At 29.1% G+C, this 115,343-nt stretch carries 92 protein-coding genes, 2 pseudogenes and 3 riboswitches (2 of these 97 cut by a window edge); of the genes and pseudogenes, 15 read left to right on the top strand and 79 right to left on the bottom strand.

The features are described 5' to 3' along the window. The 15 genes and pseudogenes from KGF41_RS05580 to treB form a co-directional block, all read right to left on the bottom strand. On the bottom strand, positions 1-1,754 hold the 5' portion of the coding sequence (locus tag KGF41_RS05580) for a cell wall-binding protein Cwp2 (protein ID WP_227856442.1). The gene continues 118 nt to the left of window position 1, outside the view; 1,754 of the gene's 1,872 nt are visible here — the first part of the coding sequence; its start codon is at positions 1,752-1,754; its stop codon lies off the left edge, out of view. Between the two features lie 421 nt (positions 1,755-2,175). Next, positions 2,176-4,521 carry a preprotein translocase subunit SecA gene (secA, locus tag KGF41_RS05575; protein WP_227856441.1) on the bottom strand — a complete coding sequence of 782 codons (2,346 nt, stop codon included), beginning with the start codon at positions 4,519-4,521 and terminating at the stop codon, positions 2,176-2,178. A gap of 276 nt (positions 4,522-4,797) precedes the next feature. Beyond that, a complete protein-coding gene (gene slpA, locus KGF41_RS05570) occupies positions 4,798-6,951 on the bottom strand; it encodes an S-layer protein SlpA (protein ID WP_227856440.1) in 2,154 nt (717 codons plus the stop codon). 211 nt (positions 6,952-7,162) lie between these two features. Beyond that, the gene (locus KGF41_RS05565; RefSeq protein WP_227856439.1) at positions 7,163-8,752 is read right to left on the bottom strand and encodes a cell wall-binding repeat-containing protein; all 1,590 of its coding nucleotides are present in this window, start codon (positions 8,750-8,752) and stop codon (positions 7,163-7,165) included. 218 nt (positions 8,753-8,970) lie between these two features. Beyond that, on the bottom strand, positions 8,971-10,572 hold the full coding sequence (locus tag KGF41_RS05560; protein ID WP_227856438.1) for a cell wall-binding repeat-containing protein: 1,602 nt from the start codon (positions 10,570-10,572) through the stop codon (positions 8,971-8,973). A gap of 357 nt (positions 10,573-10,929) precedes the next feature. Further along, complete coding sequence (locus KGF41_RS05555; RefSeq protein ID WP_227827566.1) at positions 10,930-12,807, bottom strand: cell wall-binding repeat-containing protein; 1,878 nt, start codon at positions 12,805-12,807, stop codon at positions 10,930-10,932. Between the two features lie 223 nt (positions 12,808-13,030). Continuing rightward, entirely contained in the window at positions 13,031-18,985 is a 5,955-nt protein-coding gene (locus tag KGF41_RS05550) for a M60 family metallopeptidase (protein ID WP_227856437.1), read from the bottom strand. A 122-nt stretch (positions 18,986-19,107) separates the two neighbouring features. Beyond that, positions 19,108-19,193: riboswitch (cyclic di-GMP riboswitch) on the bottom strand. 174 nt (positions 19,194-19,367) lie between these two features. Beyond that, a complete protein-coding gene (locus KGF41_RS05545) occupies positions 19,368-20,771 on the bottom strand; it encodes a cell wall-binding protein Cwp9 (RefSeq protein WP_227856436.1) in 1,404 nt (467 codons plus the stop codon). Positions 20,772-21,282: 511 nt separating this feature from the next. Next, a pseudogene (locus KGF41_RS05540) lies at positions 21,283-21,489 on the bottom strand (cell wall-binding repeat-containing protein); the annotation flags it as partial. A gap of 272 nt (positions 21,490-21,761) precedes the next feature. Then, positions 21,762-22,244, bottom strand: a complete 483-nt coding sequence (locus KGF41_RS05535; RefSeq protein WP_227854637.1) for a PTS glucose transporter subunit IIA — start codon at positions 22,242-22,244, stop codon at positions 21,762-21,764. 28 nt (positions 22,245-22,272) lie between these two features. Further along, positions 22,273-23,925 carry an alpha,alpha-phosphotrehalase gene (gene treC, locus KGF41_RS05530; protein WP_227827570.1) on the bottom strand — a complete coding sequence of 551 codons (1,653 nt, stop codon included), beginning with the start codon at positions 23,923-23,925 and terminating at the stop codon, positions 22,273-22,275. Between the two features lie 32 nt (positions 23,926-23,957). Next, complete coding sequence (locus KGF41_RS05525) at positions 23,958-24,740, bottom strand: sulfite exporter TauE/SafE family protein (RefSeq protein ID WP_227827571.1); 783 nt, start codon at positions 24,738-24,740, stop codon at positions 23,958-23,960. Positions 24,741-24,763: 23 nt separating this feature from the next. Continuing rightward, positions 24,764-25,855, bottom strand: coding sequence for a radical SAM/SPASM domain-containing protein (locus KGF41_RS05520; protein ID WP_227827572.1), 1,092 nt, complete (start codon positions 25,853-25,855; stop codon positions 24,764-24,766). A gap of 137 nt (positions 25,856-25,992) precedes the next feature. Then, positions 25,993-27,456 (bottom strand): sulfatase, encoded by a 1,464-nt coding sequence (locus KGF41_RS05515; RefSeq protein WP_227827573.1) that lies wholly within the window; start codon positions 27,454-27,456, stop codon positions 25,993-25,995. Between the two features lie 21 nt (positions 27,457-27,477). Continuing rightward, positions 27,478-28,902 (bottom strand): PTS trehalose transporter subunit IIBC, encoded by a 1,425-nt coding sequence (gene treB / locus KGF41_RS05510; protein ID WP_227856435.1) that lies wholly within the window; start codon positions 28,900-28,902, stop codon positions 27,478-27,480. A gap of 176 nt (positions 28,903-29,078) precedes the next feature. On the opposite strand from treB, the gene treR reads away from it, so the two are divergent. Beyond that, on the top strand, positions 29,079-29,801 hold the full coding sequence (gene treR / locus KGF41_RS05505) for a trehalose operon repressor (protein ID WP_227827575.1): 723 nt from the start codon (positions 29,079-29,081) through the stop codon (positions 29,799-29,801). A 245-nt stretch (positions 29,802-30,046) separates the two neighbouring features. Here the strand turns inward: treR and scfA are convergent, their stop codons facing one another. The 11 genes from scfA to KGF41_RS05455 all read right to left on the bottom strand — a co-directional run bounded on the left by scfA (position 30,047) and on the right by KGF41_RS05455 (position 37,206). Next, positions 30,047-30,190: a six-cysteine ranthipeptide SCIFF gene (scfA, locus tag KGF41_RS05500; protein WP_009891067.1), complete on the bottom strand. Its 144-nt coding sequence runs from the start codon at positions 30,188-30,190 to the stop codon at positions 30,047-30,049. A 65-nt stretch (positions 30,191-30,255) separates the two neighbouring features. Next, positions 30,256-30,618, bottom strand: a complete 363-nt coding sequence (locus tag KGF41_RS05495; protein WP_227827576.1) for a TIGR04086 family membrane protein — start codon at positions 30,616-30,618, stop codon at positions 30,256-30,258. 57 nt (positions 30,619-30,675) lie between these two features. After that, on the bottom strand, positions 30,676-30,969 hold the full coding sequence (yajC, locus tag KGF41_RS05490) for a preprotein translocase subunit YajC (protein WP_227827577.1): 294 nt from the start codon (positions 30,967-30,969) through the stop codon (positions 30,676-30,678). Positions 30,970-31,102: 133 nt separating this feature from the next. Beyond that, positions 31,103-32,224: a tRNA guanosine(34) transglycosylase Tgt gene (tgt, locus tag KGF41_RS05485; RefSeq protein ID WP_227850215.1), complete on the bottom strand. Its 1,122-nt coding sequence runs from the start codon at positions 32,222-32,224 to the stop codon at positions 31,103-31,105. Between the two features lie 78 nt (positions 32,225-32,302). After that, positions 32,303-32,788: a phosphate-starvation-inducible PsiE family protein gene (locus tag KGF41_RS05480; protein WP_227482100.1), complete on the bottom strand. Its 486-nt coding sequence runs from the start codon at positions 32,786-32,788 to the stop codon at positions 32,303-32,305. Between the two features lie 11 nt (positions 32,789-32,799). Beyond that, the gene (gene queA / locus KGF41_RS05475; protein WP_227827579.1) at positions 32,800-33,825 is read right to left on the bottom strand and encodes a tRNA preQ1(34) S-adenosylmethionine ribosyltransferase-isomerase QueA; all 1,026 of its coding nucleotides are present in this window, start codon (positions 33,823-33,825) and stop codon (positions 32,800-32,802) included. A 100-nt stretch (positions 33,826-33,925) separates the two neighbouring features. Beyond that, positions 33,926-34,054, bottom strand: a complete 129-nt coding sequence (locus KGF41_RS20850; protein ID WP_255611334.1) for a hypothetical protein — start codon at positions 34,052-34,054, stop codon at positions 33,926-33,928. Between the two features lie 86 nt (positions 34,055-34,140). Next, complete coding sequence (gene ruvB / locus KGF41_RS05470) at positions 34,141-35,160, bottom strand: Holliday junction branch migration DNA helicase RuvB (RefSeq protein WP_227827580.1); 1,020 nt, start codon at positions 35,158-35,160, stop codon at positions 34,141-34,143. A 72-nt stretch (positions 35,161-35,232) separates the two neighbouring features. Continuing rightward, the gene (gene ruvA / locus KGF41_RS05465) at positions 35,233-35,835 is read right to left on the bottom strand and encodes a Holliday junction branch migration protein RuvA (RefSeq protein WP_227827581.1); all 603 of its coding nucleotides are present in this window, start codon (positions 35,833-35,835) and stop codon (positions 35,233-35,235) included. Then, positions 35,828-36,337, bottom strand: a complete 510-nt coding sequence (gene ruvC / locus KGF41_RS05460) for a crossover junction endodeoxyribonuclease RuvC (protein ID WP_227827582.1) — start codon at positions 36,335-36,337, stop codon at positions 35,828-35,830. Before ruvC ends, ruvA begins: the two co-directional genes overlap by 8 nt. Before the next feature lie 239 nt (positions 36,338-36,576). Next, positions 36,577-37,206, bottom strand: coding sequence for a hypothetical protein (locus KGF41_RS05455; protein WP_227827583.1), 630 nt, complete (start codon positions 37,204-37,206; stop codon positions 36,577-36,579). A gap of 202 nt (positions 37,207-37,408) precedes the next feature. Here KGF41_RS05455 and KGF41_RS05450 point away from each other — a divergent pair, with 202 nt between their 5' ends. Then, positions 37,409-37,732 (top strand): DUF1540 domain-containing protein, encoded by a 324-nt coding sequence (locus tag KGF41_RS05450; RefSeq protein WP_227827584.1) that lies wholly within the window; start codon positions 37,409-37,411, stop codon positions 37,730-37,732. A 285-nt stretch (positions 37,733-38,017) separates the two neighbouring features. Then, on the top strand, positions 38,018-38,869 hold the full coding sequence (locus tag KGF41_RS05445) for a putative ABC transporter permease (protein WP_227827585.1): 852 nt from the start codon (positions 38,018-38,020) through the stop codon (positions 38,867-38,869). A 120-nt stretch (positions 38,870-38,989) separates the two neighbouring features. Here the strand turns inward: KGF41_RS05445 and KGF41_RS05440 are convergent, their stop codons facing one another. From KGF41_RS05440 to garR, 3 genes are all read right to left on the bottom strand, one after another. Continuing rightward, on the bottom strand, positions 38,990-40,426 hold the full coding sequence (locus KGF41_RS05440) for a four-carbon acid sugar kinase family protein (protein ID WP_227850216.1): 1,437 nt from the start codon (positions 40,424-40,426) through the stop codon (positions 38,990-38,992). 58 nt (positions 40,427-40,484) lie between these two features. After that, complete coding sequence (locus tag KGF41_RS05435) at positions 40,485-41,867, bottom strand: GntP family permease (protein WP_227856434.1); 1,383 nt, start codon at positions 41,865-41,867, stop codon at positions 40,485-40,487. A gap of 147 nt (positions 41,868-42,014) precedes the next feature. Further along, entirely contained in the window at positions 42,015-42,905 is an 891-nt protein-coding gene (gene garR, locus KGF41_RS05430) for a 2-hydroxy-3-oxopropionate reductase (protein ID WP_227856433.1), read from the bottom strand. 409 nt (positions 42,906-43,314) lie between these two features. Here garR and KGF41_RS05425 point away from each other — a divergent pair, with 409 nt between their 5' ends. The 3 genes from KGF41_RS05425 (at position 43,315) to KGF41_RS05415 (ending at position 45,207) form a co-directional block, all read left to right on the top strand. Then, positions 43,315-43,986 (top strand): GntR family transcriptional regulator, encoded by a 672-nt coding sequence (locus KGF41_RS05425; protein WP_227827589.1) that lies wholly within the window; start codon positions 43,315-43,317, stop codon positions 43,984-43,986. A gap of 100 nt (positions 43,987-44,086) precedes the next feature. Further along, the gene (locus tag KGF41_RS05420; RefSeq protein WP_227827590.1) at positions 44,087-44,635 is read left to right on the top strand and encodes a hypothetical protein; all 549 of its coding nucleotides are present in this window, start codon (positions 44,087-44,089) and stop codon (positions 44,633-44,635) included. 263 nt (positions 44,636-44,898) lie between these two features. Further along, positions 44,899-45,207: a hypothetical protein gene (locus tag KGF41_RS05415; protein ID WP_227827591.1), complete on the top strand. Its 309-nt coding sequence runs from the start codon at positions 44,899-44,901 to the stop codon at positions 45,205-45,207. Positions 45,208-45,350: 143 nt separating this feature from the next. On the opposite strand, the gene KGF41_RS05410 is transcribed toward KGF41_RS05415, so the two are convergent. The 3 genes from KGF41_RS05410 to KGF41_RS05400 form a co-directional block, all read right to left on the bottom strand. Further along, positions 45,351-47,141, bottom strand: a complete 1,791-nt coding sequence (locus KGF41_RS05410; protein ID WP_227842567.1) for an ABC transporter ATP-binding protein — start codon at positions 47,139-47,141, stop codon at positions 45,351-45,353. Further along, on the bottom strand, positions 47,141-48,868 hold the full coding sequence (locus tag KGF41_RS05405) for an ABC transporter ATP-binding protein (protein WP_227856432.1): 1,728 nt from the start codon (positions 48,866-48,868) through the stop codon (positions 47,141-47,143). Before KGF41_RS05405 ends, KGF41_RS05410 begins: the two co-directional genes overlap by 1 nt. Before the next feature lie 247 nt (positions 48,869-49,115). Further along, a complete protein-coding gene (locus KGF41_RS05400) occupies positions 49,116-49,652 on the bottom strand; it encodes a dihydrofolate reductase family protein (RefSeq protein WP_227827594.1) in 537 nt (178 codons plus the stop codon). Positions 49,653-49,992: 340 nt separating this feature from the next. Between KGF41_RS05400 and KGF41_RS05395 the strand changes: the two genes are divergently transcribed. Next, positions 49,993-51,105 carry an alanine racemase gene (locus tag KGF41_RS05395; RefSeq protein WP_227827595.1) on the top strand — a complete coding sequence of 371 codons (1,113 nt, stop codon included), beginning with the start codon at positions 49,993-49,995 and terminating at the stop codon, positions 51,103-51,105. Between the two features lie 245 nt (positions 51,106-51,350). On the opposite strand, the gene KGF41_RS05390 is transcribed toward KGF41_RS05395, so the two are convergent. The 3 genes from KGF41_RS05390 to KGF41_RS05380 are packed head-to-tail and all read right to left on the bottom strand — an operon-like array spanning position 51,351 to position 53,690. Continuing rightward, complete coding sequence (locus tag KGF41_RS05390) at positions 51,351-51,860, bottom strand: nucleoside recognition domain-containing protein (protein ID WP_227827596.1); 510 nt, start codon at positions 51,858-51,860, stop codon at positions 51,351-51,353. 1 nt (position 51,861) lies between these two features. Continuing rightward, positions 51,862-52,503 carry a nucleoside recognition domain-containing protein gene (locus tag KGF41_RS05385; RefSeq protein ID WP_227827597.1) on the bottom strand — a complete coding sequence of 214 codons (642 nt, stop codon included), beginning with the start codon at positions 52,501-52,503 and terminating at the stop codon, positions 51,862-51,864. 14 nt (positions 52,504-52,517) lie between these two features. Next, the gene (locus KGF41_RS05380) at positions 52,518-53,690 is read right to left on the bottom strand and encodes a M20 family metallopeptidase (protein WP_227854639.1); all 1,173 of its coding nucleotides are present in this window, start codon (positions 53,688-53,690) and stop codon (positions 52,518-52,520) included. Positions 53,691-53,960: 270 nt separating this feature from the next. Between KGF41_RS05380 and KGF41_RS05375 the strand changes: the two genes are divergently transcribed. Continuing rightward, positions 53,961-55,322 carry a hypothetical protein gene (locus tag KGF41_RS05375; RefSeq protein ID WP_227827599.1) on the top strand — a complete coding sequence of 454 codons (1,362 nt, stop codon included), beginning with the start codon at positions 53,961-53,963 and terminating at the stop codon, positions 55,320-55,322. A gap of 268 nt (positions 55,323-55,590) precedes the next feature. On the opposite strand, the gene KGF41_RS05370 is transcribed toward KGF41_RS05375, so the two are convergent. The 7 genes from KGF41_RS05370 to bilQ form a co-directional block, all read right to left on the bottom strand. Further along, positions 55,591-56,055, bottom strand: coding sequence for a DUF1648 domain-containing protein (locus KGF41_RS05370; protein WP_227827600.1), 465 nt, complete (start codon positions 56,053-56,055; stop codon positions 55,591-55,593). Positions 56,056-56,147: 92 nt separating this feature from the next. Continuing rightward, positions 56,148-56,333, bottom strand: coding sequence for a hypothetical protein (locus KGF41_RS05365; RefSeq protein WP_227827601.1), 186 nt, complete (start codon positions 56,331-56,333; stop codon positions 56,148-56,150). Between the two features lie 109 nt (positions 56,334-56,442). Beyond that, positions 56,443-58,002 (bottom strand): ABC-F family ATP-binding cassette domain-containing protein, encoded by a 1,560-nt coding sequence (locus KGF41_RS05360; protein WP_227842565.1) that lies wholly within the window; start codon positions 58,000-58,002, stop codon positions 56,443-56,445. A 183-nt stretch (positions 58,003-58,185) separates the two neighbouring features. Next, positions 58,186-58,458, bottom strand: a complete 273-nt coding sequence (locus tag KGF41_RS05355; protein WP_227856431.1) for a CD3324 family protein — start codon at positions 58,456-58,458, stop codon at positions 58,186-58,188. A 209-nt stretch (positions 58,459-58,667) separates the two neighbouring features. Continuing rightward, positions 58,668-59,198, bottom strand: coding sequence for a flavodoxin family protein BilS (gene bilS / locus KGF41_RS05350; protein ID WP_227856430.1), 531 nt, complete (start codon positions 59,196-59,198; stop codon positions 58,668-58,670). A 77-nt stretch (positions 59,199-59,275) separates the two neighbouring features. Then, positions 59,276-60,370, bottom strand: coding sequence for a bilirubin reductase (gene bilR, locus KGF41_RS05345; RefSeq protein ID WP_227856429.1), 1,095 nt, complete (start codon positions 60,368-60,370; stop codon positions 59,276-59,278). A 1-nt stretch (position 60,371) separates the two neighbouring features. Continuing rightward, positions 60,372-60,818, bottom strand: coding sequence for a bilirubin utilization transcriptional regulator BilQ (gene bilQ, locus KGF41_RS05340; protein ID WP_227827606.1), 447 nt, complete (start codon positions 60,816-60,818; stop codon positions 60,372-60,374). A 310-nt stretch (positions 60,819-61,128) separates the two neighbouring features. Between bilQ and KGF41_RS05335 the strand changes: the two genes are divergently transcribed. Both KGF41_RS05335 and KGF41_RS05330 read left to right on the top strand, forming a co-directional pair. Next, positions 61,129-62,319 carry a pyridoxal phosphate-dependent aminotransferase gene (locus KGF41_RS05335; RefSeq protein ID WP_227827607.1) on the top strand — a complete coding sequence of 397 codons (1,191 nt, stop codon included), beginning with the start codon at positions 61,129-61,131 and terminating at the stop codon, positions 62,317-62,319. Positions 62,320-62,485: 166 nt separating this feature from the next. Then, complete coding sequence (locus KGF41_RS05330) at positions 62,486-63,454, top strand: DMT family transporter (RefSeq protein WP_227827608.1); 969 nt, start codon at positions 62,486-62,488, stop codon at positions 63,452-63,454. A 198-nt stretch (positions 63,455-63,652) separates the two neighbouring features. On the opposite strand, the gene KGF41_RS05325 is transcribed toward KGF41_RS05330, so the two are convergent. The 4 genes from KGF41_RS05325 to KGF41_RS05310 form a co-directional block, all read right to left on the bottom strand. Beyond that, complete coding sequence (locus KGF41_RS05325; RefSeq protein WP_227827609.1) at positions 63,653-64,315, bottom strand: anthrax toxin lethal factor-related metalloendopeptidase; 663 nt, start codon at positions 64,313-64,315, stop codon at positions 63,653-63,655. A 99-nt stretch (positions 64,316-64,414) separates the two neighbouring features. Further along, positions 64,415-64,501: riboswitch (cyclic di-GMP riboswitch) on the bottom strand. A gap of 184 nt (positions 64,502-64,685) precedes the next feature. After that, complete coding sequence (locus KGF41_RS05320; RefSeq protein ID WP_227856428.1) at positions 64,686-67,496, bottom strand: SrtB-anchored collagen-binding adhesin; 2,811 nt, start codon at positions 67,494-67,496, stop codon at positions 64,686-64,688. Between the two features lie 116 nt (positions 67,497-67,612). Beyond that, positions 67,613-67,698, bottom strand: a riboswitch (cyclic di-GMP riboswitch). 120 nt (positions 67,699-67,818) lie between these two features. Then, positions 67,819-68,997 carry a cation diffusion facilitator family transporter gene (locus KGF41_RS05315; RefSeq protein ID WP_227856427.1) on the bottom strand — a complete coding sequence of 393 codons (1,179 nt, stop codon included), beginning with the start codon at positions 68,995-68,997 and terminating at the stop codon, positions 67,819-67,821. Positions 68,998-69,129: 132 nt separating this feature from the next. Continuing rightward, a complete protein-coding gene (locus KGF41_RS05310) occupies positions 69,130-70,080 on the bottom strand; it encodes a DMT family transporter (RefSeq protein ID WP_227827612.1) in 951 nt (316 codons plus the stop codon). 336 nt (positions 70,081-70,416) lie between these two features. Here KGF41_RS05310 and KGF41_RS05305 point away from each other — a divergent pair, with 336 nt between their 5' ends. Then, a complete protein-coding gene (locus tag KGF41_RS05305) occupies positions 70,417-71,790 on the top strand; it encodes a sigma-54 interaction domain-containing protein (protein ID WP_227827613.1) in 1,374 nt (457 codons plus the stop codon). A gap of 231 nt (positions 71,791-72,021) precedes the next feature. Here the strand turns inward: KGF41_RS05305 and KGF41_RS05300 are convergent, their stop codons facing one another. The 8 genes from KGF41_RS05300 to serS all read right to left on the bottom strand — a co-directional run bounded on the left by KGF41_RS05300 (position 72,022) and on the right by serS (position 84,469). Then, a complete protein-coding gene (locus tag KGF41_RS05300; protein ID WP_227827614.1) occupies positions 72,022-74,790 on the bottom strand; it encodes a calcium-translocating P-type ATPase, PMCA-type in 2,769 nt (922 codons plus the stop codon). 171 nt (positions 74,791-74,961) lie between these two features. Continuing rightward, positions 74,962-76,218: a serine hydroxymethyltransferase gene (gene glyA, locus KGF41_RS05295; protein ID WP_227850222.1), complete on the bottom strand. Its 1,257-nt coding sequence runs from the start codon at positions 76,216-76,218 to the stop codon at positions 74,962-74,964. A gap of 70 nt (positions 76,219-76,288) precedes the next feature. Then, positions 76,289-77,791: an AbgT family transporter gene (locus tag KGF41_RS05290; protein WP_227827689.1), complete on the bottom strand. Its 1,503-nt coding sequence runs from the start codon at positions 77,789-77,791 to the stop codon at positions 76,289-76,291. Between the two features lie 97 nt (positions 77,792-77,888). Then, positions 77,889-79,073 carry a M20 family metallopeptidase gene (locus tag KGF41_RS05285; protein WP_227827616.1) on the bottom strand — a complete coding sequence of 395 codons (1,185 nt, stop codon included), beginning with the start codon at positions 79,071-79,073 and terminating at the stop codon, positions 77,889-77,891. A 238-nt stretch (positions 79,074-79,311) separates the two neighbouring features. Continuing rightward, the gene (locus KGF41_RS05280; protein WP_227827617.1) at positions 79,312-80,400 is read right to left on the bottom strand and encodes a hypothetical protein; all 1,089 of its coding nucleotides are present in this window, start codon (positions 80,398-80,400) and stop codon (positions 79,312-79,314) included. Between the two features lie 275 nt (positions 80,401-80,675). After that, positions 80,676-81,380 carry a response regulator transcription factor gene (locus tag KGF41_RS05275; RefSeq protein WP_227827618.1) on the bottom strand — a complete coding sequence of 235 codons (705 nt, stop codon included), beginning with the start codon at positions 81,378-81,380 and terminating at the stop codon, positions 80,676-80,678. Positions 81,381-81,493: 113 nt separating this feature from the next. Further along, positions 81,494-82,999, bottom strand: a complete 1,506-nt coding sequence (locus KGF41_RS05270) for a histidine kinase (protein WP_227842560.1) — start codon at positions 82,997-82,999, stop codon at positions 81,494-81,496. A 198-nt stretch (positions 83,000-83,197) separates the two neighbouring features. Then, entirely contained in the window at positions 83,198-84,469 is a 1,272-nt protein-coding gene (gene serS / locus KGF41_RS05265; RefSeq protein ID WP_227842559.1) for a serine--tRNA ligase, read from the bottom strand. A gap of 431 nt (positions 84,470-84,900) precedes the next feature. Here serS and KGF41_RS05260 point away from each other — a divergent pair. Then, positions 84,901-85,065 (top strand): annotated as a pseudogene (locus KGF41_RS05260) (cupin domain-containing protein); the annotation flags it as partial. A 185-nt stretch (positions 85,066-85,250) separates the two neighbouring features. Here KGF41_RS05260 and KGF41_RS05255 read toward each other — a convergent pair. Further along, positions 85,251-86,849, bottom strand: a complete 1,599-nt coding sequence (locus KGF41_RS05255) for an amidohydrolase (RefSeq protein ID WP_227842558.1) — start codon at positions 86,847-86,849, stop codon at positions 85,251-85,253. Between the two features lie 456 nt (positions 86,850-87,305). Between KGF41_RS05255 and KGF41_RS05250 the strand changes: the two genes are divergently transcribed. Continuing rightward, positions 87,306-88,232 carry a carbon-nitrogen hydrolase family protein gene (locus KGF41_RS05250; RefSeq protein WP_227827622.1) on the top strand — a complete coding sequence of 309 codons (927 nt, stop codon included), beginning with the start codon at positions 87,306-87,308 and terminating at the stop codon, positions 88,230-88,232. Positions 88,233-88,431: 199 nt separating this feature from the next. Here the strand turns inward: KGF41_RS05250 and KGF41_RS05245 are convergent, their stop codons facing one another. Next, positions 88,432-89,427 carry a YhdH/YhfP family quinone oxidoreductase gene (locus KGF41_RS05245; RefSeq protein WP_227856426.1) on the bottom strand — a complete coding sequence of 332 codons (996 nt, stop codon included), beginning with the start codon at positions 89,425-89,427 and terminating at the stop codon, positions 88,432-88,434. A gap of 120 nt (positions 89,428-89,547) precedes the next feature. On the opposite strand from KGF41_RS05245, the gene KGF41_RS05240 reads away from it, so the two are divergent. Both KGF41_RS05240 and rbr read left to right on the top strand, forming a co-directional pair. Next, the gene (locus KGF41_RS05240; RefSeq protein ID WP_227827624.1) at positions 89,548-89,985 is read left to right on the top strand and encodes a MarR family winged helix-turn-helix transcriptional regulator; all 438 of its coding nucleotides are present in this window, start codon (positions 89,548-89,550) and stop codon (positions 89,983-89,985) included. An 86-nt stretch (positions 89,986-90,071) separates the two neighbouring features. Further along, a complete protein-coding gene (rbr, locus tag KGF41_RS05235) occupies positions 90,072-90,659 on the top strand; it encodes a rubrerythrin (RefSeq protein ID WP_227434375.1) in 588 nt (195 codons plus the stop codon). Between the two features lie 214 nt (positions 90,660-90,873). Here rbr and KGF41_RS05230 read toward each other — a convergent pair whose 3' ends face one another. The 23 genes from KGF41_RS05230 to KGF41_RS05120 form a co-directional block, all read right to left on the bottom strand. Next, complete coding sequence (locus KGF41_RS05230; RefSeq protein WP_227842557.1) at positions 90,874-91,494, bottom strand: YhbD family protein; 621 nt, start codon at positions 91,492-91,494, stop codon at positions 90,874-90,876. Positions 91,495-91,501: 7 nt separating this feature from the next. Continuing rightward, complete coding sequence (locus tag KGF41_RS05225) at positions 91,502-92,272, bottom strand: polymer-forming cytoskeletal protein (protein WP_227827626.1); 771 nt, start codon at positions 92,270-92,272, stop codon at positions 91,502-91,504. A gap of 39 nt (positions 92,273-92,311) precedes the next feature. Then, positions 92,312-93,154 carry a hypothetical protein gene (locus tag KGF41_RS05220; protein WP_227827627.1) on the bottom strand — a complete coding sequence of 281 codons (843 nt, stop codon included), beginning with the start codon at positions 93,152-93,154 and terminating at the stop codon, positions 92,312-92,314. A gap of 273 nt (positions 93,155-93,427) precedes the next feature. Continuing rightward, positions 93,428-95,338, bottom strand: a complete 1,911-nt coding sequence (gene phnW / locus KGF41_RS21100; protein ID WP_227854644.1) for a 2-aminoethylphosphonate--pyruvate transaminase — start codon at positions 95,336-95,338, stop codon at positions 93,428-93,430. 267 nt (positions 95,339-95,605) lie between these two features. After that, positions 95,606-96,391, bottom strand: coding sequence for a DeoR/GlpR family DNA-binding transcription regulator (locus KGF41_RS05210; RefSeq protein ID WP_227839578.1), 786 nt, complete (start codon positions 96,389-96,391; stop codon positions 95,606-95,608). A gap of 311 nt (positions 96,392-96,702) precedes the next feature. Next, positions 96,703-96,933, bottom strand: a complete 231-nt coding sequence (dltC, locus tag KGF41_RS05205) for a D-alanine--poly(phosphoribitol) ligase subunit DltC (RefSeq protein ID WP_227434367.1) — start codon at positions 96,931-96,933, stop codon at positions 96,703-96,705. An 18-nt stretch (positions 96,934-96,951) separates the two neighbouring features. Beyond that, positions 96,952-98,100, bottom strand: coding sequence for a D-alanyl-lipoteichoic acid biosynthesis protein DltB (dltB, locus tag KGF41_RS05200; RefSeq protein WP_227827630.1), 1,149 nt, complete (start codon positions 98,098-98,100; stop codon positions 96,952-96,954). Next, a complete protein-coding gene (locus KGF41_RS05195) occupies positions 98,100-99,614 on the bottom strand; it encodes a D-alanine--poly(phosphoribitol) ligase (protein ID WP_227842555.1) in 1,515 nt (504 codons plus the stop codon). Before KGF41_RS05195 ends, dltB begins: the two co-directional genes overlap by 1 nt. Before the next feature lie 120 nt (positions 99,615-99,734). Continuing rightward, positions 99,735-100,925 carry a D-alanyl-lipoteichoic acid biosynthesis protein DltD gene (gene dltD, locus KGF41_RS05190; protein ID WP_227856425.1) on the bottom strand — a complete coding sequence of 397 codons (1,191 nt, stop codon included), beginning with the start codon at positions 100,923-100,925 and terminating at the stop codon, positions 99,735-99,737. Positions 100,926-101,167: 242 nt separating this feature from the next. Further along, positions 101,168-101,401 (bottom strand): hypothetical protein, encoded by a 234-nt coding sequence (locus KGF41_RS05185; RefSeq protein ID WP_227827633.1) that lies wholly within the window; start codon positions 101,399-101,401, stop codon positions 101,168-101,170. Positions 101,402-101,487: 86 nt separating this feature from the next. After that, a complete protein-coding gene (locus KGF41_RS05180; RefSeq protein WP_227827634.1) occupies positions 101,488-102,507 on the bottom strand; it encodes a Gfo/Idh/MocA family protein in 1,020 nt (339 codons plus the stop codon). A gap of 195 nt (positions 102,508-102,702) precedes the next feature. Then, the gene (locus tag KGF41_RS05175) at positions 102,703-103,236 is read right to left on the bottom strand and encodes a putative ABC transporter permease (RefSeq protein ID WP_227827635.1); all 534 of its coding nucleotides are present in this window, start codon (positions 103,234-103,236) and stop codon (positions 102,703-102,705) included. Between the two features lie 101 nt (positions 103,237-103,337). After that, positions 103,338-104,018 (bottom strand): HAD family hydrolase, encoded by a 681-nt coding sequence (locus KGF41_RS05170; protein WP_227827636.1) that lies wholly within the window; start codon positions 104,016-104,018, stop codon positions 103,338-103,340. A 28-nt stretch (positions 104,019-104,046) separates the two neighbouring features. Continuing rightward, a complete protein-coding gene (locus KGF41_RS05165; RefSeq protein ID WP_227827637.1) occupies positions 104,047-105,336 on the bottom strand; it encodes a hemolysin family protein in 1,290 nt (429 codons plus the stop codon). Between the two features lie 222 nt (positions 105,337-105,558). Then, a complete protein-coding gene (locus KGF41_RS05160; RefSeq protein WP_227827638.1) occupies positions 105,559-106,233 on the bottom strand; it encodes a flavodoxin family protein in 675 nt (224 codons plus the stop codon). A 27-nt stretch (positions 106,234-106,260) separates the two neighbouring features. After that, the gene (locus tag KGF41_RS05155; protein WP_227827639.1) at positions 106,261-107,604 is read right to left on the bottom strand and encodes a uracil-xanthine permease family protein; all 1,344 of its coding nucleotides are present in this window, start codon (positions 107,602-107,604) and stop codon (positions 106,261-106,263) included. 163 nt (positions 107,605-107,767) lie between these two features. Then, positions 107,768-108,115 (bottom strand): TIGR03792 family protein, encoded by a 348-nt coding sequence (locus KGF41_RS05150; protein WP_227827640.1) that lies wholly within the window; start codon positions 108,113-108,115, stop codon positions 107,768-107,770. A 116-nt stretch (positions 108,116-108,231) separates the two neighbouring features. Further along, a complete protein-coding gene (gene lpdA, locus KGF41_RS05145) occupies positions 108,232-109,632 on the bottom strand; it encodes a dihydrolipoyl dehydrogenase (protein WP_227856424.1) in 1,401 nt (466 codons plus the stop codon). A gap of 58 nt (positions 109,633-109,690) precedes the next feature. Beyond that, positions 109,691-110,737 carry a dihydrofolate reductase family protein gene (locus KGF41_RS05140; protein ID WP_227827642.1) on the bottom strand — a complete coding sequence of 349 codons (1,047 nt, stop codon included), beginning with the start codon at positions 110,735-110,737 and terminating at the stop codon, positions 109,691-109,693. After that, on the bottom strand, positions 110,727-112,124 hold the full coding sequence (locus KGF41_RS05135) for an amidohydrolase family protein (RefSeq protein ID WP_227827643.1): 1,398 nt from the start codon (positions 112,122-112,124) through the stop codon (positions 110,727-110,729). Before KGF41_RS05135 ends, KGF41_RS05140 begins: the two co-directional genes overlap by 11 nt. Before the next feature lie 138 nt (positions 112,125-112,262). Further along, a complete protein-coding gene (locus tag KGF41_RS05130) occupies positions 112,263-113,528 on the bottom strand; it encodes a dihydrolipoamide acetyltransferase family protein (protein ID WP_227856423.1) in 1,266 nt (421 codons plus the stop codon). A 17-nt stretch (positions 113,529-113,545) separates the two neighbouring features. Next, entirely contained in the window at positions 113,546-114,523 is a 978-nt protein-coding gene (locus tag KGF41_RS05125; RefSeq protein ID WP_227827645.1) for an alpha-ketoacid dehydrogenase subunit beta, read from the bottom strand. Continuing rightward, positions 114,523-115,343, bottom strand: partial view of a thiamine pyrophosphate-dependent dehydrogenase E1 component subunit alpha gene (locus tag KGF41_RS05120; protein ID WP_227827646.1) — the 3' portion only. Its footprint extends 160 nt past the window's final position; the window shows 821 of its 981 coding nt (coding positions 161-981); its start codon lies off the right edge, out of view — the gene reads right to left on this strand; the stop codon is at positions 114,523-114,525. The genes KGF41_RS05125 and KGF41_RS05120 overlap by 1 nt, the downstream gene beginning before the upstream one ends.

Genomic DNA, 115,343 nt, shown 5'->3' with positions numbered 1-115,343 from the left:
GTTATATCAGTTTTAGCTAGAAGTATTGGACCTTTACCTGCTGCTAGAGGTCCTGCTGCCAATGCATCTACTAGCATACCATTATTTCCATATCCATCTTTTGCTATATATAGTTTATCTAATTTATCATAATATGTTTCTATGACTTTAGCATTAGTATCATGTCTTGTTTCTCCTTCAACTCTTTGAACTTTTCTATCTTTATCAATATCAACAAGTTGATTTTCAATTTGGCTAGATACATTATTAGAACCACCAACTATGCCAATCTCTTTTCCATCCATCAACTTGATGGCTTCTGCTGAGAGATCATTCCAACCATTTACTATTATAGGAGCCTTAAGTTCAGCAGCTTTAGCAGCTATACTCATAGCATCAGCTTCCCCTTTTGCACCTACTACAAATGCATCTTTAAAAGAACCCATAGCTTTTGCTACTGCTACTGAAGTTGTATGTCTATCATCTCCAGCTAGTCTTTCAACATTCTTAGTTATTGATTCTAATTGTTTTTTAGCTGTGTTTGATACTGCTGACTCTCCGCCTACTATATATATTTTAGCAGATGGGCTTTTCTTAATTATATCTTTTATATAATCTAAAGTTACTTTTGGTATTTCATTATCAGATGCCAACAGTATAGGTGCTTTTTTAGATTGAGCTAGTGGTGTAGCTGCTAACCCATCAACTAATTTATTTGAATTAACTATAACTACATTATCAGTATATTTTGTTTGTTTTGCTATAGCTACTGCAGTTGCATATCTATCGTCTCCAGCTATTAATTTAACTTTTGAATTTCCTTCTAATGCTGATTTAGCATCTTTTAACTCTTTTTCATTAGTACTTTCTACAGTAAGTTCTATCGCATTTCCAGATGCATCAGTATATTTAACAGTAAATTTATACTTTCCTGTTTCTGAATCTTTTGATGAAATATCACTAACTGATTTTGATATACCATTTACTACCATATTACCTTGAACAGTTAATCTATATCCATCATATAAATCTTGTGGTGAAACTGTGTTTAAATCACTATTTTTTATAGTTATTTCAGCTAATTGAACATCATCAATATTTTTAGCTCCTGCTATACCTAATTTATTTATTTTATTTACTTTAAAACCTTCTGCAGAAGTGTCTAAGTTTGTTCCAGTTGAATCAACTGGATTTACTGTTAAATCAACCTTTTCATCACCAACACCTACTGTTATAGTTTTAGAAGTTACTGTTTCTGTTTTATCTCTTAGAGTTATAACTAACTTATCTTTAGCACTATCATATGAAGCTTTTACATCTGCAACTTTATAAATTCCATTAGTTTCAGTTTTAGCTTTTTCTGTTATTAAATTAGCTTCAGCTGAAAGGTCTGCTGAATTTTCATACTTTTCAATCGTTTCTGCAACTACTTCTTTTGCACTATTTGTTGTATGCCCTTTGTCTATTATAGTTACAAGAAGTTCTTTATTTTCTCCTAAAGCATTTACTAGTTTTTCTAACTCATCTATATTAGTTATTATTTTTAATTGTGATGAAGTTTCACCAACCTTTATTTCATATATTGGTTGTCCAACTTGAGAACCTCCAGTATATTTTTGAGACATTAGATCTCTAACTTTTGAAACTAATTCTGTAGCTTCTTTTTTAGTTATTGTTTGTTTTTTTACCTGTGTAGTTTCTGCAGCAAAAACTGGAGCTACTGATGTACTTATCATTGCAGCTGCCATAACTACTGAAATATTTTTTCTATTCATGATATTCTCCCCCTAAAAAATTCAGTTTTTTATCAATTTTTCCTTATTTACCAATTATAATATATATCTTACATTATTTCAATAAATAGGATGTATTGTAATAATTAACCATTTACTATAAAATTCATTTAAGTACTTTATTTTATAAATATTTATGTATACAAAAAAGTAACAAAATTGTAATTTTTTTTTATAATCCAGTTTATAACTGATAGACTTTTCATCTTCTTTATAGTATAATATTAAATGGAAGAAAGAAATTTCAAGCATCTCTTTTTTCCGTATTTCTCACACAGAAAAAGAAGCTGATTTTCAGCTTCTTTTTCATTTGTATATATTTAATTATTCAATTGTAATTGGAATATAAAAAGTCAAATACTTTATTAATATTTTCATTTAATAAAAATTACATTAATGTTTTTTAGTTAAATTTATATAAGTATTGTACTGTTGCTTCTCTTATATTTTTATTTAAGGCTTCAAACATATCATATCCTTCTAAAGCATATTCTTTAAATGGATCTTTTTGTGCATAAGATTTAAGACCTATATACTGTCTTAACTGTTCCATAGCATCTATATGGTCTATCCAGTATTGGTCAACCACTTTTAAAAGAACTGTTTTTTCCAATTCTGCAACTTTATCAATACCAATCATCATCTTCTTCAGGTCATACACTCTTTTTGAAATTTCATAAGTAGCATCAACTATATCTTGAACACTTTTTTTATCTATACCAGGTATTAGTAATGTATCCGCTGGCATAAATGTACTATATAAATGTTTAAAATATCCATAATAATCTCTTTTTCTTCCAACTAAATAAGTTTCTCCTGCTTCTTGTATGATATCCTTAACCATTTTCTGAATATCCTCTTGAATATCCTCATCATTTAGGACTTTATTTCTTTCATTGTATATAACTTTTCTTTGTTCATTAATAGTGTCATCATATTTAAGAACATTTTTTCTTATTTCAAAGTTTTTACCTTCTACACCTTTTTGTGCTCTTTCTATAGCTCTTGTAAGTGCTTTACTTTCAATAGCAGTATTTTCGTTTGGACTTGTTCTTTTCATAAGTTTCTCTATAGTTTTTCCACCATAAAGTTTTATTACATCATCTTCAAGACTTACAAAAAATCTTGAAGTTCCAGGGTCTCCTTGACGACCAGAACGACCTCTAAGCTGATTATCAATTCTTCTTGATTCATGTCTTTCTGTACCAATAACATAAAGACCACCTAAATTTTTAACTTCTTGTTCTTCTTCTTTATCTCCTGCACCTAGAGAAATATCTGTACCTCTACCTGCCATATTTGTAGCAATCGTTATAGCATCTAATTTCCCAGCTTTAGAAATTATTTCTGCTTCTTTATCATGTTGTTTTGCATTTAAGACTTGATGCTTGATACCTTGATTTTTAAGCATTTTAGATAACTTTTCAGACTTTTCGACAGAGACTGTTCCTACAAGTATTGGCTGTCTAGTCTTATGTATCTTTATTATTTCTTCTACAACAGCATTATACTTTTCTTCTTCAGTTTTAAACACCTTATCATGTAAATCTCCTCTAATAACTGGTTTATTAGTTGGTATTTGGACAACATTTAGCTTATAAATCGACTCAAATTCTCCTTCTTCTGTTTTTGCAGTACCAGTCATACCAGAAAGTTTTTCATATAGTCTAAAGAAGTTTTGATAAGTAACAGTGGCCATAGTCTTAGATTCATTTTTTATCTCAACACCTTCTTTAGCTTCTATAGCTTGGTGAAGTCCATCTGTATATCTTCTTCCATCCATTACTCTCCCTGTAAATTCGTCAACTATCATTACTTCTCCATTTGAGATAACATAGTCAACATCTTTTTCCATAAGCTTATGACCTCTTAAAGCTTGATTTATATGATGATATAATTCTATGTTCTTTATATCAGTGAGGTTTGTTATACCAAAAAATGACTCAGCTTTACTTATACCACTTGCTGTTAATGCTATAGTTTTATCTTTTCTATCCACCTCAAAGTCTTCTTCTTTAACAGTTTTTATAAAGCTATTTGCTAACTCATAAAGTTTTAAATCTTCATCTCCATCTCCTGCAATAATAAGTGGAGTTCTAGCTTCATCTATTAATATTGAGTCAACCTCATCCACTATAGCAAAATTTAGTTCCCTTTGTACTTTATGAGACAAATCTGGCACCATATTATCTCTTAAATAGTCAAATCCAAATTCACTATTTGTTCCATAAGTTATATCACATTTATATTGTTCTTTTCTTGTGCTTGGTTCTTGGTTAGCTATAATTACTCCCACTGTCATACCAAGAGATTCATAAACTGGCCTCATAAGTTCTTTATCACGCTCTGCCAAGTAATCATTTACTGTTATTACATGTACCCCCTTACCTGTAAGGGCATTTAGGTATACTGGTGCTACTTCAACTAGCGTTTTACCTTCACCAGTTTTCATCTCTGCTATTTTACCTTGATGTATTACTATCCCACCAATTAACTGTACCCTATATTGACGCATTCCTAGTTTTCTTTTTGATACTTCTCTTACCACAGCAAATACCTCTGGAAGTATATCATCTAAAGTTTCACTTTTTTCAAGCCTGTCTTTAAATATTGTTGTCATATTTTTTAATTCTTCATCTGATAGATTCTTCATACTATCTTCTAGTGCATCTATTTTATCTACTATAACATTTAATTTCTTTATTTCTTGTTCATCCGCTTTGTCAAGTATTGCATCTATAACTGACATATAAGTACCTCCTTTTCTATTGTCCAATTACTATTATACATTAAAAATCCATAATAGTAGACAATTATTTTAATTTATAGTATAATGATTTTACTTAAATAATCAAACATCTTTTTATTTAAGTATTTCTCACATATATAGTTACTTTAATTAGTACAAACAAAAAAACTCTTAACACTTATTAAAATAAGTGTTAAGAGTTTTTTTGTTTGATAAATATTACAACAATAAAAAAGACTCTTCAATGAAGAGTCTTTTTATTATATAAAATTTTGATTACATATTTAATAAGTCTTTAAGTTTAGTTACAACTGAAGTTGCTATACCTTTACCAACTTGAACTAAATTTTCACCATCATTATCACCAAGTGCTTTACTTATTGCTACACTTTGGTCAGAAGATAATGAATCTGTAGCTAATACTATTGGTGCTGGACTAGTTGCACTACCAGCAGAATCAAATTTAGTTCCAAAGTTTCCTGCTACAGCTGCAGCAGCTAAAGCATCAACTAATTGATCTTCTTTAGTAGAACCATCTTTAGCTAAGAAGAAATTCTTAACTCTACCTTTATCATAGTAATCAGAGTTCTTGATAACTTCAGCATTAGTAGCTTGTCTATCGTCACCACTTACTCTCTCAGGAGATTTTCCAGTAGCATCATCTATGTCTTTTTCAACATCTTTAGATACACTATTTTCTCCACCTATTATATCAACTTGAGCATTTCCTAAGAAATCTGAAGCGTCTGAACTTAAAGTTTTAGCTTTTCCATCAACAACTACTATAGGAGTAGCCTCGCCACCTTCTAATTTAGAAGCAACTGGTGCTATACTCATAGCATCTGCTAAACCTGTTCCACCAACAACAAAAGCTTTATCATTATCTAAACCTATTTCATCAGCAATTTCTAATGAAGTTGCATATCTATCATCACCAGATAATCTAGTAACTTTAAGACCCATATCTTTTAATTCATTTTCAACATCTTTAGATATAGAATTTACACCACCAGCTAAGTAAACCTTTTTACTAGAGTTTACACCAACTGTGTTTTTCAAATTCATAACTCTTTTTATTTCAGACTTAACATTACTATCTAATTTATCTTTTGATGCTAATAATAAAGGTGCTTTCTTTTCTGCTGCTAAAGGAGATGCTACAAGACCATCAACTATAGCATTTGAACCAACTAGAACTACACTATCTACTTCTTCTTTAAATAATGCATTATCATCATCTGAATTGTAGTATTTTTCACTTAGTGCTATTGCAGTTTCTATTCTATCATCACCTGAAACATTTGTAGAATTTGAATATCCATTATTATAAGTTTTTAAATCATCCATATAATCTTCTAAATCTTTTAACTTGTCAGCTTTAATTATTACTTTAGCTGTAGAATCTGGATTTGCTATTGTTGAATCTGTAGCTGATAAAGTATTTAATCTCTTTCCATCTGCAAATATTTCAACTTGATACTTACCATTAACTCTTTCTATATTTCCTGCCTCTACTTTAGTATGTATTGAAGTTAATATAGTTGGATTAAATACATATTTTTTAGCTAAAGATTCAGCAGAATCATATGAACTTGCGTCAAGATCTATTGTTATTTCTTTTGCATTTATAATTCTTACTTTTACGCTCTTAGGTTCAGGAGTAGCAGCATCAGTTTTAATACCAGCAACAGCACCTGTTGCTGGAGTAAGAGCAAATGAGTCAGTAACATCTAAAACTTTTCCTTTTGCTAATACTAACTCTTCTGGTGTAGTTGAACCTGTTATAGCTTTTCCATCTTCCCATCCAGTAGCACCAACAGTTCCATATTTAAAATCAGTTATTGTTTTTGCTGTTAGAGTAAGCTTATAACCATTATTAGCTGTATCTTGTACTACTTGAATATCATATAAATCTGATCCTTTAAGATCCTTACCTGCTGTTAAAGATATTTTATCAGTATTATCAGTAGTGTCTTTCTTTATTAAACCAGAACCAGAAGCTGCATCTTTTATTATTACTTTATTATCTAATAAATTTTTATAAGTAGTTAATTCAGTTTTTGAATAACTCTCAATACCTGAGTTATAACCTATTTCAAAATCAACATACTTTCCATCACCTAAACCATCTAATTTACCATCTACTGCATTATAAAAATCTGTAGCTTCTTTATCTCTAGCTTTTTGATTTTCTTCACTGTTTCCACCTGTAACAGTTAAAGTTTTAACTTCACTTCCATCAAAATATACTGTAACAGCTGTTATAACATTACTTTTTATTCCATCTTGTATTTGTTTTACTGCTTTCTTATAATCCTTTTGTGATACTGTGTACCCTGCATCATTTGTTTCTACAGCAGCAAATACAGGTGCTGCCGAAGCTAACACTGTTAATCCTGACATAGCTATTGCTATATTTTTCTTATTCATTTCTTAAATTCCTCCCAACATTATATTAAAATTACATCTCTTTATTATGTACATAGAATAATCATCCATATATTCCTAATATTTCTCACATCTCTATAATAATCCATTTTAATTCTTTTTGCAAGGCATTTTTTGAAATTATTATTTTTCCCAAGCATATGAGTTTTTATACCCTTAAGTTTCAATATTTAATAACTTAAAAAATTTAATTTTACTTATTTAAAAATTCTTGAGTAGCATACACTTCTCCATTAGACAATATATACAATCCAAACCCGGTATATACAAAATCACTATTTAGCATATTTTCATTATATTTATCCGACTTTTTCCAAACTGTAAATATTACATTTGCTACTTCTCTAGCATCCTTTGTTGTATAAGTACTTTTTGTAACAAGTGGTACAAAAGCTATATTTTCTTCACTTCTCAATCCATATCCAGAGAATGCTTCAACAGAATTTTTACCATCTATTACATGTGAAAACTGTCCTTTATCTGCCATATACTTAGACCATGAATTAGAAAGCCCTTCTAAATTCTTAGATACTTGTAATGGTTCTTTTCCCTTTTCTTCTCTATAAGAATTTACTAGACTATACATTTCACTAGAAACCATTCTTTTAAACTCAGTACTATTCATATCATTAGTCTTATATTCAAGTACATTTACTTCTACATTTATTGATGTAGTCTTTCCACCAATATCAGTTGCCTTTATAGTCACTTTGTATTTACCAACCTTATCAGTATTAATATTTCCTATAAGCTCTGGTGTTAAATCGTTACCATTGCTATCCTTTGCAACTATATTCAATTTGCTTATATCAAACTTATCTCCTTGATATACATTTAAATTACCAATAGTTATTGTTGGTGCATTTGCATCCAATGATGATGCACTTAAACATTGTTCTAGAGTCTTTTCATCTATTCCTCCTAGTGCTGTGATTTTATCAGCACTTCTAAGTACAGACTTATCACTACTTCCATCAACCAATACAATAGGTACATTCTTTGCTATAGAAGAACCAGCAACTGCGTCCACTAATTGGAATCCTTTAGAAAGATAAAACTCTTTTGCTGAACTATAAAAATGTTTTATAACTTTTTTATTGGTCTCAAATCTATCCTCTCCTGCTAATCTAACTGCATTAGTTTTTTTAACTAAATCATTACTTATTATTTCTTCTGATCCAAGAGCATAACATCTTATACCTTCTTTTTCATCAAATGGAACATCCTTTCCATTTGTCAAGATAATCGGAGCACCATCTCTTGATGCTACTGATGATGCACTCATAGCATCTGCCTCACCTGTATACCCATTAGTTATAAACACCTTATCTATAGGCTTTATTGAAGCTATTTCTTTTGCTATAAGATAACTTGTTTCTATTCTATCATTACCACCTATTCTTTTGACTTCTATTCCTTTTTGCTTTAATTTGTTTTCAACTGATTTTCCTATCGAATCTTCAGTCCCTATTATATAAGCTTTCTTTACATCTTTTAACATTTTTTCTGTATCTGATGGTATGTTATTTTTTTGTGATAATAATATAGATGCTTTAACTGCTCCTGCTAATCCACTTGCACTAAGCCCATCTGCTAAAGTATTGTCTGTATTTACTAATACTACATTTTCATAAGTTTGCTTCTGTGCAATTTTGGCAGCTGTCTCATATCTATCTTTCCCTTGTATCTTTTCTATACTTGAAAGTGCATTGATATTTATTGCCCCTGCCATTATTAATGATACTGTCAATCCTATTGATAATATTCTCTTATTTACCTTCATAAAACTCCTCCTACCAATCTTTTAATAATTCAACTCATTATAAATTACATCCTCAGTAGTTATTCCCTTAAAATTTATAAATTCTAAAATAAAAAACATCTAAAATACCATAACCTGTAAAGTAAATAACAAAACAGATTACAAAAAGTACTTTAGATGTGATTTTAAATTTTATGATATCAGTAAATTAATAAAAAAACAAGATTTATGGTAGTTTTTTACAAACTACCTTCATTACCATTTAAAAATTCTTGAGTAGCATGTACCTGACCATCAGATAATATATAAAGTCCAAATCCAGTACTAGAAAAATCATCACTAAGCATATTTGCATTGTATTCAGGAGACTTCTTCCACACTTCAAATACAGTCTTTGCCAAATCTTTTGCATCTTGAGTCGTTTGAACATTCTTAGAATTAATATAAATATATGCTATATTTTCCTCGCTTCTCATTCCAAATTCAGAAAATACTTGTGGAGCATTTTTACCATCTATATAATGTGCAAAAACTTTTTTATCCATCATATACTTAGACCATGCATTTGCCATTCCTTCTAGTCTACTAGATACTACTAAAGAACCTTTCCCTTTTTCTTTTCTATAAGAATTAATTAAGTTATACATTTCACTAGACACCATCTTTTTAAATTCTGGGCTATTATAATCATGAGTCTTATCATCTAGCACTTTTATTTCTACTCTTTTTTCTGTACTTTTTCCCCATTCATCTGTAGCCTTTAGTGTCAATATATATGTACCTACTCTATTTGTATCTATAAATCCATCAATTTCTATTGGTAGAACCTTCCCAGTGTTATCTTTAGCTACTATATTCAACTTACTACTATCAAACTTTTCACCTTTATATATCTCTGTAGCTCCTATTGTGATAGTTGGACGTTGTCCATTTGACTTTGATGCGCTTATACATTGTTCTATTACCTTGTCACTTAACTCACCTATAGAAGTTATGTGTTTAGCTCCTTCTAATACAAGCTTACTACTACCATTATTTACTAATACCATTGGAAACTCTTTAGTTAATGGTGCAGCTGCTATAGCATCTACTAATTGATAGCCATCTGATACATAGAATCCATCTGAATTTTTATAAAAATAGTCTATTACCTTCTCATTAGTTTCAAATCGGTCAGTTCCTTCTATTCTTACTGAGTTTGTATTCTTAACTATAGCATTACTCATTATTTCTTCTGAGCCTATACAATACGATTGTATACTTTTAACATCAAATGGCACACTCTTACCATCTGTAAGTATGATTGGAGCTCCATCTCTAGTAGCTACTGATGATACACTCATAGCATCTGCTTCTCCACTGTAGGCATTAGTTAATAGTACCTTATCCACTTTTTTTATAGTTGCTATCTCTTTAGCTATTAGATAACTTGTTTTTAGTCTATCTTCTCCACCAATTCTCTCAACTTCTATATTTTTAGAATTTAATTCTTTTTCTACTGATTTACTTATAGTATCTTCTGTACCTATTATGTACGCTTTTTTGATATTTTTTAAACATCTACTTGTATCTGCTGGTATCTTGTTTTTTTGTGTAAATAATATTGGTGCTTTTGTTGCACCTGACAATCCACTTGCACTTAATCCATCTGCAAGCGATTTTTCTGTATTCACTAAAATTACTGTTTCATAAGTTTGTCTATCAGCTATCTTTGCTGCTGTTTCATATCTATCTTTACCATATATTTTTTCTACTGTTGATGATGCATTTACATTTTTAAAGCTCACCAATATTAATGCTACTGCTAGACCTAATGATAATATTTTTTTGTTCATTTTCATATCCCCCTGATGATTTTTATATTTTATATTTATAAAAGAACTACTGTTTCTTTATCTTTCCTTTATTTTCTATACATTATAAAGTATATCTTATATAAATATCTTTCGTCTAGATATTAATGTCCTATTTCGTCAAAATTTAGATAAATTATTTTTAAGTATATTTTTAATATCCTAAGATACAATCTATATAAAAACTATTTTATATCATAGGTAGATATTAAGGTTCTACTATGCTTTAAACACATGCTTACTAAAACAACTTAAACAAAAAATAAGAATGTACTTTAGGCATATAAATTTATATGTCTAAATACATTCTTATTCTAGTTCTTATCAAACTTAATATGTTAATATTTATTTTTCAATTAAACTCTTAATTTTATCTACTACAGATGAAGCTATTCCTCCACCCACTTCAAACAACTTAGATGAATTTTTATTTTTCAATGAAACTTCTTGTGATTTATCTAACGTATTTGTAGCAAGTACAACTGGTGAATTATTCTTAGCTGCCAATGGACCAACTGCTAAAGCATCTATAAGCTTATCTTGATTAGCAACCACAACTCCATCTAATTTAGACTGAGAATAGAATTTATCTATTACTTTAGCATTTGTCTCTTGTCTATTTTGACCTGCTATTCTATTTTTTGATACATCTTTATTTGCTATTTTTCCAACCTGTTCAATAGCTTTGTTAGATATTTTTTCTACTCCACCAATAAAGTATACATTTGACACCTTGTTTGATTTAATAAATTGTTCTGCTTCACTATCTACACCATCTTTTTGCGTAAGTACTATTGGAGTTTTTTCCTTACTAGCTAGTGAGGCTATTGACAATGAATCTGCTTCTCCATTTCCTGCCCCTATATACAACTTGCTTACATTATTTGTCTTATCAATTTCTTTTGCTATATTAATAGAAGTTTGATACCTTGTATCTCCACCTATTCTCTGTACTGATATTTTTGAATTTACTCCTTTAATGTCTTCAACAACTGAATTTGGCATTGAGTTATTTCCACCTATTACAATTACTTTTGATGGATTTAATCTTTTTAGTTCCTCTACAGTTTTTTGAGGAAGTTTATCATTTGAAGATAAAAGAATTGGTGAATTTTTTACACTGGCAAGTGGTGTAGCTGTAAGCCCATCTACCATACTTTTATCTTCTCCATTTACTATTACAACTGTATCTGATTTTGTCCAACTATTTTGAGATATTTTAACAGCTGTCTCAAATCTATCAGCACCTTTTAATTTCTTTACTGTAACATTAGATGTAGAGTCACTTGAACTCCCACCTCCAGAGCCTCCTCCAGATGAGCCACCTGAATTACTTCCACCACCATTATTTTCACCACCAGAATTATCTGGTGGTAATTCATCTGGTTTAGCTAACTCATTTTCAACTACATACTCTAAACTTTTAGGAAGTGTAACTTCAACATACTTACTTATTGTAGCCTTTCTTCCTTTACTTGATTTTTGTGATAATCCAAGCTTCAATATTATATTTGAACCACTTTCTTCGGTTTCTTTACTAACAACAGAATAGTTTATTCTAATATTATTTAATAAATATTCAAGTGATTCACTTTTCTCAACCTTATATTTTTCAGGGTCGTTTTTACTAGAGCCAGTTCCTCCTATTGGTTTTATTTCATCCTCATTGATAAGAATGAAGTTTAAACTTTCACTAGAATCTACACTTTCATAATCAACTGTTTTATTGTTATAAGTTACAATTTTTAAAGCTGGCTTAGAACGTTCTCCATTACCCAATATTTTATACTTAGCACTTGAATTACTTCCAGATTTTTTTACAGATATTCTACCTATATTTAATGTATTTCCATCTAACAAATCTTCATTTGATGTAACATATATATCTAATGTTGTTGTATTACTTGCTTTATCATATGTTGAAACACAATTAGCATTTGCATTTCCACTTTTTATCTGAGCGTCTATATTATCAGCCCACTTAATCTTTTGTCCTTGCTCATTATCTGCTACTTCCACTTCACCTTGTACTTTTATACTTGCTTGAAATGAATATACTATATTTTCTACTGAATCCACAGATATATCTATAGTATTTACTTTTTCATATGTTTTTGCCCCTTGTAATACTGGAGCTGCATATGCACATGTAGCACTACCAGTTATAGCTACTGCCATAGTCGACACTGCCAAAGTTCTTATAAGAGATTTTCCTTTACTCATAACACCCTTCCTTATCTACCATTAGCTAGGTGCATACAATCAAATATCCACCCAGACTTATTTATTTGATTTATAGACTATCTTAATTTTATATCTACATCCATGTACTATATTTACTTCATATTTAATATTTAATTTTTTATTCTTTAGAATTTTTAATAGCTATTAACATTGACTATTAAATACCATAAGTATCATTTTATTATATTTAAATTTCTATTAACTATTTGTCTCTAACAATATTACCTTTTACTTTATTATTTATAGATATAATCTTCTTGTTACTTACATCAATAACATTTCTTGTAGCTTTTCTAGCTTTACTATTACTATCAGTAAGACTTATAGTCTTTAACTCATCATAATTTTTAGCTTCCACAGGTACATACATTGTATCACTTACAAATCTTTGACCTACTGGAGTATCTCCTTGAAGTTCATTATATCTATATAATTCAGCCTTGACCTTATCACTTAAAGAATCAAAGCTTTCTTTTGGCATATAGTAAACCCATGTACCTTTACTTATTTCACCTAATTCACCTTTTTCTGGTATCTCTGCAAATAAGAGTGCTTCTCCAGATATAGTTTTATTGTTTTTATCTATAAGTAATGGTAAATTAAATGCTGGATTTCCACTGTATTCTCCTGTAATTACTATTGAACCATCTGGAATCTTAGCTTCTTCATTTTCACTTGTATTAGGGTCATCACTTTGATATACATAATCTTCTACTAGTTTTCCAATTCCATTAGTACGAGTTTGGTCTACACTATTTACTGTTCCAATCTCTATATTGTCACCTGGAGGCCCAATTATATCCAACTCTGCAACTTCTATATTAGACTTATTGTTTGATATTAGTTTTACATATCTAGCTTGGTATGTCCAAAGTTTACCATCTTTATTAAATGTAACTCTAGCTTCATTATCTTGGTCTTTTCCTCCACCAACTAAGTCTTGTCCATATTCAAAAGTTCCTTGGCTAACATCTTCCCAATTCTTTTTATCATTACTTACTTGTATCTTGTAATTAGTTAAAGGGTTGTATGTTGTACTAGTATCTTTTCTAAGGTTGAATAATCCTTTTAATGAGAACTTTCTAGCTTCAGTTTTTGGCTTTGTATATTTTAACCCTACTATAGGCAATGTCTCTTTCATGTCTACTATTATATATGGATTTTCTTCTACATTTATATCTGGGTCTTTTTGTGGGTCTTTGTTCCACTCAGCTTTACTAATTCTCTTTCCTTTATATGTTGTACTTGCATCATTATCCTTTATATTATCAATTTCTGGATTTTGTAATGGTCCATGTGAGTCATTTTCAGTTCTAACATCACCATCAGAAACAGTGTTTGTTATAAATGACCATGCTGACTTGTTTATTTTTCCTTCATCTGATAATTTTACAGTACCAACTTCAAACTCATCTGTTGGATTTAGATGATAATCGTACGCAACTACTTTATATGTAAATGCTCTATTATTAAGAGGAGATATATTATCAGTAAATTTAGCTTGACTATTTCCTTTTGCATCCACAAATCCTACTGTTCTGTATTTTACTTGAGTTCCATTCTCACCATCTAAATAGTTTCCATCACTTCTTATTATCTCATATCCTAATATCTTATCTTTGTCTTTATCAACATCTAGGTCTATAGATATTTTATTAGATTTAACTAGAGAACCACTTTGTACTCCATCAGCAAAGCCAGCACTTACTTTAGTATCTTCTGCCATACTTACTATATTTTCATTTAAAATCTTTCTTCTAGCTTCATCATTTATATATTGTATCTTTCTAGTCTCTTTTTCGTACTTTTTACTATCCATTATACTGTTTAGCTCTGGTGTAATTTCTACTCCCCATGCCTTAAAGTAATCTCTTAAATCTTTTTCAACAACACTTGATGCCATTGCCACTAACATTTGGTCTTTTGGTAAGTTGTTTATTGGGTCACCACTTGAAAGTGCTCTGTATTTTCTTGAAATTTTAGCATAGAATGTGTCATTGCTTAAATCAGCATCTGAGTTATTCTTTAACATTGAACCAGTAAAGTCATTGTCATAAGCTAAATGTAATTGCCACAACATTCCAAGTCTCTCAAATACATTACTCGGTATACCTAAACTGTTTGAAGTTACATGTTCATATATCTTGTCCATTGTTGAACCTTCAAGTCTTGAATGTGTCTTATCATCAAATGTTTGAGCAAGTAAAGCAAGTACATTATTACTAGTTTCGCTATATGTCATCTTACCAATGTCTGTAACATGTCCTATCTCATGACCTATTCCCCATCCAAATAAACTTCCTCCTGTAGCTTTTCCACTAGCATCTATTTGGAAAGGTACTCCATTCATAAGCCCTGGAACTGAACCATACTCTACTCCTACATGTAAACCAGAAGCATACATAAATGCTCCAATAAACATTCTTTGATATTTTATGTTCATACGAGATTTAGGAGCCATATCATTTTTAGTTATGTCAAATTCATTGTCATCTACAGTTCCATTACCATCTAAGTCTTGTGTCTTAAATACTCCTCTTTCAGAATATATTAAATCCATCATCTGTTCCCATGCAAGCATACTATTGTATAATCTATCTACTTGTGTATTTAAATCAGAATTTCCTTTTGATATTCCTTGATATATAGCTGTTGCTGGAACATTTAGTGTAACTTTATCACTTTCAATATCTGTAGTGTTTAATACACCAGTTGTTTCTGAATATCCATATGAATTACCAATATTCGTTCCTGGATAATATGGTTCTCCCTTTATATCATTCTTATATTTAGTTAATTCTTCTATATAGGCTCTTATCTTTTTCTTAGATTCAGAAACTCCTTCAGGACTCTTATCATTTATCATTCCATTTAAGTTAAGATGTGGTATCTTAGTAGCCCCTGCTACACGTACCTTTATATCTCCACCACTTTGAGTATCATAAGGGTATCTTATGTACAAGCTTCCTCCACACTCTACATCTAAACTATGAAGCTTACTTAACTGAATTACATTTTTACCAGTGTTAAGATTTATTTCTCCACTCTTATATGCACCAGACTCTCCATAGTATTGTGTATATATTAGTTTAGGAGTTCTACCACTTTTACTTCCAACATATATCGTGATTTCATCTCCAGCTCTAGCAGCTACACCCAATGCCTGCCAGTCATTTCCCATACCTAGATTATTAGACTTAACAGTATAGTTTCCGCTCTTATCTTTGTATTTTCCTGAAACATTTATATCTTGATTTACAGTTGTTATATCAGTAAGTGTAGCTCTATCATTATATAAGTCTTGTGCTAGCTTTAATTCTCTATCAATAATTGTCTTATATGGATGATATTCTCCACTAGCTTTATCTGGAGTATTAAGTCTATCTTTTAATTCAGTTATTTTTTCTTGAGTTACATCTTCTTTTAATTCAACTTGTAGGTCATCCATAAATAGATTTCTTACATCATCTTCTATACTGTCATATTCATAGAACTTAAGCTCTGATATATTAGACTTATATGAATATGATGAACAAACACTAACTTGTATTTTAGTAGCATTTATTGGTTCCTTTAATCTTACCATTACATATCTATTATTATTTACAGGGTCTGTCTTTGTTTCAAAAGGTACATCTCCCAGGTTATGTAATTGACCATTTTCATCCCAGTATTGTATTTCAAAGTCATTAATTGTCTTATCAGAAACATCAAAACGAGGTGTAGCCATAAAAGTATCCATAGTATAAGCTTTATCGAAAGTTATGATTGGTCCTCTATTCGTTCCTTCAGCTGCATTATATCTTGGGAATGTCCAGTGTGTTGTAAAGTCTCCATCTACTATATTAAATTTATTAAATGGATTTTTATCACTATATTCACTTTTGTCATATCCAGCTGGATAAGTAACATCTACTATATGATTTGTTGGTATTCCAGAACCTGCATCTAACTTAGGAGTATTAATTAGTCTATAGTTAGGTGTTGTTGGAGCATCCACACTTTCAGTTGTTCCTATATATGTTTTAGACATTCCACTAGTGCCTAAATGATTAGTAGCTGTCATTCTAACTTCATATGTTGTATTATCCTTAAGCCCTTCTATTTTTAAACTTGTTCCACGAATAAGTTTGTCATTATATTTTGTCCAAGAACCATTAGAATTTTTTTCTCTATAATATAAATCAAAGTCTTTAGCTTGTTTATGATTTTTCCAACTTACATCAAGAGCCTTAAATCTACCTTTGACATTTATACCTTCTGGTGGTTCTGGCTTTGTATCTGGAACAACTTGAAATTCTATTATACTATCTGGACTAAATTGTATAGGCTTATAGTTTGAGTCTACATTTTCTGGAACTCCATCCAAGTTTTCTGCTGTTGCATCTTTGTATCCACTACTCCAATCTCCATTTAAAGACTGTATGCTAACTCTATATAATCCATATGCTTGTATATCTCTAACATCTATAGTATTTTTACTAGTTTGTAATTTTTTAGTCGATAATACTTTTCCTTTACTGTCAATCGTATCTAATGTAAGTTCGTATGCAGATACGTTTGCTTCGTTATTCCAATAAAAAGATACCTTTTCATTTCCAACAGCAGTACTAGTAGATATTTTATTGATTTTAGGTATATTCATATCTGGTTTTGGTATTTCTTTATATACATTATTTAAAAATTCAACTTTAGATATTTCTGCAAGATTTCTATCATTTGCTGTTGTAGCTGTTATTTTTATTGTTATCTTTTTTACTGCTACTTGTTTACCAAGATTTATTACTATATCGCTATCTTGAACTTCTGCATATGTTTCTACTGCTGACCTACCGTATGTAGATGTTGTAGAACTATCATCTTTGCTGATATTGTCTTCTTGTTTTGATGTATCTTTGTCTGAATCAGACTTATCTGTTGATGAATTTTCTTTATCATTATTTTCTTTATCGTTATTTTCTTTATCAGTTGTATTTGAAGTTGAATCTTCTTTATCATTTTTTTCTTCTTGATTACTGTCTAAGTTATTATTATCAGGCTGCTCTATATTTTCATCTTTATTACTTGTTTCTTCTTGTTCATTGTTTACTTCTTCTTGCTTCTGTTCCTCTTTCAAAGTTTCCACATATTCTTTATTTTCATAAGGAACCTGTTGAACATTACCATCTTTATCTGTAACTTCAACTATTCCTTTTGCTGGAGCATTCCCTTCAGGTGCTTTTATATTTATGACTTCCATATTAAGTGCTTCTGATAAAGCTATATCCATTACTGCTGGTTTTTCTTCTGATATCTTATCACCTGCATTTGCTGGAGATATTTTAACTCCACTATTCTCTCCACTGAATAAATCCTCTACAGTACCCTGAATATTTGTATCACTGTTTTTTTCTAATGTTACTTTACTTGTATCTACTATAGGATTGGTAGATACTATACTCTCTAGGCTTTTTGCATCTTCACTTTGCCCTAAATTTTTCTGAACATAATCTAGGTCAGCAATATCTACCTTTCCATCTCTATTTAAATCATATTCACTTTTATTTGAATTTATATTTTTCAATACATCCTCATAATCACTCTTATCCACTTTTCCATCATTATTTACATCGCCCATCAAGAATAGTTCATAGTTTAAAGGTTGATTTTTATCATCTACACTTGCTCTATTGCTTAATAAAACTCTTTGTGAATAACTTGATATATCAATGTCTTTAATTTCCTTACTATTAAAGCCTCCTCCAGATACTTCTACATTGTATTTTCCAACAGGTAAATTATTAAATACAATATTATAATATGATATATTCTCATCTTTATTTTTTATTTCACTTCTACTTGCAGATAATTTTTTTATAGTATATTCTATGTTATCTGCCCCAATATTTAATATTCCTGAATCTTTTTCTCCAAGCTTTATTATTCCACTATTATTACTATCATCTTTTAATTCCAATTGTATATTGGTTATACTTTCTGATTCATTATTTTTTATTGGAAGTGAAAAATTTAAATCTACTTCAAGATTCCCCTTTAACTTCTCTGTAACTGATTTTTCAACTGCCCTTAACTTCCCCTCTAATATAGGTTCTGCAAAAACGTTTAGTGGTGCACTACACATTGATACTGCTAGCACACAAGATATTGCTTTTTTCATGAAACAACAATCCTCCCTCAATAAATTTCTAATCTCTCATGAATTTAAATACTATAGTTTCAGACAATAAAAAAAGACACTCAAAGAGAATCTTAATTATAAAATAAAAAGACTTTACTCTTTTTAGCAACTGGCTGATATGGCTTTAAAAGCTTTAATCCCTATAGTTTTGCGTCATTAGATTTCCCTAATTTTGCCATTTAATTTTCACTACTTTCTTACCCATTTTATACCATATTTAAACTTTTTGATACAATTTTTTTCTACTAAATTATAAAAAAATAACATTTATATTATTATATTAATATAAATGTTATTTTCCATTATAATTTTATTATTTATATATTATTTTATCACAACTATCATTTTGTATATATTTTTATTATTCTTTATATCTTCCATAAAACTCATGTGTTGCGTATATATTCTTATCTCCTGTTATGGCTATTCCAAATCCCATTATTTCATATCCTTTATGTAGCATATTGGTACCTTCTTCAGGATTTGTCTTCCACTCATTAAAAATAAAATTTCCTATATCATCTGCATCTCTATTTGTGTAAACAGGTTTATCTGGAATTTTATATTTAATTATATTTTCACCCTGAACTGCAACATATCCAGGCTTAATCGCGCTCCAGTCTAAGTACTTTAAAAAAGTAGAATATGAATTTTTCCCATTTATTGTATGAGATAAAGTCTTCTTATTTGCCATTAAATTAGACCAATCATTTGCTAATCCCTCTAATCTACTTGCTACAACTAACTCTTTTACTCCATTTTCTTTTCTGTATTGTTTTGTAAGAGCATATACTTTTCCCTTTATTCTGTCCTTAAATGCTCTATCATTTGGATTATAGTATAATCCTTGTTGATTTGGAGAAGCTTGATTTATACACTGTTTGATTATATTCTGATTTATTCCTCCAAGTACTGTAAGTTTGTCTGCTCCACTTAAAATACTTTTATTGCTACCATTTTCCACTAAGACTACAGGAGCATTTTTTGCTATTGTAGAAGCGACTAATGCATCTGTCAATTGTAGACCCTTGCTTAAGTAAAACTCTTTACTGTTTTTATAAAACTCTTGTATAACTCTCTTATTGGTGTCAAACCTATCTGTTCCACCTAGCCTAACGGAATTTGTACTTTTGACCAATTCATCACTTATTATCTCACTAGAACCAAGTGCATAACTCTTTAATCCTGTTGTATCAAATCCTACACTATTTCCATCTGTAAGTATTATAGGTACTCCATCTCTTGCAGCTACTGGCGATGCACTTATCGCATCTGCTTCTCCTGTAACTCCATTAGCTATAATTACTTTATCAATACGCTTCATTTCTTTAATTTTCTCAGCTATTTTTACGCTCGTATCAAATCTATTCTCACCAAATATTCTTTGTACAGCCTTCTTTTTAGAAAGTAATTGATTTTCAATATTTTTACTTATTGTCGATTCTGAACCTATTATATATACAGTGTTTGCTTTGTTCAGTCTTTCCATAGTAGTACTTGGAATTTGATTTTGTTTTGTCATTAAAATAGGCGCATTTAAAGCTCCAGCTAAACCACTCGCACTAAGACCATCTGCCAAGCTATTATCTGAATTAATTAGTATTGCTGTACTATAGCTTTGTTTATCCGCTATTTTTGCCGCTGTTTCATACCTATCATTACCTTTTATTTGCTCAACTGATGTCAACGCATTTACTATAGGAGTATTTACCATTACTAAAGATAGTGTAAGTCCTATAGCTAATATCTTTCTACTATTCTTCATATTATTATTTACCCCCAATATATTTTTCATATTTTTTTATCAATATTTTTGTCTATTCTCAATAAAAAGTTACAGTTTTGTTACCATATTTTATATATAATACCATAGTTATCCATATAACTCAAACACTATAATTAAAGTTTTTATTCTCCATAAATTCAAAACATTATAACTTATTTTATTTAATTAAGTAATAAATTCAAAATAATATATGTTAATAAGGTGTTTAATCATTATAAACAATATCATTTATAATAATTTTTTTATAATATTAATTTTACAGTATTATAATCAAAAAATAAGAAAATAAGGTACCTCAAATCAATTCTAAATGAGATACCTTATTTTTATTATTTTTATTTCATTATTTGTATATATTTTATATTGTAGACATCATATCTTATCTAAGCATCTTGTATAATTTTATATTATAGACATTATATCTTATCTAAACACCTTGTATAATTTTATATTATCTAAACAAGCTTATAACATCAGATCTTATATATTATTAGTTCTTAGTAAATAAGTTTATTTTTTCTGCTATTTTTTCAATAGCATTTTTAGCTATTCCTTCACCTATTTGTACTAACTTAGTAGCATTTTTAAGTCTTAACTCAACTACTTCTTCTTGTGACTTAGAAAGTTCTTCTGTAGTTAATACTATTGGTGCTTTTGAACTAGCTGCAAGTGGTGCTGCTGTCAAGGCATCAATTAATGACATTTGCAGATGAAGATAGAAAAAAATATCTTTATCAGTAGATAATCCTAGAGAGGGTATAACTTAAGTAGAGATTAAAGATACTATGGATTTAGTCGTATCTAAAAATATAATAAGTATGAAATAGTAAACTAAACTGTATGTAAGTTTGTGTAAATAAAACTTACATACAACTTTAACTTATTATAAAAAATTAGGTACTGATTAATATAAATACCTAATCGTTAATTTAAGTATATGATATAATTTGCTAAAATCATACATTATATTTAAACCTCTACAATAATTGATTCATTTATAATTGCATCACAATTAGTGAAATACTTAATATTTTTATAGCTTTCATAATTAGTAATAGCCATGATAACAACATCTTGTAAACCACGTGATTTAATTAAATCTTTATCAAATGATATTAGCTTATCCCCTTTTTTTACTTTATCTCCTTTTTTAACAAAAAGGTCAAATCCTTCACCATTCAAAGAAACTGTCTCAATGCCAACATGAAGCAAAATATCCATACCGTTTGATAATTTCAATCCAACTGCATGCTTACTATCATCCATAGTCAAACTTATTTCACCATTACATGGTGAAACTATTAATCCATCATTAGGATATATAGCTAATCCATCCCCTAAAACTTTAGATGAGAAAACAGGATCATTTACCCCAACTATAGGTATTACTTTACCAGAAACAAATGCATGTATTGATGTCTTACTCCTATTTTTCTTGAAAATTGATAACATATTATTAAGCTCATCTCCCAACATAATATTAATCTTTTTTATATAGAACCATTGATTCATATGGCCTTAACTTCATAGAACTATTTAAAATACTATTACTATAGTTTGACAAAATATTTTTATATTTGTCTAAGTCTTTAACATCTAATACAACTTCGTTTTCTTCACCATAGAAATTATTTATAACAATCAGTGACTCATTTTCAAAAGTTCTTTCATATGCAAATATAGAATCGCTATCCTCTAACAATGGCTTGAAATCTCCATACGCTACTACATCTAGCTCTTTTCTTAAAGTAATCATTTTTTTATAATAATATAAAATCGAATCTTTATCTTTTAAATTTTTATCAACATTAATATCCCTATAATTATCAATTACTTGAATCCATGGAGTTCCACTACTAAATCCAGAATTAGTAGTATCATCCCACTGCACTGGAGTTCTAGAGTTATCCCTTGACCTTTCTTGTAAAATCTTATATATCTCTGCTTCATTAATATCTTTTGACCTTAATATTTCATAATAATTTAAACTTTCTACATCCACATATTGATTTATATCATTAAAATATGCGTTAGTCATACCTATTTCTTCACCCTGATAAACATATGGTGTTCCTCTTAAAAAGTGAATCATTGTTCCTAGCATCTTCGCTGACTCTTTATAATATTGTTTATCATCACCAAATCTGGATATAATACGTGGTTGATCATGGTTACTCCAGAAAACAGCTTGCCATCCATTATTATTTTGCATACCTAGTTGCCACTCATTTAAAAGATTTTTTAGCATCATAAAGTCACAATCTTGTAGATCCCATTTGTTTTGATTCTTATAATCTACTTTAAGATGATGGAAGTTAAAGCACATAGACAACTCTTTTTCATCTGGATTAGAATACTTGATACAGTTATCAATAGATGTAGATGACATCTCCCCTACAGTTAGCATATTTCTCTTTACCATTCCACTTTCTATACACATTTCTTTTAATAATTCATGTACCCTACGTCCATCAGTGTAGAAACGTCTTCCATCACCTTCATAATCATCCTCATATTTTTCAGGTTTAGATATTAGATTTACAACATCAAATCTAAATCCTTTAATTCCTTTATTCATCCAGAATTTTAATACATTAACCAATTCTTTTCTTACAGATGGGTTTTCCCAATTTAAATCTGCCTGTGTTTTGTCAAATAAGTGTAAATAATACTCATCGAATTTTTCAACATATTCCCATGCTGAACCACCAAACTTAGAAATCCAATTTGTAGGAGCCTTATGATCTACACCCTTTTTAAATATATAAAAATCCTTATAATATGGATCACCTTCAAGTGCTTTTTTAAACCATTGATGCTCTGTAGATGTATGGTTAAACACCATATCAAGCATTATTTTTATTTCTCTTTGGTCTGCTTCTTTTATTAAATTTTCTAGATCTTTCATAGTTCCATATGACGGATCTATATTATAATAATCAGCTACATCATATCCATTATCTTTTTGAGGTGATACAAAAAATGGTGTTATCCATACATAATCTACTCCTAAGTTTTTAAGATAATCCAATTTTTCTGTAATCCCATTTAAATCTCCAATACCATTACCATTAGTATCATTAAATGATTTTGGGTATATCTGATATACTGTACTTTTTTTAAAATCTAACATAACTCCCCCTTCTACTGTGCACATATTTATATTTAATAATTAATTTTTACTCCATTTAATACATTTAAAAATATTACAAAAACAACAATATATTGGTAAACTACCAATACTGTATCATCCTTTAAAGTTTTGCTCAGTTTTGCTCCTAGACTTCCACCTAGTATAGCCGCCGGAATTATAAATACTAACAAACTTAAATCATATCTTGCATATCCGACAGATAAACCTATTGAAGCTAACTTAGATAGTTGCGAAAATAATATTATAATTATAGAATATACTGTTGTTTCTTTTATAGGTATCCCAAAGAAAAGCATAATAATCGCAATATTAATTGGACCACCACCGATTCCAAGTAATGTAGATAATAAACCTAAAAACCCACCAACCAACACATACCATTTAATATCTTTAAGCTCTAAAGATTTCCACGATTTTTTAGTATACAAATATGCAAATCCTAGAGATATTATTGTTAATATTATTTGAATTCCCATAACTGTATTTTCTGAACTACATATCTTTAGCAAAGTTTGAAATAATGTATTTCCAATCCCCCCTCCAATTACTGATGCACTAGAAATCGCTATAGTTAACTTATAATTTATATTAATTCCGTTTTTTATTTGCTTAATTGTAGATACAATAGCCATTGTAAAGACAGCCACACTTGAATAAAATGATATTTCTGATAATGAGTGTACGCCAATAGCATCAAATAATGGTTTTATTATGACACCTCCTCCCATGCCAGATACAGCACCTACAGTATTAGCAAAAATAATAACAAAAAAATAAATTAATCCAATATGCAATATATTTCACTTCCTTCTTTGTATTAGATAATACGATTTAGTGAATTTAAGATATATGCTAAAACATCGTTATATCCACAGTATGTATTATCCTTATTTATGTACATAGATTTTTGCATTCTTTTACATCCTCCATTACATAATCTGACATATTCACAATTTTTACAGATTTGCGTGAGTTCTTCTTTATTATTAATAAATTGTTGTGCCTTTTTATTATTGAATATCTCTTTAAGAGAATCTTTAGTTATATCTCCTATCTTATATTCATCTAACACATAAAAATCACATGGATATACCCCACCATCAGCTTCTATAACATACTGTATTTGACACTGTCCCGACATGCCACATGTTCCTGTTCTACCTCTTGTTAATAAATTAGCTATATTATCAATTAGTCCAATACTAATATAATTTCCTTTTTTATATTCTTCTTCCCATAATGGGTATATTTGTTTGTAAAAACTTGAAAATCTTTCAGGTTTTAATGCATGTTTTGACTCATTTGAACAATCTAAATCATTTAGACATGGTATAAATTGAATATATTTAATATTATTATCAATAATAAACGAGAATACTTTTTTAGGATATCTCGCAATATTATTAGTCAAAACACATAATATATTGTAGTCAATAGAATTTTTATCAAACATCTCCTTTGTTTTAATAACTTGATTAAATGTTCCTTTTTGATTAGCATCAACCCTATTTTCATTATGATTATTTGACATGCAATCAATAGATAGTCCCACAATAAATCTATTTTCTTTTAAAAATTGACACCACTCCTCATTAATTAAAGTTCCATTTGTTTGAATAACATATTGAACTTTAACCTTACTATTTTTAGTATTTACATATTCAACAAATAATCTAAAAAAGTCTATCCCAGCAAGAGTTGGTTCGCCTCCTTGAAAGGCGAATGTGATAATGTCATTCTCTTCTAGATCTCTATATACATTATCAATTAATTTTTTCATTGTACTATCATTCATTATTCCATAAGATTTAATTTTTCTTGCATCGCTTACATCAGCATAAAAACAATACTTGCATCTTAAATTGCATAATGATGATGCTGGTTTTATAAGTACTGATAAATGCTTCATATATTGTTCTACCCCCTCTTTTTCATCTATACTAATTTTAATATCATAAAATTTACTATAATTATTAAATTGCCTCTATATTAAATTAACTAAAATAGTTAATCACAATATAAAGGCGATTTATTTATCTACATATGTTACACTAATTCATAAGGATGTCTACGCTTTAATTCTTCTACCGCATCTCCACCACGACCTGTTACCTCTAACCTTTTTATGTATTCTTTTAAATGACCTTTGGCATGATGTGGACCACCTTCTCTTATTACAGTCCACAATGGATCTACTTGATTATCCATTGTCATCATCATTTCATCATGCCAATTACTCAATCTATAAACTGCTTCCTTACAAATCTCCGGATGCTCTTTTGCTATATTGTTAGTTTCATATGGATCTTTTTCTAGATCAAATAACATTTCTTTAGGGAATAGATAATATCCATCATGGTATGTTCTTATGTACATATAGTTCTCAAAACGAACTGCTCTCTGACAAACATGAGCCATTTGCCCTATTATCAATTCATCATGCCCTGTTTCAATATCTTCAAATATACTTGATGCATAACTTTCACCATCCCATATACATGGTTTGTCAACATCTACTATATCAGCTACTGTTGGGCATAAGTCAAGGTTATAGTGAAGACCTTTATCCTCCACACCTTTTCTAGAACCAGGCCATTTAATAATCATTGGAATATTCGTTGTTGCCTTATCAGCAGTAGCATGCTCTGCATAAATAGCAAGTTCTCCTAAATTCTCTCCATGGTCAGCAGTTACTATAATCGCTGTATCCTCATAGATACCATTTTCTTTTAGCTTTTCTATTATTTTACCAACATGATAGTCTGCATAATGAATACCAATGTCATATCCATCAATAAATGTTCTTAAATCCTCAAAGTTTGTTAATTTACCAAGTGCTCTTGGCATTTCTGGCTTTGGATTGTCATGGTAAGAATATAGTTCTTGTGATGTATGGGGCCCAACAGCCTTCATATGTTTCTCTAATAGTTCCTCTGTATAAAAATCTTTTAATGGTTCATTTTCAAAAGGATTTCCATACTCACTAGGTGCTCTATATGGTGTATGTGGATCCCAATAGTTCACATATAAAAACCAGTCATCATCATCTGCATTTCTATCTAACCAAGCTTGTATTGTTGGACTTATTTCTTCTGCTGACGCTCTTCCTCTTCTACCAGTATTGTATATTTCATCAAAACCAGCGTAGAATGACCAAGTTGAATGTCTCTCACCAAATGGGCTTATTAATGCTGTTTTCATTCCTTTTTTCCTAAATATTGCTGGTAAGCATTCTTTAGAAAGTCTGTCTTCCATATCTCTATTAATACCTTCGTATCTGAAATCGGCTGCAACACCGCCATGATTAACTACTCCAGTATGTATGCCAAAACGTCCAGTCATTAAAGCTGTTCTTGATGGTAAACATGGTGCGTCTGAACAGTGATAGTTGCTAAATCTTACACCCTCACTAGCTATTTCATCAATATTCGGTGATGTATTTCTATGATACCCATAGCACCCTAAATGATCTGGTCTTAATGAATCGATATCTATTAATAATACTCTCATGTCTAATTCTCCTTATTCCTCTTAACTATTTAATACCTCTGTAAATTCAAGTTCTCCTGATAATTCTTTCTTTTTATATACTGCTGCTGTAAGGAAGAATGGCACTATTATAGCTACAACCATCGCACCTGTAAATATCAGCCAATACTGAGGTTGGATACTTAAAATTGCAGGTAAACCTCCAACACCTATACTATTTGCCATTGTTCCAAAAGCATTGGCTACAGCACAAGCACATGCTGCACCTATCATAGAACAATAGAATGGGAACTTGTATCTTAAATTTACTCCATACATTGCTGGTTCAGTAACACCCAGGTATCCTGATATTGTTGATGGAATAGATATTTCTCTTTCTTCTGTGTTTTTATTCATAACTGCAATAGCTAAACTAGATGATGCTTGTGCAATATTACTTAGCGCTACTAGTGGGAATAATGGTGTAGCACCTAAAGTTGCTATAAGCTGTAAATTTACTGCATTAAATACATAATGTACCCCTGTAATTACAATAGGTGCATATAATAATCCAAACAAGAACGCAAATATTATACTATATGGACCTGTAATTGCAGAACCAACCATATTCCCTATACCATCACCAATAAAACGTCCTACTGGTCCAATAAATGCATGTGCTAATATTACTGATGTTAATAATGTTATAAACGGAACAAAAATCATTGATATAACACTTGGTATAACCTTTTTTAATCCTATTTCCATATAGCTCATTGTCAGAGCTGCTAATACTGCTGGAATAACTTGACTTTGATATCCTACTCTAGCTAGTTGAACAAATCCAAAATCCCAATATAATAATTCACCTGTAGCTAATTGAGCTGGTGGTAATAATTGAGGTGATATTAATGTTAATCCTAATACTATACCTAGTATTTGACTTGTACCCATCTTCTTAGATACTGACCATGTAATACCTACTGGTAAGAAGTGGAATATAGCTTGGGCTGGTAACCATAAAAACTGATACACACCATTCCAAAATACACTTTTTGAAGCTAATGTAGCCCCTCCAAACTGTATATCTCCAATAATATTTCTAAATCCTAATATTAGACCACCTGCTATTATAGCTGGTAATAATGGTATGAATATTTCAGCTAATGAACCTAGTAATCTTTGGAATAAATTTTTTTTAGAACTGTCATTTTTTGATGCTGACTTATGATTTGGATTCATTTTATTTACGTCAATAAATTTTTTGTATACTTTTTCTACCTCTGGCCCTATTACTACTTGAAATTGACCACCATTATGAAGACAACCTTTTACAAATTTAAATTCTTTAATCTTATCTTTGTTAACAATTGATTCATCTTTAAGTACGAATCTTAGTCTTGTTACACAATGTGTAACAGAAATTATATTACTTTCCCCTCCAACATAATCATGAAGTTGCTTTAGTTGAGTATCTGTATGCTTCATATTTCTCCCCCTAAGATAATTATAGTTCAAAAACATCTTAATCTAGTATATACCAGTTGGTATATACTAATTATATACGTTTTCCCGAAGCTGTACAACTATTTTTTTTGTAAATATTGTAATTATTTAGTATACTATATAATGTAAATTAAGGTAGTAGAGAGGTGAATAGAAATATGAACAAGTATTTTTCTATATATACGGACTTAAAAGAACAAATAATTGATGGTGATTATCCTGTAAGAAGTTATTTGCCAAGTGAACAAACTTTAGCTGAGAATTATGATACATCAAGGGAAACGGTTAGAAAGGCACTTAGATTATTATCGGATGAGGGGTATATACAAAAAAAACCACGTAAGGGAAATATGATTATAGATGCAAAAAAATTTGTACTATCTGCATCAAATCTATCTAGCTATAAAGAATTTGCAGAATCTCAAAGCGAACTCGAAATCGAAAGCTCAACCATTGTCCTTGATTTTAATACAATTCCATGTCCTCAATTCTTAAAGGATAGATTTGAGACAAAAAAATTACCAGAAATTCATTATATTTTAAGGCAGCGTAAAATAAATAATGAAACTATAATCCTTGATAAAGATTATTTAGTAAGAAACATAGTTCCTAATTTAACAAAAGATATAGCAGAGGATTCTCTATATGATTATATAGAAAAAAAATTACGCTTAAATTTAAGCTATGCTCGAAAAGAAATTACTGTTGAACCTGTAACTAAAGAGGACAAACAGTATATGGATTTAAATGGTGATACTCATGTTGTAGTTATACGAAGCGAAGTATACCTTGAAGATACACGATTTATCCAGCATACTGAATCTCGACATAGAATTGATAAATTTAGAATTGTGGAGTTTGCCAGAAGAAGAAGTACTTAGATAAAATACAAAAAATTAGGAAGTATATCAAAATAGTCAATTATTTTGATATACTTCTCATCCCTTGTATGTATATATTCCTTATTATTTCAACAGAGCTTAGTGATGAATTACATCATGGGTGTTATTTTAAGGAAGGTTTCATTCGCGCAGATGGAGACAAAAAAAATAAAAAAGGATACCTCATTAATGATAAAAGAACCATTTTGAGATACCCTCTTACAAACAACTAAATCAATACTTTTCTATCTTTCACACTCTTGATTTGCAACTGTACAAGAAGTCTTACAAGCTGATTGACAAGAAGTTTGACACTCTCCACATCCACCTTTTGCAGCACTTTGCTTTAAAGTAGCTTGAGATAAAGTTTTTACATGTTTATTTTCCATTTTCAACGCCTCCATTTCTAATTGTTTCCTATTGATTATATCACAAAACCACTTTAATATAAACTCTATTTAAAGTTGACACCCAATACGCCTCCAATACCTCCTGCTGCTGATATAAGCAATAACTTATAAATCATTCCTACTTCAAATACGAAGCTCTCTTGTGCTAAAAACACAGTCAAAAAAATACACACTATGTACAAAAGTCCAACTAAAAGCCCATACATAAGTCCCTTTTCTTGCATGTGTTTTGAAGTGTAAAAACCGCCTATAGCTGCAGAAATAGTAGTTATAAATGATGCAACCATAGTTATATTATCTCCACCAATATCTGTAAATGTCAAAAATAAGTTATACACTAATAAAACAGCCAAAGTTATTATATATGCATATCCCAAACCTTTAAAAATATAATTAGATTTTCCCATAAAAAAACCTCCTCTCAAATTAATATATATTCGAGAAAAGGCTTTTAAATTACTATTTTACTGTTCTTCTATTTCTTCTTTTCTAGATTGAACTGTACCTATAGCCCATTTTTCAAATGGAACTTTAGTTCTATTTGGTCCTAATTCTAATATTACAACATCATCTTCAACTTTAGCTACATTAGCTACTATTCCACCTATTGTAATGACTTTGTCTCCTACACCTAGGCTACTTCTCATTTCTTTTAATTGTTTGTCTTTTTTCTTTTGAGGTCTAATCATTAGGAAATAAAAGATTGCTATTACTACTATCCATAGACCTACACTCATCATTATTTGTTGCTGTGGCATTAATTTTTCACTCCTTTGTAAATTATACTCTTTTGTAAATCATAATAAATGTTTATATAACAATTTACTTTCTTTAGCTTTGAGTACTATTGAATATTATATATTAAAATGATTATAATTAATAGTGCAAAACCTATATTTCATACCCATATTTTGCAAAAAATTCATTTCTAAAATCAAGTAATCTATCTTCCATTATCGCTTGTCTTATTTGTTTCATTAAATTTAGTAAAAAGTGAAGATTATGAGTAGTTATCAATCTTGCACCCAATATTTCATTTGCTTTTACAAGATGTCTTATATAAGCTCTTGAATAATTTTTGCAAGCGTAACAATCACATTCAGGGTCAAGTGGAGTAAAGTCTTCAGCATAAGTTGCATTTCTAACCACTACTTTACCTTGACTAGTCATTGCAGTTCCATTTCTAGCTATACGAGTAGGTAAAACGCAGTCAAACATATCTACTCCTCTTATAACACCTTCTACCAAATCATCTGGACTACCAACTCCCATTAAGTATCTTGGTTTGTCCTTTGGCATAAATGGAGTTGTGTGTTCTAGTACATCGTACATAAGTGGTTTTGGTTCTCCAACACTAAGTCCACCAATTGCATATCCAGGTAAATCAATACTTGTTATTTCTTTTGCTGATTGCTCTCTTAAATCTTTATACATTCCACCTTGTATTATACCAAATAAAGCTTGCTTGTCTGTATTATTATGGGCATCTTTACATCTTTTTAACCATCTTGTTGTTCTTTCTAATGAATTCTTTACATACTCTCTATCTGCTGGGTATGGTGCACATTCATCAAATGCCATCATTATGTCTGAACCTAACGCATTTTGTATTTCCATAGCTTTTTCTGGAGTTAAAAAATGTTTTGAACCATCTAGATGTGACCTAAATTCTACGCCTTCTTCTTTTATCTTTCTCAAAGGCCCTAAGCTAAATACTTGAAATCCTCCACTGTCTGTAAGTATTGGCTTATCCCAGTTCATAAACTTATGAAGTCCACCAGCTTTTTTTATAAGTTCATGTCCTGGTCTCATATATAGATGATAAGTGTTGCTAAGTATTATTTGTGAACCAATCTCTTTTAATTCTTCTGGTGTCATAGATTTTACTGTTGCTTGAGTCCCAACAGGCATAAATATTGGTGTTTCTATAATTCCATGTGGTGTGTGTAATCTTCCAAGCCTTGCACCACTTTGTTTACAAGTTTTTATCAGTTCATATCTTACTGCGTACATAAATTTCTCCTTAATAATTTTTATTTCTAGTTATTCCATAATATATATTTTTACTAATCTAAACATCTAATATATTTTCTAAATAGATTTATCTTTATCTTCTTTGCTTTGTTGTTCTTTGATTGCTTCTTCATCATGGATACTCGTTATATTAAGAGCACTCTTGTCTTTTGTTACTAAAAACTTTTTTATAGCAAATAGTCCTGCAATAGCTATAACTCCAATTAAAACATCTATCATCCCTTCATTTTTAGGAAGTAATAACATTTTTCTGGCTATAGCATATAGTAGTGCCTCAATAAATGCTCCTGGTATGTGAAGTGATAGCATTACTACAAGCTCAACACCTATCACTAAAAGTAATATTTGTGCTAAGAAATCATTAAGCTGACTGTATTGTACTGGATTTTGAAAATCAACTATATATGCTCCCCACATAAGTCTTAATACATCTATTGTACCTAAAAATACTGCTATCAGAACTACTACTGCTAATACACGTTCAAATATAAAAGCAATCTTTAATATAGGGTTATTCTTTTTTTGTTTTTGTAAACTATGCATCTATTACCTCCCTACTTTATAATCATAGCATCTCCAAAACTGAAGAATCTATATCTTTCTTTTACTGCTTCATTATATGCATTTAATACATTATCTTTTCCACAAATAGCACTTACTAACATGATTAAGGTAGACTCTGGTAGATGGAAATTAGTTATAAGTCTATCCAAAACCTTAAATTTATAACTTGGATATATAAATATGTCTGTCCAACCACTAGTTTCTTTCATCTTGCCATTTTCATCACAAGCTGATTCTATAGTCCTACAACTAGTAGTTCCAACACATACTACATTGTTCCCACTTTCTTTTGCTCTGTTTATTTTGTCAGCTGCATCTTGACTGACCATATAATATTCTGAATGCATCTTATGATTTAAAACATCATCTACTTTTACTGGCCTAAAAGTACCTAAACCAACGTGTAAAGTTATAAATGCTATATCTACACCTTTTTCTTTTATTTCATTTAATAATTCTTCTGTAAAGTGTAGACCTGCTGTAGGTGCCGCTGCTGAGCCATTATGTTTTGAATAAACAGTTTGGTATCTTTCTTTTTCCTCTAATCTAGCAGTTATATATGGAGGAAGTGGCATATTTCCAAGCTCATCTAAAATCTCCTCGAAAATTCCATCATAATGAAACTTTATAATTCTTGAACCTTCATCTGATAAATCTACAACTTCTCCAATCAATTTTCCATTTCCAAAGGAAAACTTAGTTCCTACTTTTGCTCTTTTACCTGGTTTTACTAAAGCTTGCCAAGTATCTTCTTCTGTTCTTTTTAATAATAAAAATTCAATTTTTCCACCAGTCTCAAGTTTTTCCCCTATTAATCTAGCAGGTATAACTCTAGTGTTATTTAAAACTAAACAGTCTCCTGGATTTAAATATTCTATTATGTCTCTAAATACTTTATGCTCAATTTCTCCTGTTTCTTTATCTAATACCATCAATCTTGAACTAGCTCTGTCTTCTATAGGAACTTGAGCTATAAGTTCCTGTGGTAAATCAAATTTAAAATCACTTGTTTTCAATGTCAAACTTCCTCTCTTAAAATTTCTCTAGCTACAATAATATCAAAAAAACAACTTATTTTCTACAATATTACCAGAATATATCAATAAATCCCTATTTTTAAGATACAGTATATCCACAATATATAGATATTTTTCCACGATATGCACGTCTTATCCACAATATATAGATACAGTACACACATTTTTCCTTGTATTTATCCACAGTATCTACAGATATAATTACCATTTTGTGGATATGTTTGAATTTTTACCCATTTTAGAAATATTTTAATTTAATGATTATTTGTTTAATTAATACCTCTTTTTGTATTTTTATCTATCACTAGGATAAGGTATTTTTAAATGTTCATAGGCTAGGGGCATGGCTACTCTACCTCTAGGTCCTCTATTTATAAACCCTAGTTGAAGCAAATATGGCTCATACACATCTTCTATTGTATTTCTATCTTCACCAATTGAAGCTGCTAATGTATCAAGACCTACCGGGCCACCCCTAAATTTTTCTATTATAGTCATAAGAAGCTTTTCATCCACAAAATCAAGACCTAAATTATCAACTCCCAAAAGTTCAAGAGCATCCTTTGCAACTTCATCAGTTATCCTTCCATCAGCTCTAACCTGTGCAAAATCTCTAACTCTTTTTAGTAATCTATTTGCTATTCTTGGAGTCCCTCTTGAACGTTTTGCAAGCTCTAAAGCTCCTTGAGATTGTATTTCTGCATCTAAAATATTTGATGACCTAAGCACTATTTTTGAAAGTTCATCAACTGTATAATAATCTAATTTACAAATAACACCAAATCTATCTCTAAGTGGATTTGTAAGCATACCAGCTCTTGTAGTAGCTCCAATAAGTGTAAACTTAGGAAGGTCAAGCCTTATACTTCTTGCAGATGGTCCTTTTCCAATTATTATATCTAAACAAAAATCTTCCATTGCTGGATACAAGACTTCTTCAACACTCCTATTGATTCTATGTATCTCATCTATAAATAAAACATCATTTTCATTCAAATTTGTAAGTATAGCTGCTAAGTCCCCTGCTCTTTCTATTGCGGGTCCTGATGTAATCCTCAAATTTACTCCCATCTCATTAGCTATTATACTCGCTAGCGTAGTTTTTCCAAGCCCTGGTGGTCCATATAAAAGTACATGGTCTAACTGCTCATTTCTTGATTTTGCTGCCTCTATAAATATACTAAGTTGCTCTTTGGATTTTTCTTGACCTAAATAATCTTCTAGTGTCTTTGGTCTTAAACTATTTTCTATATCTATATCTTCCATCTTCATGGTAGATGTTATTATCCTATTTTCATCTTCAAAATCTTGCATCTATACCCCTCCTTCCATAATTTTGGAAATCTACTTTATTTTAAATATTATTTTACATTTACAAATTAAATGCTATTTCATAGATTTACTCATTATATATGTAAGTGCTTTTTTTATAATGTCTTCTGTATTCATCCCATCTTTTTTACATTTTTGAACTGCCTCTTTTGATTCTGCTAAGGTATATCCCAAAGCTACAAGTGCATCTATAGATTCATCTTGAGATATTAAAGTAGGTTTTTGTGATAATAATGTTGGTTCAAATTCTATATTATTTTTATCCACTTTATCCTTAAGTTCTAAAACAATTCTCTCTGCTGTCTTTTTACCAACGCCTGGAGCCTTAGATAGTTTCCCAACATCTTCGCTCAAAATATAAGCTCCTAGTTGTGCTGGTGATGCAAATGATAGTATTGAAAGCCCCACCTTAGGCCCTATTTTTGACACAGATGTAAGCAATTCAAACATCTTTAATTCTTCCCTACTTGCAAAACCACAAAGACTCATATCATCTTCTCTTACTATTAGTTTAGTATATATTTTTGCAGTATTTCCTATTTGCAAATTCATTATTGTATTGGATGACACATTTATCTTATATCCTATATCATTGTTTTCAACAACTATACTGTCTATATATATCTCTTCTACTGTACCTTTTATATAACTATACATACTTCCCACCTATATTCTTTAGAGTTTTTTCAAGTTTATTTGAATGAGCATGGCAAATAGCCACAGCTAGAGCATCTGCAACATCATCTGGTTTTGGAACTTTTTTTAAACTTAAAAATGAGGTTACCATCTGTTGAACTTGTGCTTTATCTGCTCTACCATATCCAACTACACCTTGTTTTACTTGAAGTGGAGTGTATTCATATATTGGTTTACCATTATGTGCACAAGCAAGCATAGTAACTCCTCTAGCCTGTGCTACTGTTATAGCAGTTTTTACATTCTTGTTAAAGAATAGTTCTTCCATTCCAACTTCATCTATATTGTAATTCTTTACTATTGTATCAATTCCTTTATATACGAGTTCTAACCTCTTAGAGATATCCATATGCGCAGGTGTTGTTACTGCTCCATAATCTATTACTTTAAATTTACTATTTTTATATTCAATTATACCATATCCAACTATGGCTATACCTGGGTCAATCCCCAATATCATCATTTTAAAAAATTCCTCCTAAAAATAAAAGAAATACCAAAATGTATTTCTCATAAAAACTTATGTTCTAAATCATTATACCATAAATAATATTAACAAATAATAAAATGGTTTATGTTAAATATAAAATCAAATAAAAAAGTTATATCAAAGCAAACTTCTCACTTCAATATAACTTTTATATTTAGTACAAATAAATTATTGTATTTTAATAGGCATTAAATATAGTTTAAATCTTAATATTAACTTGCAAAATCTTCTAATCTTGAATAGGCATCTTCCTCTGTATCCATAACTACACCTTTTTTAAGTTCATCTTGAACGGTCTTAGGAAGTGAATCTACTCTTATTTTTGTTTTTTCTACTAATGTTTTATTTCCACTATCATCGTATTTATACAATGCTATATTTCCATTATCATTTTCAATTGTATATTTACCTTTTATAGTATTGTTCATTGCTTGTACATCTTTATTATCACTGTTTTTAGATTCTACCAATATGATTTCATTTTTATCCATACTCTTTATTTTTTTAGTTGGATATTCTTGTTTAAAATATGATACTATTTCTGATTTTGTCTTATCTAATAATGACTCTGGAACTACTCCAGCCATTGTAAGTACTCTCTTATAGTTAGTTTCGTTTTCGCCTTCGCCTTGAAGCCAAACTTCGCAGTTTTTATTTAATCCAAAAGCTTCTTTTGATTCTTCACTCATATTCGCACTAGTACTTACAACTTTACCAGTTTGAACTCCATTGTTTTTTAATTTTGTTCCTATATAAACTCCACTACTTAATACAAAGACTCCTACTAGTACTAATGCAGATATTTTCCAAGGAAATAATTCTTTTTTCTTCTTTTCAAACATTGATTACGCCTCCTTTTTCTATTATTTTCTCCAAGCTGTAAGTTTTTATACAGTTTAGGTAAATTTTAGAAGAAAATATATCTGTATTTCAAATTATTCTAAAAATAGATATTTTCTAAAAGGAAATTTTCTCTTAAATGTTATATTCTTGCAATTATATGGACATAATTTATAATAAATAATAGTTTAGGAGGTAATAACTTTGGAAAGAATCAATTGTAATGTAACTAACTGCTCACATAATAACAGCCATATATGTTATGCAGATAAAATTTTTATAAATGGTGAACAAGCTCATAATGATAGACATACTTGCTGTAGTTCGTTTTTAGATGAGTCTATTTATAGTAATCTATCTAACAATGTTAACAATAGAAATTGTGAAGAATTAGTTTGTAGTGTCAAGACTTGTAAGTACAATAAAGATGGTAGCTTATGTAATCTTGATAATATATTAGTCGCTCCTGAAACTGATAGAGTAAATCTTTACACTGAAACATGTTGTTCTAGTTTTAAATGTAAATAAGTAAAATATAAATAATATAAGGGTGTCAAAGTTAATCAAAGCAATATACTGTAGAGTATCTACAGGTATTAGTTCGATTATACTTGACACCCTTATTTATTTTAAATAAAATCTCATTGCTATAGTTCTGCATATAATATTATAATTGTAATTAAATTTGATAAATTTCTATAAATTGGTATAATCAATATGTAAATTAAGTTTAAGGTGATATAGTTAATTATGAAAGAAAATATCAGATATATAGTATTATATAATGTTATATTAACTAGAAATGAGGTATTTATGAGTACATTTTATATTCAATTTCTTTATTTTGTAATTTATAGTTTTATAGGATGGTGTTGTGAGACTACATATTGTTCTGTTTTGCAAAAACAATTTGTAAATAGAGGTTTTTTAAATGGACCCTTTTGTCCTATATATGGATTTGGAGCACTAGCAATAGTAGCTACACTGACTCCTTTTGTTCATAATATTCCCTTATTATTTGTATTTAGTATAATTATAACCAGCATAATGGAGTATTTTACAAGTTTTGTATTAGAAAAACTATTTAATATGAAGTGGTGGGATTATTCCAATCACAAGTTCAACATTCATGGAAGAGTTTGCTTAGAAAATTCACTTATGTTTGGTGTATTATCATTAATTGTAATGCTGATAATACATCCTATTGTAGTTGATTTCATAGATTATATTCCTAAAAATATACTATTTATTCTTGGTATATCTATAGAAATTTATTTTGTTTTAGATTTAATAATTACAGTACACACAATTTTACAATTAAATGGTAAATTAAAACAAATCCATCTTATAATTAAGGAATTAAAAGATAAAAAAGAATACTACAAAATCATTACACAAGAAACTATTGAGAATAAGCTTGAGACTTTGGTTGAAAATAGACTTGAGACTTTAGAGGATAGATTTGAAATATTAAAAGAAAGAGAAAATTATCGTTATGCTAAAAACAGAATTGAAGAACTTAAAAACAAACTTAATACTCTACTATCTAGCCACAAATTGCTTCATAGACGTATTATTAAAGCGTTCCCTAATATAAGCTCTAATAAGCATAAAGATATTTTAAATAAAATCAAAGAAGATATTAAATCAATCAAAAAAAAATAAATAATCTAAATCATATGCCATATTGTAATATAAATATTTATAAATACAAATAAGAGGCTGTCTCAAAATAGAGATAAGCCTCTTTTTCATTGTTGAAATGATGAAATAAAAGATTTTCTTCTAACCCATTAATACTTCAACAGCTTCTCTAAGTGTGCTAACTTCTCCAACATTGCCAGGGAAAATTATATATGGCATATTAGGAAATTTACTTTCTTCTCCTGTCATCCATACTGGTATACCAGGTTTTATTTGACCCATTACAGTAGCTTTTTTTACTTTTAGTGCCTTAGTTCCAACATCACTAGATGTAATTCCACCTTTTGCTATAATAAAATTTGGTCTTACATTAAGCATACCAACTATACTAGTCACAGCATCTGAAATTTCTACAGAAACCATAAGTTGTTTATCTTTATCATTCGTATCTAAATCAAAACGCTCACGTCTAGTATACACAGCAACAGTCTTTCCATTAGTTATTTTCTCTTCTACAACTTGTATAACTCTTTTTACTTCATTTTTCAAGCCATTTTCCTGCAAAACTAAATGTTGATTAAACTCTATAAATTCTATAGGATGCTTACAATTTTTAAGTTCTTCTAGTTGCTGAGTAGTTTTATTTACATGTGAACCAACAAGTATAATACCTCCATTAGTATTATCTTTTAATACTAATTCCTCTTTAGTAAGTAATTCCTTATCACTTACCCCACCAAGTACCTTTGTTATAGCAGCAGCGCTTCTAAATATAAATTCTTTACCACTATTTACTGCACGTATAAACGCAATTGTAAATACCTTTACATCTACATAATCTATTGCATTTACAATGATTTTGTTGAAGTTCTTAGCCATTTTAAGCTTTTCTGTTATACTATCAATATTTAGACTTCTAAGTTCCTCTAATGAAACGTATATCATATCACTAGATTTATATTCTCCATTTGTTTTTTCTTCACACCATTCTCCTATATCAGAAGATTTATAACCAAAGGATTTATCTTTTGCAAATTCAGTCATTCCCGCTGGTACAAGCATCTCTCCTTCTTTTACATAATGTACATTGTCTATGGTAAATCTTCCACCTTCTTTGAAAAATGGCATTATTATTTCACCATCAAATAGTTTCCCTGATAATTTTTCCACCTCATTTTTCAACAAATTAGTTTCAAGAGGATAATGTCCCCTCATTGTTGAATCACTTCGGCTTATAATAATAAAATCTTGATTAACTTTTTGAGAAATATCCACAATATTTTTTGAAATTTCCTTATGCACTTCTGTTGTTTGAGCAACTGTAAATCCCCTTGAGTTAGTAAGTATAAAAAACATACTATTTTCTTCATCAAAGCCTTGTTCTATGCTACTCTTATCCCAATCAGTATATACAGAAACATCATGAACTGTTTGTACTCCAGTTGGGTCATCATCTAATACAATAATCTTTCTATTTAAATTTTTAAGTTCATTTACAAGTAATTTATTTAATTTATCTTCATCTACGGTCTTAAAAGTATCAAGTATATCTATGTTAATTGAATTGACTTCTCTCACTAAAAATCCCCCTTTATGTAATTTATTATAGTATGCTTATGTTTAATATTTATATTTTTTATAAACCTGGAAGTGGTACAATACCGTTTATAACACTAAGTAATAAAACCATTATAAATGCTGTAACACCAGCAATTGTACCTCCTATTGTCCATGAATTTAAAGTATCCTTAACTGACAAGCCACTAAATCTTGAAAGTACCCAGAATCCAGAATCGTTTGGAAGAGAGAAACCAACACCACCAGCACATATAGCAAGCCCTACTAAAACTGGTGACATACCAGTTGCTAAAATAGTAGGTCCTAAAATTGATGATGTAGTCACTAGTGCTACAGTAGCAGAACCCTGAGAAATTCTAAGCAATGCACTTAATAAGAATCCAAGTACCACAACTGATATACTAAGTCCAGACATAGTGTCAACTAAGAAGTTTCCTATTCCACTAGCATTTATAACACTACCAAATGCTCCTCCTGAGCCTGTTATTAATAATATCAATCCTGCTGAATCAGCAGCTTCAATAACAACATCTCCCATAGGCTTACTTATGTACTTCTTCAAAAATACTATTGCTACCAATATCCCAAGCAATATTGCTATATTCTTATCCCCTATAAATGCAAGTATTCCACTCATTTTAGAACCTTTTTCTAAAAACATACTAAATACGTTTGATACAAGTATAAGAAGTATTGGAAATAATAAAGAAAACATAGAAACTCCAAAACCTGGCACTTTATCAGAGTTATCATTTTCAAGTTCAATACTCTCTTTTCCTTGTTCTAAATTTTTTTCTTTATTATTTTCGTCAATTGCATAATCTGGATACTTTTCAAAACGTTTTCCATAAATCCATCCTCCTAAAAGAGCTGCTGGAAATGCAACAATTATGGAATAAAGTATAAAACTGCCTACATTTGCATTTACATTTGCTGCAACAGCTAAAGGCCCTGGTGTTGGTATTACAAGTGCATGACCTACTATTGTACCAACTCCTAATGCACACACAAAAACCATAAGAGATTTCTTGGTTACTCTTGAAACATATTTAATTATAGGCATCATTATAACAAATGCTGCATCCATAAACACTGGAATTGAAATTAAAAATCCTGCTGTAGTTATAGCTAATGCACTATTTTTTTCTCCAGTTCTAGCCAGCAATCCCTTTGCAATAGATTCTGTTGCTCTTGATTCTGAAAGTATATTTCCAAATATTATTCCAAGCCCAATTACAATACCAATACTACCTAATGTACTTCCAAATCCAGTTGATATTGTAGTTGAAATTTCATTTATAGGCATCTTAACCATAAATCCTGTAATTATAGATGTTATAAGCAAAGCCAAAAATGGATTTACTTTAAACTTAATAATCGACACAAGCAAAATTCCTATAGATATAATAAATGCTATCAAAAGTCCATATCCTGTAATCATAATCTTTTCCCCTTTATAATTTACTTTATTATCTCTTAACCTTATTTTTTCTTTTATTATGATACCGTAACTCTATTGTCTTTGTATAATATAATCTAAATCTAATTTTAATAATACATACCTACTATCCCATCAATATATTTGCCATTAGTTATTGTGTTTTTTTATTTCAACACCTGCTAATTTTTCAAAATATTGAGCTATTCCACCATGGTCATCTTCTAAATGTCCATGTACTTTTAATGTTTGCATAATTTCTAATAGCTGACTTGTCATAGGTAGTGGCACATCCAAATTGTGTGCTGTCTGCATTACATTTTTTATATCTTTTAGATTGATAGATATTTTTCCACCTGGTTTAAAATCACGATTCATAATCATTGGTATTTTTGCATCCAATATTGTACTGCCAGCTAGACCTCCTCTTATTGCCTTGTACACTTTTTCTGGGTCTGCTCCTGCTTTGGCTGCAAGTACAAATGCTTCAGATACTGCTGCTATTGTAAGATTAACTATTACTTGATTTGTAAGTTTTGTAACACTTCCACTGCCATTGTCTCCAATTAAAATAGATGAACTTCCCATTATATTAAAAAATGGCTCTACTTTTTTATATACTTCTTCTTTACCACCAGCCATAAAAGCAAGTGTTCCATCAATTGCTTTTGGTTCACCTCCACTTACTGGTGAATCTATAAATTCTAAGTTCATTTGCTTTAATTTTTCTGCACATGACATAGATTCTGTGGGAGTAACTGAACTCATATCTACAATTATACTGCCCTCTTTTAAAGTATTTGTTAAACCATCAGCTCCAAATAATATATCTTGAACAATGGCTCCATTTGGAAGTATTGTAAATACAATTTCACACTCTTCACCTATTTCTGAAAGACTTGCATATTTTGCACCATATGATACAAGCTCATCTACAACAGATTTATTAATATCATATACTAAAAGATTGCATCCACCTTTTATTAAATTCTTAGCCATTGGTTTTCCCATTATTCCTAATCCAATAAATCCTAACTTCATTATACACCCCTCCATATTTTCACATTTTTGAAAACGTTTTTTATGATTTAAAGTATACTACACACCAGTATACCGGTCAACATAAAATATAAAAGTATTTATTTTAACAATAAAGCATTCTTTTTAGCCTTCTATAATAGAATTCAACTCTTATTACCATATTTAATACACACTATTTATGTTAAATAATACACACTATTTCCATATTATATTTAATCGTACTTTATATTAATTATTTTTCTTTATATTAATTATTTTTATCAATAATTAAGTATCATTCAACTAAACCTTTATTTATATCGCCCAATATATAATTTAAATTTCAAAGGATTGACCTTAATTTTACTATGTTGTATTCTTAACATTATATAAGTTTTTGTATTTTCACATTGTTTAGGGGGTATAAAATATGGCTACATTTAAAAGATTACAAGAACAAGCATATGACTATTTAAAAGAATTAATACTATCTGGTGAAATAATAGAAAATGAAATATATTCTGAAACAAAACTTGCGAGTGAAATAGGTATCTCAAGAACGCCTATAAGAGATGCTCTTCAAAGACTCAGCCAAGATGGTTTTATAGATATAATTCCAAGTAAGGGTTTTAAAATTCATCAAATCACAGCTAATGAAATTGTAGAGATATTTCAAATACGCTCCGCAATAGAAGGGTTTTGCACTTTTTTAATTACAAGTCAATACAAAGAGCCTAGAGCAATTGAAACTATAGATAAATTAAAGTATCTTTTAGATAAACAAAAATACATTGTATCAAGTGATAAGAATTTAAATACATTTGCAGAATACGATACTCTATTTCACACAACAATCGTCTCATATGCTCAAAATACTGAATTTGATAAGATGTTCAACAGCTATATGTACAGAATAAAAAAATTAGCTCTTGATTCACTATCACATGAGGGAAGACTAGAAACAACATTAAAAGAACATACAGATATTTTTAATAATATATCTAACGGATGTACTGAAGATATTTATAAAACAACACTTATTCATATGGAAACTCCTAAATACATCAATTTAGAAGATTTTTGTAATAATAAATTATTTTAATAATCTATTTATATTTACTAAAATTTTATTTATCTTAAATCAATTTCTTATTTATAAAAAATACTCTATAATTATAGTGTAACTACTATTATTTTAAGGAGTGATTTTTTTGAACAAAGATACTGTAACTAATGAAACTATCGACAAAGATTATGCTATTGAAGAAGTTCGTATGGCCTGTAAACACTTTGGTGATTTATATTTTTATTTTACCAAAGTATTAGTTGAGGAATTTGGAAATGAAAAAACTGCTGAAATATTGAAAAAAGTTTTGTTTGAAAGATCAGAAGAAAGAGCTATTGCTATGAGAGAAAGAGCCAATGAAAATGGAGATGAATTGATTGCTGACAATATTGCTAGTATAACTGATGTCCCATTTTTAGGTTGGGTTCCTGAATTTGAAGAGTTACACTGTCCTTATGGAGCTTCCTGGCTTTCACGCTTTGAAGAAAATCCTTGGTTTAAGGAATTTGCATCCCTTTATTGTGATGTTACTGATACCACTGTTGCTGAGGTATTTACAGGAGATACATCACATAAAATAACAAAAAATATTCTATGGGGAGATAAAATTTGTGAGAGAATATATTTTCATGATGATAATATATCTCAAGGTAAATATACTTATGGAACCAGAAACTGCAAGTAAATAATTTAATTTTTCTATATTTTTATACTATATTTTGTACTTTTTCATATAAATATTATAACTAGTCTTTTATTTTACTTTTGTTTAACTTAAAGATAATTTACTTTTAACTTCTATGAATTATTATATAAGTAATAAAAAATTTATCTTTATAAAATTATAGTCTTTAGGCTTATAATTTACATAATATTTATGCTCTTTATAAAACTTTTTAGAAGCTTCTATTGTTATACTATAAAACTATCTTGAGAAAGGCTGATTAAATGTTTAATAAAATATATGAAAAAAAAGAATTTATAGTTTTTCAAGTTAAAAACGGTTATGTAGTTTATAATACTAGAAAGAATTTTGAAGAAGGTCATACACATTTAAAACATTTTGAAGCAGCAAAAACAGCTATTGACTTAGCTATAAACAAAAAAATTCCTCGAAGTAAAGACGGATATTATCTAACTAGTTTAATTCGCATAAGTGACGATTGTTATTACATCAATAAGTTAAGTGAGTTATTATATGTCAGAGAACAAAAAGGTAAAAAAGAAAAATACTGCAATTCTAGTTATCAGATATAACAAGATTAGTTGTCAAATATAAATATTTTAAGCTTAAAGCTAAAGAGTATCAGTAAGTTTATAAAAAAATAACTTTGCTGATACTCTTTTTAATTATAACATTAGTAATTTAAGTTATAGCTATTATATAAACACATATTTTTTTATTCAGATTCTGTATCTGCAAATTGGCTATTATAAAGCTTCTCATAAAATCCGCCTTTTTCCATTAATTCATCGTGATTACCTTGCTCTATAATACTTCCATTATTCATAACCAAAATCAAGTCAGCATTACGAATTGTAGAAAGTCTATGTGCTATAACAAAACTAGTTCTACCATTCATAAGATTTCTCATTGCCTTTTGAAGCATCAATTCTAACCTAGTATCAACAGAACTAGTAGCCTCATCTAATATCAATATCGAAGGGTCTGATATAAAGGCTCTAGCTATAGTTAAAAGTTGTTTTTCTCCAAGCGATATATTAGATGCTTCTTCATTTAAAAACATATTATATCCATCTGGAAGTGTAGTTATAAAGTGATGTACATTTGCTACTTTTGCTGCTTGTATAATTTCTTCCTTAGTAGCTCCAAATCTACCATATTCTATATTTTCAAAAATAGTACCATTAAATAGCCATGTATCTTGAAGTACCATCCCAAACATTGAACGTAAATCTTCACGTCTCATATCTCTAATATCTACTCCATCAACTTTAATAGCTCCTCCCTTTACATCATAAAATCTCATCAATAAGTTTATTAATGTTGTTTTACCTGCTCCAGTAGGGCCAACAATAGCTACCATTTGACCACTTTTTATTTCTACATTTAAATCTTCTATTAAAGTTTCACTTTCTCCATAGCCAAAATTTACATGTTCAAATGTGACATTTCCTTGTACATTTTCTATCTTAATTGGATTTTCAACATCAGGAATTTCCTCTTCTTCATCCAAAATTTCAAATACACGCTCTATTGCTGCAAAAGAAGATTGTATTACAGTTGATAATTGTGTCATCTGTGAAAGAGGCTGATTTATTTGCCATATGTAACGTACAAATGCTTGTAAATTTCCAACTGTTATCCCTCCACTCACTGCATATATAGAGCCAACTACTGCTACTGCTGCAATTCCAAAATAAGTTACTAATGAAACCATTGGATTCATCATACTTGATATAAACTGTGCCTTAAATCCATTTTCACAAAGTTCTTGATTTACTTTTTTAAATTCTTCTATAGAGTCTTCTTCTTTTCCATATAATTTTATTTCATTAAATCCAGTATACATCTCTTGTACTTTTCCATTTAATTTTCCAAGAGCATTTTGTTGTAATGAAAATCTATTTTGTGATTTTTTTACTATGAACTTAGATACAAAATAACTAATTGGAATTATAAAAAGAGCTATAAATGCCATATATACATTAATTGTAAACATCATGGAAATTGCCAAAATTATTACTAAAATTGAGTTGATAATTTGCATAAAGCTCTGCTGTAAAGCATTTGATATTGTATCTACATCATTTGATATACGGCTTAGTACATCTCCAAAACTATTGCTGTCAAAGTAACTAATAGGCAATTTTCTTATCTTATTTTCTACTTCATTTCTTAAGTCTCTCATTGTATTTTGAATAGCATTTGTAAGTAAAAAACTTGAAGCATACGTAAAAATTGCATTAGCAACATATATACATGCTAAGAGTGCCAAAATTTTTACTACATAGTTAAAATTCACAGATGCTCCTGGTATTCCTTTTGCTATACGAATTACATCTTTAGTTAATTGTGTTATTATTAATCCCTCTGTTTTAGGAGCAATTGCATTCATAGTAGCTGCTAAAATTATACATATAATAGCTATAATAAATGAAAATTTATATTGCTTTACAAATGGAAGAAGTCTACCAATTGTTTTTTTAAAACCTTTAGACTTTTTCATTATTCCAATTCCTCCTTTTTCAACTGAGATGTTGCAATTTCATAGTATATTTCACAATTTTTCAATAATTCTTTATGAGTTCCCATTCCAACAACTTTTCCTTCATTTAGTACTATAATTTTATCAGCATCAATAATTGAGCTAATTCTCTGTGCAACAATCAATACAATTGCATTTTTTGTTTCTTTTTTTAGCTTAGAACGAAGTATTGCATCAGTCTTAAAATCTAACGCAGAAAAGCTATCATCAAATATATATATTTCAGGCTTTCTTATAATAGCTCTGGCAATAGAAAGTCTTTGCTTTTGACCTCCAGATACATTAGATCCACCTTCACTAATTAATTCATCAAATTTTCTAGGTTTTTTTGATATAAACTCATATGCCTGTGCAACTTTGGCTGAATGTTCTAATTCTGATGTTCCTGCTTTATTTTTACCAAATCTAATATTATTTGCTATACTACCAGTAAAAAGCAATGCTTTCTGAGGTATAAATCCTATTTTTTTTCTTAAAGCCTTTAAGTCATATTCCCTTATATCTACTCCATTTATCTTAATGCTACCTTCTGTTACATCATAAAATCTAGGTATCAAGTTAATTAGAGTACTCTTTCCACTACCAGTACTACCTATAAAGGCAACTGTTTCACCTGTCTTTGCAGTAAACGAAATATCTTTAAGCACAGAGGCCTCTCCATCTGGATAAGTAAATGTTACATTGTCAAATTCTATAAGTCCTTTATTTTCAGTATCTTTTACTCCCTTTTTAGGATTTTTTATAAGTGGCTCTTCTTCTAAAATTTCTTTTATTCTATTTGCTGAAACTTCTGCTCTTGGATACATGATAAATACCATTGAAAAAAGCATAATTGAAAACATAGCATGGAAAAGATATTCCAAAAATGCAACTAATTGTCCAACTTGAATTTCTCCAATATTTATTTTCTCACTGGAAATCCAAAACACAGCTAAAACAGCTATATTTAATAGTAAAAAGAATGCGGGTTGAGTAATTGACATAAGTTTAAACAATTTTTTAGAAACATTAGCATAATATGTATTTGTTTCTTCAAATCTTTTTGTCTCATAGTCATCATTCCCAAATGCTCTGATTACCCTTATTCCAGTTAAATTTTCTCTTGATATAAGGTTTAGTTTATCCAGTCCTTTTTGTTGTTTGGATGATATTGATTGAGAAACTTTTGCTATTATTGCTACTCCAATAATTATAAAAGGCACTGATATAGCTAATACCAAGGAAAGCTCTACACTTGTTCTAATTGTCATGATTATACTTATAATAAACATGACTGGAGTTAATAAAGCTGTTCTAAGAAGTATATTTACAAATTGTTGAATTTGAAATGCATCATTTGTAGTTCTTGTAATCATTGAAGAAATCCCAAATTTATTGTATTCAGTGTGTGAAAACTCTTGAGATTTTTTAAATATATCATTTCTTATATCTCTAGTTACTCCTGTTGATATTTTTGCAGAACAATAACCCAATAATACACTACCTACAACTCCTATAATAGAAATAACAACTATTACTATTCCCATTTGTTTTATGTAAGTTGTGTTTTGATTTGCAATACCATTATCAATTATTTTAGCTATTATTGTTGGTATACCTAATTCAACTAATGCAAAACTAAATATAGCCAGTATATTTAATCCTATTAATAACTTATAATTTTTTAAATAATTTAAAATTAATTTCATATTCTACTCCTTTCTAAATTTTTGAGACAGTGTAATTATTATGTAATAATACCAAGCTTATGAATACTTGCTTTTATAAAAAAAGGAGAAAAGAGTTAGTGCACTCTCTTCTCCAGCATATTCTTTCTAATACACCCTCCGATAAGTCGCTTATATGTTACCATATTTGACAAGTAATGTCAATTCATATATAATTTAAGTTTTTAAATACTTTATTTTATAAAATGATAACAAGCCAGCACATACTTTATACTTGTTTTTTACTATATTCTAATTTTACAAGTTGTTCTAAATTACTAACTTTTTTAAGATTTAAATTTGTTCTCTGTATTCCAGTTTTAAATAATGGAATTCCTCTACCTAATATTGTTGGCAATACATATACAAAATAATCATCAATTAGATTATCTTTTATAAATAATTCTACTATTTCACTTCCTCCAATTATCCAGATATCTTTTCCTTCTTTCTCTGCTCTAATTTGTTCAATTAGTTTTTTAGGTTCCAAATTTGTATACTTTACATTTTCAGTAACTCCACTAGTAGTCTTTGAATACACATAACATTCTTTCCCTTCATAAAACCATTCATTTGGGCTTAGTTCATTTATTATTTGTGTATATGTTGAATTTCCCATAATAACTGTACCAATTGTATCGTAAAAAGTATTATAGTCTTCTTGTTGAGAATCTGAAGCTACTTCATCTAAAAAAGCTACACTACCATCTTCTTCTGCTATATAACCATCTAAACTCATTGCAATATAAAGTACTACTTTTCTCATATTTATTACCTCCAAAATTTATAATATAAGTTTTTTATGCTAAAACAAAATTTTCACTCACTTAAAATACCCTATTAAATAAAACTCAAACAGTTTTAAGTAAAACCACAAAGTAAAACATTATTATATATACAGTTTAATAATCACATAATTTTACAGCTAATAAATATATTGAAAATTCTAATTAATCTAAATAAATATTGCTCTAAATTCATACTAGTTCTATAATATAATTAGAAGATATTTATATTATAGAACTAATCTTATCATAATATTTTATTAATATCATAAAATCAAGACCTATGATTGATTTTACTTTTATTGAAAGGTGGTAAACAACATGAAAATTTCAGAAATTGCTACACCAAGCTTTTTACTAGATTTAGACCAGTTAGAAGAAAATATAAATACAATACAACAAATTTGTACAAAGAACAACAAACAGCTTTGGCCTATGCTTAAAACGCATAAAAGCACATATATTGCAAAACTTCAAAAAGATGCAGGTGCTGCTGGATTTCTTGTTGGAACTCTTGATGAAGCTGAAGCTTTGATAAATGCTGGCTTTAAAGATATTATGTTGGCTTACCCTTACATGGGAGATGCAAATATAAACAGGGTAGTAACTATGGCTTCAAAAATAAATTTAATATGTGCTACAGATAATATAGAATGTGCAAAAGCTTACAGTAGGGCTTTTTCTCTAGCTAAAATTGAATGTAAACTACTTCTTATTGTAGATTGCGGATTACACCGTTTTGGTGTTGAACCAGAAAAAGTAGTCGAACTTGCTACTGAAATTTCAAAACTAGAAAGTATAAATATTGTTGGAATAAGCTCACATCCAGGTCAAGTATACGGTTGTAGTTCTCCAGAAGGTGTGCCAGATGTTTGTATTCAAGAAGATTCTACTATGGAGAAAGCATCTAAATTATTAACTGATAATGGCTTTAATATAGATATTGTAGCTTCTGGAAGCACTCCAACAGTTGAAACTGAGGCTGCTTCTAAAACTATCACTGCTGTAAGACCTGGAAACTATGTATATTATGATGCTATACAAATAGGTCTAGGATGTGCTACTGAAAAGATGTGTGCTCTTACTGTTGTATGTACTGTAATCTCAAAAAATAGTAATGGATATTATTTAGTTGATTGCGGAAGTAAATGTCTTGGATTAGATAAGGGTGCACATGGAAATAGTAGTATTGTTGGATATGGTAGAGTTTGTGAGCATCCAGAACTTACTATTGATTCACTTTCAGAAGAAGTTGGTAAAATTAAAGTAAATGGAGAAACTGATATAAAAATAGGTGATAGAATAAGAATTATACCTAATCACTCTTGTTCTACTGCAAACTTAACTAGTAATTTACTAGGCTTTAGAGGAGATACAATAGAAAAAGTCATTGAAGTAGATATACGCGAAAATTCAAAACATATTGTACTTTAAAAATACATTTATTTTGATATTAGCATGAAAGTATATTTAGTCTAAAATTAATGTTAATGTTGTAAAAAGAAAAATATAAATTCTAGAAATATAAATTTAAAAGAAGTTTACCAAAATAAATTTTTAGTAAACTTCTTTTTTAATTAATATACATATTAATTACTATATATTAATTGCTGTACATCAATTCTTGTATATATTAATTCTTATACACACTTTATAATTAAGTCATAATTTTATTTTTTTTACATTAGTCCCATAACAGTAAGTAAAACTCTTACTATCAACATTCCCACTACTGCATCAAATATAGGAACTGCCAACAACAACATTCTATACTTAGTACTAGCATTTGCTACAAGTACTATTCTCGCATAATGACCAACTAGAGTACCCATTAGCATACATGGCATAATTAATATAGTTGCTTGTGGTGCAGTAATTAGACCTTGTGCAAATAAGTTTGCAGCTGTTGCTGCTCCTGCTGCCTTAGCAAAGAAAGCTGCTATCAAGACTACAACTGATTCCCCAGGTAATCCAAAAATACCCATTACTGGACCAAAAATACTTCCTAAAATATCAACCAAGCCAGTTAATTGTAGAAACTGTACTATTACATATCCCATTACCATGGCTGGTAATATTTGTTCAACTCCTATGTAAAAACCTTTTTTTGCTCCTCCCATAAAAGTTTCAACAATAGTTTTCTTAACTTTATTATTTGCAATTGTATTTCCAGAAGTTTGTTGACTCATACTACGCAACCTCCTTCTTCTTTTTATTTTTCATTTTTATAATTAATCTAACTAAATTAGCTCCAAGCATCTTACAGAATATCTCTATAAGTATTATCGGACCTATTGCCAATAATGCTATTGGTAAAAGTGGAGCTTGAGTATTTATTGTATTTAATATAACTGCTGAACCAGCATATTGATAAGCTACAAATATAGTTCTTTCATCATCTGTTATTTCTCCACTTTCATATAATCCTTTTGTCATTATTGAAGCTACATCTGAACTAGTAAATGAAGATACAAACGCTATACCAGCTACTCCAGGTATGCCAAGTAATGGTTTAAGTAATGGATTAAATATCTTTGATGCAGCTTGCATTCCTCCCATAGATTCCACCACATCAATAAGTCCTACAGCAAAACATACAGTTGGTATTAGAGTAAGTGCAAATAAAAATCCATCTTTTGCACCAGTACCACCTTTTCCCATAAAGTTTATACCGTCTGAGATAGTACCAAATGAACCAGTTAAGTTAGCAAAATCTAATGCTTTTAGAAATCCTTGTCCATTCTGAAAAATTCCAGAAAATAGTATTATCAATATAAATAAAGACACATACCCTTTCCATGTTACTTTATTCTCTCTATCCGTTGTGTCCATATTAAATCCTCCTTTTATATTTCAAATTTATCCAAATTTAAAATAACTTCAGAAATTAATTTTACCCTTTCAAACATAGAATCAACTAATGCATATTCTCTCGATGTATGATTCCATTCTCCCTTTACACCAAATGAACATATTGTAGGAACTTTTCCAATAGTTAAATAACTGGCATCTGAACTTCCTCCAAGTTTTTTAGCATTTATTTCTCCAAAGCCATTTTCTTTTGACACTGTATTTACAAACTCATAAAATTTCATAACATCTTCTGTAGTTTCAAATGCCATCATTTCATTGACAATCTTAACTTCTGTAGAAGTACCCTCTATATAAGTTTCTTTACAGATTTCTTCAATTCTTTTTTTAACATTTTCTGCTTCTTCAACTTTTTCAAATCTAATATCTATTTCTATATTACAATCTTGTGGAATAGAATTTGGTACTCTTCCACCTTTAATAACACTTACAGTAACTGTAGTTCCAAGTTCAAGATTTGTTAATCTTTGTATTTTTAATATTTTATTAGCCATTTCTTCTATTGCATTTCTTCCACCTTCAAAGTCATTTCCTGCATGTGTTTCTACGCCTTTTACATGTACATTACATCCAATTCTTCCTTTTCTACCTACACATAAGCTATTATCTACTAATCCAGTTTCCATATTGAATGCACAAAGACCACCTTGTCCTTCTTTTAGCATAATTTCTCCACCTGCTGAATCCCTATGCCCTGTCTCCTCATCTCCTGAAAATACTATTTTTATTGGTCTTTCATTATATCCTATTTTATTTAAAGCCTTGATTACATATAAAGAAATTACTATTCCACCTTTCATATCCAAAACACCTGGTCCATAAGCTTTTCCTTCTTCTATCTTAAATGGATTTTCTCCAAATGTACCTATTTCAAAGACAGTATCCATATGACCTGAAAAAATTATTGGTTTTCCATTTCTATTAGAACCAAGTGTACCTACTAATGTATTACCATTGTTTCCAACATCTATTAAATTACAATCTAAACCTTCTTTTTCAAATTCAGTCTTTAATTTTTCAGCTAATATATTTACACTTTCTTTGCAATTTGTATAACTCTCAGTATTAACAATATCTTTCCATAAAGAAATTATTTCTTCTCTATTTTCATCAACAAATTTAGAAATATCATTTAAATATGTGCTCATAATATCCTCCTTTATTTTATAAAAAATATAATTTTGTCTTAAAAATAAGGTTCACATTTTTAGAAATTTTAAAAGACTAGTCCTTAATTACAAAATAACATATTTTTTTCCGTCAGTCAACATTTTTTCAGTATTTTCTATATTTTCTGATTTTTCTTGCATTTATTTTTAGACGGTAAAAATAAATTGACTCTTTTTATCTACTATTATAAAATGAGGATATAAATCGGCAATTAGTTACAAGACTTTATAAATTTTAATGGAGGCTTTATGAAATATAAGATTGGTTTTTTAACAGCATCTTATTTTCTGTCAGATAATTTTAAACATGTACTTGAAGAATTAAAAGATGTTTGTGAAGTTACATTTATTGAACTTAAAGGTAAAAATTATTTTAATGATTTACTAAGAATATACAATGAACAAGTAGATAATTTTGATGCCTTTGTTTGTAGTGGTATAATACCATATAGTGAATTGACACTAAAAATAGAGAATATAAAAGTACCTATAAACTTCTTAAAACTTGATGAAAGAGACTTTTACAAATACTTATTTAAACTTTTAAACAGTCAAAAAGACATTGATTTTACAAAATCATTTATGGATTTTTTAAGAGAAGATAACAATTATTATGATATATATTCCTTGATGGATTCTAATAATTGCCCATATACAATCAAAGATTTCAATATTCCACAGCCTGTATATGATTTCAAAAAATTAAATGACAAATTATTAGAGATACACCTTGACTTATTAAAAAACAATAAAATTAACATTTCCTTTACTCGAAACTATGTCATAAGCTGCGAATTAAATAGATTGGGATATAATTGCATTTACATGGTTCCCTCTACAGAATCAATCTTAAACACATTTAAATCTGTGATAAACGAAATAACATTGAAAAATTTGGATAAAAATAAATCTGCAACTTGTATAATTACAATAAATAGCTCAGAGTATATAAATGATGACCTAATATTTAAAAATGATGAGATACAAAATCAAATATACAACACTATCTTAAATTCTTTATCAACAAATGGATTCTATGGAGTTCAAGTCAAAAAAAATGACATGAAAATAGAAATACATACTACTAAAGAAATGCTAAATAATATGACTAAGGACTATACAGAATTTTTTATTTCAGAAGACTTAAAAGAAATTAAGTATAGCTTAAATATTGGTTGGGGAATTGGCAACACAAATATTCATGCAGAACAGAACGCTCGTCAGGCAAATAGTAAATCAGCTTCTCTAGGTGGAAATTGCACATTTATAGTAAATGACACTAATAATATAATAGGACCTTTATATTCAAATAAAAATTCTAATGACCTTGAAGAAAGTTCAATAGCCAATAAAGTTGCTTCTTTCATTCCTTTATCTAATGTAAATGTATCTAAAATTATGAGTATGATTAATGATAGAAATTCAAATAATGTATCAGCGGAAATATTATCAGACTATATGAATATAACTCTTAGGAGTGCAAATAGAATCTTAAGTATCTTATATAAGGCTGGTATCGCAACTATTGTAAACACAAAGCTGGATAATCAAAGAGGTAGACCAAAGAAAATATACAAAGTTGATTTCTTATCTTTTTTAGATAATATCTAGAGATTGAAGTCTAAATTAGTAGCTTTTTTAATAAAAATAACATTTTTCCACTAATTCTCAATAAGCAAAGTTTTTGAATCTGAATATGCAAAATGCCAGAATCCTCATAAACACTATGTTTTTATCAATTCTGGCATTCTTTTTTATTCCGCTATCAGAATTTAAACCCATGATGCTAAAGTAAGCTTTTGCTTTTACCTTACTTCATCAGCATGAAAAATGTATCTTGAACGTACCTCAAACTCTTTATAGAAAGCAAGTTCATTCCTTACTCATTTTTTGAGAGTTGCTTGTTTTTTTGGTATATTTTATTCCATCCTATTAGTAATAAAATAATAAATACACAGGTATCTATAAAAAGAATAACTGTAACGTTCTTGACAATATTGTAGACAAAAAATATTGAGAATACTTCTACGGATAAAGCTACAAAACATAAAAAGTTCGTCAAATAATCTGCAATAGTGTCACTATAGAAAGCTCGTATTTGTAACCATCTACATATAAATGAGCGTAAAATAAATCTGAACACAACACAAATAATTGGATAAGCATAAATAAATTTTTTATCTACACTATTGGCTACACCATTATTCCATTGCACAGGAATTTGAGCTGGCAGTTTTGGAAATGCTATGATTGCAATTAGCAAACAAGCAATGGTAATAATTCCCCATGTAACATTTCCTCCCCATATATATAAGAAACTTACAGAGTCCAGTTTTTTCTTCAACTTCCTTAATTGTCATCTTTAAACACCACCTTTCGATTTATTGAATTACCTAATATCTTTCTTTTTTATTACTCTAAGTCTTCTTTAATGTTTTATTTCATTATTTGATTCGCCAATATTCCATTATCAATAATACCACACTTTGTAACAATCGCCTCCTTGTGTGCATCTAAAACTGCTTGATTATTATATAAAATACAGTATAAACATGGTTTACAGTCAAGTATTTTTATCATTTTTTTGATTCTATTAAAAAAGGCATCGCAAATAAATGCCATGCCTTTCTATTAATCTAGTCTTTTCATATCTTTCTCAGTCCAAAGGTCAAATTAGCTGGTCTTATGGTAAAATTGATAAAAGATATAACAGGTGATATAAGATTTTCTATCATATTAAATAATTAATTGCCCACTTCTCACAATCCCAAATTTTATTAACTATATCATTATAAAATTCTGGCTCATGGCATACTAAAATTATACTGCCTTCATATGATATTAAAGCTTTTTTTAGTTCTTCCTTTGCTTCAGAATCTAAGTGGTTTGTTGGCTCATCTAGTATTAATATATTACTAGGATTATTTATAAGTTTACATAACCTTACTTTAGCTTGTTCTCCACCACTTAATATAGAAAGCTTGCTTTCTATATGTTGATTAGTCAACCCACATCTTGATAGCATTTTTCTTATTTCATATCTTGTGTATGTTGGAAATTCATACCACACCTCATCAATAAGTTTTTTATCACTTATTTCTTTAACTTCCTGTTCAAAATATCCAACATTTTGTTCTTCTCCTACTTCAATACTTCCACTTATTGGTTTATTTATTCCAATCAAGCTTTTTAATAAGGTTGATTTTCCTATACCATTTGCACCTATTAAAGCTATCTTTTCTCCTCTTTCCATAATTAAATTTATAGGTTTACTTAGTGCTGTTTCATATCCTATAACTAAGTTCTTAGCTTCAAATATCATCTTCCCAGATTTTTTGGATATTTTAAAGTCAAAGTGAGGCCTTACTTTTTCCGTTGATATACTTATTCTTTCTATTTTATCTAATTTTTTCTGTCTTGATTTTGCCATCTTACTGGTTGATGCTCTAACTTTATTTTTTGCAATATATTCTTCTAACTTTGATATTTCTCTAATCTGTTTTTCTTGAGCTATTCTTAAATTTCTCTTGTTTTCTTCATACATCTGTTGAAATTTTTCATAATTACCAATATATCTTGTCAATGTCATATTTTCAAGATGACACACCACATTCACAACACTATTCAAAAACTCCAAATCATGTGATATCAATATGAATGCATTTTCATAATTTTGAAGATATTTTCTTAACCATTCTATATGTTCTTCATCCAAATAGTTTGTAGGTTCATCTAAAAGCAATATATCTGGTTCATCTAACAATAGTTTACCTAATAATACCTTTGTCCTTTGACCTCCGCTCAATTCTGAAACATCTCTATCAAGCCCAATATGTCTAAACCCAAGACCTAAGGCAATTGAATCTATCTTTGAATCAATATTGTAAAATTCATTGTTATTTAAAAAGTCTTGTATATTTGCAACTTTTTCAAGAGACTTATTTATCTCATGTTCATTCATTTCTCCCATTTTACTGTATATACTATTCATTTCACTTTCCATATCAAAAAGTTCCTTAAAAGATTCTCTTAAAATATCTTTTATTGTATTACCTTTTTCTAGTTTAGTATGTTGATCCATATATCCAACTCTTACTTTGCTACTCCATTGTATATCACCACTATCTGGAATCAGTTGACTTGTTATTATATTCATAAATGTAGACTTTCCCTCGCCATTTTTTCCAACAAGACCTACATGTTCCCCTCTTAACAGCCTAAAAGATATGTCTTTAAATAATGTTCTATCTCCAAATCCATAACTTATATTATTTACATTTAAAATACTCATTGTTCTATTCCTCTTCTTAAAATTTAGAAATTCCTCAATAAAATCATATCATTTAAATAGATCATACCTCAAGTTCATAAACAAATCTGTACTAATTTTGTACGAAAAAAGAGACTTTGTTGAAAAGTCTCTTCTTAATCTTTTGTTATATAAATCTATCTTTAAAACATTAATATTCTATTTTCAATCACTTTTTTCTTCTCTTATTATTCGTCTTATACTATGCTCAGTTAAATAATAGTCCTTTGTAAGTTCTTTAACAGAAATACCTTTATTGTACTTATCAAGTATTTCTTTATTTCTTTCTTTCAAGATATTTCTTGAACCACTATTTTCTCCCCAAGCTTTTTTATTTTCAGACTTTCGTGGTATATATAAATAACTACCATCTGTATATTCTTGAATTAATTCAAGTATCTCTTCTGGCAATATATTTTGTGCTTTTTCATACTTCATAGTACTCTGCTCCCATCTACATTTTAAATTGTAAATAAAAGCAAAGACTGCACAAAAACAATTTAGCCTAAATATTATCTTGATTTATTAGGCTCTAAACAAAGTTTTATTGCAATTGCATTTTGCAGTCTTTGCTTAGAGCCAACTGAAATTATAATATCGTTACTCTCTTTCATGTTACAAACTCCCTTTCTATCTAATTTAAACTATTACATATTACTAGCTTTAGCTATTATATCTTTTGCAAATCTAACAGCTTCAGATATCTCTTGCTCATCTGGATGACTTTGAGACTCTTCATGACCTTTTAATTGCTCACGAATATGTTCATTTTCAGGATGAAGTTTTATCACTTCTTCATATTTAACCTTTAAACCTTCTGCAATCTTTCCTTGGCATATAAATGACCCAACTATTTCATTATCCTTTGAAAAGACATCTTTCACTTTGTTCATGATGCTAATTCCATAGTTTCCCTTTGTACTTGCTCCCATTGTTCCAAATAAAGCTAGCTTTTTGTTATGAATATTTTCAAAGACTAGTTTTGAATTTTTATCACAAATTCCTTTGTCCACCCAATATCCTAAGAATATTATATCATATTTTTCATAGTCAACATTATTATCAATTACTTCACTGATATTTTTAATTTCTTTTTCGCCTTGAATTGCATCATATATAGATTGAGCAATTTTTTTAGTATTTCCAGTTAAACTTGAATATAAAATTAAACTTTTCATGATATATCCTCCTATATATTAAGTATTTATCTAAAATTTCTTAATACCATTAAATTTTTAATCACTATAAGATTTTATTAATCTAATATACAACCAAATTGAGAATGTGTCTGCAATGCATCTACACATTTTTTATTGCAGTAGCAACACTTCTTAATATCATCTACTCTTCCTTCTCTTACTTTCTGCAACCAATCACTGTCTGCCAATAGTTGTCTAGACATAGCAACCATATCTACTCTGTTATTTGATATAACATTTTCTATGAAGTCTGGACTAGATAGCTTACCAACACCACAAACTGGAAGAGTTGTGTGTTTTTTAACTTCATCAGCTAAATACAAAAAGCATCCTTCATCTTTAAAATAAGGATGATTATTGACTGGTATGGTGTCTTCTAGTTTGGAATGATTTGCTAATGTTACATGAAAGCTATTTACACCAAGTGATTCAAATTTTTTTACAAAATGCTCCACTTCACAAAATAAAACGCCTGCATTACCATAATGAGGATTTTCTTGTCTAACTGCAAGCTTATAATCTATTGGAATATCCTTTATATCATTACGGATACTACTAATTATTTCACTTGCAAATCTACTTCTATTATCACAACTTCCACCATATTCATCAATTCTACTATTGTATATACTGGATGAAAAGCTTCCTATAAGTCTATCTCCATGAATTTGAATCATATCAAATCCTGCTTTTTTTGCATTTAATGTTGTTACCCTAAACATCTCTATAATATTTTTTATTTCCTCTTTTGGCATATTTGTTACATAATCATTTACTCCATCATCCATAATTTTTTTTATTTCATCATGTGAAGTAATTCCCAATTTCATGGTATTTCTGATTAAATTCATGTCATAATCTGAACAAAATATTTGTGCTGAAACTTTCGCCCCTGAATCATGTATTGCATCTACAATTTTTTTGTACTCTCTAATTCCATCTTCATTTGATAAGCTTAGAGCCATTTTATGAAAACTAGGTCTAACAGATACATCTCCTATCGTAATCAAAGCTACACCTGATTTAGCAATTTTACAAAACTTGTCAATTCGTTCTTCCAAATTAAGACCCATACTTGTAGGTGCAAAAGATACTCTATTTTTTAATTCTAAATTTCCGATTTTAATTGACTTTAATAAGTTGCAATACATCCTATTCTTCCTCCACTGTTGCCTTTATATCTTTTACTGTATGTAATTTTTTTACTAGGTCTTTGTATCCTTCATCCAAAAACTCTTTTTTTATATTACTATCCCATTTTGAAAATATGTTTTTTATATCTCCTAGTACTTCTTCACCCTTATCTGTTACTCTCAATTGAAAAGCTCTACTATCATTAGGATTTTGAATCTTTTCTATGTAACCATCTTGTTCTAATCTAGATATAGTTCTTGTAGTATGAGCTTTATCCACCTCGAATTCTGTAGAGACATCATTCAAAGAACAATTCCTATTCTTGTTGATATAAATTAAATAAAAATATAAACCATTCGTAAGCTTATATGGCTTTAGACATTTTTCACAATAAAGTTTAAAGTTCCTTTGAAGATAACAAATAATATACGACAAACTCTCATGCTGTAACTTTTTAAAATCCATTCTTAATTTCCCCTCTATAATTCTAATGCAATATATTTGACTATATCAACTATATTATATTAAATCCTTGATACAGTCAAGAATATTTTGCCTTATAACTGTATAATTTTATACTCCCTTATAAAATTATCATAAAATATAATTGTGGTTTAGTTAGAATTTGTAATTTTTTATATACATCATACATAAATATATTTTATATAAAAGTTTATATTTTCAAACAAGAAATTTTTCGAAAATTGTCTAAATTCAGTAAAAATATGGTAATATATACATAAGCAATATAAATCTATAAAAGGGAGTGTTACATATGATATCTAATAAAATGCAAATTTTAGTTGCAAACAGCTCTGTTATAAGAGCCATGTTTGAAGAGGGAAAAAAACTATCCGATATGTACGGAGAAGAAAATGTTTTTGATTTTAGTATAGGAAATCCAAGTGTTGAGCCTCCAGAAACTATTAAAGCAGTTATAAGCGATATTTTAAATGAAGAATCTCCAAATCTAGTTCATGGATATATGAACAACTCAGGATACGAAGATGTAAGAGATGCTATTGCCAAGCACATAAATAAGAAAGATGGATTAAACCTTACAAGAGATAACTTAATTATGACTTGTGGTGCTGCTGGTGGTCTAAATATTATTTTGAAAACTCTTTTAAATCCTGATGATGAAGTTATTGCTTTTGCACCATATTTTGGTGAGTATAAAAATTATACAGAAAACTATGATGGAAAGTTAATAGAAGTCCCTACAAATATAGAAACTTTTGAACCAGATTTAGATGCTCTAAAAAATGCTATTACTCCAAAGACAAGAGCTCTAATAATAAACACTCCAAACAATCCTACTGGTGTTATTTATTCTGAAGAATTGCTAAAAAATCTTGGAGAGTTACTAGACACAAAACAAAAAGAATTTAATACAAATATATATTTAATTTCTGATGAACCATATAGAGAAATAATTTATGATGGTGCTAAAGTTCCTTGTATATTAAAATACTATAAAAATTCATTTATAGGATACTCTTATAGTAAATCATTGTCTCTACCTGGTGAACGTATAGGATATATTGTGGCTAATGGAGAAATGGATGATTTTGATGATGTTATGTCTTCATTAAATGTTGCAAATAGAATACTTGGATTTGTAAATGCTCCTTCTCTTTTTCAAAGAGTTATTGCAAGAAGCTTAGATGCAGAAGTTGATGTAAATATTTACAAGAAGAACTTTGACCTTTTATATAATAGCTTAATAGAAATGGGATTTTCTTGTGTTAAACCTAGTGGTACATTCTATTTATTCCCAAAAGCTCCAATTGAAGATGATAAAAAATTCTGTGCTGATGCTAAACAATTTAATTTACTATTAGTTCCAGGCTCTTCTTTTGGTTGCCCAGGACACTTTAGAGTATCATATTGTGTATCTTATGATAAGGTTAAGAGTTCCCTACCAGCATTTGAAAAATTAGCTAAATTGTACAATTTAAAATAATTAAATAAATATAATTACAAATAATTAGCTACCTTAGTGTAGAATTTTATATTCTATATTAAGGTAGCTTATAATTTTATATCTTATGTTTATATACCATTTTATACCAATGTACTTGAATATTGTAGTTTATAGTACTAATATAAATTACAAGGAGGTGTTTGATTTGAAAAAAGGTTATGTTTATATAATACTAACTACCATATTTTTTAGTTCAATGGAAATTAGTCTAAAAACTGTTACTAATGACTTTAATCCCATACAAATAACTTTATCAAGATTTTTTGTTGGTGGATTAGTCTTACTACCTTTTGCTATAAAAAGATTAAAATCCCTTAGTATTTCTATTACAAAATCAGATTTAAAATACTTTGCTTTTTTAGGTTTTATGTGTGTTGTAGTAAGTATGTCATTGTACCAGTTAGCTGTACTAAACACAAAAGCATCTGTAGTTGCTGTCTTATTTAGTTGTAATCCAGTATTTGTGATGCTTCTAGCTTATTTAATTCTAAAGGAAAAAATCTATAGGCACAATATAATTTCACTTATATTAGAAGTACTTGGAATTATAATTATTATAAATCCACTGCATACAAGATTAACTTTTAGTGGTATATTCTTAACACTATCTTCTGCCATTATTTTTTCAATGTACACTGTTTTTGGTAAAAGAAAAACATTAAAATTTGGTGGAATAGTTGTGACTTGTTTCAGTTTTATATTAGGTAGTTTAGAAATGCTTGTATTAGTTCTACTTACTAAGATTAATTTTATATCAAATATGTTAAATAAAAATGGGCTCCATGTATTTGCAAATATACCTATTTTTAGTGGTTATACCTTACACAACATACCTACTATGATTTACGTATTTGTATTTGTTACAGGTGTTGGTTATGCACTTTATTTTATGGCAATGGAAGCTACATCTACTAGCCTTACATCTTTAGTATTTTTCTTTAAGCCTGTAATATCTCCAATACTGGCATTACTAATTCTTAAAGAATTTATTCCTACTAATATGATTATAGGAATTCTATTGATAGTGATTGGTTCAATAGTTTCTATTATACCTACAATAATGACTCAAGCTCATAATAAACATATTGAGTCATTATATAAAAGTCAGCAATAAATCATCACATAAAAAATATACATAAGATTAAATTGATTAGTTTTACACACAATATAAAAGGTTGTGTCTCAAAATGAACTTTTTAGTTCATGAGGCACTCTTTTTGTATGAAATCAAATATATTTTTATCATTTCAACAATGAAAAAGAGGCTTATCTCTATTTTGAGACAGCCCCTTAATGTTTTTATATAAATTTTTTATTTTACTAAGTTTTGTAAAAAGCTATAAGTTTGTGGACAAGCTGCTTTTAATTTACTATTTGTGTCTTGATTTAAGTAGTAATATGCAAATGCTTCAGCAAAGAATTCTTCTGGATATACACCTAAATAATTTACATTTCCTAAAGAACGTCCTTCTTTAGCAAATATTTGTTTAAATTGTGCTGATTTAGAAATATCATTCAATGCAAGATGGTCTACTGCATGTGCTGTTTCATGTAATTCTAAGTTTATTGCATCATGACCTTTACCTTTGTTACTAAATCCTATTCTAAGAGCTACTGTACTTCCACCTAAACCAGGAACATCATCCCAAGTTTTACCAGTATTTTCCCATCCCTTAGGAACTACACCTTTTAAATAAGCATATTCTTTTTCATCTGTTAATTTTCCACTTAATAATTTTATTTTTAAGTTATCTTGTTTTAATACATTTAGATATTTTCCATCTATATTTGCAAGTCTATTTATCATAGCATTAGCTTCATTTTTATCGTAATTTCCACTTGGAAGAACCACTATTTGACTAAGTGTTTCTTTATTGTTTTGTAAAGTTGCACTATCTGCATGTGCACTTACTGGAACTGAACTTATTAAGAATATTGATATTATAGCGATTAATAATTTTTTACTTGTTTTCATATTATTCCCTCCTTTGAGTTAGGCCGGGAGTAATAAATTTCAAAATAAAAAAGATACCCAAGAGTATCTTTGTATATACAAAAAGAAATTTTTACTCTTTTCGGCAACTGGCTGGCATAGTTTACTTAAACTTTAGCCCCTATAGCTTTGCGTGACTAGGTTTCCCTAGTTTTGCCTCATTTAATTTTATATTTATATTATATCTTATATCCTTCTCTTTGTCTATAGTTTTCTGGATTTTTTTTCTAAAAAACGATTATTTTTTTACATAATACTCCAAAAAAAAATATCTTCTAACAATATTCGCACTTAATAATATTGTTTTAGAAGATATTTTTTAATATTACTTATATTTTTATAATGTTAGGGTCTAATTGATATTTTTCTTTCTTCTCAATATAATAAGTCCTACAATAGCTCCTAACCCCAAAAGTATTTCTACAGTAATTGTAGTACTATCCCCTGTCTTTGGTGGCACTGGTGGATTTACTACAGTATTATCTTTTCCTGTATTATTCTTTTCCTGTGGCACTGGTGGGTTTACTACCTCTGGTATTGGAACAATTTGTTTAACAGGCTTTTCTATTGCATCTTCTGATGGTGGTATTGATGGATTTACTACCTCTGGTATTGGTGGATTTACCACATTTTCTGATGGTGGTACTGGTGGATTTATTGTTGCTTCCTCTGTATCAGATGGTCTTGATGGTTTACTTGGCTTATCTGTACTTGGTGGCACTGGTGGATTTACTGTTGGTTCATCTGTATCTGGTGGTACTGGTGGATTTACTGGAATATTTTCTTGTTTTACATTTTCTATATTTCCAATATCCACAATTTTACCAATATTTTTTCTATCAATTTCCACCTTTATTTTATCCTTTAATTTTTCATATCCACTTGGAGCCATGGTCTCCACTAAATAATATGTTCCTGGATTTTTGACACTAGATTCAATTATACCATCTTCATTACTAACTAAATCCTTAACTACTACTATTCCAAATGTATTTTCCAAATTAAACTTTGCACCTTCAAGAGCACTTTTATCTGAACTGTCTACTTTTTTAGCTTCAAAAGCATACCCTTGTTTAGTAGTTTCTACTCCAGGAGGACTTGAACCATTAATCTGAGCTACATTTTGTATAGTCTCTCCTACTTTTACATCTGTAAAATCTGCATCAAATGTAACCCAACCTTGTACAGGTTCACCTTCTTTTATCTGCTTAAATTCATATTTATTTACTAATCTTATAGTATTTTTCTCATCTCCAGCTTCTTTTTTAAGTTCAAGATTATCAGAGTATTTTATATTAGATATTTTTAATACTGGATTTACTTCATCTAAAATATTTACTTGCCCTGCATCATAAACACCATAGGTTGACATGTTTATTTTATACTTAACTATTTGGTTATCATTGCCATCTAATACCTTTTTATCAACCTCTTTTTTGGCACTTATTAATCCAGAGTTCTTCTTAAAACTTATCTCGTCTCTTTTATCTACTTGACTATTATTTGCATCAAGAACAGCTCTATTTGTATAACTATCTTCAATACTAATAACTTTTAATGTATATGCTATAAAAAACTTTGATTCAACTTCTTCTTCACTAAGATTAATTGTAAATCCAGTTATAACTTTTTCTACTTGACCACTTTCATTTCTTTTTTCTTCTGTTTTATATGAAATATTATTTGCAATTTTTTCTTTACTCCAAGGAGTCCAGCCACCATTCATTGGAACTTCTACAACTCTAAAATCATGCCCAGCTTCTCCAGCAGTAGTTAATCTCATACCTTCTGGTATATTATCTGTTATAACCACATTACTTATTGGTGATTTGTCATCATTTATTGAAATTTGATAGTTGATTACTTGACCTACTTGAGTAATATTTGTTGCTCCTGAATGTCCCTTAGTCAAAAGATAATCATTTCCCCTATCAAATACACTTACAGTAGCATCATCTTCTTGCAATTTCTTACCAGCAGATTCTAATCTAGCTATATTCTTATATTTGTTACCATGTTTCGCATTTTCATCACTAATTCTAGCCTTATACTTAACAGTATACGCTTTGTCTATGTCTCCAAAATTAACTGAAATAGAATTTTCACCTTGTTCAATATTAAAATCACTTACTTCTTTTCCATTGCTTGCCACTACACTTACAGAATCTTTTATTAATGTCATTCCTTCAGGAAGCTCATCATATAAAGTAATGTCTTTTAATTCTTCCTCTTTTTCATTTACTTGTATACTATAATTTACATCTTTATTTTTAACTGGCATAAATACAGTAGTTGACTCTCTTCCTTCAACAAGCTTTTTAAGTGTTCCTTTAGCTTCTTCAATGTCTTCTTTATCGCCAGGCTTTATTTCTATATCTACATCTCCACTTCCACTTTCTATCTTTCCAGTAGTTTCAATATGAATTTTTGCACTTGTCTCTTCATCAACTTTATTCACATATGCTTCTAATCCAATTTTTCCTTGCATTACACTTTGACCATTGGGTAATTCTCTAAATGTAAGTGTATACTCTCCATTACTCTCTGTTTTATCAAAACATTCACTTGTATAATCTAAATTAACTTTATTAAACACATCTGGAACCTTAAAAGTTATTGAGTCACCTGCTTGTATCCCTTTTGATGTTGGAGTATAAGTTAATTTAAATGTAATTTTTTTCATTGACTCTGTTTCTATTGTATTATTATTAATTTTTACAACAAATCCATACTCTTCATTCTCTTCATTAAGTTCTTCTTCTAAAGTTTTAAGTAAATTTTCATCCTCTATTGGAGTTTGTTGTGGCTTCTTATTTTCTTCTTGTTTATCTCCTTCTGGAGTTTGTTCTGGCTTTTTATTTTCTTCTTGTTTATCTCCTTCTGGAGTCTGTTCTGGTTTTTTATCTTCTTCTTGTTTATCTCCTTCTGGAGCTTGTTCTGGCTTCTTATTTTCTTCTTGTTTATCTCCTTCTGGAGTCTGTTCTGGTTTCTTATTTTCTTCTTGTTTTCCATCTCCAGTTGGTGAATTATTTGAATTACTTTGGATAGACCCACTTCCTTCTAATTCTGACGCATAAGATACAGCTGGATATATTGTAGTAACTATCATACTTAAAATCATAATTAAACTGATTAATAATGCCTTCTTATTTCCTTTCCTCATATAGATTGCTCCCCTCTAATCTATTCGCACTTTTGTAAAGTTCTATAAATACATAATATAATTTAATTTCTTTTATCAAAAAACTATACAAAAAAAGCTATGAAATAAATAAAATTTATATTCATAGCCGGTTGCACCACTGACTCTGTATATCCATAAGGTGCCCAGTAATAGGATATACTTCAACGTCTCTATAATTTTTTTATAAAAATAATTAAAAATTATTATATTCAAATTAAATATAGTTATATATCTATTATATTATGTCTATATTTTATTGTCTATATTTTTTACATTTTTTCCCTTTATTTTTTAATCATCATTAAATGAAATCTTTATCTACAACAATGACACAATTATATTCAGGATTCATCTCCTTAACTAGTTTTGTTATATCTTCTTTTAAATCTTCTTCTGACATACCTTTGGAGAATTCATAAGGATTAACTACTATATCAAATACTAAATTTTTCTTACTTCCTTTTCCAACTATCCTAAAATCATGCATAGATTTTATAAGACTATTTTTCTTAAGTATTTCTTCAAGTTCTCTTTTTGCTGATATAACTTCTTCATCATCAAGACATATAGGGTCCATATGAATTACCAAATATATATCCAACTTTTCAGATATTTCTCTCTCAGCAGTATCTATAATTTCATGAATTTCCATTATATCTATATTCGACGGAATTTCTGCATGTATAGATGCAATACATCTTCCAACTCCATAATTATGGATTATTAAATCATGTGTACCTATTATATGTTCATAAGATAATAATAATTCTAAAATAGATTTGACCATTTCTTCATCTGGAGCTTCTCCAAGAAGAGGATTTATAGTATCTTTTACAAGAGAAAATCCCGCATAAAGTATTACTAATGATACTACAATACCTACATATCCATCTATGGGCAAATTAGTAAATCTCGCCAAAATAAAAGATATAACTACACAGCTTGATGTAAATACATCTCCCAAAGCATCTAATGACACTGCTTTTAATGCTGATGAATTAATTTTATTTCCCATAAATTTATTAAAACGGCTCAACCATATTTTAACCATTATAGATGCAATTAAAAGTATAAGTGGCACTAATTCAAACTTTATAGGAACTGGATTTGTTATTCTTTCTATAGACGATTTCACAAATTGAAGTCCAACCAACATAACCATAAATGCTACTATCAATGCTGATAGATATTCTATTCTACCATGTCCAAAAGGATGTTCTTTGTCAGCTGGTTTACTTGCTAGTTTAAACCCTATCATAGTTATTGCTGAAGATGCCATATCCGAAAGATTATTAAATGCATCTGCCATTATAGCTATACTTGATGTAAGCATACCTATAGATACCTTTACTATAAATAAAACTAAATTAGATATTATACCTACTATTCCTGCTACATAACCATACTTGTTTCTAACACTTGCACTTTGGACATTTTCACTATCTTTAATAAATGTTTTAACTAGGATTTTTGAAAACACGAAACTACCTCCTTGTTTCATATTTTATGCACAAGTCTAAATTTTTATATCACTATTTATGATAACACAATTTAAATATAAAATTCCTGAAATTTACTCTATCCTAGCAAAATTTTCTTAAAGATTAATCTTTTACTTATTCACGGTTGAACATTCATTCATTATTGAACATTCACTTCTATAATTTTTCTTACTTTTATTAGTAGGCATTTTAGTTGGTGCTTTAGTAGCTACTAAGGCAGATACAATCATTATTAGTACACCTATTAATTTTATAAAAGAGAATGCTTCTCCTAATATAAACCATCCTATCAAAACAGATATTACTAACTCTATAGAACTTACAACTCCTGCAACTGAAAGTTCTATACCCATTTCTATTCCACCAACATAACATATGTATGCAAGTGCTGCTGGGAAAACTCCTATTCCTATAATTAATATTAAAGTACTAATATCAGTTACATGAGATATTATTAACCATGGTTTTGCTATTGGTGTTATAAATATTGAACCAAATAGGAATCCATAAATTATTATTGTAAAGCTAGAGCATTCTTTTAGCGCTCCTTTATTTATTATAGGCATGCATGCATATGTTAATGATGCCCCCAAACCTAATAAGAATCCAAATACATTTATTTCTGCAAATTCAAATCTTCCACCTAAAACTGCAACTATAGCACCTATAAAACATAATAGTATTGATAACCTTTTCATCTTGTTGATATTTTCTTTATATACTATATTTGAAAATAATGCTACAAATAGAGGTGAAGTGTAAAGCAGGACTGCAGCTATAGATATTCCTACACTACTTATAGCTTTAAAGTAACAAACATTAAAAGCTACCTGGCATATTATTCCACTTAACATTGAAAGCCCTATCACTTTTTTACTTGTTTTAAAAACTTCTGGTTTTTTTAATACACTGTATATAGATATCACTAGAAATCCTATAAAAGCTCTTGTAAAAGTAATTTGTTCTACTGTAAGCCCTCTCGCTATTAGATTACTTGAAAATAATCCAGTTGTTGCAAACAATGATCCAGCACAACCAATTAAAATATATCCTTTTTTCATGCAAATTCCCCCTTAAACTATTTCTCTTTATATAATTTAAGCAATTATAATGCCAACATTGAAAACTCTATAATTATTATTTTCAAGCTTAACTGATAAATAAAATTTGCTTATTCTTCTAAAAAGCAATATAATCAATTCATAATTGAATTATGTAATAATTTATATAATTCATTTTTGAATCACACTATAATTTACATAATTTATTTTTGAATTATATTACATCTTATTTAATTCATTTTTGAATTATTATTGTTTATATTCTACAAGTTTTAATTCATTTCTAATTTAAATTATGCTTTTTTATAAATTTTTAATTATTTGGAGGAGGTCAAAATGAAATATCCAAAAGATTTTTTTGAAAATATTTTAGAATTTTCACACGATGAGATATCAGTTTGTGACAAAAACGGAATAACATTATACTGTAATAAATCATTTGAGAACAACTATGGGTTAACAAGAGATGAAGTTTTAGGTAAAAGTGTTATGTATATACAAGAAAAAGGTTGTTTATTTCAGACTCCAGTAACAGAAGTAATAAGAACAAAAAAAGCGGTATCATTAGAACAACAATCTAAAACTGGTATAAAATTGATAATTACTGCAACTCCTTTATTTGATGAAAATGGAGATATCGAATATATAATAGAAAATTGTAGAGATATAACAGAATTAAACAATATAAAAGACAAATTAGAAGCTTCAAAAAAGACTATTGAAATGTATAAAAATGAAGTTGAAATGTACCATAGAAGTACAATACATATATTTGATGATATTGTTTTTAAAAGTGAATCTATGAAATCTATTTTTAAAACAGTTGACCAAATATCAAATTCAAACGTGAATATATTGATTTTAGGTGAGTCTGGGACTGGAAAAACCTCTTTAGCTAGATATATTCACTCTAAAAGTGATAGGAAAGAAGGCCCTTTTATAACTATAAACTGTACTACCATATCCCCTTCACTATTGGAGTCAGAGCTTTTTGGTTATACAAAAGGTGCTTTTACAGGTGCTAATAGCAAAGGTAAAATTGGACTTGTAGAATTGGCAGATGGCGGTACTTTGTTTTTAGATGAAATTGGTGATATTCCTCCTGGTCTTCAGGCTAAATTCCTCCAATTAGCTCAAGATAAAAAATTTATACAAGTTGGTGGTGTAAAAGAAAAAAAAGTTGATATTAGAATCATTTCAGCAACTAATGTGGATTTGTTTGGTCTTGTAAAAGAAAAACTGTTTAGAGAAGATTTATATTATAGGTTAAATGTTGTAAACATTAAAATCCCACCACTTAGAGAACGTATTGAGGACTTACCACTACTTATAGATACTCTATTTAAAAAGTACAATCATAAACTAAATATGAATAAGACTATCTCTAAGTCATTAATAGATAAACTTTCCCTTTATAGATTTCCAGGCAATATTAGAGAGTTAGAAAACTTGATACAGAACTTACTCATAACATCTAATAGTGAAAACATAAATTCTCTGCCTTTATCACTTGCATATATAGATTCAGATTTTGATGGAAACACATCTGAATCATTTAGTAATAAAAGTTTAGATGAATTATTATCTGAGTATGAAGGAGAAATTATAAGAAAAGTACATAGTAAAACTAAAAGTTCTTATAAACTAGCAAGCTATCTAAATATTTCTCAACCAAAAGCATATAGACTTATAAAGAAATATGTAAAATAATTTTTTCTTTTCATTAAATAAAAAGTTACTAATTATTTTTGAAAGAATTTATTATAAATGATAATATACTTCTCTCATGTTGAAAACAATTGTTTTGAATGTATATTAATACCTAAGTTAAAAAACAAAAATAGATAGTATATAATTAACTTAGTCTTGGATAGTATTCCTTACTAACTATCCAAGGCTAGTTTTTATTTAATTTATACTGTATTTTTTTAATATAAGACTCTATTTATATGACCTAATAAGTTTATTATTTTTCAACATTCTAAATGTAAATTTAACTATCTCATTAGATAATAAAATAGTCGATGCAAATAATATTACCTTTATCCACATATCAAACTCTAGTGACACTGAATTGAAGAAACTTTGGAATACTTGGGTAAATATTATTTGAATCACACCTGTCACAACTATTACTTGTAATGCTAATTTATTTTTAAATAGATTTGGTATTGTACTGTTTAATCCAAATTCTCTACAATTTAATGCATTAAAAAGAGCACTGAATGCAAATAAGGAAAATATAACAGTACCTTGTTCTTCTGGAGTTGCTCCCAATATGTTGAAAGCTGATTGTGTAAATACAATTGTAATCATAAGGATAGCATTTATAATAATATTTACAGACATAGACCTAGCTATTATTCCAGAATGTCTATTTATTGGTTTTCTTTTCAATACATAATCTCTAACAGGCTCTAATCCTAATGCTAACGCTGGAGGACCATCCATTATTATGTTTACCCATAATAATTGTATTGTGGTAAAAGGCATATCTTTACCAGTAAGTTGAGATATTATAGCAATTATAAATGCTACTATATTTACAGTAAGCTGGAACTGTATAAACCTTTGAAAGTTTTCATATATACCTCTTCCCCATTTTATTCCCTCTACTATGGTACTGAAACTGTCATCAGTCAATATTATATCAGCTGCATTTTTAGAAACTTCTGTTCCAGAAATACCCATTGCAATTCCCACATCTGCTTGACTAAGTGCAGGAGCATCATTTATACCATCACCTGTCACAGCTACGACTTCTCCACTCTTTTGAAGTGCTGAAACTATTCTCATTTTTGTATCTGGCTTGCTTCTTGCAACGATTGATATTCCCTTGATTTCTTTTCTTAATTCTTCATCTGTAAGCACATCTATATAAGTAGCTTCGACAGCTTTTTTTCCATCATTTAATAGCCCTAACTCATCTCCAATAGCAGTAGCTGTATTGATGTTATCCCCTGTAAGCATTTTTACATCTACCCCAGCACTAAAAGCTTTATCAATAGAATCTTTAACACCTTCTCTTAGTGGGTCTACTATTCCTACAAATCCGCTAAAAATTAAATTTTCTTCTTTTTCATAGCCTCTTGGATTTCCTATTAAATTCAATTCTCCTTCTGATGTTATTGCTACCTCTGTGCGAGATTTAGTCATTTTTTTGTAGGCAAACCCTAAGGTTCTCATAGATTTAATTTGTAACTTTCTAATTTCATCTAAAATACTTTTTTCTATTCTTGGAGTTATTGGAACAATATTTTTACCTTGCTGTACATAAGAACATTTCTTCAGTAATACTTCTGGAGCTCCTTTTGAAAGCAATATATCTGAGTCATCTTGACGAATTAATGTCGACATTTTCTTTTCTTCTGAGCTAAATGGTATTTGTGAGATTAAATAAGTTTGCTTTCTCATTTCAGTATAATCTTTATCATTATGGTATAAAAGTAATGCACACTCTGTTGCACTTCCTATATATTTAAATGAATTTTCTTCTTTTTCTATATCTGCTGTTGAGTTTACTATACAATTTTCTTCAAAATAGCTATTACTCTTATATTCTCCACCACTTACATATTTACCATCAATATAAGCTACTTCTACCATCATTTTATTTTGTGTCAAAGTGCCAGTCTTATCAGAACATATTACAGAAACAGAACCTATAGTTTCACAGGCTTCTTTCTTTGTTACTAATGCATTTATCTTTGCCATCTTTTGCATTGTTATGGCTAAAGTAATATTTATCATAGTTGGCAAACCTTCTGGTACTGTTGCAACTATTAAAGCAATACAAACCATATATGCATTTTTAGCAGGCTCTAATGATTGTAAAAAAGATAAAATACTGCTTGTATCTAAAATTAGCAGACCTCTTCTTTGCATTTGTATAATCATAAACATACATAATAATGTAGCTATTACACCTGATATACCTGCTATTTTAGCACCTAACTTACCTAATTTAATTTGTAACGGAGTTTGCTGTTCTTCATTTGATAAATTTTGTGCTATCTTGCCCATCTCCGTTTTATCACCAATACAAGTAACAACCATTATTCCTCTACCATATGCTACAAGAGTTCCTCCAAATACCATATTTATTTGCTTTGCAGGTATTGTATCTTGTTCAATTATTTCTGTTTTAGAATAAACTACTTCCATATCTAATATGGCATCAGCATTTTTAGCTACATCATCAGACTCTCCTGTAAGCATATCTTCTCTAAGCTTTAAATTTATAGACTGTATAAGTCTCCCATCTGCTGGTATCATATCTCCAGTTTCTATATATACAATATCTCCAGGAACTAAATTGTCTTTTGATATTTTAATTATCTTACCATTTCTAAGTGCTTTTACTTCTATGTTTTCTGTTAATTTTGATAAGGCATGAGCTGCCTTTTTGGATTTTCCTTCGGTTATTATACCTATGGAAATCCCAATAAAAATAGCCCCTAAAATCCCTAATGCATCATGAAGTTCTCCTACAAAAGAACTTATTACTGCTGCCCCCAGGAGAATTAATATCATTGGCTCTGTCAGACTTTCTCCCAACTCGTCCCAAAATGTTCGTCCTTCTTTTATCGTAAATTCATTTAATCCATATCTAAGTTTCCTTTCTTCTACCTCATTATCAGCAAGTCCAACTTCTGGATTTGTCTTTAAGTATTTTAAGACTTCTTTGGTAGGTTTATTATAATACCTCATAACTTTATCCCCCTTGTTAATTATCTATAGAGAATTATATGCTTATGATAGCTTGTATATTACTTTTCAAAAAAAATAAGGTGTTGATTAATCAACACCTTATAGTGGTTATATATTATTAGGTTTTATGTTATAGGCTTTATAGGTTATGAGCTATATAAATCAATATACTTAATCTTCAAAATATCCTTCTGGGTACAATGGGAATTTAGCTATAAGTTCCTGAGCTTCTACTTTACATTCATCTAATACTTCTTTATTATCAATATTTTCTGATACCTTATTCATTATTCCTGCTATTTGTACAACTTCTTTTTCTTTAAGACCTCTTTGAGATATTGATGTAAGACCAATACGAACACCACTAGTTACAAATGGTGATTGTGGGTCATCAGGTATAACATTTTTGTTAACTGTTATTCCTACATATTCAAGAGCCTTTTCAAATTGCTTTCCTGTCAAATTTTTACTTCTTAAATCAACCATTACTATATGATTATCAGTTCCACCACTTACTATACTAAATCCATGAGAAATAAGTTCAGCTGCCAAAGTTTTAGCATTCACTACTACTTGCTCCATTATCTTACGAAACTCATCTGTCCCTAAATACAATAGCGAAAACGTTTTTGCTGCAACTGTGTTAAGATGTATAGAACCTAATGTCCCTGGGAAAACACCTTTATCAAGCTTCTTTGCATGTTCAGCTTTACAAAGTATAATACCACTTCTTGGTCCACAGAAAGTTTTTGTTGTAGATGAAGAAACAAAATCTGCATAAGGTACAGGACTAGGTATTACTTTTGCCGCCACCAAACCTGCAACATGAGCCATATCTACCATAAAATAAGCTCCTACTTCTTTTGCAACATTTGAGATTCTTTCATAATCTATCAACCTTGGATATGAACTTGCTCCTGCAATTATAAGTTTTGGTTTACACTCTTTTGCCTTCGCTTCAAGAGCATCATAATCTATACGACCAGTATTTGAATCAACCCCATAAAATTCATATTTATAAATATCATGTAAGAAGTTTACTGTACTACCATGTGTTAAGTGTCCCCCTTGGTCAAGACGCATACTTAAAACAGTATCATTTGGTTTTAATATTGCTGAATATACACAATAATTGGCTGTGGAACCTGAGTAAGGCTGTACATTTACATGTTCTGCTCCAAATATTTCTTTTGCACGTTTTATTGCTAGAGTTTCAAGTTTATCTGCTTCTTCAGAGCCTGCCTGAAAACGAGCCCCTGGATAGCCTTCTTCTGTTTTATTTGTAAATACACATCCACTTAATTCAAGTACTTCTGTTGGTGCTGTACTTTCAGAAGCTATCATCTCAATATTATGCTCTTGTCTAACCAACTCATCAGCTACAATCTTATATAACTCTGGGTCTGAAATTTTTGTTGTTTTTAACATAATAATCCTCCTCTTAATTAAAGTATATTTTTTTTAGTTTAATCTTTATTAATAAATTTATTATAAAGGTCTATAAAATGTAAGATATTCCTCCACCAGGTCCTAATGGTATGCCAATGCCCATGAATAGTAATAATATTATTATTTCTATTAATGTAAATACTACTGAGTATGGAATCATATTCGATATGACAGTACCTATACCTATATCTTTATCATACTTTCTAGCAAAAGCTAATATTACTGGGAAATATGGGAAAAGTGGACTTATTGGATTTGTTGAAGCATCTCCAATACGATAAGCTATTTGAGTTAATGCTGGATTAAAATCTAGTAACATAAACATAGGAACAAATATAGGTGCTAGAATTGCCCATTTTGCAGAAGCACTTCCGACAAATAAATTGATAAATCCAGATAATAATATAAATCCTATTATCAATCCATAACTAGGTATGCCCGATTCTGCTAAAGCTTTTGCCCCTGTTATTGATAAAATTGTTCCTAAGTTACTAAGATTAAATAAATTAATAAACTGAGATGCTATAAATGCTAGGACTATATACCCTCCCATATCACTCATACTACTGCCCATCATAGACACTAATTCTTTGTCATTCTTTATCTTATTACTTACTTTTCCATACACTAATCCTGGAGTTAAAAATATAATAGTAATTATTGGAACTATACCTTTCATTAAAGGTGCATTACTAGATAATATAGAACCAGTTTCTGGATCTTTCATAAATGCATTTTCACCTATGCATAAGGCAACTATCACTACTACTACAACTAACAATGATAATAAAGCGTACTTTATACCCTTATTTTCAAGTTCACTCAATTTCTGTATATCCTTATCATTTGTTGAATCATTATATTTTGAAAAACGAGGAGCTATAAATTTTTCAGTTACAAATGCTCCTGCAAAAGTTAAAACTATCGCTGATATAAAAGCAAAATAAAGGTTCATTGCTGGATTACCTTGGTAAGATGGGTCCATCATTTGAGCTGCTGGTATTGTAAACCCAGCTAACAATACATCTGTAGTACTAAGCATAACATTTGCTGCAAATCCCCCTGCAACACCTGCAAAAGCTGCAAACATACCTACAAGAGGATGTCTTCCAATTCCTAAAAACACAAGTGCTGCAAGTGGTGGTAATATTATAAATCCTACATCTGCTGCTGTATGTGATAACATACCTGCAAATACAATTGCTACAGTTACAAGTTTTTGCGGAACTTTACTTATCCCCTTTTTCATTAACACTTCCATAAATCCAGATTTCTCAGCAACACCTGCTCCAAGCATTGTAACCAATACTAATCCTAATGGAGCAAATGACTGGAAGTTTGTAACTATACTACCTAAATATGATTGAATCTGCTCTTTCTCTAGTAGATTTACTACCTTTACAACTTCTTTTGTAGAAGGATGTATTTCTTCTACTCCTAAACTAGATATAACTGCTGACAATATTAAAACAATTATGCATAGTAATAAAAATATGGTTACTGGGTCTGGAAGTTTATTTCCTGCTCTCTCTACAACATTTAATGCTCTCATCAATAATCCACTATCTTTGTTTTTTTCCTGTGAATTAATTTTCCTCAAACTAATCACCCCCATAAACTTTATCTCCAGAAATGCTCTATCTTAAATTTTATTTTTTTAATTTATCCATATAATTTATAACAGACTGACATAGTACATTTGTGCCTACTAATATAGAATTTTTATCAGCTTTAAATTTAGGATTATGCCACTGATACATACAATCTTGTTCTTTGTTGCCTACTCCTAACCAGTAAAAAAATCCTGGTGCTTTTTCCATAAATATAGAAAAATCTTCTCCTCCTGTAGAAGGTATTGGATCAACTATAGCATCTTCTGAATACAAATCACACACAGACTTACAAGCTATTGTATACATCTCTTTACTGTTTATAACGGCTGGTAGATCAAATAAATAATCTAGCTTTGCAGTTGCTTGATATCCACGAGCTATCTCACAAACTATATTTTCCAAATTTTCAGATATTTTCTTTCGTACTTCATTACTAAAGCTTCTACATGTCCCTGTCATATCTACATTTTCTGAAATTACATTATTTGCAGTTCCTCCATTTATAGTACCTATTGATATAACAGCTGGTTCTAATGGACTTATGTTTCTGCTTACTATGGTTTGAATACCCATTATAATTGCACTTGATGCTACTATAGGATCTATTGTTCTATTTGGTATACCTCCATGACCTCCAAAACCATTTACTTCTATCCTAATAGTATCTACTGCTGCCATTAATCCACCTAACTTAACACCCACTTTTCCACAAGGTATATCTGGGTGATTATGAAGACCAAATATAGCATCAACTTTTGGATTTTCCATTACTCCTCGTTCAACTAGCATCTTCGCACCTTTATTGACTTCTTCTGCTGGTTGAAATATAAACTTTACATTTCCATGGAGACTATCTTTAATGTGAGACAATACATATGCACATCCTACAAGGCAAGATGTATGTATATCATGTCCACATGCATGCATTATACCATCATATTTTGATTTGTATTCAATATCAACCTCTTCATATATTGGTAAAGCATCAATATCGCCTCTTAATGCTACTGTAGGACCATCATACTTTCCTTTTAATAATCCTACTACTCCTGTCTCCATTCCCAGGTCTAATATCTCTATACCTAAACTTACTAATAAATTTTTTATAGCTTTTGTAGTCCTAAATTCTTTAAAACTTAATTCGGGGTGCATATGAATATCTGTAAAAAAATCTAAAATATCTTCTTTATACTTTTCTGAGATTAAAATAAGTTCATGCATACTAACACCTCTCCAAAATTTTATTTTTTGATTTTTTGCTAATTTAACTACAAATTATATAAGTTACTAATATTTATAAAGATAGTTTTTATAAATTTAATTTTGTTTATATATATATTTTACTATATTATTTTAATTAAATATATTATCATATTTTGCAATTTATTTAACTATTTTGACTTTTTAAATTCAGATTATATAAAAAGTTTCTTTAACTAGAAAATATTAATAAGTGGCTCTATTCCTGACTTTGTGTTGATTTCTGTCTACATGTAATTGCTTTATATACCATACAAACTAAAATTAAAAGTCCCATATAACCTGTATATGGATATAAAATATTTACTAGTTTACCAAATGGTAAAAATCCACCTATACAAGCTAAAATAGCTATTACTGTTGTTACCAATTTAAATTTAGGATGCTCATCTTCAACAATTCTATTAGTTACAGACCATAAAAGTGGAACAGCTGTTGTATAAATACCTAATATAAGTGCAACTGAGAAACATACACCTATAATAGGAGCTATATTATCCGCTAAATAAAGTGATGGTATTTCTTTCATGTACAAGTTTCCTATATCTGAAATCATAGCCAAATACATAACTATACCAGCAGTCATAAATACAACTCCACCTAATAAACCTCCCCAGAAAGCATCCTTTTTACTTTCAATAGAAGCTCCCATTCCTGTTAAAAAGACAATCATTACAATAATATTTAATGTATTATATATTACACCTGAAATGATTGGACTTTCTGATGCTTTTGTAACTTCAATATTTTTCATAGCTTCTCCAACCATAGATAAACCATCAAAATGCTTAAATAAGCTTATTAATCCAACAGCAATTGTAAATACTGCTATCACTGGTCCAATACGACCAAGTATACTTACTAATTTTTCTAGACCCATAGATACTGTAATCAAGGTAGCAACAGCCATCAACACTCTTCCAAAATAAGGATTTATACCATAATATTCAGTTAAAGTTGAGCCTGCACCTGAAATCATTACTATAAGAATCCCAAATAAAAATATTGGACTAAACCATTCGTAAAATTTTCCTAAAATCTTCCCACAATAAAAAGTGTAAATTCTTGTTGGTTCTTTAAGTTTTAATTCTCTACCTCTAGTTATAACTTCAGCACCAAGAAATGAAAATAACACCATTGATATTAACGCCCCAATCAGCCCCATATACCCTTGTGAGGCAAAAAATTGGAGTATTTCTTGACCAGTAGCAAATCCAGAACCAATTGCTGTTGCTAAATAAGCACCCGCAATACAGATAATATTTTTCACATTGACTTTGTCTGACATATTAAATTACCTCCATTATAAAGTTACCTTCTTTAACAAATATAAATTCATAGTAAATTAAATGAAAATTCTGTCTTTTCAGAATAGTATTTGACTTACTTTTTTATTTTTATATCTTTTTATTTTTATTTATATATATTTTTTTATATAAATAGGTACAGCTTTTATAAGGTTTAATATTATTAAATATATTTAAAGCGCTTTAATTTTTATTATAATTAAAGTATACTTACTCAGACATATTCAAACAATTATCTATATTGACTTTTTATTTATCAATTTCGATTTTTAGTATTCAATTTATAAACTTTTGGAGTTACTCCTTTTTCTATCTTAAAGTTTTTATAGAAGTTATTCAGACTATTATATCCAACTATTTCTGCAATCTCATTTATACTTTTTGTAGTATTTTCAAGTAAATCAATAGATTTTTCTATTCTTATATGATTTAGATATGATATAAAAGTCGTATTCAAATTACTTTTAAAAATCCTAGATATATTAGATGGATTGGTTAAAAATAATTTAGCACAATCATTTAACTTTAAGTCATCACTATAATTTAGATTTATATATTCCAGTATTTCATTTAATAAATCATTATTAGTATATTGATATCCGATAATCTTTTCTACAGACTTAGTAAATTCTTTCATATCTAATGGTTTAAGGAGTATATCTTTCACATTTAATCTCAAAGCTTTTTGAGCATATTCAAAATAGTCAAAAGCAGTTATTACTACAAAATTTATTTTTTTAGATAGGTAAGATGTTTTTTCTATTACTTCTAACCCATTGTATATTGGCATTTGAATATCTATAAAAACTATGTCTGGCTCTAAATCAATTATTTTCTCTACTGCTTCATCGCCGGATGTTGCTTTATCAACAATTTTTATTGGCATATCTTTCATTTCTATAAAGTGTGTTATTATTTTTAGAACAGCTTCTTCATCATCTATTATTAGTGCTCTTCTCATGAGAATTCCTCCCTTTTAGCTTAATAATATAAAAAAGCAAGATATATAAAACAACATAAAAACATCTAATATATTTCTTAATATTTATAAAACTTATTAATTTTATATAAGTTCTATACATACTCCTTATAATTTTCAATAGGAATTTTAATCATTATGTAAGTCCCCTCATTATCACTTGACTTTATATCCATATCAAAATTATTTCCATAAGCAGATGTAAATTTTGTATATATTAGAGACAAACCATGACCATTATTACTACGAATACCTGCCTTTATTTTGTCTATACTATTTTCTTCTAAGATAGTTCCATTATTATGAATTTCTATAATAGCATACTGGGAATCTACTCTAGCAATTATTTCTATTCTCTTTTTTGAATCAATATCTCTAAACCCATGTGTAAATGCATTCTCTACAATAGGTTGCATAAAGTTAAAAGGTACAGAAAGGTTATATAGCTTCCTTGGAATAAGGTACTTTACTTTAAGTTCATCTCCATAACGCAATTTCTGTAAATTCAAATAATTTTTAATATATAATATTTCAGATTCTAATTCTACAAATCGTAAATCAGACCTCATTGTATATCTAAACATTTTTGATAAATCTATTATTGCACTATACAAATCATAACTACCATCATCAAGTGCTATGCTTGCCATTGAATTTAGAGTATTAAATAAAAAATGATGATTTATTCTTAAGTTAGTAACCATATCTTGAGCTACCTTTAAATTCATTTCAAGTTGTTCTCCATAGTGATATGTTCTTGCAATAGTTTTCTCTTTTTCCTGTAAATCCTTTCTTATATCATTAAATGAACAAAAATTTATTATGTTTTTAGATATTTGTTTCAAAAGACGTTTTATACTTCTAGCAGCACCTTCTGGTATATCATATAAATTACTATGTGTTGTATCTAAATTTAAATCAGATAATAATACATATCCTCCTCTTATAACACCTATACTATTATTTTTGTATAATATAGGTATATTATATATAGTTATCCCATACTTACATACAAATTGGTTGCTACTTTTTTGATTCATACAATCACAATTTTGAGGAAATTTCATAGGATTACATTTTTCAAAACAAAATAGTGGAAAATAAGGATTTTTTAAAACTATATTCCATGAATCATCATATATAATCAATGGAATTCTAAATGGGTCTATAAATTGACCACGAATTGATTCTACAGCCGCATACAAATTTAAAGTACTTTCGCTATAATTTATTAAAGTCTTCTTCAAATAATTATTAGGATTAATATCTATAACTTCACTCTCTCCTACATCATCTACATTATTGGAAACAATAAGCTCTTTTATTGGTCTATCTCCTGTATTTATAGACTCATGTGTGCTACCAGATTCTATATAAAAAATCATACCTTGGGAAAATGGCTTCCAAACTCCATTTATAATATACAATCCCTCTCCTTCTAAAATATATATCATCTGTTCTTGCCCATAATGAACATGATTAAAATGTTTTTTACCTGGCATGGTAACTGCAATGTATATATTCATAGCTTGTTTTGGGTTATTCTCATCATAAGTATGTTTCCATTCAATATATCCCCACTCAGTATTTTGAATTTTCATAAAAAAACCCTTTCTGTTTATAGATTATTTATATTCATTTATCTTTAAATAAATTAGTAAATAAAAATGTGCACATACTCTTTCATATGATAGCTATACTATATCAATATTCATTAGTTTGTACACATTATTATATTAATTATTATTTTTTAAATTATTTATAGCTTACTTTATTATTTAAAGTATATATTTCAATTATTATTTAATAACAGAAACACCCATATATGGTCTTAAAACTTCTGGAACTATTACAGAACCATCCGCTTGTTGGTAATTTTCCAATATAGCCGCTACACTTCTTCCAATAGCCAATCCAGAACCATTTAATGTATGTGCATATTCGGCTTTAGAATTTTTATCTCTTTTAAATTTTATTCCAGCTCTTCTAGCTTGAAAATCTTCACAGTTTGAACAAGATGAAATTTCAACATATCTGTTGTAGCTTGGCATCCAAACTTCTACATCATATTTAAAAGAAGCTGTAAAACCTAAGTCACCTGTACATATTTTTACTACTCTATATGGTAAGTTTAATAATTGTAGCATAGTCTCAGCATTATTAGTTAATTTTTCTAATTCATTGTAAGATTCTTCTGGTGCTACTATTTTTACCATTTCTACTTTATTAAATTGATGTTGTCTTACCAAACCTCTTGTATCCCTTCCAGCAGAACCAGCTTCTGACCTAAAACAAGGAGTATATGCCGTATAATTTATTGGTAATTGCTCAAATTTAAGTATTTCATTAGCATGTATATTAGTTAAGGGAACTTCTGATGTTGGAATTAAAAAGTAATCTAATCCTTCTATCTTGAACATATCCTCTTCAAACTTAGGTAGTTGCCCTGTACCCAAAAAACTATTTCTATTTGCCATAAATGGTGGAATAATTTCTGTGTATCCATTTACTGTTGTATTTGTATCTAGATAAAAATTTAATAATGCCCTTTCTAATCTAGCTCCTAATCCCTTATAAAGAGTGAATCTTGAACCAGTTATTTTCCCAGCTGTTTCAAAATCAAGTATACCTAACTCAGTTCCTATTTCCCAATGAGCTTTAGATTCAAAATCAAAGCTAGTCGTCTTACCCCAAGTTCTCACTTCAACATTATCTTCATCAGTTTCCCCTTGTGGTACTTCTGGATGTGGTACATTTGGAATTCTCATTAACAAATATTCCATCTTGTCCTCTACATCTTTAAGATTTTGGTCTATAACTTTAATCTTGTCAGATAACTCTTTTAGTTTAGCTTTTTCATCTTCTACATCTTTACCTTCTTTTATAAGATTTGGTATATTTTTAGATGCAATATTTAACTCATTTTTCATAACCTCAACTTCTTGAAGAATTTTTCTTCTTTCATCATCTAACTTAACTACTTCATCAAGATTAAAGGCTTTTTCACCCCTTCTTTCCATTGCTTTCCTTATACAATCTAAGTTTTCTCTTATTCTTTTTATATCAAGCATTTTTTCCTCCTCAATACTTTAAGATTGGATGTTATCTCTTAATCTCAGTTAACTTTGATAATAGTATATTTGCTTAAGGTTAAGAAATCTTTTTCTGTCTTATCCGAACCTATTATTTTTATTTAGTTATATTTTACTCACTTTTTTACATATTGTCAAATTATATTTAATTAAATTAATATTATTTAACTTTTTATCATTAACCTTACTTTTACTTTCATTATAATTATACTAATTTTAGCAATCAATTATCTATTTTGACTTTTTCTTTATCAATCTTATATAGTTATCAATTTTTATATAAATTTTTTTACCTTATGATATAATTCTTTATATACTCTTTGTCAGATTTTAGAATAGGAGGATTTTAATTAGTAATTCAAGTATAGGCAGAAAATTGACTTTATGTAGAAAAAAATGGGCATTCTGGAGACGAAGTTGCTTATATACTTAAAGGAAGTGTTGAGCTTAGTTTGGAAGATGATATATTTGAATTAAATGAAGGTGATAGTGTAAAAATACCTTTTGGTATGAGACATAAGTGGGGAAATCCAAATGAAGTTGAAAGTAAGGTAATCTACATAGTAGTGTCCTAAAAATATAAATTTTCAAGGTAGAATTAATAAAATTATGGCAATGACCCTTTAGACCTAATAAGCTAACCATTCAGTCATATATAATATTATTAATTCTACCTATTTTATTAGATTAGATTTTATTTTTACATAATATTTTTTTACGCAATATTTTTACACAATCTCTAAAATAATATAATTCATATCTATTTTAATGAATATAATACTTCCCCTTCTACTATTGTTTGTAAAACTTTAATATCTTTTATTTTAAGAGGGTCAACTGTAAGTGGATTTTCATCTAGTATTATTAAATTAGCTAGTTTACCTTCTTTGATTGAACCCTTTTTATCTTCTTCAAAATATTGATATGCCGCATTTATAGTAACACCCTTTAAAGCTTCCAATGGGCTTATCTTTTCATTTTCACCTATCAATACTCCTTTTTTTGTAATTCTATTAACCGCACACCATATTGTTTCAAGCATATTAGGTGCTATTACAGGTGTATCTTGATGTAAAGTATAAATCAAACCTTTTTCTATAGTTGTTTTAAGAGGACTAATCTTGAATGCTCTACCTTCTCCAAGATTTTTAATATGAATATCTCCCCAGTAGTATGTGTGAGCTACAAAATATGATGGTATCATGTTTATTTTTTTCATTTCATCAACTTGGTCTTCTCTTACAGTTTGAGCATGTATCATCACAGGTCTCATATCATCTTTGATATTTTTTTCCTTTATAACTTTTTCAAATGAATTTATTAGTTGGTCTGCTGCTGCATCTCCATTACAATGAGTTAAAAGTTGCATTTTTTCTTCTACTGAAATTTTTATAAGTTTCTCTACTTCCTCATCTTTATATATAGGATACCCACGATAACCATCTTCTGAATTTTCATATGGTTTCGTTAACCATGCTGTCTTTCCTTGAGGAGAACCATCCAAAAATATCTTATATCCTCCTATTTTAAATCTATTTACATATTTCTTTACAAAATTTTTATTATCATCTTTCACAGATTTACTATTTTTTAAATCTATATATCCTACAATATCCATTTTTAGTCTATTTTGATTTGACATTAATTTTAAAAGATTAAATTGATTATCTGCCATTAATCCTTCTTGCGCTGTTGTAATACCATAACTTAAGTAAATATCTTGTACTTTTTCAATTAGATTACAAATTTCATCTAATGATGGTTGTTTTATTTTAGAGGATACTTTAAAAAATGCATTTTCCTCCAAATATCCATTTGGCTCTTTACTCCCTTTGACTCTGCCTATATGTCCTCCTTCTGGGTCTTGTGTTTCATGAGTAACACCTAATTTTTTTAATCCTAAAGTATTTGCAACTCCCATATGACCAGAAGCGTGTGAAATTAGTATTGGGTTTTCTAAAGACGCACTATCTAATAAATCTTTATCTGGATGCATATTTTCTTCTAAAAAATTGTTATCATAGGAAAACCCAATTATCCATTCACCCTTTTTTATATCCTTTGAATCTTTAAAATCTTGTATTTTCTTTACTATATCTTTAAAGCTAGTTGCATCTTCTAAAGGAACTAATCTTAGTGTAGTAGCAAAAGCTGTCAAATGACTGTGTGAATCTATAAAGGAAGGCATCAATGTTTTTCCCTGTAAATCTATGACTTCTGTTTCATCATTTTTTAAAACTAAAATTTCTTCTTTTGTTCCTATTTTTTTTATTATTTTATCTTTTATAAGAATAGCATCTCCACATATTGAATCTTCCATTGTAATGATATTTCCATTATAATAAATTTTTTCTTTCATAAAATTCTCCTTAAACTGATGTATAAACTCTATAAATTTATATAAATACTTTATATTTTTTACAGTTTTATTTCCTTTTTCATCCTGCTCTATTTTGATAAATTTATTTTATTGTTTTCTAATTAATTATTCGTATTTCATTAAGCTTATTTTTTCATATATTAATATATGAAAATCTCATTTTTAATTATTGTTCACCAAGAAATAAATACTATTCATTATAAATATGATAATTTAATAGTCATTATAATTAATATAAAGAATTATTATATGCTTATAGAAGAAGATACTTAGCATGAATTATTTTTTTGTATAATTGTAATTTGCTAAATCATGATGTATCATTTTAAATATACAGTTGCATCATTATTTACAAGATAAGATACTTTTTTCTCAAATAAAACTTGATGTAATCTGTTGAAATCAACAAATTCAAATATTTTTTAGGAGGTTTTTATGAACAAAGAAAATAAAAATGTAAGAATTGCCGTTGTTCAGGCATCACCAATTATAATGGACTTAGATAAAACTGTTGAAAAAGCATTAGAATTAATTAAAGAAGCTGGTAGAAAAGGGGCAAATATAGTAGTTTTCCCAGAAGCATTTATACCTGCATATCCAAGAGGACTTTCATTTGGATTTGTTGTTGGAAGTAGAACAATGAAAGGTAGAGAAGATTGGAAAAGATACTATGATAATTCTGTACCAGTACCTAGTGCTACAACAGATTTATTAGGAAAAGCGGCCCAAGAAGCAGGGGTATATCTATCAATGGGAATAACAGAAAGAGATGGAAACGATATAAATTGCACTCTTTATTGCACAAACTTATTTTTCTCACCAGAAGGTAAACTTATTGGTAAACATAGAAAGCTTAAACCTACAGGAACAGAAAGATGCATTTGGGGTGAAGGTGATGGAAGCACTCTTACAGTTGTTGATACTCCATATGGAAAAATGGGTTCATTAATTTGTTGGGAAAACTATATGCCATTAGCTAGAACAGCTCTTTATGCTAAAGGTGTAAAACTTTATATAGCTCCTACTGCTGATTCAAGAGAAGAGTGGCAATCAACTATGAAACATATTGCTTTAGAAGGAAGATGCTTCGTTATTGGATGCAATCAATATGTTGAAAAAAATATGTACCCAACTGACCTTAACTATTATAGAGAACTTGATGCAGAACCAGAGATTATGTGTCCAGGTGGAAGTTGTATAGTTGACCCTTTTGGAAAATATGTAGCAGGTCCTGTTTTCAATAAAGAAGAAGTATTAATAGCTGATTTAGATTTAGAACAAATAGTTCTTAGTAGACTAGATTTTGATTCAGAAGGTCACTATTCAAGACCTGATGTATTTGAATTAATTGTTCACGAATAGTCTTTTTATCCAAAAGCTTTACATAAGTTTTTTACATAAAAATTAAAATGAGATACTCTTAAATAAAATAAATTTAAGACATCTCATTTTTTATTTTATGATTTGATATTATAGTTTTACATTAAAACTTATTTAACTATATATTAAAAATCAATTATATATTCAACATTAGTTAACTTAACTATAAACCTAACCTTAACTACAAACCTAAATCAACTACTGTTCTTCCTACATGCTTTCCTTCTATTATTGAATCTATACTCTTACTCAATTCATTTAATGATACTACAGATACCATGTCATCTAAATCTTCTAGCTTCCATTCATTTGATAATAAATCCCATATTTTTAATCTTAAATTCATTGGGCATTCTACAGAATCTATACCATATAAAGTAACACCTTTTAATATAAATGGATATACTGAACTTGTAAAATCAATTCCACCTGCATTACCACATGTTGTAACTGCTCCACAATAATTAGTTGTCTTTATTGCTGTTGATAAAGTATTTCCTCCTACTGTATCTATTACTCCAGCCCATCTTGGTCTAAGTAGAGGTCTCCCTGAATTATCATCTACTTCTGATCTATGTATAACATCTTTAACTCCTAGCTTTAATAATGTTTCTTTTTGTTCTTCCAATTTTCCTGTTGAAACCACAACTGAATAGCCTAATTTAACTAATATTTTAGTTGCAATCACAGCAACTCCTCCAGTACCACCAGTAACTAGTACATCTCCCATATCTTTGTCTACAGTATTTACAAATTTATATACAGATAAAGCTGCTGTAAATCCTGCTGTACCATAATCCATTGCTTCTTTTAAAGAAAGATTATTTGGAAGTTTGACAACCCAATTAGAAGGAACTCTTATATATTCTGAAAAACCTCCAGATGTATTCATACCTAAATCATAACCTGTTACTAAAACTTCATCCCCAACTTTAAAATCATCACAACTACTAAATTCTACTACACCAGATGCATCTATTCCTGGAGTATGAGGATATTTTCTAGTGACACCCTTATTTCCATTTGCTGAAAGTGCATCCTTGTAATTTAATGAAGAATATCTTACTTTTATTAGAACATCTCCTTCTGGTAGTACATCTATATCTCTTTCTATTATATTTCTCTTAAAACTTCCTTCTTCTTCTGTAATATATAGTGATTTAAAATTTTTACTCATAAATTTCCTCCCAATACATTTAGTTTTATGTTAAACTAATTATAGTTGAAAAATAGTTTTATGTCAAACTGCTTTTTATTTCAAAGCACTTCAAATAATTTAAAGATTGGAGATTAATTTATGGAAGATAAATATATCATACATTTTATAAGTAAAACAAAAGCTAATATGCTTAAATTCATTGAAAATAGACTCAATAAAAATGGTTTAAATGAATTGTTGCCTACACATGGAAATATACTCACTGCACTTTATGAAAATAATGGAATACTTACAATGAAAGAAATTGCAACTAAAATAGGAAAAGACAAATCTACTGTTACAGTATTAGTTAATAAACTTATAAACCTCGGATATATAGAAAGACAAAAGTGCGATAGTGATAAGCGTATTACATATATAAAACTTACAGAAAAAGCAATGCTAATAGAGGATACATTCAATAGTATTTCATCGCAAGTTAAAGAAACAGCCTACTGTAACATTACAGAAAAGGAAAAGCAAGAATTCCTTAGAATCTTAAAAAAAATCAATAATAATTTCAAAAATGCTGACTAAATTGAGCATAATTATATCTCGTCTTGGAATAATAAATAAAAAGAATCAAATATTGTAAAAATTTATTGTTAATAGAGAGGTATAATATGAATTTAAAAGACAGTAAAACTAAAGAAAATTTATTAAGAGCTTTTGCAGGTGAAAGCCAGGCTAGAAATAGATATAATATTTCTGCATCTGTAGCAAAAAAAGAAGGATTATATATAATAGAATCTTTATTTAATTATACTGCTGACCAAGAAAAGTCACATGCAAAACAATTTTTTACTAAATTAAAAGAATTTGCTGGAGAAAATATAAGTATATCAGGAGCATATCCTGTAGATTTATATGATAAGACAGCTCAACACCTTAAAGCTGCACAACATAATGAGCTTCAAGAGTGGGATGATGTATATAAAAACTTTGGAAAAACAGCACGTGAAGAAGGTTTTGAAGCTATAGCTAAATTATTTGAAAATATAGCTGAAATAGAAAAAGTTCATGGTGATAGATTTGGTAGATATGCTACTGATTTAGAAGAAGGTACTTTATTTAGAAGAAATGAAGATATCCAATGGATATGTACAAACTGTGGACATATTCATATTGGTAAGGAAGCTCCAAAAGCTTGCCCTGTTTGTCTTCATCCACAAGGGTATTTCTTAGACTTTAAAAATTCATTATTTGAATAAATAAAAATAATCTACTGTATTTAAGCAATTTATTATATTGATACTAACCAATTTTATAAATATTAAATTATTTGAATAATAAAATGAACCATAGAGATTATTGTAACTATACTCTTTCTATAATTTATAATAATTCAATATGGTTCATTTTGTAATTTCTCAGAAACTATAATCTATCTATATCTACTTATAATAAGTAATTTACAATAACCTACTATGATAACTTAATACTTATATCATTTATTTCTTTCATTAAGTCAATTTCAATAATTTTAACTACATCCTTTTCAAATTTCACTTGTTTATAATCCAAGCATCCTATTACAAATGGAACACCAAACTTTCTAAACAAATAAATTCTTCCATTTTCATTGTATATTGATTTAAAATTTTCTTCTATTATATTGACTATCAATTTTAATTCTTCAAATGTTATTGTGGATTTAACTAAAAATTTCTCTATTATGCTCAATATAAGTAATTCTTTTTTACCTATACTCTGCTCTTTTTTATACAAATTTTGAAATATTTCTTTTGTATATTTACATATAGCTTCCTTCTCAAAAATAAAGTCAATATCAAACTCTTTATTGGTATCTTTTTTTGTAAACATGTTTGCAATATCATCAAGAGATGTTTCTTCTTTCATAGATAGTATTAACTCTATTCTTTCTAGTATTTTATCTCTTGGAAAAAAAGTCTCTTGACCTGTAAAAGCTGATTTTTTTATAAACCATTCTTCTGGTATTATATTTTTTCTTTTCCATCTATATAGCTGCCCATAAGATATATTAGTTTTGCTTAATAAATCTTTCTTAGATATCAATTCTTCCATAATTTTTCTAGCCCACCTTTGTACTGTTTTTTACACTCGAATTATCTGAAACTAACAACTTATCACTGTATTCAATATTTTCAACATCACAATTGCTTACTAAAGATATGCTTTTTCCTCGTATATCTTTTATTGAAACATCTTCTAATTCAATAGTATCTCCCTCTATCAAATTGCATTTAAATTTGCCTGAAAAAATGTTAATAAATTTAATTCCAAATGTAAAAATATCTTTACTTCTACCTATTTCTATATTAGTTGCTCCTATCTCTTTACAATAAGAGCCTCCTCCTGAATAGATATATATGTTTTCTCCATTTAAAAGACCATCACATTTTATTGCTCCATGAACCTTTATATCTTCACATTCTATATTTTCTTTATTTTTCATTTCACCATAAACTTTTATATCCTGTGCATAAATACTTTCACTTACAATTAATTGACCTTTTACTGTAACATTATTACACTTTAAGTTTCCATTAATTTTCTGTTGAGCAGTTATAATCAAGTCATCTACTTCTGCATCTCCATCTATACTAAGTTGCCCATTAACTCTTACACGTTCAGCTTTAAGATTACCTTTTATAGTAGCCTTTCCATTTACTACAAAGTTTTTTATACTAATGTCTCCATCAAACTTTACATCTCCAAATACCTTTACTTCATTACATTTGATATTTCCTTTTGACCTAGCACTTCCCATAATGTTTATACTTTCATATTCTCCACTATTGATAAATCCTTCTCCAAGTATTTTTATAGATCCATTTTCCATATTATTACCTCATTCTAAATTTTATTTTAAACATAAATATTACTTATCTTTATTTAGATTTACTTTTTCATTATTTAGATTTACTTTTCCATTTACATTCTTTATTTCAATAACTATTGAGCTTTCATCAATATCTATACTTTCACTATACTCCAAACTCTCAATATAACATCCTTTACCTATTTTAACATTTTTACCTCTTACAATTTTAACTTCACTATTTTCTAAGCTGATTTCATCTGCTTCTATAACATTTGCTAATAATCTACTTTCTGTGTATTTTTTAACTGATAGTAGACCTAGATTTCTAAGATTAGAAGATACTTTTTCAAAATCCCCACTCTTTTTTTCGGCTCTATAAAATCTTTTACAATAATCACCATGTCCCTTTTTTATATTTACACTGCTTGCACCAACTTCGTTTAAATTAGAAGTTCCATGCAAACTTATCTTAAGCTCTTCACAATTTAAAAATCCATCACAATCCAAAATTCCACTTAAGTCAACACTTTCACATTCTATGCTCTTATTGATTTTTAGACATCCTTCTCCGCTAATAATATCTGACTTTAAGTTTCCTCCAACATTGATAATTCCTCCAGATTTAACTTTACTTGATTTTATGTCTCCAGTACATTTAAGAAATCCAAATATTGTCACTTGTGATGCCAATATATTGCCTTCAATTTTACTCAATCCTGCTGTAAAAAATTCATTACATTCTGTTGTTCCAATCACTTTTGCCGAACCTGAAGAATCAAATTTATTACATTTTATATTTCCATCTATTTTTCCTGTACCTGCTATATTAACTTCATCAAAAATTCCGCCTTTACATTTTCCCATTCCATTAAAATTTAGTGAACGTAATTCTCCATCCATAATGATTTCCTTTCAATAACTTATTTTGTTCTTGAATATAATATAACAAAACATTGTTACGTTGTCAAGTATAACAATCTTGATGAATAAAACAATGCTCCTTTAAAGACAGATAAATAAAAAAAATAATAGAGAAGATATTTTATATGAACTATTAATTCTTCTTTCTTAGATTTCCAATTCAAATAAAATACTCCTCTATTATTTAACTATTTATATATATTTGTCTCGTAACTCTCTAAACTTTATAATCTACCAATGAACTTCTATAATCTACATGTTGATAAATTTCTCGATTACATCAGCCAGTCTATCCATATCTTTCGGATACACTTCTCCTATACTTCCTATTCTAAATGTATCTATGTCAGTCAATTTACCTGGATAAATAACAAATCCATTTTCTTTTAAATAAGTGTAGAATTCCATAAATTCAAATTTTGCATTCTTAGGATATAGGAAAGTTGTTATTACAGGTGATTGAGCATCATCATTCACCAATGTATCAAACCCTAGAGATTTTAATCTTGAAGATATTGTAAATTGATTTTCTTTATATCTAGCATATCTTTTTTCGACAGAACCTTCTTCTTCTAGCTCTAGTAATGCTTGATAAAAAGCTCTTACAACATGTGTAGGAGAAGTAAATCTCCATTTACCATTATTATTCTCCATAGTTTCCCACTGAGCGTATACATCAAGAGATAAAGATTTAGCAATTCCCTTGCATTTAGCTAATTCGTCTCTGTTAGCTATTATAAAACCAAATCCTGGAACTCCTTGTATACATTTATTAGAACTACTCACTAGAAAATCTATATTAAAGTCTTCAACATCAATTTCAATTCCACCAAAACTACTCATTGCATCAACTATGTAAACCTTATTATATTCTTTTGCAAGTTTACCTACATCTTTTATAGGATTTAATCTACCTGTAGTAGTTTCACAATGAACCATTGATATATGTGTAATATCTTTATTTTCTTTCAATAAATTTTCCACTCTATTTAGGTCAACTGCTTCTACATCACTAAATGTACAATCAACATATTCTATATTTAAATAACTGCATATATCCTTCATTCTCTTTCCATATGCTCCATTTGCAATTACAAGAAGTTTGCCATTCTTTGGAATAGTGCTTCCTATTGTAGCTTCCACTGAGAAAGTACCACTACCTTGCATTAATACACTTGTGTATTTTTCTGTATTCTTTGTAGCTAAAGACACTAATCTTCTTCTAACATCTTGTACCAAATCATTATACTCAACATCCCATGTACACAAATCTTTTAACATAGATGCTCTTACTGATTTAGTAGTAGATAATGGTCCTGGTGTAAGTAATATATAATCATTTTCTGGTACAAAATCTGATTTAATTGTTTCATTTTCTATTTTTACTAAAACATCTTCTAATTCTGCCATAGTTTCTATAACAAAATGTGCTCCTGCTTCTTTAAACTTCTTTGAAACTGCTTCCATCTTAATTTTTAATTCTTCTTTATCCATATTTTCTACTTCTTCTTGTGTAAGACCTAATTCACTTGAACCTTTTATTACAGCAACACTCCACATTCCTGCATTTATACCTTCTTTTACATCACTTAATGTATCTCCTACTTTTACCATGGCACTCATTGGAGATACGCCCAAAGCTTCAGCATTTTTATAACACATCCAAGGATATGGTCTTCCTTGAGATACTTCTGATGGTGTTACAAGAAAATCTGGCGAATATCCCTTTTTAGCTGCATTTGGTTCAACTATATTCATCATTTCTCTTGTATAACCTGTTGTAGAACCTATTTTTAATCCATTTTTTCTTAATTTCTCAATAGTTTCAACAACATGAGGAATTGGAGTTGTATACTCTTCTAGAGTTTCAAATAACATAGGTTCAAATTCAGCATAAAGTTTGTTTACATCTTCCTCTGTTGGAAATCCTCCAAAATTCTCTACCCAAATATTTTTTATCCTATCCATTTCACACATTTCTCTTATATGGTCTATTTTTAATTTCCCCATAGGTTTTCTTGCTTCTTCCATTGTTACATCTATGCCTCTTCTTTTAAATATCTCTATAAATACATTGAGAGGTGCAAAACATCCATAATCTACTGTTGTTCCAGCCCAGTCAAATACTACTGCCTTTATTTTTTCTCCATATAACTTTTTCATATTTATAACCTCCATAGATTCTCAGTTAGAATTTTTGTGTTTTTAGTTGTTTTTACTTTTAAAGTATAACTTTTTTATGTTAATTATACATCATATTTAGGTTAAATGTATATTAAATTTATGTTTTTAGTTGTTTTTAATTGATTCTGTTTGTTTTTAATATCTAATATAAAAATTCCACTAAAACTCTACAAAAAAAATTAAAATTTGTAATCTTATTTCTAGGTTAAACATATGAATTTGTTAAATTTTATAAATTTATTACTTCTATTTTGCTTCTATCCATGTTATATTTGATTCATTTAATTTATCTTTCCATTCACTTGGAGGTTCTGCGTCACAAATAACAAAATCTAATTCATTCAAATCAGCTATCTTGTACATACTGACAATTCCAATCTTAGAACTATCACATAATACAAAACTTTCCTTTGAATTTCTTATATACTCTTTTGACAATAATGCTTTATTTTGGTCTATGCTACTAATTCCAAAGCTATCAATTACACCTTCACTAGATATAAATGCTTTATCTACATATAAGTTTTTCATAGCATCTATTGACATTTGACATGCTGTTCTTTGATGTTTTAAATTTACTTTACCACCAATAAATATAACCTCTCCATCAAATATGCCTTGGTTTTCATATGAAATCAACTTTGATAGCACAGGATAGGAACTAGTAATAACCTTTAGATTTTTTACAGAAACTATGTAATCCACAATTTGTAAATTAGTAGTCCCTTCATCTATTACAATTGATTCATTATCATTCACAAATTTAGCTGCATACTTAGCAATACTTTGTTTCTTTTCTAAATTAGTACTATTTCTTTTTATATGTTCTGGCTCAATTACTCCATAATTTATTTTTACAGCACCACCATAAACCTTCTTCAACTTATTTTCACTTTCTAATTCTTCCAAGTACCTTCTTATTGTTTCTGATGATACTTCTAGTTTTTTTACTAATTCTTTAGTATTTACCTTTCCTTTTGCATCTAACAGTTCTAATATTTCTTTTTTTCTATCTATTGAATTTAAAGACAATTAAGTTCCCCTCCTAAATGTGTATTCTACTTTTATAAAATTATAATTAACATCTACGTCCATAAAGTAATTCTAATCTATGACAAAAGATATTTCACTCAATTAAAGATAGTATATCTTACAATAGATATTACTATTAATTTATATAGCATGCAATCTTTCATTCATACTTTAAATTTTTCACTATTTTATATATTTACACAACTAAGTTATATCTCTTTACAATAAAAAAAATCCATCAAATATCAATATTAGATGGACTTTATAATCTTTTATTATGTAAATTAATAATTAAACATTTAGTCATTAATTTATTTTCTTGTCTCTAAGAATTTTACTAAATTATTTACAGTAGACATGTCTTTTCTTTCTAAATCAGTTGGTTGAAGTTCTATTCCAAGTCTATTTTCAATCTCAAGTAAAACTTCAATTATAGCTAATGAGTCTAAAAGCTCTGTTTCAAATAAGTTAAGGTCTAAATCATCTCTTATCTCATCAGTTCCTAATACATCTTCAAATATTTCTATAACTGTTTCCTGCATAAATTTGCCTCCTTAAAATTAAGCTAAATATCCTGAGAATATCAATAATCCAAAACATACAATATGGAATGTAATGAAAATTTGAACTCTCTCAAACCATTTTTCTTTTTTATGCTTCTTATAAAATTTAGATTTTCTCTGATATATATCAGTTAAGACAAGTGCTAAACCTTGATACACACCATAAGCAATGTAAAACCAAGTTAGTCCATGCCAAAATCCCATTGTTATCATTGTTATCATCTGAGCTACATGAGCAGCAGTAGTTCTTTTCTTAAATCTTTTCTTTCTCATTGAAGACATAACAAATCTTGAAAAAATATAATCTCCAAACCATCTTGAAAGACTTATATGCCATCTTGTCCAAAACTCTTTCATATCTTTACTTATAAATGGTTTATCAAAGTTTATAGGTACTTGTATTCCAAATATATATCCTGTCCCTATAGCAAATAAACTGTATCCTGCAAAATCAAAGAACAGGTATAAACTATATGCATACATATAACTTAAAACATTTATAAACCTCATATCTTTAGGTATTATTGATACCCAATATGTATTTATCAAAAATGCTATAACAAATTTATAACCTACTCCCATAACAATGTTTTTTATTCCAGGCAATAAGTATTCTTCTATATACTCTTTTCTAGGTATTTTCTTCTCTAAATCCTGTTCAAATCGTCTTGACCTGTCAATAGGCCCAGAACTCAGTGTTGGAAAAAATAACATAAAATAAAGCATATTTGAAATCTTAACCTCTTTTATAGCACCATCATAAATTTCAATAACCATTTGTATAGCCCTGAAATTTAAGTATGATATTCCAATAAATCCAATCAATCCAAAAGATGTAACTGGAGATATTTTATTAATTATTATTGGAAGCATTGATGCAAACAAAAAGCCCCAATATATATATTTATTTTTAGTTTTTCTTCTTACATATTCGTATCCTTTGACTATTATTACTTCTAAAATGATAAATATCAACAAGTATTTAAATTGAACATCTATTCCTACAATCAAAAATATCATAAATAAACTTGCCAACATACCATAATACTTTATATTTTTACCCATTAAGCCCAAAATCACTGCTGGTATTGATGTTAATAATAATATGTAAAGATAAAAATAATCTCCATACTGTGAAAAAATCATTAAATTTCCTCCATAAGTTTCTTTCTGTCTATTTTACCATTGATATTTGTTGGAAACTCGGAAATTATTGCAATATTTCTTGGAATCATATACGAAGGTATATACTTTCCTAGTTCCTTTTTTATCATCATCCCATTTTTGATATTACCTAAATCATTCTTCTCATTTAACTCAACAATACCTTTTAAATAAGCAATTTTTTCATCCTTATATATTGGTAAAACTACTGCATTTTTTACATTATGAACTTTTCTCAAATTATTTTCTATATCTTCTATTTCAATCCTAAATCCATTTAACTTGATTTGAAAATCTTTTCTTCCACAATAGTATATATTTCCATCTAAGAGATATCCCATATCACCAGTTTTATAAGCTCTCCATTTTATACCATCTATTTCATCATAGAAAAATACTTCATCAGTCTTCTCTTTATTATTGAAATAACCTTTGGAAACTGATGGTCCAACTATTATAATCTCACCTTTTTCATTTTCTTTCAGCTCATTTCCATTTTCATCAAGTATTTTTATTTTACAATTTTGCATAGGATATCCAACTGGAAGACTCTTTTCATCATCTATAGCTTCTTGAGTCATGTCATTTACACTTACGCCAACAGTGGCTTCAGTTGGTCCATATCCATTGATAACTCTTGTATTTGGAAATCTACTTATAAGCTCTTTAGTAAGATTCTTTGAAAGTGCTTCTCCTATAAATATCATTGATTCAAGCTTAGGAAGCATCTTACTATTAAACTCTTTTTCTGTTACACATACACCTGCAAAAGAAGGAGTTGATACCCATACTGCAATATTAGACTCGCCAAATTGTCTGAATAGCTCTTTATAATCTGCTAGCACATCTTTTGATATTGAAAATAATGTAGCTCCATGAACAAGACCAGGGTATATTGTTGTCACTGAAAGGTCAAAAGAATATGCTGCTTGATTCATTATTACTTTTTCACTTCCATCTATATTTAAATATGGGCTTATCCAATCTACAAAACTATCTAAGTTATTTGAGCTTATTTGAACTCCTTTTGGCTTTCCTGTACTACCTGATGTAAATAGTATATATGCATTTTCATCATCTTTTACCCAGTTTTCTTTATCTAATGACTTTCCTTTATATTCGCTTATTACATCATTTAATTTATCCTTATCAATTACATTGATATCGCCAAAATCTTTTTCATCACTAAAGTTAAACAACACCTTTGGTTTCACTTCCTTAGTAACTTCAAAAACTCTATCTAATGGAAAGCTAATATCAAGAGGAACATACGCTCTACCTGATTTTAAAGCTCCTATCATACACGCCATTATCATATTTTCTTTATTACCATAGATTACTATAGGAGTATCTTCTTCTTTGTATACATTTTTTAGAAATACTGATATAGCATCTGAACATTCATTTAAATCTTTATAAGAAAGTTTATCTCCATTACATGTCAAAGCTATTCTATCTGTATTTGAATATTTTTTTATTCCTTCAATAATTTTCATATAAAAATTCTCCTTTAAAATCCATTATAAATAAATGGCAACTCTTTAAATGGTGTAAATGTTAAAACACCTATTGCCAATATTATAATCATAGTTAAACAAATACTAGTTACTAATTCTTTATTGCTCTTTAAATATTTTAAATAATCTCTCACAGACATCTACCCATCCTTTCGTTCCAAGATGCATTACATCTCTTAAATAATATTTCTCTGTCCCTTTATCTTTAAGATTCATAACTTCAAGGCCTTTACTTTCTGCTATGTTCTGCGCCTTATCATAAAACTGATTTCTTTCTTTCTCAGAAATACCAGTTAAATCATAAAATTTACCCATACTTGGAATTAATACAACAACTGGTTTAATATCTAAGTCCTTACATACATTTAATAAAAGCTTATAACTTTCAAATTCCTTAGATGTTACTAAGTTTACACCCTTATCTCTTCCTCTATATTGCTCTAGACCATCTTTAAAATGTTCATTGTAATAATACTTGTCAATGTTTAGAGGATTATTACCTACTCTCTTTTTAGCATCTTCAATAGCTTTCTTTTTCTCATGTGACCAATTTATAGGTTTTTTTCTTCCTTCTTTTTTGTGTTTATCTAGCCTAATTAATTTCTTATAAAGTATCCCTTTTTCTTTAAGCTCTATACAGTATTTTCTCCCTTGAAAATAAGGCTCTAACAACGCCTTCTCAGCTTTTTCATACACTGTCTTAGGTTCATATAGCTTGGCATACAATGCTTCTGCCTTATATTCGTCACTACCCCATAAAAGCTTACTTGATTTTTTTACATATTCAATCTTATTTTGTTTAGATATCTTTGGATTATCTAAAAAACGATAAAATTGTATTGGTGAAAACCTAGACTGATAATGGTGACTTGTAACTCCATCTTTTTCCATAAACCATTGCATAGAAATTAACAAGACAACCTTCTTATTATCAATATTAGGATTCATACTTCCTAACACTGCAGCATCTTGTAATGTCTGAGTATAAGCTCTACCAATTGCAAACACCTTATCTTTACTCCTATCCGTATTAAAATAGTACTTTGGATGTTGTTTTGTTGAATTACTAAGTTCTGATGACCCCAAAATCATAATATCTTTTTCTCTTAAAAAATGATTATTTGCTGTAACACCTTTATCCTTTATATCACTTAAAGTATCATCCATAATTGGAAGTAGATTTTTCTCCCTCAAAAGTTCATCAGTTTTAGAATCAAGAAATTTGTCTAACCCAAATAAAAATACTACGCCTATTATAAATGGTGTAATAAAGTATATCAATTTTCTCATATTTTCTCTCCTCTAAAAATATTCAAATTTATGTTATTATTAATCATATTAGTTTTAATATATATATTCAACTACAAAATTGTAATAAAATCTCCAAAACTTTTTTTTATTCTGTTACAAATTTGTAAAAAAAAAGAAGAAAATAACTGAAAAAGGAATCTTTTTAGTGATTTTCTTCTTTTTATAATTTGACATTTTAATACTTAATTATGTATACAATTTAACTTATTTTAAAATTAAATTTATTCAAAAGTATATCTTAGCCCCCATTGCGTTCTTATTTCATCCATTAAATTCATGACATATATAGATGATTCTAAAGTATTTGCTTTTATTTTATTTGATATACAATTGTTAACATATTCAATCTCATACTTTAAAGCTTTTTCTGTGTCACCATATTCTAGAGTTTCAACTCTTCCACTATCTGTATAAGTTATTGTAGCCTTTGATGCTCTTGGAAAATTCTGATGCAATAGTTCCAGGACCCAATATAGCCCAATTTATATTCTCCATATTTACCACCTCATATACTATATATTATTATATGCTTTTAAATAAATTACAGACTGTCAGCTGGATAAACAATCTTCCCTTGTCTTCTTATCTCATCCATAATCCCCATTACTATCTTTGAATTTTCATGTGAGTTTATATCAGACTCTATTTTGTTATTATTTATAAGAGTTGTAAACTCAATAAGTTCATGGTATATTCCTTCTATTTCTCTAGGTTTCTCTTCTTCTTTTTCCTTTAAAATAGATATATCTTCTTCAGTTCCATCTTTATATCTAATAACTACCTTTTCAAACAGATTAAGTTTTTCAATTATTATACTTCCCTTTTCTCCTTGTATCTCAGATGGTATGTAAGAATCAGCTATTTTAGAGTACTCAACTACTGCATCCATATCGTCATATTGGAATATAGCTAAACCTTCTCCATCTACTCCAGTTTGAAGTATATGAGAAAATGCTTTTACACATTTTGGAGCGCCAAATAGATTCACCATAGGGTGTATGCAGTACACTCCAATATCCATCAATGAACCATTTGACAGTTCTTTTTTAAATGCATTTTCTATAATTCCATTTTTATATTTATCATATCTTGAAGAATACTGACAATAGCTTCCAAAGAATCTTCTTATTTTACCTATCTTATGTAAATTTTCTTTAACTGCTTTAAAATTTGGAACATATGTAATTCTCATAGCTTCCATAAGCAATACATTATTGTCCCTTGCAACCTTTATCATTAATTTTACTTCTTCTAAGTTAGATGCTAATGATTTTTCACACAACACATGTTTTTTGTGTTTTAAACAGGTAATAGCTTGTTTTGAATGCATCGCGTTTGGAGAAGCTATGTATATAGCATCTATATCATCTGATTTAGCCATGGTTTCTAAATCATCAAAAAACAGACTTGCCCCATGTATCTTTCCAAATTCCTTAGCTTTTTCTAAATCTCTTGAATATACAGCAACCAGTTCAAACTCTTCAACCCTAGATGCAGCTCTTAAAAATAGTTTTGATATATTACTTGTACCAATAATACAAAATCTTATTTTACTCACCATTCAAACACTCCTTATTTTTTATAATTTATTTTAACTAAGTAATACTCTATAATAAATAATACTCTATATAAACGTTTGAAACTTATTAAAATATTAACTTCATCAAATAAAAAAGAAAGCTAACTTTAAATGATTTCAACATTTTAGCATAGCTTTCTTTTAACTACAATCTAAACTTATCTTATACTTCTAAAGTTATATTATATCTCTATTTCCTCTCAAGAATTTTATAGTAAAAATTTCATCCACAAACAATGCTATCAATAATATAGTTGCTATAATTGGCCAATAAGGCATTATTAAACTATACAAATTATCAACTACATACACTTGAAGATACCTTACTCCAATAAAAGTCAATATAGTCCAGTACATAGAAAATTTTACACATATTATCCCTCTATTATTGTACTTATAGTCTGAATAATCCCAATATACTTTATTAAAATATACCTTCATAATTATACCTGTGATATACTCTACTGTTGTTGGCACTACTAAACATAGTAAAAGCAATGCAAATATATTATTTGGGTCAATAAACCTTGAGACCTCTATTATAATAGACATTGCAATTGCATACATTGGCTTAAATGGACCATTTAAAAATCCATCTTCTTGAAAATGACCTTGAGTAAAATAACTATATAAATTTTCAATTATCCAACCTATAAAACCATACAAGAAAAAATTAAATAAAAAATATAATAGAGAACCTACACTATCCATGAATATTCCTCCTAATTGTTTATAATTATTTTTTCTCATATCCATGGATTTATTCTAAATCAAAGAAATTAAATTTAAATTCTTTGATTTAATATTTCATATTATAGGCTACAACATTCTTTAGAATCTAAACTTTTCAGGTATTCTCTAACTTCCAATAAATTTTCAAGTATCTTATGTGATTGTGCTTTAATTTGTTCATCTGGCTCTTTTAAGTCCGGTACGTTTATACATTTTATACCACCATTATAAGCAGCCTCTACTCCCATAGGGGAATCCTCTATAACAATGCAATTTTTTGGATTAACATTTATCTTTTTAGCTGCTTTTAAGAATATTTCTGGATTTGGTTTAGAATTTACAACATCATCTCCACAAACTATAGCATCAAAGTATTCTTTTAAATTTGCCTTAGCCAATCTTTTAACTGCTCTTTCTCTTTTTGTAGATGTTGCAACTGCCATTTTATATCCATTTTTCTTTAAAAAAGATATTAATTCATTAACTCCTAATTTAATAGGAGCTCCTTCTCTATCCATAAATTCAATCATATTTTTAGTTTTCTCATCATACAAATCTATTATTGGCACAGAGCTATCGTATATCTTAGTAAGACCTTCTATTATCCCTTTACGATTTCTTCCCATAACAGATGTATATATTTCTTTAGTCATAGTATATCCATACTTTTCAAATGTCTCTATCCAAAATTCAAGAGATATTCTCTCTGAATCAAACAAAACTCCATCCATATCAAAAATAATTCCTTCTACTTTTTGCATACAATTCCTCCAATATTTTTTGATATAATTATATTACACTTTTTATGATTAATTTTACAACCCTCAATTTATCCAATTCTAATATAGTGAAATTGTAATTTTCAAAAGTTACACTTTGATTTACTTTAATGTTTGAACCAAGCATATAGGATATCCAACCTCCTATACTATCAAATCCATCATGCTCTATATCAAGACCAAAATACTTATTAATATCATTGATTGATTCAGTTCCATCAACCAAGTAAGAACTTGTTCCTATTTTCTTAATATGAGTTTCTTCTTTATCAAATTCATCTTGAATTTCTCCAACTATCTCTTCCAGTATATCTTCAATTGTTACTACACCAGATGTGCCACCATATTCATCTACCACTATAGCAAGTTGGAGCTTTTCTTTTCTTAATTTCTCAAGAGCCTTATCTATAGTCCAATTTTCTGATATATATATAATATCTCTAAGCATTTCTCCTAGTTCAATTTTATTTCTGCTTATTTTTTGATTATACAAATCTCTTATATGTACAAATCCTAATATATCATCCTTATTTTTCTTACATACTGGATACCTAGTAACACCTTCATCTCTCAAAATAGATAATATCTTTTCCTCTGAGTCACTTTCATATATACAGACCATATCAGTTCTAGGTACCATTATTTCTCTAATTTTCTTTTCTTCAAATTCAAAAATATTGTCAACTAATCTTTGCTCTGATTCATCTATAAGCCCGCTTTTATAACTTTCTTCCACTAATAATCTTATTTCATCACCTGTATGTGGTTCATCAACTTCATCAGCTTGTGAATATCCAAATGGTTTAAGAAATAAATCAGTACTTAGATTGAAAAAGTATATTATTGGGTATGTCAATTTATAAAATCCAATCAGCAAAAAAGATGTACTTAGCATTATTCTCTCTGTATTATAAAGTGCTAAGGCTTTAGGAACAAGCTCCCCTATTACAACTTCTACCATTGTTATAATTAAAAAGGAAATAGAAATTGATATTGTATATATAACACTTTCACTAAGATTAAATATACTTATTATTGGCAATATTAACTCTTTAACTGTAGATTCTCCCATCCACCCTAGTGCAAGCGAACAAAGTGTTATCCCAAGTTGACATGCAGAAAGATAGGAATTTAGATTATCTTTTATTATTTTACATCTTTTAGCATTATTATTACCTTCAGCCATCATAGTATCTATCCTAGAACTACGAAGCTTTACCATAGCAAATTCACAAGCTACAAAAAATGCATTTATTAAAACAAGTACTATTATAAGTGTTACATTTAATAACTCCCGCATAAAATATTGGCCCTTATAACATAAGAAATTTATAAGAACTCAAAGTTCCCCCCTTATATTTATAAAATTTAATTTATAATATATATTCTATCATATTTATTAATATATCTTATTTTATTACAAATAATTTTAAATACAAAATTACCCCTCTTAATATTTATGATGGGTTGTCTCATATATTAAGAGGGGCTAATTAAATTTTACGTATGGGCAATATAAATTTTAGTGGTCTTTTACAGGACTTTTTTCAGTTTCACTTGTTATTCCTAATTCTTCTTTTTCAATATTCCACTTTTCAAGACCATATTTAGATATTTTAACAGCTTCAGCTAGACCTCTCCCAAGTCTTTTTATGGTATTCATGCCTACTTCGTCATCTTTTGCACCTTGTTCCTTTGCATCTTTACTCCAAATACTAGCACCAGTGTATCCTCCAATAAGTCCTCCTGTTACCAATACCTCATGCATTAAAAAGAAATTTATTATTGGTAATCTGGCCATTTCTTGTCCACCATATCTAGTTCCACCAGTAGTTATAGCAGCTCCTACTTTATTTTGCAAATTACATCCATGTACTAAATACATATGTCTTAATCTATTTAACACAGCAGTCAATTGAGCAGTTATTCCCATATCATAAACAGGAGAACCTATTATAAATCCATCTGCTTCTAGCAATTTTTTCTCTAGTTCGCCCATATCATCTTGTATAGTACATTTTTCTGCTTTTCTCATACAAGCATCACAATGTATACATGGACCTATATTTTTTCCTCTTACAGTCCAAAAGTCAACTTCTATACCTGGTATTTCTTTAGCTTCCTCTAAAGCTTGTAGTATTGCATATTCAGTTGCTCCTTTTCTTGGACTTCCACATATTCCTAGTATCTTAGCCATAACTCTATACCTCCCACAAATTTTAATTTAAGCCTCTATTTTTATATCATTAGACTTATTCGATTTTATTGATAATATATATTTAATTATCATCGCTACAATAAATACTGATACTATACAAGAATTTCCAACTAAAGTTCTAATAATCTCTGGAAACTTTTCCAAAGTCTGAGGAACTGAAGTTATACCTATACTTAAAGTAATTGAAACTCCTGCTATAAGATTGTTATCTGACGTAAATCCACATTGACTTATCATATCATAACCAGCCATAGCAATTGATGAAAATACGATTAAAGTGACCCCTCCTATTATGCATGAAGGTATAGTCGTTATGATTGCTCCCAATAATGGTGAAAATCCAACTAAAATTAATACTACTCCTGTAATTGACAATACAAATCTACTAGTAACTTTATTTATAGCTACGATTGCAGCATTTTGACCAAATACTCCTGTTGGTATTGAACTAAATACAGATGCAATTATAGATGTTAATGCATTTCCCATTGTAGCAGACTCTAATTCTTTATCTGTAACCTCTCTATTCATAGCTCCCATTGTAGCAATTGTTGCTGCTCCCATCATATCAGCTATAGCTACCATAAATAAAATGGCAAACATTAATATTAAATCAAGTCTAAACTCTAGACCAAATGCCAATGGTTTTGGAAAAGAAAATATTGGTGTCCCTTGAATTGCAGAAAAATCAACCAATCCAAATGCAAGTGACACTAAATAACCAAATATTATACCTATTAAAATTGCAGCATCTTGAACCAAACCCTTGCCAAATTTCATAAGCAAAATTATAGCTATAACAACTATAAGCCCTATTGCAAAATTTATAGGTTCTCCAAATGTGGCTGAGCCTTCTCCCCCAGCTAAATTTTTTACAGCAGTTGGAAATAGACTAATACCCATACAAGCAATCATTGTACCTGCTATAATTGGAGTAAATAAATGTCTTATCTTCTTAATTCCAAAAGCTATAAAAAACACTACTATTGCCCCTCCAATTTGAGCTCCAAAAAGAGCTTTAAGTCCATACTTGCCAGCCACTGAAAGACAGGCTCCTAAAAATACGTAATTTGTTCCCATTATTACAGGAAGCTTTGAACCTAGCCTATGCCCTTTAAATAGTGGTATTGAGTACAATTGTAGTAAAGTTGCTATTCCAGCTACCAACATAGCACCTTGCATAAGCATAGTTGACATCTGTTTATCAAGCCCTACTATATTCGATATAAGCATAGCTGGAACCATATTACCAGCTATCATTGAAACAAAATGCTGTAATCCTAAAGGTAAAGCTTCTTTTAAAGGCGGTTTTCCCTCTAGATGAAATTTTGATGTATCGTGCTCTTTCATAAAATAAATCCTCCCATAAATTTTATTTTTCTTTACGACCATGAATTTATTAACAATTAATTTTGAGCTATACACATCTTAATCTAGTTAATTCTTAACTTAAATGATATTTATTTTAACTAAAGTATTATTTATGTATAGTTGTTCAGTGCACTTAATCTTATTATTTATATTCTCTAAGCTTATACTTTTTATTGACATCATGCTCTGCTCTTACAAACTCTAAATTTCCTTCTCCCATTAATTCAGACATTCTTTTCTTTCTATCACTTAGCCAGTCTTTATCAATATTTTTATAGTACTTATAATCTGTCCAATATATTATTGATGTTATTTCTTCTGGATTACTTTCACTAATCCATATCTCAGAACCAGCAAATCCTTCTAATAATTCTAGACCTTTAACCCAAATCTCATAATCTAATTGTAAGTACTTTTCTATTAATTCAGTATTTATCCTAAAAGTTAGTTCTTCAATAAATAAAGGTCTTTCAAATGATTTTAATTTCATATTATATACTTCCCTCTTTAATATTTGACTACTTTTTTATTCAAATGATTTTTTATTTAAATACTTTCAACATAATGCTCTTACATATAATTACTTTTTATTTACTTCTTATAATTTTACTTTCTAACAGGAGGTATGTGTATTGCTTTACCTACTATTCCCATAGTAGCTTCTGCAAAAGCTTCTGGTAAAGTTGGATGTCCATGCATAGTACTGGCAACTTCTTCAACTGTCAACATTGCTTTCATCGCAATTACAGCTTCATGAATTAAATCACTAGCATTGGGCCCTATGATATGAACACCATATATTGTAGTCTTATCTTTTGAAGCAATTACCTTAACCATACCATCTGAATCATTCATTGTAAGAGCCTTTCCATTGCCAGAAAACTGAAATTTGCTAACGACATAGTCTAAGTTTTTATTTTTGGCTTCTTCTTCAGACAATCCAACTGTAGATACCTCTGGAAAAGTAAAAATGGAATTTGGTACTAAATCATAATCTACACTTGTTTTTTCCCCTACAATTCGTTCAACAGCTACTTTGCCTTCTTCAGATGCAACATGTGCAAGCATTATTCCTCCAATCACATCTCCAATTGCATAAATACCTGGTACAGACGTACAGTAATTTTCATCAACTTTTATTCCCTTTTTATCATATTTGATGCCTAAATTATCTAGATTTAGTACTTCTACATCTAACTCTCTTCCTGTAGATACAAGTACATTATTACAAGCAATCTTTGTTTTTTCTCCATTCTTATTTATATCTACTACTAGTTCTTTATCACTCTTAAATATTTCTTCTACTTTTGATGAAAGTAGTATTTTAATCCCCCTTTTATTAAGTAGTTTAGTTAACCTATTAGATACCTCATTATCAACCATAGGAATTATATTATCCAAGAACTCAACTATAGTTACATCTGAACCAAATTCATTTAAAATTCCTGCAAACTCAATTCCTATAACTCCTCCTCCAATTATTACTACTTTCTGAGGCAAATTAGTTACTTCTAAAGCTTCTTTACTTGTTATTACTCCCTCTAAATCAATTCCTTTAATAGGAGGCTTAGAAGATTTTGAACCAGATGCAATTAAAATATTTTTTCCTTTAATTATCTTCTTTGAACCATCATCTAATTTTATTTCTACAGAATCCTTACCTATTAACTTTGCTTCCCCCTTTTCTACAGTCACTTTATTTGCTTTTAATAATCCTTTTACACCACTAGTTAATGTCTTAACTATATGTTTCTTTCTTTTCTGCACTTTTTCCAAGTCTAATTTGTATTTATCAACTTTTATCCCATATTCTTCAGCATGATTAAAATAATTTAAAACCTGTGCATCTTTAAATAGTGTCTTTGTAGGAATACAACCTGTATTTAGGCAAGTACCTCCAAATTCATTTTTTTCTACAATTACAACTTTTAACCCCAGTTGAGCTCCTCGAATCGCTGCAACATACCCACCTGGGCCACCACCAATTACGATTAAATCAGTGTTCATATTTATTTTTCCTCCTTTTAAGTTATAGATATTAATATCTATAATTAAAATTTTAGTATCAATATTTATAGCTTGTTAAATCTACTTGATTTTTAATACCATAGCAAAGTTTCTGACGTGTAAAAATAAAATTATTTCTATGCATTCCTACTGTCAATAATTCCGAATGTGGATGTTCTAAGTAGCTATAAGCTGTTGTACAACCTGGAGTCATTTTTCCACCAACAAATACCATAGAATAATTCATAAAATATTCGTCTAATAATTCATTTTCAATTAGATGAGTACAATATGAAGGAGATTCTATACACATTTTTTCTATCCCTAGACTTTTAAGTACATAAAGTAATATCTTAGAGTCTGGAGTACTATCTTTACCAGTTACAATTACAGGACAAACATCAAAATCTTTGTATAATTCTTCAAATTTATAATCATCAACATCCTTAATTGAATTAAAGCTTCCTATACATCTGTGTTTTAAAGGAGAATTTTCTTTTATATAATCCCAACCATTTGGAGATGTAGCTATAACCATTTTATATTCCTGACTCTTATCAACTCTAAATGTATAATGGTCAAATGGAATATCTGTAGCATCAAAAGAAACTACTACTCCACATGGCTGATATTTTTTATTTAAATAGTCTTTTCTTTGCTGTATCAAACTTTCATCAAATACATGACATGTTATCCCAGGTTCATTTTGCAACGTTCTAGCCCCTATAATCACAGCATCTGAATATGCTCTTAGAACATTTAAAACCCAAAAATCTGCCAAGGCTCCATCTGGATCAACAAAATTATTTTTTCCAATTAAAGGTCCTGCTTTATTGTCTTCATATGCCATTTTTCCATCGGATGAAAGCACCATAGATGAAAATATATATGGTCTTTTATCTTTTGATTTTGGAAAAAACAACTCCGTATAATACTCTAAAGCATCTGGTATACAGACATTTTCATTAGATTCTTCTTTTATAGTGTCTAATATCTTTTCATTTCTATTTAATACATTTATTTTTAAATTATTTTTTGGTATGTTGAAAAACTCAAGCTTATTCATACTTTGACCGCCCTCTCCCAAGTATTTTTTACAATCCATAAATTCTTTTTCCCCATTGTACATTTCCTAGACCAACATCCTCTATTAACTTACTTGATATTTTTTGAGTTTCATATATTACCTTTTCTTCATCTATATTAACTATCTTGTTATTATCCATAACTACTTTTCCATCTATAATAGAAGTTTCTATATTATTTGGAGTAGATGAATATATTAATGAACTAATTGGGTCGTGAACTGGTATAGAAATTGCACTTTTATATGGATTATAAATTATAATATCAGCATTTTTTCCTATCTCTATTGACCCTAAGCAGTCTAATTTATTTATGGATTTTGCTCCTCCAAGTGTTGCCATTTCCAGCACACTTGACGAAGGTAAAAGCTTTGCATCTCTATGAGTAACTTTTTGTAATAATGTAGTCATTTTCATTACTTCTAACATATTTTGAGTATCATTACTCGCTGAACCATCGCAAGCTAAACTTATAGTTAATCCATTTTCAATAAGCTTTGGAATTGGTGCTACTCCTGCCGCTAAAACCATATTAGATACTGGATTATGAGATATTTTAACATCATATTTTTTAAATAGTTCTATGTCTTCATCTGACATTTGTATGCAGTGGACTGCAATAAAGTCAGGTCCTAAAATTCCTACTTTTTCAAGATATGGTACAGTCTTCATACCTCTATCTTCTAAACAGTATTTATCATCGTCCTCAGTTTCAAGTAAATGCATAGTTATTGGAATATGAAGCTCATTGGCTATATTTCTCATTTCTTTGTATCCTTCTTCTGTGTTATCCCATATAATTCCAGGAGCTAATGCTAAACTTATTCTCGAGTGGTCTCTATATTTTTTCTCTAATCTTCTAACATCATCAAAAAACTTTTGTTCTGTATCATGATAAGTACAGCCAAATTCTTTTGGAAATTTACTTGTGTCTGTAAACCCTCTACCAAGTATTCCTCTTATTCCTAAGTCTTCAAATGCTTGAATTATGCTATCATCAAGCCCTTCTTTTCCATGGCAGTACATATAGTCAAGTATAGTAGTTGTGCCTGTTCTAATTGCTTCTATACATCCTGTTAAGGCTGCATAATAGCAACATTCTTCATCTATTTTATGTATAGCCCTTCTAACAGAGCTATCAAGCCAGTCTAACAACAGTTTATCTCTTCCTAATCCCTTTAACAAAGTCTGAAATAGATGAGAATGAGTATTTATAAATCCAGGTAAAACAAATTTACCTCTAGCATCTATAATTTTTTCAGAGATGTATTCTTCTAGTAAATTCGTCTTTCCTATATCAATTATCTTGTTCTTTTCAATTATTATACAAGCATCATTTAGTATTTCCCTCTCATTATTCATTGAAATTAGATAAGCGTTTTTAATTATCAAATCTACTTTTCTCATGCAGTAACCTCCATATAATTTTTTGCTATGTCTTGATTTTGACAGATAGTTTGGAGAGAAAAAATCTTTCGAGAAACGCATAACAAACTATCTGTCAGATTACTGGTGTACTATAAAATTATTTTACATATATTTTAATTACATCCATCTAAAATCCAAAAGATTTTGTGTAACTTCTTGAAGAAAACGTGCTCCAGGTGCTCCGTCTACTACTCTATGGTCATGAGTTAAACTCATATTCATTATTAAACCAGCATAAAATGCACCATCTTTTACAAGAACTTTTTCTATTATACTTCCAATACCTAAAATTGCACTTTCTGGTGTATTTAACACTGGGGTAAAGTATGTTATTCCAAACATCCCTAAGTTAGTTATAGTGATAGTTCCATTACTCATTTCATCAGAATTTAACTTGTTATTTTTAGCTCTTTCACTTAAATCACTTAGTTCAATACATATTGTTTTTAAATCTTTTAAATTTGCATTTTTTATTATAGGTACCACCAAGCCATTTGGAATGTCTACAGCTACACCTATATTAATTTCGTTACTTATTTTAAAATGATTTTCATCAACTATTTGCGTTCTAAGTTTAGGATGATTTTCAAGAGCTTCAGCTACAGCCTTTATTATAAGAGCTGTATAACTTAATTTAACTCCTACTTTTTTATACTTTTCTTTCAATCCTTTATATATTTTTGATAAGCTAGTAATTTCTAATTCAGTGGCAATTGTAGTTTGAGCTGTTGTCAACAAACTCTCATGCATTTTTTTTGCTATTACATTTTGCATTGGTGTCATCTTAGTTACCAAATCATTTTCCCCTATATTTACCTTAATGTTATTAACGTGAGAAATAGGAGTAACTTCTTGCCGTACTTCTTTTTCTACTACTTTATTTTTATTGACTTTCATAACTTCTTCTACTGAATTACTGTTCATAAAATTTTTCAAATCATCAATTGTTATTGCACCATGTATTCCTGTTCCCTCTATATTTGAATAGTTAATTCCTTTTTCCTCAGCTATTTTTTTAGCTCTCGGAGTTATTCTTTTCTCTATATTTAAACATTTTGCCTTAGTTGTATTTTCTAAATTTAAAATATCTGCCTCTTTTTCATTATCAGTTTTATCTATCAAATCAAATCCACTAATATCTTCATTAGCTTCTGCAATTATACAAATTAGTTCTCCACAATTAGCAATATCGCCCTCTTCAAAAAATATTTTTCTCAATACCCCACTTTCTGGCGCTTCAACAGTATTAGTAATCTTATCAGTTTCAACTTCTAAAATTTCATCACCCTTATTTACTACGCTTCCTTCTTCAATCAACCATGTGCCAATTGTTCCTTCCTCCATAGAAAGACCAAACTTAGGCATCTTAACCTCTGTAATCATTGTTTATCCTCCCCTGACTAATATTGCATAACTTCCTTACAAGCCTTAATTAGATTTTCTAATTTTGGTAAAACAAAATCTTCTAAAACTGGTGCATATGCTACTGGAGCATCAATTGATGTAACTCTTTTTATCGGTGCACTTAGGTACTCAAATACATCTTCATTTATCATTGCAGATATTTCAGCTGCCCATCCTCCAACTCTTGGACCTTCTTGAGCAATAACCAATCGACTAGTTTTCGCAACTGACTCTACTATAGTTTTTTTATCATAAGGAAATACAGTTCTAAGGTCGATTATCTCTACATCAATCCCTTCTTTTTCAAGTTGACTTGCTGCTTTATGTGCTAATCCTAACATCATTTGAGTAGCTACTATAGTAATATCACTTCCAGTTTTCTCAATCTCAGCTTCATATAGAGGAATCTCATATGGCTCAACTGGCACTTCCCCTTTGACATTGTATAGCATCTTATGTTCTAAAAATAATACAGGATTATCGTTTTTTATAGCTGAAAGCAACATCCCTTTAGCTTCATAAGGTGTTGTTGGTGAAACTACTACAAGCCCAGGTGTGTTCATAAACCATGACTCTGCACAAACTGAATGATGATATGCACAGCGTATACCACCTCCCTGTACAGCACGAACAGTAATTGGACAATGTGCTTTTCCTTGGAACATAAAATTTAATTTTGCTGCATTATTTACAAGTTGGTCAAAACAAACTCCCAAAAAATCTGCAAACATTATCTCTGGAACTGGTCTTAACCCACAAAGTGCTGCACCATTTGATAATCCTAATATAGCTGATTCTGATAACGCTGTATCTTTTATTCGATTTGGCCATTTAGCCATTATTCCTTTGGTAATTCCAAAATCTCCACCCATTTTAGCTACATCTTCACCTAGTATAAAAACTCTATCATCATTTTCCATAGCTTGATGAAGTGCTTCATTTATTGCCATTCCATATGAAAGTTTTCTTCCCATTATCTTATCTCCACCTCTCTATCAACATATGTGTGTGTAACTGCATCTTTAATATCTGGTGATGGACTCTCCAATGAGAATCTCAGCATTTCTTGAACATCAGCCTCTATTTCTTCTTCTATTTGCTTAAGTGATTCATCTGACATGCCTTCTCTTTCAATAAGTATCTTTCTAGTTAATTTTATTGGGTCCCTATCTTTCCAATACTTAACTTCTTCTTCTGGTCTATATGCTGCTGGGTCTCCTGCAAAATGACCTTGCCAACGATAAGTAAGAAACTCTATTAAAGTTGGACCTTCACCTTTTCTTGCCCTATCTGCTGCTATTTCCACTATCTCAATTACTGCTTCTACATCATTTCCATCTACCCTAAAACTTGGAATCTCATACCCCTCACCCCAAGTTTTTAACTCTTTTTGAGGATGTGAATCTGTATAGTGTGTAGATATAGCATATTGATTATTAAGTAGGCAATATATTATAGGAAGCTTCCATGTTGCTGCCATATTAAGACTTTCGTGACAAGCTCCTTCTCCTAAAGTTCCATCTCCTAGAAATACTGCTGTAACATCATCTGTTTCTTTATACACAGATGCAAAAGCTGTACCAAGACAAGTTACCATAGTTGAACCTTGTATTCCATTAAATCCCATATTTCTACATTCAATATCATTTATATGCATTGAACCGCCTCTACCACCATTTATCCCTGTAGCCTTAGCAAAAATTTCTGCCATTACAAGTTTTGGGTCAGTACCACAAAGTGCTATAGTTCCATGACCTCTATGGTCTGGAAATTTATAATCTGTTTTTCTAAGTG

The sequence above is a fragment of the Clostridioides sp. ZZV14-6150 genome, assembly GCF_020657875.1.
In the GTDB taxonomy this organism is placed as follows: Bacteria; Bacillota; Clostridia; order Peptostreptococcales; family Peptostreptococcaceae; genus Clostridioides.
The sequence above is the reverse complement of the archived record's forward strand: the minus strand, read 5'-3'. Positions and strand labels throughout refer to the sequence as shown.

Coding starts and splice junctions, on each gene's coding strand:
- KGF41_RS05445 (WP_227827585.1), top strand. CDS start 38,018: ATGAGTACATTTTATATTCAATTTCTTTATTTTGTAATTTATAGTTTT.
- yajC (WP_227827577.1), bottom strand. CDS start 30,969: ATGCCACAGCAACAAATAATGATGAGTGTAGGTCTATGGATAGTAGTA.
- KGF41_RS05240 (WP_227827624.1), top strand. CDS start 89,548: ATGGAAGATAAATATATCATACATTTTATAAGTAAAACAAAAGCTAAT.
- treB (WP_227856435.1), bottom strand. CDS start 28,902: ATGAAGCATACAGATACTCAACTAAAGCAACTTCATGATTATGTTGGA.
- tgt (WP_227850215.1), bottom strand. CDS start 32,224: ATGTACGCAGTAAGATATGAACTGATAAAAACTTGTAAACAAAGTGGT.
- KGF41_RS05155 (WP_227827639.1), bottom strand. CDS start 107,604: ATGAAAGAGCACGATACATCAAAATTTCATCTAGAGGGAAAACCGCCT.
- KGF41_RS05135 (WP_227827643.1), bottom strand. CDS start 112,124: ATGAGAAAAGTAGATTTGATAATTAAAAACGCTTATCTAATTTCAATG.
- dltD (WP_227856425.1), bottom strand. CDS start 100,925: ATGAGAAAATTGATATACTTTATTACACCATTTATAATAGGCGTAGTA.
- KGF41_RS05250 (WP_227827622.1), top strand. CDS start 87,306: ATGAACAAAGAAAATAAAAATGTAAGAATTGCCGTTGTTCAGGCATCA.
- KGF41_RS05385 (WP_227827597.1), bottom strand. CDS start 52,503: ATGGACACAACGGATAGAGAGAATAAAGTAACATGGAAAGGGTATGTG.
- KGF41_RS05360 (WP_227842565.1), bottom strand. CDS start 58,002: ATGAGTATTTTAAATGTAAATAATATAAGTTATGGATTTGGAGATAGA.
- KGF41_RS05405 (WP_227856432.1), bottom strand. CDS start 48,868: ATGAAATTAATTTTAAATTATTTAAAAAATTATAAGTTATTAATAGGA.
- KGF41_RS05495 (WP_227827576.1), bottom strand. CDS start 30,618: ATGGGAAAATCTAATTATATTTTTAAAGGTTTGGGATATGCATATATA.
- KGF41_RS05195 (WP_227842555.1), bottom strand. CDS start 99,614: ATGAAAATTATTGAAGGAATAAAAAAATATTCAAATACAGATAGAATA.
- glyA (WP_227850222.1), bottom strand. CDS start 76,218: ATGTTAAAAACAACAAAAATTTCAGACCCAGAGTTATATAAGATTGTA.
- rbr (WP_227434375.1), top strand. CDS start 90,072: ATGAATTTAAAAGACAGTAAAACTAAAGAAAATTTATTAAGAGCTTTT.
- KGF41_RS05275 (WP_227827618.1), bottom strand. CDS start 81,380: ATGAGAAGAGCACTAATAATAGATGATGAAGAAGCTGTTCTAAAAATA.
- KGF41_RS05560 (WP_227856438.1), bottom strand. CDS start 10,572: ATGAAAATGAACAAAAAAATATTATCATTAGGTCTAGCAGTAGCATTA.
- KGF41_RS05380 (WP_227854639.1), bottom strand. CDS start 53,690: ATGAGCACATATTTAAATGATATTTCTAAATTTGTTGATGAAAATAGA.
- KGF41_RS05160 (WP_227827638.1), bottom strand. CDS start 106,233: ATGGCTAAGATACTAGGAATATGTGGAAGTCCAAGAAAAGGAGCAACT.
- KGF41_RS05290 (WP_227827689.1), bottom strand. CDS start 77,791: ATGAGAGCATTAAATGTTGTAGAGAGAGCAGGAAATAAACTTCCAGAC.
- KGF41_RS05140 (WP_227827642.1), bottom strand. CDS start 110,737: ATGGATTGTAAAAAATACTTGGGAGAGGGCGGTCAAAGTATGAATAAG.
- KGF41_RS05550 (WP_227856437.1), bottom strand. CDS start 18,985: ATGAAAAAAGCAATATCTTGTGTGCTAGCAGTATCAATGTGTAGTGCA.
- KGF41_RS05270 (WP_227842560.1), bottom strand. CDS start 82,999: ATGAAAATTCAAAATACTGAGTGGGGATATATTGAATGGAAACATACT.
- KGF41_RS05165 (WP_227827637.1), bottom strand. CDS start 105,336: ATGCGGGAGTTATTAAATGTAACACTTATAATAGTACTTGTTTTAATA.
- KGF41_RS05480 (WP_227482100.1), bottom strand. CDS start 32,788: ATGCATAGTTTACAAAAACAAAAAAAGAATAACCCTATATTAAAGATT.
- KGF41_RS05520 (WP_227827572.1), bottom strand. CDS start 25,855: ATGAAGCATTTATCAGTACTTATAAAACCAGCATCATCATTATGCAAT.
- KGF41_RS05280 (WP_227827617.1), bottom strand. CDS start 80,400: ATGTCAGACAAAGTCAATGTGAAAAATATTATCTGTATTGCGGGTGCT.
- KGF41_RS05125 (WP_227827645.1), bottom strand. CDS start 114,523: ATGGGAAGAAAACTTTCATATGGAATGGCAATAAATGAAGCACTTCAT.
- KGF41_RS05130 (WP_227856423.1), bottom strand. CDS start 113,528: ATGATTACAGAGGTTAAGATGCCTAAGTTTGGTCTTTCTATGGAGGAA.
- KGF41_RS05300 (WP_227827614.1), bottom strand. CDS start 74,790: ATGAGGTATTATAATAAACCTACCAAAGAAGTCTTAAAATACTTAAAG.
- ruvC (WP_227827582.1), bottom strand. CDS start 36,337: ATGATGATATTGGGGATTGACCCAGGTATAGCCATAGTTGGATATGGT.
- KGF41_RS05390 (WP_227827596.1), bottom strand. CDS start 51,860: ATGAGTCAACAAACTTCTGGAAATACAATTGCAAATAATAAAGTTAAG.
- treR (WP_227827575.1), top strand. CDS start 29,079: ATGAACAAGTATTTTTCTATATATACGGACTTAAAAGAACAAATAATT.
- KGF41_RS05415 (WP_227827591.1), top strand. CDS start 44,899: ATGTTTAATAAAATATATGAAAAAAAAGAATTTATAGTTTTTCAAGTT.
- KGF41_RS05545 (WP_227856436.1), bottom strand. CDS start 20,771: ATGAAGAATAGTAGAAAGATATTAGCTATAGGACTTACACTATCTTTA.
- KGF41_RS05180 (WP_227827634.1), bottom strand. CDS start 102,507: ATGGTGAGTAAAATAAGATTTTGTATTATTGGTACAAGTAATATATCA.
- KGF41_RS05230 (WP_227842557.1), bottom strand. CDS start 91,494: ATGGAAGAATTGATATCTAAGAAAGATTTATTAAGCAAAACTAATATA.
- serS (WP_227842559.1), bottom strand. CDS start 84,469: ATGCTTGATATAAAAAGAATAAGAGAAAACTTAGATTGTATAAGGAAA.
- KGF41_RS05565 (WP_227856439.1), bottom strand. CDS start 8,752: ATGAAGGTAAATAAGAGAATATTATCAATAGGATTGACAGTATCATTA.
- KGF41_RS05375 (WP_227827599.1), top strand. CDS start 53,961: ATGAAATATAAGATTGGTTTTTTAACAGCATCTTATTTTCTGTCAGAT.
- slpA (WP_227856440.1), bottom strand. CDS start 6,951: ATGAATAAGAAAAATATAGCAATAGCTATGTCAGGATTAACAGTGTTA.
- KGF41_RS05365 (WP_227827601.1), bottom strand. CDS start 56,333: ATGGCATTTATTTGCGATGCCTTTTTTAATAGAATCAAAAAAATGATA.
- KGF41_RS05425 (WP_227827589.1), top strand. CDS start 43,315: ATGGCTACATTTAAAAGATTACAAGAACAAGCATATGACTATTTAAAA.
- KGF41_RS05225 (WP_227827626.1), bottom strand. CDS start 92,272: ATGGAAAATGGATCTATAAAAATACTTGGAGAAGGATTTATCAATAGT.
- treC (WP_227827570.1), bottom strand. CDS start 23,925: ATGTTAGATTTTAAAAAAAGTACAGTATATCAGATATACCCAAAATCA.
- KGF41_RS05325 (WP_227827609.1), bottom strand. CDS start 64,315: ATGAAAACAAGTAAAAAATTATTAATCGCTATAATATCAATATTCTTA.
- KGF41_RS05320 (WP_227856428.1), bottom strand. CDS start 67,496: ATGAGGAAAGGAAATAAGAAGGCATTATTAATCAGTTTAATTATGATT.
- bilQ (WP_227827606.1), bottom strand. CDS start 60,818: ATGGATTTTAAAAAGTTACAGCATGAGAGTTTGTCGTATATTATTTGT.
- KGF41_RS05150 (WP_227827640.1), bottom strand. CDS start 108,115: ATGAAATTAAAATCATTTGAAAGACCTTTATTTATTGAAGAACTAACT.
- garR (WP_227856433.1), bottom strand. CDS start 42,905: ATGAAGTTAGGATTTATTGGATTAGGAATAATGGGAAAACCAATGGCT.
- KGF41_RS05335 (WP_227827607.1), top strand. CDS start 61,129: ATGATATCTAATAAAATGCAAATTTTAGTTGCAAACAGCTCTGTTATA.
- KGF41_RS05255 (WP_227842558.1), bottom strand. CDS start 86,849: ATGAAAGAAAAAATTTATTATAATGGAAATATCATTACAATGGAAGAT.
- bilR (WP_227856429.1), bottom strand. CDS start 60,370: ATGTATTGCAACTTATTAAAGTCAATTAAAATCGGAAATTTAGAATTA.
- KGF41_RS05355 (WP_227856431.1), bottom strand. CDS start 58,458: ATGAAGTATGAAAAAGCACAAAATATATTGCCAGAAGAGATACTTGAA.
- KGF41_RS05400 (WP_227827594.1), bottom strand. CDS start 49,652: ATGAGAAAAGTAGTACTTTATATTGCAATGAGTTTAGATGGTTATATA.
- bilS (WP_227856430.1), bottom strand. CDS start 59,198: ATGAAAAGTTTAATTTTATATTCAAGTTTAACTGGAAATACTAAAAAA.
- KGF41_RS05515 (WP_227827573.1), bottom strand. CDS start 27,456: ATGAGAGTATTATTAATAGATATCGATTCATTAAGACCAGATCATTTA.
- KGF41_RS05535 (WP_227854637.1), bottom strand. CDS start 22,244: ATGTTATCAATTTTCAAGAAAAATAGGAGTAAGACATCAATACATGCA.
- KGF41_RS05170 (WP_227827636.1), bottom strand. CDS start 104,018: ATGCAAAAAGTAGAAGGAATTATTTTTGATATGGATGGAGTTTTGTTT.
- phnW (WP_227854644.1), bottom strand. CDS start 95,338: ATGAAAAAGTTATATGGAGAAAAAATAAAGGCAGTAGTATTTGACTGG.
- KGF41_RS05555 (WP_227827566.1), bottom strand. CDS start 12,807: ATGAGTAAAGGAAAATCTCTTATAAGAACTTTGGCAGTGTCGACTATG.
- KGF41_RS05455 (WP_227827583.1), bottom strand. CDS start 37,206: ATGTTTGAAAAGAAGAAAAAAGAATTATTTCCTTGGAAAATATCTGCA.
- ruvA (WP_227827581.1), bottom strand. CDS start 35,835: ATGTATAGTTATATAAAAGGTACAGTAGAAGAGATATATATAGACAGT.
- KGF41_RS05285 (WP_227827616.1), bottom strand. CDS start 79,073: ATGCATGAACTTATTTTAATCTCAGAAAAGTATAAAGAAGATATTTTA.
- KGF41_RS05410 (WP_227842567.1), bottom strand. CDS start 47,141: ATGAAAAAGTCTAAAGGTTTTAAAAAAACAATTGGTAGACTTCTTCCA.
- scfA (WP_009891067.1), bottom strand. CDS start 30,190: ATGGAAAATAAACATGTAAAAACTTTATCTCAAGCTACTTTAAAGCAA.
- KGF41_RS05435 (WP_227856434.1), bottom strand. CDS start 41,867: ATGATTACAGGATATGGACTTTTGATAGCATTTATTATATCTATAGGA.
- lpdA (WP_227856424.1), bottom strand. CDS start 109,632: ATGAACACTGATTTAATCGTAATTGGTGGTGGCCCAGGTGGGTATGTT.
- ruvB (WP_227827580.1), bottom strand. CDS start 35,160: ATGCAAGATTTTGAAGATGAAAATAGGATAATAACATCTACCATGAAG.
- KGF41_RS05220 (WP_227827627.1), bottom strand. CDS start 93,154: ATGGATGGAGAATTACGTTCACTAAATTTTAATGGAATGGGAAAATGT.
- KGF41_RS05395 (WP_227827595.1), top strand. CDS start 49,993: ATGAAAATTTCAGAAATTGCTACACCAAGCTTTTTACTAGATTTAGAC.
- KGF41_RS05310 (WP_227827612.1), bottom strand. CDS start 70,080: ATGAAAAAAGGATATATTTTAATTGGTTGTGCTGGATCATTGTTTGCA.
- dltB (WP_227827630.1), bottom strand. CDS start 98,100: ATGATTTTTTCACAGTATGGAGATTATTTTTATCTTTACATATTATTA.
- KGF41_RS05305 (WP_227827613.1), top strand. CDS start 70,417: ATGAAATATCCAAAAGATTTTTTTGAAAATATTTTAGAATTTTCACAC.
- dltC (WP_227434367.1), bottom strand. CDS start 96,933: ATGCAGGAAACAGTTATAGAAATATTTGAAGATGTATTAGGAACTGAT.
- KGF41_RS05175 (WP_227827635.1), bottom strand. CDS start 103,236: ATGGATAGTGTAGGTTCTCTATTATATTTTTTATTTAATTTTTTCTTG.
- KGF41_RS05245 (WP_227856426.1), bottom strand. CDS start 89,427: ATGAGTAAAAATTTTAAATCACTATATATTACAGAAGAAGAAGGAAGT.
- secA (WP_227856441.1), bottom strand. CDS start 4,521: ATGTCAGTTATAGATGCAATACTTGACAAAGCGGATGAACAAGAAATA.
- KGF41_RS20850 (WP_255611334.1), bottom strand. CDS start 34,054: ATGGTAATTATATCTGTAGATACTGTGGATAAATACAAGGAAAAATGT.